Origin of the sequence: Streptomyces sp. NPDC048718 (assembly GCF_043198875.1) — a bacterium.
In the GTDB taxonomy this organism is placed as follows: Bacteria; Actinomycetota; Actinomycetes; order Streptomycetales; family Streptomycetaceae; genus Streptomyces.
In genome coordinates, this window is record NZ_JBICVG010000012.1 from 5,584 (window position 1) to 120,926 (window position 115,343).

The window sequence follows — 115,343 nt, forward strand, 5'->3', positions numbered from 1 at the left end:
CGGTCCCGCCGGGGGTCGGTGCGGGGCGGCCCGGCGGGGGGCGGGGGGGGGGCGCGCCCCCCCCCCCCCCCCCACGACCGGACTCGGCCCGCCCCGGGACCCCGCTCGGTCCGGGCGGCGGGTCCTAGGCGGGCAACTCCTCCCGGAACGCCGCCAGTCCGTCCGCCGTCTTGGTGGCGTGGAACTCGACGATCCGGTACGTGCACACGCCCCCGACGCTGAACGGGTCGGTCGCCGCGATCTTCTCGATCTCCGCGCGGCCGACCCCGGCGGCCAGGATCACCCCGCCCTCACGCGGCTCCTTGCGGCCCGAGGCCAGGAACACCCCCTCCGCGTACCGCGCTTCCAGCCACGCGACATGCTCGGTCAGCAACGCGTCGATCCGCTCGATCGGCGCCGTGTAGGTCAACTCCAGTACGAACATGCCGGTCAGCCTACGTCTCGCCGCAAGCACCCACCCAGGCACTGGTGTTGGAGTACGACTCGTACGAGTACCGGGTCTCTCGCCCCCACTCCTCCCCGGCCGGCTCCTTGTACGCCCGGTCCGGCACGTACAGCAGCGGCTCCGCCCAGACGAGGTCTTCCGCGTACGGGGCGAAGGCCGACGGATCGGCGAGGGTCCGCTCGTACTCCGCACGTCCCGCCGCCACCACGGCCGCGCGGGTGTACAGGAACGAGTCGCCGGACTGCTGCCCCAGCTCGCCCCAGGCGGGGCCGTCGAGCAGGTACAGCAGCCGGGAGAGCTGCTCGGCGAAGCCGATCACCATCGACACCGGCCCGCCGCGCAGCCGTTCGGTCAGGGCCGCGGCCAGCCCCTCGGCATCGGGATCCTCGCCGGCGGGCCGGTGGGCCTCGATCAAGCGCCAGAACTCTTCTTCGGTCATGGCCCGAGCGTGCCGTACGGGTCCGACAACGGCCGCGCGCGATCCCACGGGCGCCGCGTAGGGTCCGGGGCATGAAGATCATCGAGATTCCCGAGGGGTGGCCCGCCGACGAGGGCGCGGCGCTGGCCGTGCAGGAGGAACTCCGCGGCCGGCTGGTGACGGGGGAGGAGGGGCCCGAGCCCGGGACGGGGCATGTCACCGGGGTCGACGTGGCCTACGACGACGAGCGCGACCTGGTCGCCGCCGCGGCCGTGGTCCTCGACGCGCGCAGCCTGGAGGTGGTCGAGCGGGCCACCGCCGTCGGCCGGGTCTCCTTCCCGTACGTACCCGGGCTGCTCGCCTTCCGGGAGATCCCCACCGTGCTCGCCGCCCTCGGCCGGCTCGCCGCCGACCCAGGGCTGCTGGTCTGCGACGGATACGGGCTCGCCCACCCCCGCCGCTTCGGCCTCGCCAGCCACCTCGGGGTGGTCACCGGTCTGCCGTCGATCGGGGTCGCGAAGAATCCGTTCACCTTCACCTACGAGCAACCGGGCCCGGAGCGCGGCGCGTTCAGCGCCCTTGTCGCCGACGGCGAGACCGTCGGGCGCGCGCTGCGCACCCGCGCCGGGGTCAAGCCGGTCTACGTCTCGGTCGGCCACCGGGTCTGGCTGGACCGGGCCTCGGAGCACACCCTGCGGCTCAGCCCGCGCTACCGCCTGCCCGAGACAACTCGGCACGCCGACGCCCTCTGCCGGCAGGCCCTCGCCGAAGCGCTCTCGGCAGCGGATGCCGAGGCCGAGACCAAGACCGGGACCGCGGCGTCTGAGTGACAGGGGCCGACTGAGTATCCGTGAGTACCCGTACGGATACCGGGGGCGTGAACCGGAGCGGCAGGGTGGGGGCCATGACTTCTCCCACTGCGGCCCTTCCCTCCGCGATCGGTACCTTCCAGTGCCTCGTGCTCGACTGCACCGACGTAGGGGAACTGGCCCGCTTCTACCAGCGGTTGCTCGGCGGCGAGATCAACCGGCCCGATCCCCAGTGGGCGGTCGGTGACGCCTGGGCCACCCTGCACGACGCCTCGGGCGCCCCGGTGCTCGCCTTCCAAGGGGTGGCGGACCACCGGCCGCCGGTGTGGGGCGCGCCGGAGCAGCAGTTCCACATCGATGTACGGGTCGGCGACCTGGACGCCGCGCACGAGGCGGTCCTCGCGCTCGGCGCCCGGCGGCTCGACGGCGACGAGGGCGACCGGGCCTGGCGTATCTACGCGGACCCGGCCGGCCACCCGTTCTGTCTCGTACGGCACTGAGCCTCGCGCGCCCCGTACGGCGGCGTGCCCCGAGCGCGGCGCCACCATCCCGCCGCGCCCGCTCGGTTCGTACTCGCTTCGTACCCGCTCAGTTCGTGTGCGCCACCCGGAAGCGCAGCCCCGCCGCCCGCAGCCGGTCGAGCAGTGCGTCACCCATCGCGACCGCCGTGGTGACCTGTCCGGACGTCATCGGCAGCGGGTCGTGGGCGAGGCAGAGTGCCGACTCGGCGAGCATCTTCGCCGTCTCGTCGTAGCCCGGGTCGCCGCCCGACACTTCGGTGAAGACCCGCCGGCCGCCGCCCTCCCCGACGAAGCGGACGGAGAACCAGCTGCGTGCCCTGAGTTTGGCGCTCGGGCCCTTCCCTGACTTGTAACGCTCCGTCAGCCATGCGCGCACGGTGGGGACTTGGGCGGCCAGCAGGCCCGTGCCGACTGCCGTCGTGCCGCCCAGCGCCACCAACAGGGACTTCAGCGAGGCGAAGTGGCGGTAGCGGAAGTCCGGTCCGTAGCGGTCGATGGCCCGTGCCGATCGGATCACCACCTGCGGATCGAGGGTGGGCAGCGGCAGCGCCCAGGTGCCGGTCTCCCGGCTGAAGCGCGGCCCGCCGAGAGGCGCTCGGGCCCGTCGGCGCACCGACCTCGGTTCGTGCAGCCGCCGTTCGCGTGCCGCGCTCAGCATCTCCCGGCCGCGTCCGAAGGCGCCGAGGGCCGAGGCGAACGTGCCGCCCGAGATGAGCGCGCCGGCCCGGACGAAGCCGTCGATCCGCAGCGGCACCCCCTCGGGCAGCTGTCGCACGGTGAAGTAGACGCCCAGGTCGTGCGGGATGGAGTCGAAGCCGCAGGCGTGTACGAGGCGGGCGCCGGTTTCGCGGGCGAGCGCGTCGTAGCGTACGTACATCAGGTCCACGAACTCCGGTTCCCCGGTGAGGTCCAGATAGTCGGTGCCGGCCTCCGCGCACGCGGCGACCAGCCCTTCCCCGTACCGGATGTAGGGCCCGACCGTGCTCGCCACGACCCGCGCGGAGCGGGCGAGCGCGCGCAGCGACGCGGGGTCCTCGCTGTCCGCGACGAGCAGCGGCAGCGCGGCGCAGTGCGGCCACCGCGAGGCGAGCCGGTCGCGCAGCGCCGTGAGCCGGTCGTGGCCGCGTCCCGCCAGGGCCCAGTGGCAGCCCTCCGGCGCGTGCTCGGCCAGATACTCCGCGGTGAGTTCGCCCACGAACCCGGTCGCCCCGAAGAGAACCACGTCGTACGACCGTTCCGTCGCCTCCGTCGCCTCGGCGGCCTCGGTCGCCCTTGTCGCACCGCTCTCCATGCCGGCCTCCACCCCAGTCCCCACAGCCCCTCGCCTTCGCTCGCGCCCCCGGCGCGCATGTCGTCGGCGGACTCTAGCGGACGCGTCCGGCCTCGCCGGGCGCCGAAGCGTCCGATCCCGTCGGGGTAAGCGCTTGCTCGGCCCGGGGGCTTGTGCGGAGTGGAACACGTTCCTAGCATCTTCGGTGTTACAGCATTGATGTCACACACTTGCGCTCACCCGCCGCACCTCCCTGGGGGCCCGATGACGACACCCGGCCAGTCCCGCACCGGTCCGCTCGACGGCGTCCGCGTGGTCGAACTCGCCGGCATCGGCCCCGGGCCCTTCGCCGCCATGCTCCTCGCCGACCTCGGCGCCGACGTCGTGCGCGTCGACCGCCCCGGCGGGGCGGGCCTCGGCATCGACCCCGCGTACGACCTCACCAACCGCAACAAGCGGTCCGTGCTCGTCGACCTCAAGGCCGCCGACGGCCCGGCGACCGTGCTCGACCTGGTCGCCCGCGCCGACGTCCTCATCGAGGGCTACCGCCCCAGCGTCGCCGAACGCCTCGGCGTCGGCCCCGACGCCTGTCTGGCCCGTAACCCCCGGCTTGTCTACGGCCGGATGACCGGCTGGGGCCAGGACGGACCGCTCGCCCCCAGCGCCGGGCACGACATCGGCTATCTCGCCGTCACCGGCACCCTCGGCATGATCGGCCCCGACCCCGAGGGGCCGCCCACCGTCCCCGCCAACCTGGTCGGCGACTACGCCGGAGGCTCCCTCTACCTCGTCATCGGCATCCTCGCCGCGCTCCGGCACGCCCGCGAACACGGTGAGGGCCAGGTCGTCGACGCCGCCATCGTCGACGGCTCCGCCCACCTCGCCACCATGATCCACGGCATGCTGGCCGCCGGTGGCTGGCAGGACCGGCGCGGGGTGAATCTGCTCGACGGCGGCTGCCCCTTCTACGGGACGTACGAGACCTCCGACGGCGGTTACATGGCCGTCGGCGCGTTGGAACAGCGGTTCTACGACGAGTTCACCCGGCTGCTCGGCCTCGGGGAGACCGCCGGGGCGCGCGCCGACCTCGCACGCTGGCCCGAACTGCGTGCCGCCGTCGCCGATCGCTTCCGCACCCGTACGCGCGCGGAGTGGACGGCCGTCTTCGAGGGCACCGACGCCTGTGTGTCCCCCGTCCTCTCCCTGCGCGAGGCCCCCACGCACCCGCACCTCGCCGCGCGCGGCACCTTCGTCGAACACGCCGGCCTGGTCCAGCCCGCGCCCGCGCCCCGCTTCTCCGCGACCCCCGGCACGGTCCGCACCGGCCCCGTCCTGCCGGGCGCCGACACCGACGAGGTCGCCCGCGACTGGGACGTTCCCGCACTCCAACCCGGCGGCCCCCACTCCGGCGACTCCCGTCCCGGCGATCTTCGCCCCGGTGACTCCCGTCCCGACGACCTCCACCCCGACGACGCCAAGGAGCAGCAGGCATGAAGCGCCGGCTCTACACCGACGACCACGAGGCGTTCCGCGCGACCGTCCGCACCTTCCTCGCCAAGGAGGTGCTGCCGCACTACGAGCAGTGGGAGAAGGACGGCGTCGTCTCCCGCGAGGTGTGGCGGGCCGCCGGGCGGCAGGGGCTGCTCGGTCTCGACGTCGACGAGGAGTACGGCGGCGGCGGGATCCCCGACTTCCGTTACGCCGTCGTCCTCGCCGAGGAGTTCACCCGGGCCGGCACCCCCGGCCTCGCCATCGGGCTGCACAACGACATCATCGGCCCGTACCTCACCTCGCTCGCCACCGAGGAGCAGAAGCGCCGCTGGCTGCCCGGCTTCTGCAGCGGCGAGATCATCAGCGCCATCGCGATGACCGAGCCCGGCGCCGGTTCCGACCTCCAGGGGATCCGCACCAGCGCCGAGGACCGAGGCGACCACTGGATTCTCAACGGGTCCAAGACCTTCATCTCCAACGGCATCCTCGCCGACCTGGTGATTGTCGTCGCCAAGACGACCCCCGAGGGCGGCGCGCACGGGCTGTCCCTCCTGGTCGTCGAACGCGGCATGGAGGGTTTCGAGCGCGGCCGCAACCTCGACAAGATCGGCCAGAAGGCCCAGGACACCGCCGAACTCTTCTTCCACGACGTCCGCGTCCCCAAGGAGAACCTGCTCGGCGAGCTCAACGGGGCCTTCGTCCATCTGATGACCAACCTCGCCCAGGAACGGCTTGCCATCGCCGTCGCCGCCATCGCGGGCGCCGAGCACCTCCTGGAGCTGACCACCGCGTATGTCAAGGAGCGCGAGGCCTTCGGCCGCCCGCTGGCCAAGCTCCAGCACATCCGCTTCGAGATCGCGGAGATGGCCACCGAGTGCGCCGTCACCCGCACCTTCGTCGACCGCTGCGTCGAAGAGCACATCGACCCGACGGGCACCGGCCTGGACGCGGTGAACGCCTCGATGGCCAAGTGGTGGGCCACCGAGCTGCACAAGCGGGTCGCCGACCGGTGTCTGCAACTGCACGGCGGATACGGCTACATGAGCGAATTCCCGGTGGCCAGGGCCTACACCGACGGCCGGATCCAGACCATCTACGGCGGGACGACCGAGATCATGAAGGAGATCATCGGCCGCTCCCTGCTCGGCTGACCCCGCAGCCGGCCAGCCGACCCGCCCGGACGGCCCCGGGCCCGCCCCCCGACCTCCGCGAGCGCCCCCGGCCCCGATGCACCGCCGGCCGCCCGGCCCTCGCATCCGACCCTCATGTGAAAGGCACCACCGTGACCACCGAAGCGTACGTCTACGACGCGATCCGCACCCCGCGCGGCCGCGGCAAGGCCAACGGGGCCCTGCACGGCACCAAGCCGATCGACCTGGTCGTCGGCCTGATCCAGGAGATCCAGGCCCGCCAGCCCGGCCTCGACCCGGCCGCCATCGACGACATCGTCCTCGGTGTCGTCGGCCCCGTCGGCGACCAGGGCTCCGACATCGCGCGGATCGCCGCCATCGCCGCCGGTCTGCCCGACACCGTCGCCGGCGTCCAGGAGAACCGCTTCTGCGCCTCCGGCCTCGAAGCCGTCAACATGGCCGCGATGAAGGTCCGCTCCGGCTGGGAGGACCTGGTCCTGGCCGGTGGCGTCGAGTCCATGTCGCGCGTCCCGATGGCCTCCGACGGCGGCGCCTGGTTCGCCGACCCGATGACCAACATCGCCACCAACTTCGTGCCCCAGGGCATCGGCGCCGACCTCATCGCCACCCTCGGCGGCTTCACCCGCCGGGACGTCGACGAGTACGCGGCCCTCTCCCAGGAGCGCGCCGCCGAGGCTTGGAAGGCCGGCCGCTTCGACCGCTCCGTCGTCCCCGTCAAGGACCGCGCCGGTCTCACCGTCCTCGACCACGACGAGCACATGCGCCCCGGCACCACGGCCGACTCCCTCGGCCGCCTCAAGCCGTCCTTCGCGGACATCGGCGAACTCGGCGGCTTCGACGCCGTCGCGCTGCAGAAGTACCACTGGGTCGAGGCGATCGACCACGTCCACCACGCCGGCAACTCCTCCGGCATCGTCGACGGCGCCTCCCTCGTCGCCATCGGCTCGCAGGCGACCGGCGAGCGCTACGGGCTCACGCCGCGCGCCCGGATCGTCTCCGCCGCCGTCTCCGGCTCCGAGCCGACCATCATGCTCACCGGCCCCGCCCCCGCCGCCCGCAAGGCGCTCGCCAAGGCCGGACTCACCATCGACGACATCGACCTGATCGAGATCAACGAGGCCTTCGCGGCCGTCGTCCTGCGTTTCGCCCAGGACATGGGCGTCTCCCTCGACAAGATCAATGTCAACGGCGGCGCCATCGCGCTCGGCCACCCGCTCGGCGCCACCGGCGCGATGATCCTCGGCACCGTCGTCGACGAGCTGGAGCGCCAGGGCAAGCGCTACGGCCTCGTCACCCTGTGCGTCGGCGGCGGCATGGGCATCGCCACCATCGTCGAGCGCGTCGAGCGCTTCTGACCGCCCGGTCCGAACCCCTCTTACGGAGAAGCATCAGTCATGAGCGAGAGCACCACCATCCGCTGGGAGCAGGACGAGACCGGCGTCGTCACCCTCGTCCTCGACGACCCGGACCAGTCCGCGAACACCATGAACCAGGCGTTCCGGGCCTCCATCAAGGCCGTCGCCGACCGCGCCGTGGCGGAGAAGGATTCCATCCGCGGCATCATCTACACCTCCGCGAAGAAGACCTTCTTCGCCGGCGGCGACCTCAAGGACATGATCAAGGCCGGCCCCGAGGACGCCCGGCCGATCTTCGAGGCCGGCCTGGAGATGAAGGACGCGCTGCGCCGTATCGAGACCCTCGGCAAGCCCGTCGTCGCCGCGATCAACGGCGCCGCGCTCGGCGGCGGCTACGAGATCGCGCTCGCCTCCCACCACCGGATCGCCCTCGACGCGCCCGGCTCCAAGATCGGCCTGCCCGAGGTCACCCTCGGCCTGCTCCCGGGCGGCGGCGGCGTCGCCCGCACCGTACGCCTCATGGGCATCACCGACGCCCTGCTGAAGGTGCTCCTCCAGGGCACCCAGTACAACCCGAAGCGCGCGCTCGCGAGCGGCCTCGTGCACGAGCTGGCCGAGACCCCGGAGGACCTGCTCGCGAAGGCCCGCGCCTTCATCGACGCCCACCCCGAGTCGCGTCAGCCCTGGGACGTGCCCGGCTACCGGATCCCCGGCGGCACCCCGTCGAACCCGAAGTTCGCCGCCAACCTCCCGGCCTTCCCCGCCAACCTGCGCAAGCAGCTGAACGGCGCGCCCTACCCGGCGCCCCGCAACATCATGGCGGCGGCCGTCGAGGGCTCCCAGGTCGACTTCGAGACCGCGCTCACCATCGAGAGCCGCTACTTCACCGAGCTGGTCACCGGCCAGACCGCGAAGAACATGATCCAGGCGTTCTTCTTCGACCTCCAGGCCGTCAACTCCGGCGCCAACCGTCCGCAGGGCATCGCCGCGCGCCCGGTCCGCAAGGTCGCCGTGCTCGGCGCCGGCATGATGGGCGCCGGCATCGCGTACTCCTGCGCCCGCGCCGGCATCGAGGTCGTCCTCAAGGACGTCAGCACCGAGGCCGCCGCCAAGGGCAAGGCGTACTCCGAGAAGCTGTGCGCCAAGGCCGTCGCCAAGGGCCGTACCACCCAGGAGAAGGCCGACGCCCTGCTCGGTCTGATCACCCCGACCGGCGACGTGGCCGACCTGGCCGGCTGCGACGCCGTCATCGAGGCGGTCTTCGAGGACACCGCGCTCAAGCACAAGGTGTTCCAGGAGATCCAGCACGTCGTCGAGCCCGACGCGCTGCTGTGCTCCAACACCTCCACCCTGCCCATCACCACCCTCGCCGAGGGCGTCGAGCGGCAGGCCGACTTCATCGGTCTCCACTTCTTCTCGCCGGTCGACAAGATGCCGCTGGTCGAGATCATCAAGGGCGAGCGCACCGGCGACGAGGCCCTGGCCCGCGCCTTCGACCTGGTCCGGCAGATCAACAAGACGCCGATCGTCGTCAACGACTCGCGCGGCTTCTTCACCTCCCGGGTGATCGGACAGTTCATCAACGAGGGTGTCGCCATGGTCGGCGAGGGCATCGAGCCCGCCTCCGTCGAGCAGGCCGCCGCGCAGGCCGGCTACCCGGCCAAGGTGCTCTCCCTCATGGACGAGCTGACCCTCACCCTGCCCCGCAAGATCCGCAACGAGTCGAAGAAGGCCGTCGAGGAGGCCGGCGGCACCTGGGTCGCGCACCCCGGCGAGGCCGTCGTCGACCGTATGGTCGACGAGTTCGGCCGCCCGGGCCGCAGCGGCGGCGCCGGCTTCTACGAGTACGGCGAGGACGGCACGCGCGGCAAGCTGTGGCCGGGGCTGCGCGAGCACTTCGCCAAGCCGGACGCGGAGATCCCGTTCACGGACATGAAGGAGCGGATGCTCTTCGCCGAGGCCATCGACACCGTGCGGCTCGTCGAGGAGGGCGTGCTGACCTCGGTCGCCGACGCCAACATCGGTTCCATCCTCGGCATCGGCTTCCCGGCGTGGACCGGCGGTGTGCTCCAGTACGTCAACGGATACGAGGGCGGCGTCGCCGGCTTCGTGGCGCGGGCGCGCGAGCTGGCCGCCACCTACGGCGAGCGCTTCACTCCGCCCGCCCTCCTGGTGGAGAAGGCCGAGCGGGGCGAGGTCTTCACGGACGCGCCGTCGGCGTAGTAGTCGGCGTGGCCTGCGAGTACGGGCGGGCCCGATCGGCGGGTGCGGCCGGGGCTCGGGCGGGCGCGTTCAGGACGCCGGCGGTGGCGGTGTCCTGAACGCGCTCCTCAGCTCCTCGCTGAGGGACCGCTGAAAGGCCGTGACGAGGGCCTGGACCACCATCGGCTGCATATGCGCCGAGAGCGACTTCATCGCGCTGAGGTGGTCCGGGTCCTCTCCGCTCTCCCGGTACGGGTTCCACACCTGCTCCCGGAACAGCCGCGCCAGCTCGTGCGCCGCGCTGCGGGCGTGCTCCAGGAGGACGGTGCGCGAGGCCAGGATCGTCTCGTGCTCGATGGGTACGTCGAGCAGCTCCACGCCGAGCCGCAGCAAGGACCCGTCGAGTCGGAACACGTCCGGGTCGGGGCCCTTGTCGAGGACCCCCATCGCGGCGAGCCGGTCCACGTCCCGGTCGGCGAGCGGCCGCCCGGCCCGCCGTTCCAGTTCCTGCCGGGTGGTCTCCTCCGCCGACTCGGGCGCCCAGGAGGCCACCAGGGCGCGGTGCACGGCCAGGTCCTGCGCGCTGAGGTCGGGCGGCAGCTGCTCCAGATAGCGTTCGATCGCGGCGAGCGTCATGCCCTGCCGCTGGAGCTCCTCGATGAGGGCGAGCCGGGAAAGATGGGCGGGCCCGTAGTGGCCGACCCGGCGGGGTCCGATGACGGGCGGCGGCAGCAGCCCCCGGGTCCCGTAGAACCGCACCGTCCGTACGGTCACCCCGGCGCGGGCGGCCAGCTCGTCCACGGTGTAGACGGGGTCGGCCGGGCCGCCGGGCGCGCCCGCCCGCTGCCCGCCGTCATGCGCGTCGCTCGCGTGAACCATGGTTCAACAGTATTGCTGTCTCACTGCCGCTGTAAAAGACGTCGAACATCGGTGGGATCGGGCGGAATCGGGGGAGGGGACGTGCAGAGCAGGGGCAGGCGGGGCCGGGCCGGATTGTCAGTGGTCGCTCGTACGGTGAGCTCATGAACGGGATCGCGTACGTACGAGGGGACGCCACCGCTCCGCACGGTGAAGGCGTCAAGATCGTCGCGCATGTCTGCAACGACCTGGGCGGCTGGGGGAAGGGTTTCGTGCTCGCCGTCTCGCGCCGCTGGCCGGAGCCGGAGGCGGCGTACCGCCGCTGGCACCGCGAGCGGAACGGCAACGGCTTCGGGCTCGGCGCGGCCCAGTTCGTCCAGGTGACTCCCTCTGTATGGGTGGCCAATCTGATCGGGCAGCGCGGCATGCGCCGGGGGCGGAGCGGTGGAGTGCCGGTGCGGTACGAGGCGATCGGCGCGGCGCTCGGGCTGCTGGCCGCCAAGGCGGCGGAGCTGGGGGCGTCGGTGCACATGCCGCGCATCGGCTGCGGGCTCGCGGGCGGTCAGTGGGCGCGGGTCGAGCCGTTGATAGAAGAACGGCTGGTGGCACGGGGGATACCGGTCACCGTGTACGACTTCGGGGCGTAGCGGGACCGCACGGCACCACGGCGGGGGAGAGCGGGTCCCGGCGGGCACTAGAGTCGTGCGTCTGTTCGTAACAGGGGGATGGGTAGGGGGATGGGAATGCGGACACCACTCAGACAGACGGCCGGTGAGCTGGCCGCTGTCCTGTGGCGGGAACACACCGTGTACCGCGAACGCGGTGGCGGGGTCGTGATCCGGGGCGAGCACGTACGCCGCTGGATCAGCCTGGCGCCGACCGGCGGCCGGGACCAGGCGCTCGTCCGGGCGGGCCGGATCCTGGACGGCGGGACGACCGCGCCCGCCCGGCTGGAAGCCGTGGTCGATCTGACCTCAGGGACGACGGAGCTGGCCGCGGTCTGCCGGCGCCTGCTCGCGGAGACCGCCGCGGACGCGGCACCCTCCGCCGCCGCGTCCACGCCCCCGCGCCGCTCCCGCATACGTTCCGCCCGCACGCAGGGCACACGTACGCGGCGCGCACGCACGGGACGCCACACGAGCCTCGGCTCCTGGGTGGTGCTGCTCTGCGTCGGGGGCATGGTGGCCCTCTGGGCGTACGGCGTCTTCTGCGGCGCCTACTGAGTCCTCGTCGACGCCCCGGACGCGTTCCTCCTCCGCGCCTTCGGGCAGCCGAGTTCTTCGCGGGCCCGGTGGATGAACTCGCGGACGGCGGGCCCGGATCGCCAGGGGACGAGGGGCGGCGCGATGGGTGTCGAGTACCGCACGGGATTCATGTGACCGATGGCGGTCCCCCGCGAACCGCTGCTGTCGCGGCGGCTCGGCCGGTCGCGCCGGACCGTCGCGGTGCGGCGGGGCACGGGCGTGCGGCGCCGGCGCGCCTCACGACCGTCAGGAGGCCGATCAGGGCAGATGGAGAACGGGGACGCGACAATCTAGGGTCGGCACGTGGCTTTCATCATGGTGTGCGAAGACGACGCGGCGGTCCGTGGCGTCCTCAAGCGCGCCCTGGAGTACGACGGCCACACGGTCGCGGTCGCCGCCACGGCCGGCAGCCTGCTGCGGCAGCTCGTGCCGGCGCCCCATCTGGTCGTCCTGGATCTCGGGCTCCCGGACGCCGACGGCCGCGACGTCTGCCTGGCCCTTCGGGCTCGCGGCGTCGACGTGCCGGTGTTGATGCTCACCGCCTTGGACGGCCTGCACCACAAGGTGGGCGGCTTCGAGGCCGGCGCCGACGACTACATGACCAAACCCTTCGACATCCCGGAACTGCTGGTCCGGGTCCGAGCCCTCCTGCGCCGGGCCGCCGTGGCGCCCGCACCGCGCGAGGTCGTCCTCGATCCGGCGAAGCACGTGGTGACCCATGGCTCGGTGAGCGAGAGCCTGACCCCGACCGAGTTCCGGCTGCTCGGCCGTTTGATCGCCTCGCAGGGCGACGCGGTACGCCGACACGCCCTCATCGCCGCCGGCTGGCCGCACGGAGCGCAGGTCAGCGACAACACCCTCGACTCGTTCGTGCGCCGGCTGCGGACCAAGCTCGGTCCGCTGGGCGTGGCCGAGCGTCTGGTGACCGTCCGCGGCGTGGGGTACCGATGGCAGTGACGGGATTCCGTCAGCGGGTCGTCGCGCTCACGGTGCTGATCGCCACCGGCGTCGTCGCGGTACTGGTCGTGGTCTCGCACGTGCTGTTGAGCCGGGTGACGGACGCCGACGCGCAGGATCTGGCACGTACTCGCGCCGAGGCGGTCGCGGCGAACGTCACCGCCAAGGGTGGCCGTGTCGTACTGACGGAGAACGGCAGCGAGGCATTGGACGAGGTCGCCTGGGTGTACGCCGACGGCCGCCTGATCGACGGGAACGTACCGGCAACCGTGGTCGATCGCGTCGAGGAACTGGCGGGCTCGGGGCAGTCGCAGACCGCGTCGGCCGGCGACTACCTCCTGTACGCGCGGCGGGTCCCGCTCGACGGCCACCACGTCATGGTGATCGTCCGGGTGGACCTCACCCCCTACGAGACATCCGAGCAGCGCAGCCTCACCTTGTCGTTGATCCTGGGCGGCCTCACGATCCTCCTCGCCGGCGGTGTCGCGCACCTCGTGGTGCACCGCGCACTGCGGGTCGTGCACGAGATGGCCGCCCGCGCCGACGACTGGGGCCATCACGAACCCGGGCGCCGCTTCGGCCTCGGAGTCCCCCGCGACGAGTTCGGGGAACTGGGACAGACCCTCGACCGCCTCCTGGAGCGCGTCGACAACGCGCTGGCGGACGAGCGCCGGCTCACCGATGAGATCGCCCACGAACTGCGCACACCACTCACGGTCCTGCGGGGCGAGGCGCAGCTGGCGCAGCTGTCCGGCGAGCCGGTGCCGCCAAAGGCGGTGCTGAGCGAGGTCGACCGCCTCGATACGGCGATCACGACGATTCTGCGCGCGGCGCGCGCACGGACCGACGGCGAGGCCCGGTGCTGTCTGCGCGGCGCCGCGCGGCAGGCGATCGCCGACCGCGCGGTCGAGGTCGCCATTCCCGCGATGGCCGAGGCCGCCGTGGCGCCCGACGTCGCCGTCTCGCTGCTGTCGCCCCTGCTGGACAACGGCCTGCGGCATGCCCGGTCGCGTGTGTGGATCACCGCGCGCTTCCAAGGGGAGGCGATCGTGGTCGATGTCCTGGACGACGGCCCCGGGTTCGATCCCGCGGACGTCGACCGGGTCTTCGAAGCGGGTGTGACCGGCGGCGACGGGTACGGTCTTGGGCTGCCGGTGGTCCGGCGCATCGCCGCCTCCGCCGGTGTGGAGGTTCGCGCGATCGCGGACGGCCGTGGTCACGTCGAGGTGACACTTCCGGCCGCGCGTCCGGCCACGTAGTCAGGTTGCTTGCAGGTTTCCTCCCGTAGACCTCCCCGCATGACAACGACAGCGGAAGCACGCACGCGCAGCGGGCGCCTCATGCTCAACAAGGTCCCCGAGGTCACCATCTGGTTCTGGGTGATCAAGATCCTGTGCACCACCGTCGGTGAGAGCTTCGCCGACTGGATCGACATGAAGCTGGGCGTCGGCCTGGTGAACACGGCCTGGATCTTCACCGTGGTGTTCGTGGCGGTCCTGGCCGTCCAGGTGCGGCTCAAGCGGTACGTCCCCTTCCCCTACTGGCTGACCGTGGTCGTCGTCAGCGTCACGGGCACGCTGTACACCGACATCCTCACCGACCGGCTCGACGTGCCGCTGTGGATCAGCTCCGCCGTGTTCTCGGTCCTGCTCGCCGTGGTCTTCGGCGTGTGGTGGCTGCGCGAGCGCACCCTCTCGATCCACTCGGTCACGACGCTTGCGCGCGAGTCGTTCTACTGGCTCGCCGTTCTCGTCACCTTCGCGCTCGGCACCGCGACCGGCGACTGGACCCTCGAACTCACCGGCTGGAGCCCGGGCGCCTCGGTACTGCTGCCGCTCGGCCTCATCGCGGCCATCACGCTGTTGTGGAAGTGCGGCGCGAACCCGGTGCTGTCCTTCTGGCTCGCCTACATCCTGACCCGCCCGCTGGGCGCCAACATCGGCGACTGGCTCGCGTCCCCGAAGGTCGCGCGGGACCCGGGTGACCCGACCGGTCTCGCGCTGGGCACCTTCACCACCAGCCTGATCTTCCTCGGCCTCATCCTGGCGACGGTGGTCTATCTGACGGTGACGCGCTCGGACGTGACCGAGACCTACGAGGCGGCCCATGCCGCACACGCCACCGGCGACCCGCGCAAGGAGCGCGTCGCGCTGGCCGGCATCGGACTGCTCGCCGTCGCGACCACGAGCCTGCTGGTCTGGGCCCACGGCCGGCCGCATGTCGGGCCGGCGCCGGAGGCCGACAACACCTCCGCCGTCCGGATGGCTCCGGGCGTGGCGGTGAAGAAGTTCCCGCCCGCCAAGGTCTCCGCGCTGCGGACCCTCGCCGCGACCTCTCTCAAGGACGCACGCTCCGGGAACGTGAAGGGCGCGCACGAGGCCGCCCAGTCGCTGCGTGACCTGTGGGACGCCGACCAGGCGTCGTTGCAGCCGCTGGACGACACCGGCTGGACCTCCATCGACGCTCAGATGGACCAGGTGCTCAAGACCTTCGGTATCGATCACTCGAACCCGTCGATGTCGCCCGCGCGGCAGGAGAAGGAGCTGAACGCACTCCTGACGGACATGGGCTGACGGGCCGTACAACGCCCCCCGACGCCCCCCGACGCCCCCCGACGCCCCGGCGCCCCGCCCGGCCGACGGGCCGCGGGCCGGCCTGTCGGCCGGCCTGTCGGCCGGGCGGAGGTCCTGTGCCGGGCGGCCCGTCACAGGGGTGAGCTTCCGGGGACCATGAGACCCGACTCGTAGGCGACGACGGCCTGGGCGCGGCTGTCGACGTGGAGCTTGGTCATCGTGCGGCTGAGAGGGGTCTTGACGGTGGCTTCCCCGATGAAGAGCCGGGCGGCGATCTCAGTGTTGGACAGGCCGCGTGCGGTGAGCCGGAGGACTTCGCTCTCCCGCGCGGTCAGTACGTCCAGGTCCCGGCCCGGATCGGCGGGCGCCTCGGGGTCGGCGTGGGTCACCTACGTCTCGATGCGGCGCCGGGTGACGCTGGGGGCGAAGAGCGTGTCGCCGCGGGCCACCGCGGTGACGGCCTCGACGAGCCGCTGGGGGCCGGTGTCCTTGAGAAGGAAGCCGGAGGCGCCGGTGCGCGGGGCCGCGTACACGTACTCGTCGAGATCGAAGGTGGTCAGCACCAGGACGCGCGCCGCGGGGTCGGTCCCGGCGGCCAGGATGCGCTCGGTGGCCTGCGCGCCGTCCATGCCCGGCATGCGGATGTCCATGAGGACGACGTCGGGGCCGGTACGGGCGGTCGGCTCGATCGCGCTCTCGCCGTCGGTGGCCTCGGCGACGACGCTGATGCCTGCGCCTGGAACGACACCACCGGCCACATCAAGTGCACCGGCTGGTACTGAGATTCCGCTCCTGGCATGCGGGTTCCGCTCAGGTAGGCGCTCCACCGATGACCGTCCGGTGATCACGAGGTGACGTGCCGTTCGCGGCGATCAGGGACGGTGGTGGCTCTCCACGGGGGGAGGGCCGCCACGGGGGGAGGGCCGCCACCGTCCCGCTTGGTCCGCCGCGCGCGGCTCTACGGCGCGACGTCCCCGACGACCGGGTAGTGGTCGGACAGGTTGGTGTACGTGTAGTCCTTGCCCCAGCTGGTGACCGTCCACGGCGCGGTCCGCTCCGGCACCACGGTGTTCGTCCAGCCCGCCGGACGGGGGTGGCCCGAGCGGTACAGGATGTAGTCGAGATCCTCGCGCGGCTCGCCCGGGTAGCGGTCGAGGGCGATCGAGTTGAGCGTGGTGTCGAAGGAGTACGGGTGCCCGGCGCGGACGTCCGCGCCGGCCAGGTCCGCGTCGGCGAGCATCGTCGCGTACTCGGGGGTGCGCGAGTCCACGTTCATGTCGCCCGCCACTATCACCTGCTCGTCCGCCGGGATGTTCTTGGCGTCGAGGAAGGCGTCGACGGTCTTGAACTGGGCGCTGCGGATCCGGGCCGGCTCGCCCGCCGAGCACCCCGAGTCGGTGGACTGCGTGTGCGTGCCGACCACGTGCACCCGGGTGCCGTTCACGTCCAGGACCGCGTAGACGAAGCCCTTGTTCGAGAACCAGTCGGAGCCGCAGCCGTCCTTGTACACCCACTGCTCCTTGCGGACGATCGGCCACTTGCTGAGCACGGTCACCCCGCCGTCCTCCGGCGTCAGGGCCGAGTAGGAGCCGCCTGTGGCGTCCCAGCCCGACTTCGAGCGGCCGAGGACCGGGGTCTGGTACGGGTACTGCGCGGCGGCCTTCGCCTTCAGGGCGTCGGAGGAGGAGTTGTCGAAGGCCTCCTGGAGCACCACGACATCCTGCCCCTGGAAGAAGGAGGCGGCCGGTATCGCCGCGGCCCGGTGGTCCTGCCCCCAGTTCGGGTAAAGGTTCTTGGACATCAGGAACGTGTTGTACGTCAGCACCTTCAGGTGCGGGGCGGTGGCGGCCTGGCTGTCCGAGGCGATCGGAGCGGCGGCCTGGGCGGAGGCGGCGGGTGCGGCGGCCGTCAGCGCGGTGGCGGCGAGCGTGACCGACACGGCCGTGGACAGGGCGGCGCCGGGGATCCGGCGGAGGGCGGCGAGCGGCACTGAAACTCCCGGGGAAGAAGTGGGGTTTGAACCGGCGTCGCACATCAAAGCAGCCGCGGTTACCTTCGGGTAGCCTCCAGGTGCCGCGCATATGGAGCGGTGCGCACGAGCCGGCCAACTTCCCGGCCGTCTTCCCGGCCGTCCTCCCGTTCGGCGTCCGGCCACCCGCCCCGGTCGGCCACCCCTCGCGGGCAGGTAGAATGCGCGCATGACCCTCGCGAACAAGCAGATCTTCCCCATGGACCTGGGTCCCCTGAACCCGGTCTGGGCCGAGCTCATCCTCGGCGCCGTCCTCTTTGCCCTGACCTTCCTGATCCTGGCGAAGGGGATCCTCCCGAAGATCAACCGCACGCTCGCCGAGCGTGAGGACGCGATCGAGGGCGGCACCGGCCGCGCCGACGACCTGCGCGCCGAGGCCACCGCCATCCGTGAGCAGTACGAGGCCGAGCTGGCCGAGGCCCGCCACGACGCGGCCCGCATCCGCTCGCAGGCCACCGAAGAGGGCTCCGCGGCCATCGCCGCCGCCCGCGCCGAGGGCATCGCCGAGCGCGACGGCATCCTGGCCGCCGGCCACCAGCAGATCGCGACCGAGCGCGAGGCCGCCGAGCGCGAGCTCTCCACCGATGTCGACGCCTGGGCCCAGGCCCTGGCCGGCCGCATCGTCGGCGAGCCGGTCGGCGCGCAGCGCGCCTGACGCACCGAGAACACCTGTACGGGGCCGCGCCCCGGGCCATCGAGCCCGGGACGCGGCCCCGCGTCGTATCCGCGCCCGGTCCGTCCGGCTCCGGCAGCGGACGCACTCCGCCCGGAGGGGCCGGGCCTCTTGAGCTTCCGCGCCTTCCAGGGCCGTCGGATCTCGCGCGCCGTGCGCACCGCGCCCGCTGTGCGCGGCCCGGCGGGCCTTGCAGGTCGTACGCGACTCGGGGCAGCCTGGGAGGCCGTAGCGAACAGGCACGAGGGAACCGCATGAGCGAGAACGTCCGCATGTCCCGCCCGCACCCGGACTCCGGCCAGGCGCCGGCCGAGCCGTCCGCCCCGGGCCGGTCTCGGCGCGAGGCCGCGCCCGACCCCGTACCGCCGCCGGTCGGCGGGGTGCTGTGGACCGTCGCCGGAGACATACGGGCCCTGCTGATGCTGCCCGCCGCCCTCACCATGCAGGTCGCCCACCCCGCCATCGGCGCGGGCGTCGACGACCACTCCGTCTTCCGTACCGATCCCTGGGGCCGCGGCGAACGCTCCCTGCGCTCGCTCCAGCTGTGGATCTACGGCGGCCCCGCCGCCGTGGAGGAGGGCCGCCGGCTCCGTACGATGCACAAGCGGATCCAGGGCACTGACGCCCACGGCCGCCGATACCACGCGCTCACCCCCGCCCACTACGCGTGGGTGCACGCCACCGGCTACCCCGTCTACCGGCACGGCCTCGGGCTGCTCGCGCGCCCGCTCACCGATGCCCAGGAACGGCGGCTCTACGCGGAATGGCTCCAGGTCGGCCGGGTGCTCGGGATCCACGACCGCGACATGCCCCAGACGATCGAGGAGTTCTGGCCGTACTACCGGCGTGTCCTCGAAGAGGACTTGGAGGCCACCGTCGTCGTGCGGGAACTGATCGACCCCGACGCGGCGGTCCCGGCCCCCGACCGGGGCCCGCTGCCCCTGCGGCTCGTTCTCCGGATGGCATGGCCCTGGCTGCGCGGACCCTTCCAGCGCGTCCGGTCCTTCCTCACCATCGGCCTGATGCCGCCGGACGCCCGCGCCGCCCTCGGCCTCGCGTGGACGGACGCCCAGGAACGCCGGCTGCGCCGGGTCGCCCGGGTGGTCCGGCTCGTCGTCCCGGTCCTCCCCGAGCGGCTGCGCTATCTCCCCCTGGCCTACCGCGCCCGCCGCGCGGCCCGGGCGGGCGCCTAACCGGAAGGGGCCGAGGAACCATGGGGCGGTGTGTACGGCCCGCAGGGGGCGGACGCGCGGGCCGTAAGGCCGGTGTCATAGGCTGGCCTTCCATGGCAATAAGCACTTCGCTGTGGTCCTTCGCCCTGGTCGTAGGGCTTCTCGCACTGACTCCCGGTCTCGACACCGCTCTGATCCTGCGTACCTCCGCCCTCGGCAGGCGCCGCAGAGCCTGGGGCGTCGTCCTGGGAATCCAATCGGGCACCTTCCTGTGGGGCGCCCTCACCTCTGTGGGGGTGACCGCGCTCTTCACCGCCTCGCACCTCGCCTATGTGACGTTGCGCTGGGTGGGCGCCGCCTATCTCGTCTGGATGGGCGTCCGCATGCTGCGGGACACCTTCCGGGGCCTGCCCGTGACCGGCGCCGGTGAATCCGACTCGCTCACCGGGGAGGACTCGGTCACCGGCGGCTGGCGGCAGGGGACGCTCACCAACCTCCTCAACCCCAAGATGGGCGCCTTCTACGTCGCCGTCCTGCCCCAGTTCATCCCCGCCGGCGCGAGCCACTTCACCATGGGGTTGATGCTCACCGCGGTGCACATCGTCATCGGTGTGATGTGGTCGGCCGTTCTGGTCGGCTGCGCCCGGGTGCTGCACGGCTGGCTCCGCAAGCCGCAGGCCCGTCGCCTGCTCGACCGGATCACCGGGACCGTCATCGCCGCCTTCGGCGTTCGGCTCGCTCTCGGCGACTGAGGGCCCGGGGCTCGGGACTCGGGGGCTTGGGACTCAGGGGTCCGGGCTGAGGGCCGGGCATGAGCCGGGCGCCTCGGCCCGAGTCCGGGCCCCAGCGCCCAGGTCTCAGGCCGACCGGGTGGCCAGCGCGGCCAGGTAGTCGTCCACCAGCGCGGTCTGGCGCTCGGGCGGGAAGGCCGCCGGATTGAAGAGAGTCTGTACGACGAGCCCGAGGGCGAAGGACTGGGCGGCGGTGGCCAGATCGGCCGGATCGCCCGGAGGGAGTTCGCCGAGGGCCTGCGCGGTCGCGATCAGCCGCGCGAGCCGGTCGCGGCTGTCGCCGTACTTCCCGGCGTAGTCGGCGCCCAGCGCCGGGTCGGCGAGGGCGGTGTCCCAGGAGGAGACCCAGATTCGGTTGCTCGCGGTGGCCTCGTCGGTGAGCGGCAGGATGTCGAGCAGCGCGGCGCGGACCGCCGCCAGGCCCTGGTCGGCGGCCCGCCGGGGGCGGGCGGCGGTGCGCTCGTGCAGCAGGTCGAGGGCGTACGCGACCAGGTCGCGCTTGGCCGGGAAGTAGTGGGTCAGCAGACCGGTGGTGGCGCCGAGTTCGGTGGCGACGGCGCGCAGGGTCAGGCCGCTGAAGCCGTGTGCGGCCAGGACGCGCCAGACCGCCTCGGAGACGTCCCGGCGGCGGGCTTCGTGGTCACCCTTGGTGCGTGGCATGCTGCTACGGTAATAGTCATAACGCTTGTTGTGTGAATGAGGTCCCCATGTTCTCCCTCCCGCTGCGGGACGACGCCGTCCTCCGGCCGCTCGAAGCCAGGCACGCCGAGGAGTTCGCCGCCCACCTCGACCGGGCGCGCGACCACATCCGTCCCTGGGTCGGGCAGGCCTTCGTCACCACCGGTGTCGACGGTGCCCGCGGCACCCTCGTCCGTTACGGCGAGCGGCAGGCCACCGACGGCGGCCGGCTCTACGGGATCTGGCGCGCGGGCACCCTCGTCGGCGGCGTGATGTTCACCTCCTTCGACGCCGCCGACGGCAACTGCGAGCTGGGCTGCTGGCTCGAACCGGCCGGTGAGGGCCACGGTCTGATCACCGCCGCCTGCACCCGGCTCCTCGACTGGGCCCTCATCGAGCGCGGTCTGCACCGCGCCGAATGGCACTGCCGGGCCGACAACGAGCGCAGCGCCGCCGTCGCCCAGCGGCTCGGCATGACCCTGGAAGGGGTCAGCCGCGAGACCTGGCTCTACGACGGCGTCCGCCACGACAAGCAGCAGTGGGCCGTGCTCGCCCGCGAGTGGCAGGCTCACCGCGGCTGAGGGCTGAGGGCTGAGGGCTGAGGGCTGACGGCTGACGGGCCGGCGGGGCCGGGGCCACCCCGCTCCGGCCCCGCCGGCCGTACGTGCCCCAATCCGGCCCCGGCCCCGCCGCCCGACCCGCCCTCAGTGCCCGTCGCGCGCGTGGATGGTGTTCGTCGCCGCGATCTTCCGCCACGACTTCGGCTGGACGGGCTTCGCCGTCGCACCCGAGGCCGCCGACAGGCCCGCCGCCGCTGCCGCCCGCGCCCCGGGCTTCACCGGCTGGTAGAGCCAGGTGTCGAAGAGCCCCGCGAGCGGCTTGCCGGAGACCCGCTCCGCGTACCGGACGAAGTCACCGACATGGGCGTTGCCGTACGCGTGCTCACGCGGCCAGCCCTTGAGGATCGCGAAGAAGTCCTTGTCCCCGATCTCGTCGCGCAGCGCCTGGAGCGCCAGCGCGCCCCGGTCGTACACGGCGGCGTGGAACTGGTCGTCCGCGCCCGGGTCGCCCGGCTTCACCGTCCAGAACGGGTCGTCCGCCGGCCGTGACGCGTACGTGTAGTCCGCCAGCTGCCGCGCCGTGCCCTCGCCCTCCTTCTCCGACCACAGCCACTGGCTGTAGCGGGCGAAGCCCTCGTTGATCCAGATGTCCTTCCAGTCCGCGACCGACACGCTGTCGCCGTACCACTGGTGCGCCAGCTCGTGCACCACCACCGACACGTTGGAGCCGTTCGCGAACTGCCGGGGGCTGTAGAAGGGCCGGGTCTGGGTCTCCAGGGCGAAACCGCTGGGCACGTTCGGCACATAGCCGCCGAGCGCGCTGAAGGGGTACGGGCCGAAGACCGACTCCAGCCACTCCGCGACCTCGGTGCTGCGCTCGACCGAGGCCCGCGCGGCACCCGCGTTCGCGCCGAGGTCCTTGCTGTAGGCGTTGAGGACGGGCAGACCGTTCGCCGTGACATCGGTCGTGATGTCGAACTTGCCGATGGCGAGCGTGGCCAGGTACGTGGCCTGCGGCTTGTCGGAGCGCCAGTTGTAGCGGGTCCAGCCCAGCTTCGAGGGCTGCGACACAAGCACGCCGTTGCTGATGGCCTGGGTGCCGTCCGGCACCTGCACGGAGACGTCGAAGGTCGCCTTGTCCAGCGGGTGGTCGTTCGACGGGAACCACCACACGGCCGAGTCCGGCTCCTGCGCCGCCACGCCCCCGTCCGGGGTGCGCTGCCACGCCGACCAGCCGTTGATTTTGAACTCGGACGGCTTGCCCGCGTACTTCACCACCACCGATATCGGGGTGTCCTTCTTCAGCGGGGTCGCCGGGGTGATCTCCAGCTCGTGGTCGCCGGACGCGGCGAACGCCGCGACCCGGCCGTTCACCCGTACCTCACTCGCCCGCAGCCCGAGGTCGAGATTGAAGCGGGACAGGTCCTGCAGGGTGGTGGCGAGGATCGTCGCCGTGCCCTCCAGGAGGTCCGTCGCGGGCTGATACGTCAGCCGCAGGTCGTAGTGCGACACGTCGTAGCCGCCGTTGCCGCTGGTGGGGTAGTACGAGTCGCCGATGCCCGGCGCGCCCGGCGTCGCGCCCGCCTTCGGAGCGGGGCCCCGGCCGGCGGCGTCCGCCGTGAACGGGACCGCCAGCAGCAGGGCGGCGGCGAGGGCGCTCGGAACGATGATTCTGCGGTGCACGGGTGCTCCCCAAGTCGTGAGAAACGTACGGCCACGAGTGAGCGCGGCCGGGTCCAAGGCGAGCCCATCAGACCCCGGACGCCCGGGCACGTCCAGAGCGCCTCCCGTCACACGATCGCCATCCGGTCGACACGAACCCCCGTGTACGCGCCTTTCCTCACCCGTACGCACCGGTGCGCGTCCGCCTCACCCGCGACACGCGTGCGGCGGCACTCTTCCGCGCCGGAGGAGGCCGGGATACGTTCCGCCCCATGCCGATACGTGTGCGGCCGGTCCGCGGCGGCCGTCCTGTCGCGCCCCGGCGACTCCTGTGGCGCGAGCGACGGCCCGGCCCGCCGCCCTACCCCGTTTCGTTCCGCCCTGTCCCGTTCCGCCCCGCACCGTGTCGCCCCGACCGGCGCCCCGCGCACGCGAAGCGCACCGGCGCCCCGAATCCCGGTGAGGTCCGATGACCCGCACTTCCCGTTTCCGCCGGCACGCGTTCACCGGCGCGGCGGCCGTCGCCGCGCTCGGTCTGCCCCTGCTCGCCGGCCCCACCGAGGCGGCGGGCAGCATGGCCGCGCCGTCCGTGTCCGCGCTTCCGCGCACGGGCTTCGAGACGAGCGACGGCGCCCGCTGGACCACCGAGGCCGAGGAGACCGCCTTCCTGGCAGCCGTCGACCGCGACAGCCCGCGCCTGACGGTCCGTACCCTCGGCACCACCGTCGAGGGCCGGCCGCTCCGGCTCGCCGCGCTCGGCACCGGCGCCACCACCGTGCTCCTCATCTGCTCCCAGCACGGTGACGAACCCGCCGGTCGCGAGACCTGTCTCGGCACTTTGCGTGATCTCGCGTACGCCGAGGACGCCGCGTCCCGGCGCTTCCTCGCCCGTACCACCCTCCTCGTGGTCCCCACCGCCAACCCCGACGGCCGCGCGGCGAACACCCGCGGCAACAGCTCCGGCACCGACATCAACCGCGACCACCTCGCCCTCACCACCGCCGAGGCGCGCACCCTCGCGGCGGTGATCCGCGACCGTCGCCCCGAACTCGTCTACGACCTCCACGAGTACAGCGCCACCCCGCGCTACTACGACAAGGACCTGCTCGCGCTCTGGCCGCGCAACCTCAACACCGCGCCCCGGGTCCACGACGAGGCGCACACCCTGTCCGAGTCGTACGTACGGCCCGGCGCCACACGCGCCGGATTCAGCACGGGGACCTACGGCATCTGGACCGATCCCGTCACCGGCGAACCCGTCAAGCAGGTCGCGGGCGACGGACAGGAACGCATCCTGCGCAACACCGCGGGCCTCAAGCACGCCGTCGGCCTGCTCGTCGAGACCCGTGAGGACGCCTTCGACCCGGCCGAGCAGAACGACCCGGCCCTCAATCACCGGCGTCGCGTCGCCACTCAACAGGCAGCGCTACGAGGGATGTTCGACTATCTCGACGAGCGCCGCGGACCCCTCACGGCCACGACCGCCGCGGCCCGCCGCGCCGGTCTGTCCGACCGAGGTCCGATCCTCCTCGGCGGCGCCGACAACGACCCCGCGAAGCCCGGCGACATCCTCCAGGACCCGCCCTGCGCCTACCGTTTGACGAAGGATCAATATCGGGACGTACGGGATGAGTTGGCCCTGCACGGGGTGACCGTGCGGCCGGACGGCGACGCGGGCGTCCTCGTGCCACTGCGGCAGTCCCTGCGCGCCCTCGTACCGCTATTGCTCGATCCCCGGGCGGAATACGGGCTGACTCGCGGAGAGCCTGTGGAGAGGTGTTGAGGAACCGGTGACCGCTGTCATCCTCAAAGGAGCCGTTGATCATTGAGGGCTAGGGTCGTCAACAGGTACTGACCATACCCAACGGGCTTCTCCTGCCCGGAATACGGAAGTGACACCATGACGACCCACGCTCCGCGTCCGCGCCGCATCCTGTCCGTTCTCGCCGCGACGACACTGCTGGCCGGGGGCCTGCTGCTCGGGCAGACCGTGACCGCCGCACCGGCCCAGGCGGCCGGCAAGACGGTCACCTGCAACGTCCCGAAGATGCGGCAGGAGTCCCAGAGCCTGCGCTCCAAGGCCGCCAAGCTGAAGAAGCTCGGCGCCCGCGAGGAGGCCCGCAAGGCGACGGCCAAGGCCGACGCGCTCGACAAGCGCGTCCGCGCCTGTCAGGACGCCGACAGCCACGCCCCGAAGCCCTTCCCGGGCTGACCCGCACGGGTGCCGCCGGAGTCGGCTCCTCCGGGACCGGCACCGCCGGCACCCGCTCAGGGAGCGGCGGCGCCGGCACGGAAGACCGCCGGTGCCGCACCCAGCCCGCACCGGCCCGCACCGCGTCACCCCGCATGAGACCGGCCCACGCGGCACCACACGCTTCGGCCGGGCCTACCGCCCGTCCGGCGAATCCCCACGCTTCGCCGGGCGGGCGTTGCACGTTCCCGGCCGCCCGGTGACCCTCCCCGATACCCCGGTGACCCTCCCCGATACCTCGGCTGCCTGCCGTGGTGACCTGGCTTCCCGCCCGGCGTTCCGGCTTCCCGCCCGGCCCCCGGCTCAGCCGTCGCAGACCAGCCGCGCCACTTGGTCCGCGCAGCCCCACGCCACCGTGACCCCCGCGCCCCCGTGCCCGTAGTCGTGCACCAGCAGCGCTCCACCCGGCAGCCGCCCCGTCTCCAGCCGCACCCCGCCGGCACGGGACGGCCGCAGCCCCACCCGGTGGCCCAGCACGCGGGCGTCCGCGATCTCGGGGCGGACCCGCGCGCACCGGGCGACGATCGCCTCCGCCGTCGCCGGATCGGGCGTCATCTCCTCCTCGTGTTCCCCGGCCGTGCCGCCGAGCACCAGCCGGTCCGCGTGCGGGAAGAAGTACACGGGATCGGCCACCCCGCCCCCGGACACGGCGAACCAGCTGTCCACCCCCGGGTTCTCCACCAGGACCAGCTGTCCGCGCACCGCGTGCATCCGGTCGTCGCCCACCAGCTCGCGCGCCCCGAGCCCCGTGCAGTTGACCACCACCCGCGCCCCGGCGGCCTCCGCCTCGGCGAGATCCTTCACCACGCGCTGCTCGAAGACCCCGCCCAGCGCTTCGAGGCGACCGCGCAGCCACGCCAGATGCACCGGCATGTCCACCAGCGGAAGCCGCGCCGCGATCCCCGTCCCGTACGGCCCCGGCACTTCCTCGTCCGGGATCGACCGCAGCCCCGGCACCCCGGCCGCCCAGCCGCTGAGCTTCTCCAGCGGGGTGCCCGCGTGTACGCCCGGCACCCACCGGACGCCCGTCGCCGCCGGCTCGGCCGCCAGCTCCTCGTACACCCGCAAGGTGGCCAGCGACCAGTCGCCGACCTCGGCCTCCGGCTCTATTCGGTACGGCCACCACAGGGCCCCGGCCACCGCCGACGTCGTCCCGGTCACCTCGTCCCGCGACCACACCCTGACCCGCCGGCCCCGCTCCGCGAGCCGGATCGCCGCCGTCAGACCCACGACCCCGCCGCCCACCACGATCACATCGCTGTCCATGGCGGGACGGTACCGCCGCCCCGGCCGCCCGCACAGGGCCGTCTCATGAGCCGGGCCGGGGCGTTCCCGCGCCGCCCGCGCGGGGCCGTCCCATGGGCCGGGCCGGGCCCCACCGCCGCCCCCGTAGGATTCACCCTGATGACTGCCACTCTCGTCGCCAAGAACCTCGCCGCCGGCCACGGCGACCGCTCCCTCTTCGCCGGGCTCGACCTCGTCGTCGCCCCCGGCGACGTCATCGGCCTCGTCGGGGTCAACGGAGCGGGCAAATCCACGCTCCTGCGCCTCCTCGCGGGCCTCGACACCCCCGAGGACGGGGAGCTTCGGCTCTCCCCGCCGACCGCCACCGTCGGTCACCTCCCGCAGGAGCCCGAGCGGCGGGACGGTGAGACGGTACGGGAGTTCCTGGCCCGCCGTACCGGTGTCGCCGCGGCCCAGATCGCCATGGACGAGGCCACCCAGGGCCTGGTCGACGGCACGCCCGGCGCCGACGACGCGTACTCCGTCAGCCTGGAGCGCTGGCTCGACCTCGGCGGCGCCGATCTCGACGAGCGCGCCGAGGAGGTCGCCGCCGGCCTCGGTCTGACGGTCGGCCTCGACCAGCCCATGACCTCGCTCTCCGGCGGCCAGGCCGCCCGCGCCGGCCTCGCCTCGCTGCTCCTCTCCCGCTACGACGTGTTCCTCCTGGACGAGCCCACCAACGATCTCGATCTCGACGGCCTGGAGCGCCTCGAAGAGTTCGTGCGCGGGCTGCGCGCCGGGACCGTTGTCATCAGCCACGACCGCGAGTTCCTCACCCGCACCGTCACCAAGGTCCTCGAACTCGACCTCGCCCAGCAGCAGATCACCCTCTACGGCGGCGGCTACGAGGCGTACTTGGAGGAGCGGGACACCGCCCGCCGGCACGCCCGCGAGGAGTACGAGGAGTACTCCGACAAGAAGTCGTCCCTCGAATCGCGCGCCCTCATGCAGCGCAACTGGATGGACAAGGGCGTCCGCAACGCCCGCCGCAAGTCCGGCGACAACGACAAGATCGCGCGCAAGCACCGCGCCGACGCCAGCGAGAAGCAGGCCGCCAAGGCCCGCCAGACCCAGCGCATGATCGAGCGGCTCGATGTCGTCGAGGAGCCCCGCAAGGAGTGGGAGCTGCGGATGGAGATCGCCGCCGCGCCCCGTTCCGGCTCCGTCGTCGCCACCCTGCGCGACGCCGAGGTCCGCCGAGGCGACTTCCGCTTCGGTCCCGCCAGCCTCCAGGTCGACTGGGCCGACCGGGTCGCCATCACCGGCGCCAACGGGGCCGGCAAGTCCACCCTGCTCGCCGCGCTCCTCGGCCGTCTCCCGCTGGACACGGGCCACGCGGTGCTCGGCCCCGGCGTCGTCGTCGGCGAGGTCGACCAGGCGCGCAAGCTCTTCCACGGTACGGAGAGCCTGCTGGAGGCGTTCTGCGCGGCCGTCCCCGAGACCGAGCCCGCCGACGTCCGCACCCTGCTCGCCAAGTTCGGCCTCAAGGCCGAGCATGTGCTGCGGCCCGCCACCACCCTCTCGCCCGGCGAACGCACCCGCGCCGCGCTCGCCCTGCTCCAGGGCCGAGGGGTGAACCTGCTCGTCCTCGACGAGCCGACCAACCACCTCGACCTGCCCGCCATCGAGCAGCTGGAGTCGGCGCTGGAGTCGTACGAGGGCACGCTGCTCCTGGTCACCCACGACCGCCGGATGCTGGACGCGGTCCGCACCACCCGGCGGATCGAGGTCGCGGACGGCAAGGTCACCGAACTCTGATGACCGTCTCCTTCGGCTGGGGACCGGCCGGGGCGCGCGCCCTCGCCGCCCCGGACGCGGACCGCGCGGACGGCGCGGCGTGCGTGGTCGTGGTCGATGTGCTGTCGTTCACGACCGCCGTGGGCGTCGCCGTCGAGGCCGGGACCGCCGTGTACCCGTACCGGTGGCGGGACGAGAGCGCCGCCGCGTACGCGCGGGAGAAGGACGCCGTCCTCGCCGTCGGCCGCCGCGCCGCGACGCCCGAGCATCCGTACTCGCTCTCCCCGGCCGCGTTGCGCGCCGCGCCCGCGCCCGCCCGGCTCGTGCTGCCGTCCCCGAACGGCTCCACGATCAGCGCCGAGGCGGCGGCCGGGGGCGCGACGGTGATCGCGGCCTCGCTGCGCAACGCGGGCGCCGTCGCCCGCCGCCTCGCCGCGCACGGATACGGCGGTGCGCAGCGGCCACTCACCATCGTCGCCGCGGGCGAGCGGTGGCCCGACGGCTCCCTGCGCCCCGCCCTGGAGGACCTGCTCGGCGCGGGCGCGGTCCTCGCCGCGCTGCGGGCCGAGCGCCCGGATCTCACCCTGACCCCCGAGGCGACCGCGGCGGCCACGCTGTGGACCGCAACGAAGGACCCGGTCGCCGCCTTGCACGGCTGCGAGTCGGGCCGTGAACTGTACGCGTACGGCTGTGCGCGGGACGTGGAGGTGGCCGCCGAGACCGACGCGTCGGCCGTCGTCCCCGTCCTCGTGGACGGCGCATTCCAGGAGGCACCATGACCGACGACCGTGTGACCCGGCTTCTCGCCATGCTCGACGACCTCGACGCCGACCTCGACGAGACCATCGAGCTCGCCGACGAGATCGCGGCGAGCGGGGACCGGGCGCAGCTCCCGCGCCTGGAGGCCGGACTCGACCACGCGATCGAGGACCGCAACGCCTACGGCCGCGAACTGCTCGGCGGTGTCATCGCGGGCCTCGGCGGTACGGACCGGCTCCCGGTCCTCGTCCGCGCCTCCGCCGTCGACCTGGGCGACGACCAGGACGGCCTGGCCGCCGAGATCGTCGACCTGGTCCAGGCCGACCCGCAGACGGCCCGCGGTCTCCTCCAGCCGCTGACGGAGGACGACGACCTGTCGGTGGCGAACCGGGCGGAGTGGGCCCTGCGCTTCGCGCCGTGACCGACGCGGCCGGGGGCGCCGGGGCCGGGTCTGAACGGCCGGTCTTCGAAGGGCCGGGTTCCGGAGGTTCCGGCCCTGAACCGGGCCCGACGTCAGGCCCGGCACGCCTCGTCGTGATCACAGGAGGGCCCGGATCCGGGAAGAGCACCCTGATCGACCGCCTCCAGGCGGCCGGCTTCGCCCGGTCGTACGAGGCGGGGCGCGGGGTCATCCAGGACCAGCGAGCCGTCGGCGGCCCGGGGCTTCCCTGGCAGGACCCCGGGCTCTTCGCCGAACTGATGCTCTGCTGGGAACTGCGCTCCTACCGGGGCGCGCCCACCGGGCCGGGGCCCGCCGTCTTCTTCGACCGGGGCATCCCCGACATCGTCGGCTATCTGCGGGTCGAGGGCCGGCCCGTGCCCGCCCATCTCGACACCGCCGCCCGCACCTTCCGGTACCACCCCCGGGTGTTCATCGCACCGCCCTGGCCGGAGATCTACCGGCAGGACACCGAGCGCCGGCAGTCGCCCGCCGAGGCTGAACGCACTCACGCCGCCATGGTCGAGACGTATACGGCGTACGGCTACGAGCTCGTGGAACTCCCGCGCGCTTCCGTGGTGGACCGGGTCCGGTTCGTCACTGCTCGGCTGTCCTGAGCTTCCCGGCCGGGGCGCGGACGAGGTAACGGACAGGCGCGGGCCTGCGCACAGGCCCGCGCCCCTCAGCCCTCAGCCCGCGCCCCTCAGCCCTCAGCCGTCAGCGCTTGCCGCGCCCGCCCCGGCCGCCCGAACCACCCTCGTTCAGCAGGCCCGCCTTGCGGAGTGCGTCCGCCATCGCGCTGTTGGCGGGGGCGGGAGCGGAGGCTCCCTGACCACGGCCGCGACCACCATCGCGGTCGCGGTCACGGTCCCCGCGGCGCTGCTGCGGCGGCCGGCCGGCCCGATCCCCGAGATCCCCGCGCTCTCCACGGGCTCCGCGCTCGCGCCGGGGCGCCCGCTCCCCGGGCGCGGACGCGGCGCCGTTCGCCTCGTCGTCCAGGCGCAGCGTCAGCGAGATCCGCTTGCGCGGGATGTCGATGTCGAGGACCTTCACCTTCACCACGTCGCCTGGCTTCGCCACCTCGCGCGGATCCTTGACGAAGGTCTTCGACATGGCGGAGACGTGCACCAGACCGTCCTGGTGCACACCGACGTCCACGAAGGCGCCGAAGGCCGCGACATTGGTGACGACACCCTCCAGGACCATGCCCGACGCCAGGTCGCCGATCTTCTCGACGCCCTCCTTGAAGGTGGCCGTACGGAACGCGGGACGCGGGTCGCGACCCGGCTTCTCCAGCTCCTTCAGGATGTCGGTGACCGTCGGCAGGCCGAAGGTGTCGTCGACGAAGTCGTCCGCGCGCAGGCCGCGCAGCACGCCCGTGTTGCCGATCAGCGCGGCGACCTCGCCGCCGCAGGTCTTCACCATCCGGCGCACCACCGGGTACGCCTCCGGGTGCACCGAGGACGCGTCGAGCGGGTCGTCGCCGCCCCGGATCCGCAGGAAGCCCGCGCACTGCTCGTACGCCTTCGGGCCGAGCCGCGACACGTCCTTCAGCGCCTTGCGGGAACGGAACGGGCCGTGGTCGTCGCGGTGCGCGACGATGTTCTCGGCGAGCCCCGCGCTGATCCCGGAGACCCGCGAAAGCAGCGGAGCGGAAGCGGTGTTGACGTCGACGCCGACACCGTTCACACAGTCCTCGACGACCGCGTCGAGCGAGCGCGACAGCTTCACCTCGGACAGGTCGTGCTGGTACTGGCCGACGCCGATCGACTTCGGGTCGATCTTCACCAGCTCGGCCAGCGGGTCCTGGAGCCGCCGGGCGATGGACACCGCGCCGCGCAACGACACGTCCATGTCCGGGAGTTCCTGCGAGGCGAACGCGGAGGCCGAGTACACGGAGGCGCCGGCCTCCGAGACCATTACCTTCGTCAGCTTCAACTCGGGGTGCTTGGCGAGGAGTTCACCGGCCAGCTTGTCGGTCTCGCGCGAGGCGGTGCCGTTGCCGATGGCGACCAGCTCGACCGCGTGCTCCTTGGCCAGCTTGGCCAGCTTCGCCAGCGACTCGTCCCACCGGTTCGCCGGAACGTGCGGGTGGATCGTGTCGGTGGCGACCACCTTGCCGGTCGCGTCGACGACGGCGACCTTCACGCCCGTACGGAAACCGGGGTCGAGGCCGAGCGTCGCCCGGGTACCGGCCGGCGCGGCCAGCAGCAGGTCGCGCAGGTTCGCCGCGAACACCCGGACCGCCTCGTCCTCGGCGGCCGTCCGCAGCCGCATCCGCAGATCGATGCCCAGGTGGACGAGGATGCGGGTGCGCCAGGCCCAGCGCACCGTGTCCAGCAGCCACTTGTCGCCGGGCCGCCCCCGGTCGGCCACGCCGAACCGCTGCGCGACGATCGGCTCGTACGACGAGACCGCCGACGGCACAGACGACGCCGAAGACGCGGCGGGCTCCTCAGGCTCCAGCTCCAGGCTGAGCACGTCCTCCTTCTCGCCGCGCAGCATGGCGAGGACACGGTGCGAGGGCAGCTCGGTGAACGGCTCGGAGAAGTCGAAGTAGTCGGCGAACTTCGCGCCCGCCTCCTCCTTGCCCTCCCGGACCCGGGCGGTGAGCCGGCCCCGGCCCCACATCCGCTCGCGCAGCTCGCCGATGAGGTCCGCGTCCTCCGAGAACTTCTCGGTGAGGATCGACCGTGCGCCCTCCAGCGCGGCGGCCGCGTCCGCGACCCCCTTGCCGGCGTCCACGAACGCCGCCGCGGCGGCCTCCGGCGCCACCGACGGGTCGGCGAGCAGCCCCTCGGCCAGCGGTTCGAGCCCGGCCTCGCGGGCGATCTGCGCCTTGGTCCGCCGCTTCTTCTTGAACGGCAGATAGATGTCCTCAAGACGCGCCTTGGTGTCGGCGCCGAGGATCCGGGCCTCCAGCTCGGGCGTCAGCTTGCCCTGTTCGCGTACGGAGTCGAGGACGGCGGCCCGCCGGTCCTCCAGCTCGCGCAGATACCGAAGCCGCTCCTCCAGAGTGCGCAGCTGCGCGTCGTCGAGCATCTCGGTCGCTTCCTTGCGGTAGCGCGCGATGAACGGCACCGTGGAGCCGCCGTCGAGGAGTTCGACGGCCGCCTTCACCTGCCGCTCGCGTACCCCGAGCTCCTCGGCGATCCTTGCTTCGATGGACGTCGTCACGATGTCCGACCCGCCTTCTCGTGCCTCAAGCTTGCGGTTGCATTCTGCCGGGTCGCTCACCCGTACGCGGCATCCGGCCCGACTCCGCGCGCGGCGCGCGACGGCCGGCGGGGTGCGCGCGGCGGCTGAGCGGCACGCGGGGAGCGGTCCCCGTCGGTGGACCGGAACGGCCCGACGGCGGCCGCCTTCCGGCCATGGCCGAATGGGTGGGGAGCTCGTCCTTGCGGCCATCCCGGGACCCGCCAAGGATGAAGACATGACGCAGCACTTGGGCCCGGTCCTGGTCGTCCTCTTCGACGGTGTGCAGACGCTCGACGTGACCGGACCGGTCGAGGTCTTCCACGGCGGCGCCCGTGCCGCCGGCCGGCCCGGCGCGTACCGGATCCGCACGGCCTCCTTGGACGGCGGTCCGGTCCGCACCAGCAGCGGGCTGCGGATCCTGCCGGACACCTCGCTCGCCGAAGCCGTCGCCGACGGCCCGCCGCACACCCTGCTCGTGCCGGGCGGCCATGGCACCCTCACCCCCGATCCGGCGCTCGTCGCCTGGCTGCGCGCGCATGCCCCGGACGCGCGGCGGCTCGTCGCGGTCTGCACAGGCACGCTGCTGCTCGCAGAGGCCGGTCTCCTTGACGGACACCGGGTGACCACGCACTGGTCCGCCTGCGACGGACTGGCCCACGAGCACCCCGAGGTGACGGTGGACCCGGACCCCATCTTCGTCCGGGACGGCCGGATCGCGACCTCCGCCGGAGTCACCGCGGGCATCGACCTCGCGCTCGCGCTTCTCGAAGAGGACCTGGGCCGGGACGCGGCGCTCACCGTCGCCCGGTACCTCGTCGTCTACTTGCGCAGACCGGGCAACCAGGCCCAGTTCAGCGCCCCGCTGACCGCGCAGACCGCCCGGCGTGAACCGCTGCGCGACGTCCAGCACTGGATCACCGAACACCCCGAGGACGATCTGTCGGTCCCGGTCCTCGCCGCCCGCGCCCGGCTCTCGCCGCGCCACTTCGCGCGCGCCTTCCGCGCCGAGACCGGCACCACCCCCGGCCGTTACGTCGACCGCGTCCGCCTCGAACACGCCCGCCGGCTCCTGGAAGAGTCCGCGCGCGGTGTCGAGGAGGTCGCGCGCGCCGCCGGATACGGCACCCCGGAAGCCATGCGCCGCGCCTTCGTCAAGGCCCTGGGCACCCCGCCCGCCGACTACCGACGGCGCTTCCACGCCCCCATCGGCTGAATCGCACCGCCCCATCGGCCGACCCGCGCCCCGGCGGGCCCGCCCTCCCCCGCGACCGTAAGGACGGACATGCAGATCGCCATTCTTCTCTACAACCGTTTCACCAGCCTCGACGCCGTCGGGCCCTACGAACTCCTCGCCCGCCTCCCCGGGGCCGAGACCGTCTTCGTGGCCAAGGAGCCCGGCCCCGTCCGGGGCGACCTGGGCACCCTCGCGCTGGTCGCCGACGCGGCCCTCGCGGACGTACCGCGCCCGGACATCGTGCTGGTGCCGGGCGGCCCCGGCTCGCGGGAGGCGGTCGGCGATCCGGAGCTGCTCGCCTGGCTCCGCGCGGCCGACGCCACCAGCACCTGGACCACGTCGGTGTGCACCGGCTCGCTGCTCCTCGGCGCCGCCGGACTGCTCACCGGCCGGCCCGCCACCAGCCACTGGCTGGCGTACGACGAGCTGCGGGCGTACGGCGCCGAACCGACCGGCGAGCGCGTGGTGTTCGACGGCAAGTACGTGACGGCCGCCGGTGTCTCCTCCGGCATCGACATGGCCCTGCATCTGATCGGCCGGATCGCGGGCGACACGACCGCGCAGACCATCCAGCTCCTCACCGAGTACGACCCGCAGCCTCCCTACGACGCCGGGTCGCCGGAGAAGGCCCCGGCCGGGATCGTCGCGCACTGGCGTGGCACACGGGTCGAGGAACTCGGGTAGCAGGACAGAGGGAACGGGCGTTCGCGCGTTGGGTGACGCGCGCGGATCAGCGCCCGTACGTGAAGCGCGGCGGCCGGCGTTCCAGGAAGGCGGCGACGCCCTCCGCGGTGTCGTCGCTGCCGTGCGCCCGGCCGGCCCAGTGCGCGTCCCGGTCGGTGCGGCCGTTCGCGAACTCCTTGGCCGCGGCCTGGGTGAGCAGCGAGCGGGAGACGAGGGTGCGGGTGAACTCGGCCACCCGCTTGCCGAGTTCACCGGCCGGCAGCACCTCGTCGACGAGCCCGGTGCGCAGCGCCCGCTCGGTGTCGATCAACTCGCCTGAGAACAGCAGGTACTTGGCGGCGGAGGGGCCGACGAGCGCGGTGAGCCGCCGGGTCGAGGAGGCCGGATAGACGATGCCGAGCTTCGCCGGGGTCACCCCGAAACGGGCGCCCTCCTCGGCGAAACGCAGATCGCACGCGGCGGCGAGCTGGCTGCCGCCGCCGACGCAGTAGCCGCGCACGGCGGCCAGGGTCGGCTTCGGGAACGCGGCCAGCGCCTCCTCGGCCAGCGTCGCGAGCGTCTGCTGGTCGTCACCCGGCTCGCCCAGGGTGGAGATGTCGGCGCCGGCGCAGAAGGTCGGGCCCGCGCCGGTGAGCACCAGCGCCCGGACGACGGGGTCGGCGGCGAGCGGCGCGAGCAGACCGGGCAGCGAGCGCCACATGCCGGCGGTCATGGCGTTGCGCTTGGCGGGATGGTCGATGACGACGGTGGCGACCTCGTCGGCGACGCTGACGGTCAGCTGCGGCTCCATGCGCCGGATGCTATCCGGGCGGCCCGTACGTACGATCAAGAAGGGGGTCCGGGGGGTACGAGGAGGTACGCCCATGGCCCGCAGGAAGACGCACCCCGGTCCGGCGGGCTCGCCGGACGCCGCGGCGGGGGCGACGCGGGAGGGAAAGCGGCTCAGCCGTGACTTCGGTCTGCTCGCGGGGCTCGGCGCCCTGCTCGTCGTCGGCGGGATCGTCGGTCTGATCTACACCGGGGTCGCCACTCTCACCTCCATGCTGCTCTTCGGCTGGCTGCTGCTGATCGGCGGGGTCGTCGGGCTCGCGCACGCCGTCGTGTCCCGAGGCACCGGGTACTTCTGGCTGGCGGCCGTGGTCGCCGCGCTGAACATCGCCGCCGGGATCATCGTCATCCGCTACCCGGTGGAGACGGCCGAGGCGCTGACCATGTTCGCGGCGCTGCTGTTCCTCACCGGCGGGCTGTTCCGGCTGGTGGGGAGCGTGGTGGTGCGCGGACCGCAGTTCGGCTGGACCCTGCTCCAGGGCGCGTTCGGGCTGCTCCTCGGCGTGCTGGTGCTCGTCGACTGGCCGCACAGCAGCCTGTACGTCCTGGGGACCTTCTTCTCGCTGGCGCTGCTCTTCGACGGGCTCGGCCTGGTGGCGATGGGTGTGGGCGGACGCAGGATCGTCAGTATGGTCACACCAGCGCCACCGCCTCCGAAATAGTCGGCCGAGGATCAGGAACAGTCGAACAACTGACCCCGTCATACGCATCCGATCAGAATGTGGCCTATAGGTGCCGACTTCTGGTCAGTAGCCGGAGGTCCGGCCCTCGATTCCCAAGACTCGACCCCGTGGCGACAATCGAGCACGAGGGTGGGAGCCGGACCATGGAGAGCCGCGGGAGCGCGCCTGTCCGGCCATCGTCCTACGAAGGAGTCTGGCGCTTCACCGCTCCGGCGGTCGACGTGTCCGTGCCGCAGGCCCGGCATGCCGTGCGCGACCTCCTGACCCGGCAGCGCGTCCCGGTCCACGACGACATCGTCCAGGGGCTCCTGCTCATCATCTCCGAGCTGGTCACCAACGCGGTCAAACACGCGGCGCTGCTCTCCCCGGAGATAGCGGTGGAGGTGGCGATCGGGGCGGAGTGGATCCGGGTGTCCGTCGAGGACCAGCATCCCTACCGCCCCAAGGCCCTGGAGGCCGACTGCGGCCGGACCGGCGGCCGAGGGCTGCTCCTGGTCCGTGAGATCGCCCGCGAGGCCGGCGGCGCCTGCGATGTCGAGCACACCGCGAGCGGCGGAAAGATCATCTGGGCGGCACTGCCCCTGAACCCCTTCGTGCCGGGCCCGGCCCCCATGGAGCCGCCGCCCATCGCGGCCTCCGCGGCCCCGCCCGGTCCGCAGCCGGCCCGGCCCCCCCGACAGCATCCGGCGCCTCCCGGCGCCGGAGTCCGGGCGACGGCCGAGGCACCGGCGCCGGGCGCCCGTCCACAGGGCAGCCACCCGCAGGGCGTCCACGCGCCCGGACTACGGGTCCCCGGCGGCCCGGTCGGCCTCGGCCTGTGAAGGGCGCGCCGCGCCCCCGGACCCTCGGCGGCCTCCCCGCCTGACCCGCACCCCGTACGAACGCACCACCCCACACCCACGAGGGCCCCGGCCGAGGCCGGGGCCCCTTTCCATGTCCGGGCCACCGGACCGGCTTCCCGCGCACACCATCCGGCCCCCGCACCCCCGAACGCCCGAGAGGCCGGACCCGAAGGTCCGGCCTCTCACGACGTACGACGCACTGTCCGGGCCCGGCCCGAAGGGGCCCGGCCCGTCCGGTTCACCAGCCCCCGGCCTGCCCCGTCAGCTCCCTGATCGCCGGCCGCGCCGCGTCCAGCACCGTCATGAACCAGGCGGAGAACGGCACGGCCGCGTGGCGCTCCGCCAGCTCGGCCGCCGTCACGAAGGCGGTGTCCCCGATCTCCTCCGGGTCCGGGCGCGGAGCCTCCTGCACCAGGCCGACGAAGAGGTGGTTGAACTCCTGCTCCACCAGACCCGAGGCCGGGTCCGGGTGGTTGTAGCGGACCGTGCCCGCCTCCGCGAGCAGCGACGGCGAGACGCCCAGCTCCTCGAAGGTGCGCCGGGCCGCCGCCGCGAAAGGCGCCTCGCCCGGGTAGGGGTGGCCGCAGCAGGTGTTCGACCACACGCCGGGGGAGTGGTACTTTCCGAGCGCCCGGCGCTGTAGCAGCATGCGGCCGGCCTCGTCGAAGAGGAAGACGGAGAAGGCGCGGTGCAGCTGCCCCGGCGCCTGGTGGGCGGCCAGCTTCTCCGCCGTACCGATCGTGACGCCGTCCTCGTCGACCAGTTCGAGCATGATCGGCTCCTCGGCCGCGACCGGCCCGGCGCCGTTCGTCGAACTGTGAGCCAGGGTGGCTGGTGTGGTCGGCATACCCATCCTTCGCTTTGGTCCTCGCCCTGGGGGCCAGGGTCCGTCCGACCTCGATCCGCCGGATGACCCCTGGCTCAGTCTGCCGCACAAAACCGGCTTGTCCGCACTTCGGCGGCCGGACATGGCCGCTCCGCACCGCTCCGGAGTACACCCCGAAACGGCGGGAGCGGCTCCGCGCTCAGACCCCGAAAGCCACGGGATGGCTGATCGTGCCCCCGGCGGCGGCCCCGGAACCGTCCGGGTCGAGTGCCGTCATCGCTTCGTCCGGAACAGTGAAGGCTGGCTTGATCCCATACGCGGACACATGTGCGAATCCGAAGCGCGGATCGTACGTTCACCGGCCAGGTCGCAGGCCACCGGCCATGGGGCGCAGGCCACGGGTCACAGGCAGAGCTTCGCCTCGTGTGCGGCGTGCCCGGCCGGCTCCAGCTGGAAGGTGCAGTGCTCCACGTCGAAGTGCGAGCCGAGGCAGCTCTGGAGCGCGTGCAGCATCTCCTCGTGGCCCACCGCGTCCAGCGCGTCCGGGGTCACCACCACGTGCGCGGAGAGCACCGGCAGGCCCGAGGTGATCGTCCAGGCGTGCAGATCGTGGACGTCCTCGACGCCCGGCAGGGCCAGGATGTGCGCCCGTACCTCGGCCATGTCGACCCCCTTGGGGGCGGACTCCAGCAGGACGTCGAGCGTCTCCCGCAGCAGTTTCACCGTACGCGGCACGATCATCAGACCGATGACGAGCGAGGCGATCGGGTCCGCGTAGGTCCAGCCGGTGAGCAGGATGACGCCCGCCGCGATCAGGACCGTCACCGAGCCGAGCGCGTCGGCCAGGACCTCCAGGTAGGCGCCGCGGACGTTCAGGCTCTCCTGCTGGCCGCGCATCAGCAGGGACAGTGAGATCACATTGGCGACCAGGCCGACCAGTGCGAAGGCGATGGTGAGGCCGCCCCGGGTCTCGGCCGGTTCGAGGAACCGTCCGATCGCCTCGAACAGGACGTATCCGCCGACGCCGAGGAGCAGCAGACAGTTGGCGAGCGCGGCCAGGATCTCGGCGCGCGCGTAGCCGAAGGTGCGGTTGCCGCTCGGCGGCCGGTTGGCGAAGTGGATGGCGAGCAGTGCCATGCCGAGGCCGACGGCGTCGGTCGCCATGTGGGCCGCGTCCGCGATCAGGGCGAGGGAGTCGGCGACCATGCCGCCGATGATCTCCACCACCATCACGGAGAGCGTGATGCCGAGTGCGATGCGCAGTCGGTTTTGGTACGCGGCGGCCGCGGTGCCGGTCGGCGGGGGGCCGCCGTGGCTGTGTCCGTGGTCGTGTCCAGCCCCCATGGCGTGGCCTCCCGATCGTGTCGTCGCGTGTGGTCTCGTGCCGTCGTCCGGTGCTCCGATTCGCCAGTGAACTACGGGTGGGGGGTATGTGCAACACGGTACTGAACACCGTTGTCATATGCTCTGACCTGCGGTGATGAAAAACGTGGAGACACGTGTCCGATCGTCGTCGCAGGGGCGGGGGACCGCGCGCCCAGGCGCGGTTTTGTGACCCGGACGGTTGATCACCCATGATGAGGAACGCGAGGTCGAATCACTTGTTCGACAGTGGGACGGCCGTGCGGAGGCGGTACCGCGAAACCTCGGTGAACTCGGGCTTCCGTCATCCGATAGCCTCAGCCGACGTGCCGCCGCCCGGTACCGGGCCGTGTCGCCGCGCCCGGGGCCGAGTCATGGGTCCCGCGGCCCGTCCGTCAGCTCCAAGGAGTGAGTTCGCCCTGTCGACCGCCATCCTCACCGGCCCGCCGGTACCCGGATCGTCGCTCGACGCCGATCTGCGGTCCCTCGGCTTCCGGGTCGAGACCGCCTCCGGCCCCCACGAGACGGGCGCCCTGCTCGCCCGGGTGCCCGCCGGAACGCGGGTCGCCCTGGTGGACCCCCGTTTCGTCGGTCACCCGCACGCGTTGCGCCTCGCCCTCACCGACCCCCGCTTCCCGGCCGCCGCCGTGGCCGGCGCGCTGGCCGTGCGGCCCGAGGCCCGGCCGGCCCTCGACCGCGCCCTGGCCGCGGCCGAGCGGAGCGGGCCCGCCGAGCGCGGCATGGGCGACCCCGCCCCGGACGCCGGTGCCCCCGGGCAGACCGCCGGACAGGCCCCCGCTCCCGCCTCCGCGCGCGACGGCGGACCGGCCACCGCGCAGGCCCCGGCCGGCAGCCTGCCCGACACTCTCGCCGACGCGCTCGACGCCGACGGCGTCGCCGTCCACCGCCCGCAGCTCGGCTCCCTCGTCGCCGCCGTTCCCACCGACCCGGAGGCCCGCCACGAGGCGCGCGCCGCCGTCGAGGCCGTCGACGACGAAGCCGTACGCCTGCGCTCCGCGGTCAAGGCCCACGACGGCTTCTTCACGACCTTCTTCATCAGCCCGTACTCGCGCTACATCGCCCGCTGGTGCGCGCGCCGCGGACTGACCCCCAACCAGGTCACCACCGCCTCGCTGCTCACCGCGCTGATCGCGGCCGGCTGCGCCGCCACCGGCGAGCGCGCGGGTTTCGTGGCCGCCGGTGTGCTGCTGCTCGTCTCCTTCGTCCTGGACTGCACGGACGGGCAGCTCGCCCGGTACGCGCTGAAGTACTCGACGATGGGCGCCTGGCTCGACGCCACCTTCGACCGCGCCAAGGAGTACGCCTTCTACGCCGGTCTCGCGCTCGGCGCGGCCCGGGGCGGCGACGACGTCTGGGCCCTCGCGCTGGGCGCCATGGTCCTCATGACCTGCCGCCATGTCGTGGACTTCGCCTTCAACGAGGCGAACACGAACGACGCCGAGAGCGCCGGATCCACCGCCAAGACCAGCCTGGGCGTCTCCAGCCGGCTCGACAGCGTCGGCTGGACGGTCTGGGCCCGGCGCATGATCATCCTGCCGATCGGCGAGCGCTGGGCGATGATCGCCGTCCTCACCGCCGTCACCAGCCCCCGGATCGTCTTCTGGGCGCTGATCGCCGGCTGTGCCTTCGGCGCCTGCTACACCACCGCCGGCCGGCTGCTGCGCTCGGTCGGCCGCAAGGCCCCGCGCACCGACCGCGCCGCCGAGGCGCTCGCCGCGCTCGCCGACACCGGCCCGCTCGCCTCGGCCGTCGCCCGGATGTTCCGCCGCGACCGGGCCAAGGGCCTCACGGCGCCGCTGTTCGCGCTGTTCGGCGCGGTCTGCCTGCCGGTCTGCGCCCTGGTGACCGGCCCCGGCTGGGCCACGGTGGCCGCCGCCCTCGCGTACGCCTTCTGGGCCGGGCAGGCCGTGGCCGCCCCGCTGAAGGGCGCGCTCGACTGGCTCGTCCCGCCGTTCTTCCGTGCCGCCGAGTACGGAACGATCCTCGCCCTGGCTGCCGCCTCCGACGCCGCCCAGGCTCTTCCGGCCGCATTCGGGCTGGTCGCGGCGGTCGCCTACCATCACTACGACACGGTGTACCGCATTCGCGGCAACGCCGGCGCGCCGCCCGCCTGGCTGGTGCGCGTCCTCGGCGGTCACGAGGGACGCACCCTCGTGGTGGCCGTCCTCGCCGCCCTGCTGGCGAACCGTGGCAATGACCTCACCACGGCACTGACCGCCCTCGCGGTCGCCGTGGGTCTCGTGGCGCTCGTGGAGTCGATCCGTTTCTGGGTCTCCTCCGGGGCGCCCGCCGTACACGACGAAGGAGAGACAGCATGATTGGCCTCGTACTGGCAGCCGGTGCCGGACGGCGTCTGCGCCCCTACACCGACACCCTTCCGAAGGCCCTCGTGCCCGTGGACCCGGCCGGCGACGGTTCGCTGACCGTTCTCGACCTCACGCTGAAGAACTTCGCCGAGGTCGGCCTCGAAGAGGTCGCGATCGTCGTCGGCTACCGCAAGGAGGCCGTGTACGCGCGCAAGGAGCAGCTGGAGTCGAAGTACGGCCTCAAGCTGACCCTCATCGACAACGACAAGGCCGAGGAGTGGAACAACGCCTACTCCCTGTGGTGCGCCCGTGACGTCCTGAAGCAGGGCGTGATCCTGGCCAACGGCGACACCGTGCACCCGGTCTCCGTGGAGAAGACGCTGCTCGCCGCCCGCGGCGAGGGCCGGAAGATCATCCTCGCCCTCGACACGGTGAAGAACCTCGCCGACGAGGAGATGAAGGTCGTCACCGCCGAGGGCAAGGGCGTCACGAAGATCACCAAGCTGATGGACCCGGCCGACGCGACGGGCGAGTACATCGGTGTCACCCTCATCGAGGCCGAGGCCGCCGAGGAGCTGGCCGACGCCCTGAAGACCACCTTCGAGCGCGACCCCGACCTGTACTACGAGGACGGCTACCAGGAGATGGTGAACCGCGGCTTCACCATCGACGTGGAGCCCATCGGCGACGTCAAGTGGGTCGAGATCGACAACCACGACGACCTCGCGAAGGGCCGGGACATCGCGTGCCAGTACTGACCCGGCTCATTCCGTCGCCGGTCGTCGTCGACATCCGCGGGGGAGCGCTGGACGACCTGTCCGCGCTCCTCGCGGACCAGCGGATCTCCAGCAACGGACGGATCGCGGTCGCCATCAGCAGCGGCTCCGGCCTGAAGCTGCGTGACCGCTTCGCCCCGGAGATGCCGCGCGCCGACTGGTACCCGGTCTCGGGCGGCACCATCGACGAGGCCGTCAAGCTGGCCGACGCCATGCGCGGCAAGCGCTACGACGCGGTCGTGGCGCTCGGCGGCGGCAAGATCATCGATGTGACCAAGTACGCGGCGGCCCGGGTCGGGCTGCCGCTGGTGGCCATCGCCACCAACCTGTCGCACGACGGCATCTGCTCGCCGATCTCCACCCTGGACAACGACAACGGACGCGGCTCCTACGGGGTGCCCACCCCGATCGCGCTGGTCATCGACCTCGACGTGATCCGGGACGCCCCGGCGCGCTTCGTCCGCTCCGGCATCGGCGACGCCATCTCCAACATCTCCGCCATCGCGGACTGGGAGCTGTCCCACCGCGAGACCGGCGAGAAGGTCGACGGCCTGGCCGCCGCCATGGCCCGCAGCGCGGGCGAGGCGGTGCTCCGGCACCCCGGCGGGGTCGGCGAGGACGACTTCCTGGTCACCCTCTCCGAGGGCCTGGTGATGTCCGGCATCGCCATGTCGATCAGTGGCGACAGCCGCCCCTCCTCGGGCGCCTGCCACGAGATCAGCCACGCCTTCGACCTGCTCTACCCGACGCGCGCGGCCAGCCACGGCGAGCAGTGCGGCCTCGGCGCCGCCTTCGCCATGCACCTGCGCGGGGCCCGCGACGACTCCGCGCGGATGGTCGCCACCCTGCGCCGGCACGGGCTGCCGGTGTCCCCGGAGGAGATGGGCTTCAGCGTGGACGAGTTCGTCCGCGCCGTGGAGTTCGCCCCGCAGACCCGTCCCGGGCGCTACACCATCCTCGAACACCTCGACCTGTCCGCCGACGAGATCAGGGACGCATACGCCGACTATGCACAAACCATCGGTAGCTGAGCTGCGTCCGGTCGTCCACCCCCCGGGTGTGAAGGACCGGCGCAGCGGCGAACACTGGGGCGGCCGCCTCTACATGCGGGAGATCTCGCTGCGGATCACCCGGCAGCTGGTGACCACCCGGGTGACGCCGAACCAGCTGACGTACGTGATGACCCTCGCCGGTGTGCTCGCCGCTCCGGCGCTGCTCGTCCCGGGCGTCTGGGGCGCGGTCCTCGGTGTCGTCGCCGTCCAGCTCTACCTGCTGCTCGACTGCGTCGACGGCGAGGTGGCCCGCTGGAAGAAGCAGTTCTCGCTGGGCGGTGTCTACCTCGACCGGGTCGGCGCCTACCTGTGCGACGCGGCCGTGCTCGTCGGCTTCGGGCTGCGCGCCGCCGACCTGTGGGGCGGCGGCCGGATCGACTGGCTGTGGGCCTTCCTCGGCACCCTCGCCGCGCTCGGCGCCATCCTGATCAAGGCGGAGACCGACCTGGTCGGGGTCGCCCGGCACCAGGGCGGACTGCCGCCGGTCAAGGAAGCGGCCGCCGAACCGCGCTCCTCCGGCATGGCACTGGCCCGCCGGGCCGCGGCCGCGCTCAAGTTCCACCGGCTGATCCTCGGCATCGAGGCGTCCTTGCTGATCCTGGTCCTCGCGATCGTGGACCAGATCCGGGGCGACCTGTACTTCTCCCGGCTCGGGGTCGCCGTGCTGGCCGGCATCGCGCTGCTCCAGACCGTGCTGCACCTGGTGTCGATCCTCGCCTCCAGCAGGCTCAAGTGAGGGCCGGCACCATGACCGAACCGATGAAGCTGGGCGCGGTCGTCATCACCATGGGCAACCGCCCCGACGACCTGCGCGCCCTGCTCGATTCCGTGGCCCGGCAGGAGGGCGACCCCATCGAGGTCGTCGTGGTCGGCCAGGGGGTCGAGATCCCCGGACTGCCCGAGGGCGTCCGCTCGATCACCCTGCCGGAGAACCTCGGCATCCCCGGCGGCCGCAACGTCGGCATCGAGGCCTTCGGCCCCGGCGGCACCGACGTCGACGCCCTGCTCTTCCTGGACGACGACGGGCTGCTCGCCAACACCGACACCGGCGAGCTGATCCGCCAGGCGTTCACCGCCGACCCGAAGCTCGGCATCGTCAGCTTCCGGATCGCCGACCCGGAGACGGGACTGACCCAGCGCCGGCACGTGCCGAGGCTGCGGGCCTCGGACCCGATGCGCTCCTCGCGGGTGACCACCTTCCTGGGCGGCGCCAACGCGGTGCGCACCAAGGTCTTCGCCGAAGTCGGCGGTCTGCCCGACGCGTTCTTCTACGCGCACGAGGAGACCGACCTCGCCTGGCGCGCGCTCGACGCGGGTTGGATGATCGACTACCGTTCCGACATGGTGCTGCTGCACCCGACCACCCCACCGTCCCGGCACGCGACGTACCACTTCAACGTGGCCCGCAATCGCGTGTGGCTGGCGCGCCGTAATCTTCCCGCATTGCTCGTGCCGGTCTACCTCGGCGTCTGGCTGCTCCTCACGCTGGTGCGGCGGCCTTCCGGACCCGCGCTCAAGGCGTGGTTCGGCGGTTTCCGGGCGGGCTGGAAGATGGCCTGCGGTCCGCGGCGGCCCATGGGGTGGCGTACGGTGTGGCGGCTGACCCGGATGGGACGCCCACCGGTCGTCTGACATCGTGGTACCCGACTTTGCCGCGCATCTTGAACACGAAAGTTTTCGACTTGTGAGTGACACAACCCAGGACGGTGGGGTCGCGACGAGCGCCCGGCCGTCCGTCGACGACGGCCTGAGTCCGGCCGAACTGGCCGCGAGGTACGGCCTCTCGGTCAGCGGCGCCAGGCCTGGGCTCGCGGAATACGTCCGCCAGTTGTGGGGGCGCCGCCACTTCATCCTGGCGTTCTCCCAGGCGAAGCTCACCGCCCAGTACAGCCAGGCGAAGCTCGGCCAGCTCTGGCAGGTGGTGACCCCGCTGCTGAACGCGGGCGTCTATTACCTGATCTTCGGCGTGATCATCGGTACCAGTCGCGGTATGTCGCACTCCGTGTACATCCCGTTCCTGGTGACCGGTGTGTTCGTGTTCACCTTCACGCAGAGCTCGGTGATGGCCGGCGTCCGGGCGATCTCCGGCAACCTCGGCCTGGTGCGGGCGCTGCACTTCCCGCGGGCCTCGCTGCCGATCTCGTTCGCGCTTCAGCAGCTTCAGCAGCTGATGTTCTCGATGGTCGTGCTCGCGGGCATCGCGGTCGCCTTCGGCAGCTTCCCGTCGCCGAGCTGGCTGCTGGTGGTCCCGGCGCTGGTGCTGCAGTTCCTGTTCAACGCGGGCCTCGCCATGATCGTGGCCAGGATGGGCGCCAAGACCCCTGACCTCGCCCAGCTGATGCCGTTCATCATGCGCACCTGGATGTACGCGTCGGGCGTCATGTTCTCCATCCCCGTGATGCTGAAGGACAAGCCCGCCTGGATCGCGGACCTGCTCCAGTACAACCCGGCCGCGCTGTACATGGACCTGATCCGGTTCGCGCTGATCGACGGCTACGGCTCCCAGAACCTGCCGTCGCATGTCTGGTTCGCCGCGCTGGCCTGGTCCGTGGCGATCGGCATCGGCGGCTTCGTCTACTTCTGGAAGGCCGAGGAGAGGTACGGCCGTGGCTGATCCGAACCAGGGCCGGGTGCCCACCGTCATCGCGGACGACGTCCACATCGTCTACCGGGTCAACGGCGGCGCGGGCGGCAGGGGCAGTGCCACCGCCGCGCTCAGCCGGATCCTCAAGCGCCGCAAGGGGCAGTCCGAGCGCGGTGTGCGCAAGGTGCACGCCGTGCGCGGTGTCTCCTTCACCGCCTACCGGGGCGAGGCCATCGGCCTCATCGGCACCAACGGCTCCGGCAAGTCGACCCTGCTGCGTGCCATCGCGGGTCTGCTGCCCACCGAGAGCGGCAAGATCTACACCGACGGCCAGCCCTCGCTGCTCGGCGTCAACGCGGCGCTGATGAGCGATCTGACCGGTGAGCGCAACGTCATCCTCGGCGGTCTCGCCATGGGCATGAGCCGCGAGGAGATAAAGGAGCGCTACCAGGGGATCGTCGACTTCTCCGGGATCAACGAGAAGGGCGACTTCATCTCGCTGCCGATGCGGACCTACTCGTCCGGCATGGGCGCCCGGCTCCGCTTCGCCATCGCCGCCGCCAAGCAGCACGATGTCCTCATGATCGACGAGGCGCTCGCGACCGGCGACCGCAAGTTCCAGATCCGCTCCGAGGAGCGCATCCGCGAGCTGCGCAAGGAGGCCGGCACGGTCTTCCTGGTCAGTCACAGCAACAAGTCGATCCGGGACACCTGCGACCGGGTGCTGTGGCTGGAGAAGGGCGAGCTGCTGATGGACGGCCCGACCGACGAGGTCATCAAGGCCTACGAGCGCGAGACCGGCAAGTAGCATCCCGGGGCCGTCCCGGGCGGCCCCGGGCCCGCGCGCTCCGACCGCCCCCGCCGCACCGAGCGGCGGGGGCGGTCGCTTTGATCCCCTGGTTTCCCCTTATCCGCCCTCGTCCGCCCTCGTCCGTTCCTGTTCGAGCGTCGGCGACCGGCCCCCACGTCCCGCCGGCGCGGCGGGGGCGCGCGATCACGGACGGCCGGAGTCCATGCGTCCGTTTTTTGCGCGGCGCGCTCCCCGACGGAATGTTCATGCGGTCAACATCGGGCAGGATGGCCCCCATGGCAGCCATCCCGGGAGGCAAGACCTACCACCACGGCGACCTGCGCAACGCCCTCATCGGCGCGGCCGTCGACCTGGCCACCGAAGGCGGCCCCGAGCGGGTCGTGCTGCGCGAGGCCGCCCGCCGCGTCGGTGTCTCGCCCACCGCCGCCTACCGGCACTTCGAGGGCCGCGGCGCGCTCCTCGCCGCCGTCCGCGAGCACGCCCGCCAAGCGCTGGCCGACGCCATGGAGGACACCGCGGCCCGACCGCGCGCCGACGGCTCTCCGCTCACCGCCGAGGCCCGGCTCGCCGCCCTGTGCCGCGGCTACGTGGCCTTCGCCGTCGAGCAGCCGGGCCTGTACCGCTCCGCCTTCAGCGCCCCCCGCACCGAACCCGGCGGCCGCGCCGGGGCCGGCCGTCTCGCCGGCCAGGCCGTCGAAGCGGCCCATGCCGCCGGAATCGCCGGCGTCGGCGCCGCCGCCCTCGGCGCCGGCCCGGCCCCGGAGCGCGACGGCGCGGATTGCGGTCCCGCCGGAGCGGGGGTACGGGCCTTCGGCCTGCTCACCGACGCCCTCGCCGCCGTGTCCGCCGCCGCCCGTCCGCCGCGCGCCAGCCGGCCGGCCGCCGAGGTCGCCGCCTGGTCGGCCGTCCACGGCCTGTCGCTGCTGCTTCTCGAAGGCCCGCTGCGCCGTCTCCCTGCCCAGCGCCGCGACGATGTCGTGGAGTCCACCCTGGCGATGGTCGTCTCGGGCACCCGCGCCCCCTGAAGATAACGAAATAATCAACTTCCGGTTTTCGTGGGAAGGTTGGCACACTCGCGTACGTTCCCCTGCGGGGGCGACCCCCTGTCACCAGGCAGGGATGCCAACCACGTAAGCTGTACCGGTCTGTTTCGCGGCAAGTGGGGGCAATCCCCTCGGCGCCCATCACCGGGCGATGCGCCGGGGGTCGGGGCGGCGTGTCCGAAATAGGATGGATTGCGTCCGCAGTGTAGAACGGGAGATGTGACGGCCATGACGCAGAATCTCCGGCTCCACGAGGGCGTCGCCGTCCGCGCGTCGGGCAGCCGCCGGTGAAGGGAACCCGGCAGGAGCGCCCTGACGACTCCTCGCGCGCCACACTCCGCAAGGCCGCGGACGAGAACTTCCCCGTGGCTCCTTTCTTCCTGCCGCGCGCCTGGCGCGAGGACCTCATGGCCGTCTACGGCTTCGCCCGCCTCGTCGACGACATCGGCGACGGCGACCTCGCCCCCGGCGGCGCCGACGCCGCCCACCTCGGCGTCCCGCCCGAGCGGGCCGCCGACCGGCTCGTCCTGCTCGACGCCTTCGAAGCCGACCTCAAGCGGGTCTTCGCCCCCGGGGACGGCCCCGCCCATCACCCGCTGCTGCGCGCGCTCGGTCCCACCGTCGCCCGGCTCCGGCTCGACCCCGCCCCGTTCCTCGGCCTGGTCGCCGCCAACCGCCAGGACCAGCTGGTCCGCCGCTACGAGAGCTACGACGACCTGCTCGCCTACTGCGAGCTGTCGGCCAACCCCGTCGGCCGGCTCGTCCTCGCCCTCACCGGCACCGCCACCCCCGAGCGGATCCGCCGGTCCGACGCGATCTGCACCGCGCTCCAGATCGTCGAACACCTCCAGGACGTCGCCGAGGACCTCGGCCGCGACCGGATCTATCTGCCCGCCGAGGACCTCGACCGCTTCCGCGTCACCGAGGACGACCTGGCCCGTCCCACGGCCGGCGCCTCCGTACGTGCCCTGATCGCCTTCGAGGCGGACCGCGCGCGCGGTCTGCTCGACGCCGGCGCCCCGCTCGTCGGCAGCGTCCACGGCCGGCTGCGGCTGCTCCTCGCCGGTTTCACCGCCGGAGGGTACGCGGCACTCGACGCGATCGCCGACGCCGGCTACGACGTCCTGCCCGGGCCGCCCAAGGCCGCCAAAACGAGTGTGATGCGCCGAGCGGGCGCCGTTCTGCTCGCGGCGCGGAGAGAGGGGTGAACCGGAAAGTGGAGGGACAGTCCCAGCCGTCCGCGCCGGTCCAGGCCGCGTACAGCTACTGCGAGGCGGTGACCGGGCAGCAGGCCCGGAACTTCGCGTACGGCATCCGGCTCCTGCCGACCGAGAAGCGGCAGGCCATGTCGGCCCTGTACGCCTTCTCCCGGCGGGTCGACGACATCGGCGACGGCCCGCTGCCGCCCGCCGAGAAGCAGGAGCGCCTGGAGGCCACCCGCGCCCTGCTCGGCCGCATCCGGACCGGTCAGGTCCACGAGGACGACACCGACCCGGTCGCCGTCGCCCTCGCCGACGCCGCCCGGCGCTTCCCGATCCCGCTCGGCGGGCTCGACGAGCTCATCGACGGCGTCCTCATGGACGTCCACGGGCGGAGCTACGAGACCTGGGACGACCTCAAGGTCTACTGCCGCTGTGTGGCCGGTGCCATCGGGCGGCTCTCGCTCGGCGTCTTCGGCACCCAGCCCGGCACCGACCGGGCCGACAAGGCGGCGGAGTACGCGGACACCCTCGGGCTCGCCCTCCAGCTCACCAACATCCTGCGCGACGTCCGCGAGGACGCCCTGGGCGGCCGTACCTACCTGCCCTTTGACGACCTCGCCAAGTTCGGCTGCGCCGACGGCTTCGCCGCCGACACCCCGCCCCCCGGCGCCGACTTCGACGGACTCGTCCACTTCCAGGTCCGCCGCGCCCGCGCCCTGTTCGCCGAGGGCTACCGGCTGCTGCCGATGCTCGACCGGCGCAGCGGTGCCTGCGTCGCCGCCATGGCCGGCATCTACCGCCGGCTGCTCGACCGCATCGCCCGCGACCCCGCCGCCGTCCTGCGCGGCCGGGTCTCGCTGCCCGGCCACGAGAAGGCGTACGTCGCGGTGCGCGGTCTGTCCGGCCTCGACGCCCGCCATGTCTCCCGGCGTGCGGTCAGGAGGCCCGCGTGAGGCCCGCCCGGACAACCCGGGCCGCCGCCCTCGCGTCCCTCACCGGGGCAGTGCGTCACCCGCACGGGGAGGAGAGCGCATGACCGCCGACGACACCACGCGCACCGGGGCCGGCCAGGCCACCGGCATGTCCGCGCACGACGACGGGCGTCCGCACGCCGTCGTCGTCGGCGGCGGGCTCGCCGGGGTGACCAGCGCCCTCCAGCTGGCCGAGGCCGGGTTGCGGGTCACCCTGCTCGAAGGCCGGCCCCGCCTGGGCGGCCTCGCCTTCTCGTTCCGCCGCGGCGACCTCAGCGTCGACAACGGACAGCACGTCTACCTGCGCTGCTGCACCGCGTACCGCTGGTTCCTCGACCGGATCCAGGGCGCCCACCTCGCCCCCGTCCAGCCGCGCCTCGACGTGCCCGTACTCGACGTCGGCCACCCCCGCGGACCGCGGCTCGGCCGACTGCGGCGCACCGGGCTGCCCGTCCCCCTGCACCTCGGCTGGAGCCTCGCCACCTATCCGCACCTGTCGCTCGCCGAACGCGCGAGCGTCGGCCGGGCCGCGCTCGCGCTCGGCGCACTCGACCTCGCCGACCCCGCCCTCGACGACGTCGACTTCGCCGCCTGGCTGCGCCGCCACGGCCAGTCCGAGCGGACCGTCGAGGCGCTGTGGGACCTGGTCGGCGTCGCCACCCTCAACGCCACCGCCCCGCACGCCTCCCTCGGTCTGGCCGCCATGGTCTTCAAGACCGGGCTGCTCTCCGACAACGGCGCCGCCGACATCGGCTGGGCCCGTGTCCCGCTCGGCGAGCTGCACGACACCCTCGCCCACAAGGCGCTGGACTCGGCCGGCGTCCGTACCGAACTGCGCGCCAAGGCCGAGCGGATCAGCCGCGACGACGACGGCACCTGGACGATCGAGACCTCGGGGGAGACGCTCCGCGCCGACGCCGTCGTCCTCGCCGTACCGCAGCACGAGACCCACGCGCTGCTGCCCGACGGCGCCCTCGACGACCCCGGCCGGCTCCTTCGCATCGACACCGCGCCCATCCTCAACCTGCACGTGGTCTACGACCGCAAGGTGCTCCGGCAGCCGTTCTTCACCGCGCTCGGCTCCCCGGTCCAGTGGGTTTTCGACCGCACCGAGTCCTCCGGTCTGACGGGCCCCGGCCAGTACCTCGCGATCTCCCAGTCCGCCGCCCAGGACGACATCGACGAACCCGTCGCCGCGCTGCGCGCCCGCTACCTGCCCGAACTGGAGCGGCTGCTGCCGGCCGCCCGAGGCGCCGGTGTCCGGGACTTCTTCGTGACCCGCGAACGCACCGCCACGTTCGCCCCCACCCCTGGCGTCGGCCGGCTCCGCCCCGGCGCCCGTACCCACGCTCCCGGCCTCTACCTGGCCGGCGCGTGGACCGCCACCGGCTGGCCCGCGACCATGGAGGGCGCCGTGCGCAGCGGCTTCACCGCCGCGAGCGCCGCGCTCCGCGCACTCGGCCGCCCCTATGACCATCCGCTGCAGGAGGCGGCATGAGTGTGAGTACCGGAACTAGAGGAGAAACCGTGCCGACTGTGCCCCCGGGGAATCCGGCCGTCGACACCGCGGACGTCGTCGCACTGCTGGAGCGGGGCCGCGCCCTGTCCACGCCCGTGATGCGGGCGGCCGTCGACCGCCTCGCGCCGCCGATGGACACCGTGGCCGCCTATCACTTCGGCTGGATCGACGCCGACGGCAACCCGACCGAGGCCGACAGCGGCAAGGCCGTGCGCCCCGCGCTCGCGCTGATCTCGGCCGAGGCCGCGGGCGCCGCCCCCGAGGTCGGCGTCGTCGGCGCCGTCGCCGTGGAGCTGGTCCACAACTTCTCGCTGCTGCACGACGACCTGATGGACGGCGACGAGCAGCGACGGCACCGTGACACCGTCTGGAAGGTGCACGGCCCGGCCCAGGCCATCCTCGTCGGCGACGCGCTTTTCGCCCTCGCCAACGAGCTGCTGCTCGAACTCGGCACCGTCGAGGCCGGCCGTGCCACCCGCCGTCTGACCACCGCCACCCGCAAGCTCATCGACGGGCAGGCGCAGGACATCTCCTATGAGCACCGCGAGCGCGTCAGCGTCGAGGAGTGCCTGGTGATGGAGGGCAACAAGACCGGCGCCCTGATCGCCTGCGCCGTCTCCATCGGCGCCGTCCTCGGCGGCGCCGACGACCGCACCGCCGACAAGCTGGAGGAGTACGGCTACCACCTGGGCCTCGCGTTCCAGGCCGTCGACGACCTCCTCGGCATCTGGGGCGACCCGGAGTCCACCGGCAAGCAGACCTGGAGCGACCTGCGCCAGCGCAAGAAGTCGCTGCCGGTCGTCGCCGCCCTCGCGGCGGGCGGTCCGGCCTCCGAGCGGCTCGCCGGCCTGCTCGCCGCCGATGCCAAGAGCACCGAGTTCGAATCCTTCTCCGAGGAGGAGTTCGCCACCCGCGCCGCCCTCATCGAGGAGGCCGGCGGCCGGGAGTGGACCTCCCAGGAAGCCCGCCGCCAGCACGCCATCGCCATCGGTGCGCTGCACGAGGTGGAGCTGCCCGAGCACGTCCGGGAACAGCTCGTGGCACTGGCCGATTTCGTCGTCGTGCGGAAGAGATGATCGCCATCGTTCTGATATAGCTGCGCAGTCGCCGGCCGGTGCCACCGAGCACCGGCCGACGGCAGACCCGAGAAAGCAGAAGTACGCGGAAGCACACTGAACTGCGAAGGGGACGCCATGACAGCGACGACCGACGGGAACGCCGGGGCCATGGGACCCCGGGCGGCCGCGGCCAGCGACACGACCACCGATACGAGCCCTGATCCGGCCATCGATCCGATCAGCGACTCGCTCACCGACTCGCGCACCGAGTCGATCAGCGACTCGCTCAGCGACTCGCTCAGCGACTCGCTCACCGAGTCGATCACCGGGACCGTCGGCGACCCGACGGGGACGGCCTTCACCGGGACGGCGACCGTCGCCGGCGCGCCCCCGACCGCCACCGTCACGGCCGCCCCGGCCCCCGGAGCTCCTCCGGCCGCCGAGGCCATGACGACCACCACCGGCGACGCGCCCGCCATCGGAGCGGACGGACTCGACGAGGCCGCCGGGCGGGCCGCCCAGCGCTCCGTCGCCCACCTCCTCGGCCGCCAGGACGCCGAAGGCTGGTGGAAGGGCGACCTGGAGACCAACGTCACCATGGACGCCGAAGACCTCCTGCTCCGCCAGTTCCTCGGCATCCTCGACCCCGAAACCACCCGGGCCGCCGCCCTCTTCATCCGCGGCGAACAGCGCGAGGACGGCACCTGGGCCACCTTCTACGGCGGGCCCGGCGAACTGTCCGCCACCATCGAGGCGTACGTCGCGCTGCGGCTGGCCGGAGACCTCCCCGAAGCGCCGCACATGGCACGCGCCGCGACCTGGATCCGCGGCCAGGGCGGCATCGCCGCCTCCCGGGTCTTCACCCGCATCTGGCTGGCCCTGTTCGGCTGGTGGAGCTGGGACGACCTGCCCGAACTGCCGCCCGAGCTGGTGTTTTTGCCCAGCTGGTTCCCGCTCAACATCTACGACTTCGGCTGCTGGGCCCGGCAGACGATCGTGCCCCTCACCGTCGTCTCCGCCAAGCGGCCCGTGCGGCCCGCCCCGTTCCCGCTGGACGAGCTGCACACCGACCCGGCCCGGCCCAACCCGGTGAAACCCCTGGCCCCGGCGGCCAGTTGGGACGGCGTCTTCCAGCGCCTCGACAAGGGGCTGCACCTCTACCGGAAGATCGCCCCGCGCCGGCTGCGGAAGATCGCCACCGACATCGCCGCCCGCTGGATCGTCGAACGCCAGGAGAACGACGGGTGTTGGGGCGGAATCCAGCCACCCGCCGTCTACTCCGTGATCGCCCTGTATCTGCTCGGCTACGACCTGGAACACCCCGTCATGCGGGCCGGACTCGAATCCCTGGACCGCTTCGCGGTCTGGCGCGAGGACGGCGCGCGCATGATCGAGGCGTGCCAGTCCCCGGTCTGGGACACCTGCCTCGCCACCATCGCGCTCGCCGACGCCGGCGTCCCGTCCGATCACCCCGCGCTCGTGAAGGCCGCCGACTGGATGCTCGGCGAGGAGATCGTACGCAAGGGCGACTGGGCCGTACGTCGTCCCGGACTCCCGCCGGGCGGCTGGGCGTTCGAGTTCCACAACGACAACTACCCCGACATCGACGACACAGCCGAGGTGATCCTGGCGCTGCGCCGGGTCGGGCATCCCGATCCGGAGCAGCTGGACGGGGCCGTCAGACGCGCGGTGCGCTGGACCCTCGGCATGCAGTCGAAAAACGGCGCCTGGGCCGCCTTCGACGCGGACAACACCAGCCCCTTCCCCAACCGGATGCCGTTCTGCGACTTCGGCGAGGTCATCGACCCGCCCTCGGCTGACGTCACCGCCCATGTGGTGGAGATGCTGGCCTACGAGGGCCGGGCCGACGACCCGCGGGCCCGCCGGGGCGTCGACTGGCTGCTGGCCGAACAGGAGCCCAGCGGCGCCTGGTTCGGCCGCTGGGGCGTCAACTACGTCTACGGGACGGGGGCCGTGGTGCCCGCCCTGGTCGCCGCCGGGATCGCCCGTACGCACCCGGCGATCCGGCGGGCCGTCGGCTGGCTCGGATCCGTACAGAACGAGGACGGCGGCTGGGGTGAGGACCTGCGCTCGTACCGGATGCCGCACTGGGGCGGCCAGGGCAGCTCCACGGCCTCCCAGACCGCCTGGGCGCTGATCGCGCTGCTCGCGGCCGGCGAACGGGAGTCCGAGGCGGTCCGGCGCGGGGTCACCTGGTTGGTGGAGCGGCAGCGCGCGGACGGCTCCTGGGACGAGCCGGAGTTCACCGGGACCGGCTTCCCCTGGGACTTCTCCATCAACTACCACCTCTACCGGCAGGTCTTCCCGCTCACCGCGCTCGGCCGCTATGTCCACGGCGAGCCCGTGCCGCACGCCCGGAAGGCCGGCTGATGCCCCCGGAGCCGGCCCCGGCCGCCGGGGCCCCGGACGCCACCGGGGCGCCCGGGGCCGGCCCGCCGCGGGCCCCGGAGGGGGTGTCCCGGCCCGGAGCGGCCTGCGGGGGAGACCCCGCCGTGGTACCGCCGCTGGTCGTCGCCTGCGCGCTCGGCATCGAGAAACTGGCCCTGCGCGGCGGCGGCCGGGGCGGTGCGCCCGCCGCGCTGACCGTCGTCCGCACCGGCATGGGGCCGGCGCACGCGCGCCGGACCGTCGCCCGGGTCCTGGGCCGTGAGCCCTGGCAGGACGCGGCGGTCATCGCCTCCGGCTTCTGCGCGGGCCTGGCCCCCGGGATGCACCCCGGCGATGTCGTCGTCGCCGAGGAGACCCGTGACGGCGACGGCGTCACGCCCTGCGACGGCACCGCGCTGCTCGTGGCGGCCCTCACCCGGGCGCTGCCCGGCCATACCGTCCACACCGGCCCCCTGACCGGCTCCGATCATGTGGTGCGCGGCCCCGAGCGGGCCGCGCTGCGGGCCGGCGGCGCCCTCGCCGTCGACATGGAGTCGGCCGCCACCCTGCGGACGGCGCTCTCGGCCGGTCCGCGCCCGGTTGCGGCCGTACGGGTGGTCGTGGACGCTCCAGAGCATGAACTGGTCAGGATCGGCACGGTGCGCGGGGGAATATCGGCGTTCCGCGTGCTCCGTTCCGTCCTTCCCGCGTTTGTCGAATGGCACCGTTCGTTACTGCTTCCCAGGAGGTGAGCGAGACATGGCCATGCCGCTCCGTCAGTCCATCAGGGTCGGTACCTATCTCTTCGAACAGAAGCTCCGCAAGCGGGAGAGGTTCCCGCTGATCGTCGAACTGGAGCCGCTGTTCGCGTGCAATCTCAAATGCGAGGGGTGCGGCAAGATCCAGCACCCGGCGGGCGTCCTCAAGCAGCGGATGCCGGTCGCCCAGGCGGTCGGCGCCGTCCTGGAGTCCGGGGCGCCGATGGTGTCGATCGCCGGCGGCGAGCCTTTGATGCATCCTCAGATCGACGAGATCGTGCGTCAGTTGGTGGCCAGAAGGAAGTACGTCTTCCTGTGCACCAACGCCATGCTGCTGCGCAAGAAGATGGACAAGTTCACCCCGTCCCCGTACTTCGCCTTCGCCGTGCACATCGACGGCCTGCGCGAGCGGCACGACGAATCCGTCGCCAAGGAGGGCGTGTTCGACGAAGCGGTGGCGGCGATCAAGGAGGCCAAGCGACGCGGCTTCCGGGTCACCACCAACTCGACCTTCTTCAACACCGACACCCCGCAGACCGTCATCGAGGTGCTCAACTACCTCAACGACGACCTCCAGGTCGACGAGATGATGATCTCGCCCGCCTACGCGTACGAGAAGGCCCCCGACCAGGAGCACTTCCTCGGGGTCGAGCAGACCCGGGAGCTCTTCAGGAAAGCGTTCGCGGGCGGCAACCGGCGCCGCTGGCGGCTCAACCACTCCCCGCTCTTCCTGGACTTCCTGGAAGGCAAGGCGGACTTCCCGTGCACCGCGTGGGCGATCCCCAACTACTCCCTCTTCGGCTGGCAGCGCCCCTGCTATCTGATGAGCGACGGCTACGTCCCCACGTATCGCGAACTCGTGGAGGACACCGACTGGGACAAGTACGGCCGGGGCCGTGACCCGCGCTGCGCCAACTGCATGGCGCACTGCGGCTACGAGCCCACCGCCGTCCTCGCCACCATGGGCTCGCTCAAGGAGTCGCTGCGCGCGGTCCGCGAGACGGTCACCGGGAACGGCCCGGCATGACCGAGGAGTTCGACCTGCGGGCGCTGCTCGCCGAGCGCGGCGGCGAGCGCTACGAGCTGCACGCCCGCCACCTCAACCACCAACTGCCGCGCATGCTCCACACCATAGGGTTCGACAAGGTGTACGAGCGGGCCGAGGGCGCCCACTTCTGGGACGCCGATGGCAACGAATACCTGGACATGCTGGCCGGCTTCGGCGTCATGGGGCTCGGCCGGCACCACCCGGTCGTCCGCAAGGCGCTGCACGACGTCCTCGACGCCGGCCTCGCCGACCTCACCCGCTTCGACTGCCCGCCGCTGCCCGGCCTCCTCGCCGAGCGGCTGCTGGCCCACAGCCCCCATCTCGACCGGGTGTTCTTCGGCAACAGCGGCACCGAGGCCGTCGAGACCGCCCTCAAATTCGCCCGGTACGCCACCGGGCGCCCGAGGATCGTCTACTGCGCGCACGCCTTCCACGGGCTCACCACCGGCTCCCTGTCCGTCAACGGGGAGAAGGGCTTCCGGGACGGCTTCGCCCCGCTCCTGCCCGACACGGCGATCGAGCTCGGCGACCTCGACGCCCTGGAGCGCGAGCTGCGCAAGGGCGACGTGGCCGGCTTCGTCCTGGAACCCATCCAGGGCAAGGGCGTCCACGCCGCCCCGCCCGGCTTCCTGCGCGCCGCCCAGGAACTGCTGCACCGGCACGGCGCCCTGCTCATCGCCGACGAGGTGCAGACCGGTCTCGGCCGGACCGGCGACTTCTACGCCCACCAGCACGAAGAGGGCGTCGAGCCCGACCTGATCTGTGTGGCCAAGGCACTCTCGGGTGGCTATGTGCCCGTCGGCGCCACGATCGGCAAGGACTGGATCTTCAAGAAGGTCTACTCCTCGATGGACCGGGTCCTCGTCCACTCGGCCAGCTTCGGCTCCAACGCGCAGGCCATGGCCGCCGGACTCGCCGTGCTCTCCGTCATGGAGTCCGAGGACACCATCGCGCACGTCCGCCGTACCGGCGACCTGCTCGCCTCCCGGCTGCGGGAACTCGTGCCCCGCTACGAACTCCTCAAGGAGATCCGCGGCCGAGGACTGATGATCGGCATCGAGTTCGGCCGCCCGACCTCGCTCGGGCTGCGCGGCCGCTGGGCCATGCTCCAGGCGGCCCGCAAGGGGCTCTTCGCTCAGATGGTCGTGGTGCCGCTGCTCCAGCGCCACCGCATCCTCACGCAGGTGTCCGGCGACCATCTGGAAGTGATCAAGCTGCTTCCGCCGCTGATCATCGACGAGAAGGACGTCGACCGCTTCGTCACCTCCTTCACCGCGGTCATGGACGACGCGCACGGGGGCGCCGGGCTCCTGTGGGACTTCGGGAAGACTCTGGTCAAACAGGCTGTGTCGGCCTCGTAGGGCGGGCCGCGGGGGCTGCGTGCCCGCAGAGCCGCCGGGGAGCCGCCGGGGAGCCGCCGGGTGCGGGGAGACGCCGCTCCTGTGAGGGTTTGCCTCTGAGGCAAGAAATTTGCCTCAGAGGCACGATCCTGGCCCAATGGAGGCATGGACCACGTTACCGACGTCCTGCAGGACGTCGCCCCGCAGCTGCGGGCCCTGCGGCGCCGCCGGGGGCTCACGCTGGAGGGCGCCGCCCAGCGGGCCGGGCTCTCGCCGGCTCACCTCTCCCGGCTGGAGACGGGCAACCGGCAGCCCTCGCTGCCCATGCTGCTCTCCCTCTCCCGTATCTACGGTACGACGGTCTCCGAGCTGCTGGGCGAGACGCTGCCCGAGCGCGACCCGATCGTCCGGGCCGGCCGTTCCGATCCCGTCGAGGCCGACGGCTGGATCTACCGCCAGGCCGGAGCCGCCGGACGCGCCATGCAGTGCCTGCGCGTCCACATCCCCTTCGCCACCAGCGCCGACATCGTCCGGATGCACCCTGGCGAGGAGTGGATCCACGTCCTGGAGGGACGGGTCAGGCTCGCGCTCGGCGACACGGTGCACGTTCTCGACCCCGGGGACAGCGCCCACTACGACTCGCTCACCCCGCACCGGGTCGGCGCCGCCACCCAGGCGGGCGCCGAGCTGATGTTCGTCCACACCCTGATCCAGAGCCCCGCCGCCGAGCTGTGCCTCGGCAACGGGACTCCGCACAGCCGCTGAGCCCCCAGAAAGGATTCGACATGTCCGACAAGTCCGTACCGGTCACCGGTGAAGAGCGTGGTGGCGGCAAGTTCCCCAAGGGGCTCGTGCTCCGTCTCTTCGCCTACCTCATCGCGGGTCACCTGTTCGCCGGCTTCCTCTACCTGCTCTTCGAGATGGGCGGCGGCCAGTAACACGGCGGCAGGCGAAGCGGTCTCGGCGGCCGGCTCCCGGCCGACCGCCCCGGGCCCTCACCCGCCCGCCCCTACACCTCCGTGAGCAGCCGCTCTCGCAGCCGCTCACGGGTCTTTGGGGCCAGTCCCAGGCCCGTCAGGAGATACGCGTCGACCGACCCCCAGGTCGACTCGATCGCCTCGAACCCGGCGCGCAGATACTCCACCCGCGCGTCGAAGAGCGGGGCCAGCAGCTCCATCACCTCCGGAGACATCCCGTCCGGGGCGGTGGAGCCGCGCTTCATCCGGTAGCGCCGGTGGGGGGCGTTGGACTTCAGATAGTCCGCCTCGATCGCCTCCCGCTCGACGCCGACCGCCAGCAGGGATATCGCGATCGCGAGCCCCGCCCGGTCCTTCCCCGCCGCGCAGTGCATCAGCGCCGGAACGCTGTCCCCGGCCATCGTGTGCAGGATCCGGCTGTGCTCGGCGGTCCGCTCGACGATCATCCTCCGGTACGAGCGGGTCATCCGCCCGGCCGCCTGTCCTTCGCCCAGGACCTCGCGCAGCCGTGCCAGTTCGCCGGAGCGCACCAGCTTCCAGAAGTCCTTGCCGTCGGCGGGGTCGCTGAGCGGGATGTTCACGTTGGTCACCCCGGGCAGCGCCACGTCCGGCCCCTCCAGGCGCCGGTCGGCGTCATTGCGGAGGTCGAACACCGTATGCAGGGACAGGGTGGCGAGGAAGGCCGCGTCCTCGGTGGTGGCGTGCGCCAGATGGCCGCTGCGGAACAGCCGCCCGGTGCGGACGGCCCGGCCGTCCGCGGTCGGCAGCCCGCCCAGGTCGCGGAAGTTGCGTACGCCGGTGAGCTCGGGCTCGGTCGTCGCTTGCGTCACGGTCGCTCCTGCTCTCGGGATCGGTTTTCCGGCATCATCCCGGTGCCCGCTTCACGGTGCACCCCTCGGGGCACCCGTGGGCGATCTGCCCGAATTGGCAGATTCGGTATAACGCGCCCTGATTACTGGGGGGATGGGTGTCAGGGCGTGAGCAGCGTCATAAACATGACGGACCGTGGTGGAGCATCCTTTTCAATTCCCTTTGGCGGAAAGCGAATCGATGGGGCGTCATCGATACGAGGTGACCGAAATTCGGGCCCGGCGCGGCGTGATCATGGGGAAAAGGGATAAGGCGGCTTGTTCCCGCCGACTCGGCTCGTCTAGCGTCGCGTTCCATCCGGACGGACCGCCGAATCCTGCCGCCGCCCGGAATCCGCACTCACCCGTACCCGGCAGGAGCGGGGGACCCAGGTTTTACGCCGGTCCCTCGGCGCCCGAATAGAAAAAGGCGCGCCATGAAGGACGGCTTGGGGTGAAGTCGCGTGAACGCGCGGCCGGACATCTCCCGTCCGAACCCGACAGCTCACCTCGCAGGCGACGGAGAGGAATGCCGTCATGCCCGCGAAGGGTAAGCACCGCCGCCGCAAGGCCCGCCCGTTCAGCCGTGGAATAGTCGCCGCGAGCGCCGGCGGAGCCGTCGTCGCGCTGCCGCTGATCGGCGCGACCGGCGCCCATGCCGCCGAACGGGCCGTCCCGGCCGCGATGCCCCGGCAGGCCCCCGCCGCGACCCCGGCATCCGCCCCGGCCACCGCACCCCGTGGCGGCGCGAGCGCGTACACCGTGGTGCCCGGCGACCATCTGTCCAAGATCGCCGCCGAGCACCGGCTGGCCGGCGGCTGGCACCGGCTGTACCACGACAACCGCAAGGTGGTCGGCGAGAACCCGTCGCTGATCTTCCCGGGTATGAAGCTCGTCCTCGGCGCTACGCACACCGGCCAGGCCACCACCCCGAAGGCCGCCGCCTCGCAGAGCGTCGGGCGGGGCGCCGACAGCGTGTCCACCGCCTCCGCCTCCGCTTCGCGTGGTGCCGAGCGCGTCACCGCGTCGGCCGCCGGTGCCTCCACCCAGGCGTCCACGCCGGCCCCCTCGGTCTCGGCTTCGGCCTCGTCCTCGGCTTCCACCACCGTGTCCACCGGCACCTCGGCCTCGGTCCCGGCCGGTACGACCGCCTCCTCTGGCGCGACCGCCTCCTCCGGCTGGGTCGCCCCCGTCAGCGGCGGCACCTCCACCCCGTACCGCGCCTCCGGCTCGATGTGGTCCTCCGGCTACCACACCGGTGTCGACTTCATGGCGGCCACCGGCACCACCGTCCGCGCCGTCGGTCCCGGCACCGTCTACTCCGCGGGCTGGGGTGGCTCCTACGGCAACCAGGTCGTGATCAAGCATGCCGACGGCACTTACTCGCAGTACGCCCATCTCTCCTCGATCAGCGTTTCCGCCGGCCAGACCGTCACCGGCGGGCAGCAGATCGGCCTGTCCGGCGCGACCGGCAATGTGACCGGCCCGCACCTGCACTTCGAGATGCGCACCGGGCCGGACTACGGCTCCGACATCGACCCGCTGGCCGCCCTGCGGCAGCACGGCGTCGCCGTCTGACCCGTCCGACCCATCCGGCCCGAAACGGCGGAAGGGCCCTCCAGGCCCGCCCGTGAACCAGGCCCCGTAACCGGCCCCCGGCGCACCCGCGCCGGGGGCCGGGCGCGTATTCCGATTTGGTCGAATCTTTATCGGTGGCATATATCACCCGCCGTCAACCCCTCCTTACGGTCGCGTAGGTCACATCCGTCCGGCAAAGATGTGCTCCCGTGGCAGACGATTCGACAACACGAGACATGAACGCAATCGGGTCGTACGCGGCTATCGGTGACAGTTTCACGGAGGGCGTCGGAGACCCCGGGCCCGACGGGACATTCGTCGGCTGGGCGGACCGTTTCGCGGTCCTGCTGGCCGACCGGCTGCCGGAGCACGACGACTTCCGCTACGCGAATCTGGCCGTACGGGGGCGCCTGCTCGACCAGATCGTCGCGGAACAGATCCCGCGGGCGAAGGAACTCGCCCCCGACCTGGTGACCATCTGCGCCGGCGGCAACGACATCATCCGCCCCGGCACGGACCCCGACGACGTCGCCGAGCGCTTCGAGAGCGCCATCGCCGACCTGAGTTCCGCCGTCGGCACCATCATGGTGGCGACCGGCTTCGACACCCGCGACGTGCCGCTGCTCAAGCACCTGCGCGGCAAGATCGCCACGTACAACGGGCACGTGCGGGCCATCGCCGACCGCTACGGCTGCCCGGTCCTCGACCTGTGGTCGCTGCGGTCCGTCCAGGACCGCCGCGCCTGGGACGACGACCGGCTGCACCTCTCGCCCGAGGGGCACACCCGGGTCGCGCTGCGCGCCGCCCAGGTCCTCGGCATGCCGGTGCCGGCCGACCCGGAGCAGGCCTGGCCGCCGCTGCCGCCGCGCGGCACCCTGGAGGTCCGCAAGGACGACATGCACTGGGCGAAGGAATACCTCGTCCCGTGGATCGGCCGGCGACTGCGCGGTGAGAGCTCCGGCGACAACGTCGAGGCCAAGCGCCCCGACCTGCTGCCGCTGTAGCGGATCGGACCGGACCGGACGGGGCCGGATCAGCGCCGGACCGGTCCCGGCACCCGCACCGGCGTTGCCCCCTGTATGCGGGGGCGGGGCCGGTGCCGTCGTGTCCGGGGGTGCGACGGGGGTGCGACGAGGGCGTTTCGCACGCCGGCGGGACAATCGGCTCATGACATCTTCCGCATCGCAGTCCCGTGGTCTCGCCGGCCGTGACGCCGAGGCGCGGGGTTACCTCCTGGACAACGCCCGGGCCGAGGCGGGCGTCCGCTTCGACGCACTCGGCTCGCTGTTCGACCCGTCGACCTTCCGGCACATCGAGCGGCTGGGGATCGCCCCGGGCCGGCGCTGCTGGGAGGTCGGGGCCGGCGGTACGACCGTGGTGGACTGGCTGGCCGACCGGGTCGGTCCGGACGGCCGGGTGGTGGCGACCGACATCGACACCACCTGGGCCGCCGGTGCGGCGTCCGGCGTCGAGGTGCTGCGGCACGACGTGGGCGCGGACGAGCCGCCCGGTGACGGCTTCGACCTGATCCACGCGCGGCTGGTGCTGGTGCACGTCACCGACCGGGACCGGGCCCTCGCCGCGATGGCCGGGGCGCTGCGGCCCGGCGGGTGGCTCCTCCTGGAGGATGCCGACCCGGCGGCTCAGCCGCTGATCTGTCTCGACGAGTACGGCCCCGAGCAGGCCCTCGCCAACAAACTGCGCACCGGCTTTCGGAAGCTGCTCGCCGAACGTGGCGCCGACCTCGCGTACGGCCGCCGGTTGCCCCGGCTGCTGCGCGAGGCGGGCCTTGTGGACGTCGCCGCCGACGCGTACTTCCCGATCACGGCGCCCGCCTGCGACGTACTGGAGGCCGCGACGGTCCGGCACGTGCGCGGCCGGCTCCTCGCGGCGGGTCTGGCCACCGAGGACGAGATCGAGCGGCACCTCGCGAACGTCGAGGCGGGCCGTCTCGACCTCGCGACCTCGCCGATGATCTCCGCCTGGGGCCGTCGTCCCTGAGCGCGGGCCGCCCCGCCGGTCCTTGTTCGTCCCGGCGGTCCCCGGACTCGCCGGCCTGCCCGAAGCCATCGAAGCGGGATCCCGGCGGGCGGGTTCACGGGCTACGTGTCCGGCGTCCCCGCGCGAGTGGCCGTACCCGCCGCGCCGTTCCGGGGCAGCGCGGCGAGGCCCAGTTCGCGGGCCAGGGCGGCGTCCGCCCACGTCACCATGGTGGTGCGGGGGAGCGCTCCGGGGTACGAGGTCATCTGGACGGCCAGGCCGTCGAGGAACGCGGTCAGCCGCCAGGCCGCCGCGACCGGGTCCGGGCACGGGAATTCCCCGGCCGTCACCCCTTGCCCGATGACCGCCGCGAGCTCCTCTTTCCAGGCCCTGTCGAGCGCGCCCGCGACCTCGCGCAGGGCCGGTTCGCGCGGGCCGGCTGCCCAGCCCTCGATCCACAGACGCCAGCCGTCGGCCCGGCCGGACGGGGTGTACCAGCGGACCGCGGCGCGCAGCCGCCGAACCGCCGTGGTGCGCCGCCCGAGCAGGGTGCGCAGCCGGGCCAGGTCCTCCTCGGCGGCGTGCGCGAAGGCCGCGGCGACCAGCTGTTCCTTGGTCGGGAAGTGGTACAGGACAAGGGCGTTGCTGACCCCGAGCTCGGCGGCGACATCGGCGATCCGGACCGCCGTGACGCCTCGGGCCCCAATCTGGACGGCGGCCGCCCGCAGCAGCTCCTGCCGCCGCTCGGCCACGTTCAACCGCACTTTCGCCACGCCTCGCACCCTACACAGACCTGACCGGTGCATGATCATCCGTGCGGCGCGTCGGCGGGGCTTCGCGTGAATGCCCTCCGTACGGAGGCGATCACGGGTGGCGTCCGGCCGAGGGCGCCCATAATGAGAAGACCCTTGACTCCAGGAGGCTCCGTGACCGGCACTGGCTCCGACTCCTCGCCGCGGGTACGGCCGCGCGGTCTGCGGCCCGCGGCATTCGGCGCCGACCCGACGGGGGAGCGCCTGGCGCGTATCCGCAGATCCCCGAACTTCGCCGACGGGGTCTTCGTCAACCCCGACCCGAACCGGCCGAGGCCGTCGGGTTCGGCGAAGGAGTTCGCCAAGGTCTACTTCGGGAAGGAGGCGCGCGCCCGCCGTGCCCCCGCCGGCCGGATCCCCGTCCATCCGACCACAGTCGCCGATCTGGCCCGGCCCCCCGCCACCGGACTGCGCCTCACCTGGATGGGCCACTCGAGTGTCCTCGCCGAGATCGACGGCTACCGGGTGCTGTTCGATCCGGTCTGGGGCGACCGCTGCTCGCCGTTCGCGTTCGCCGGGCCGAAGCGGCTGCATCCCGTGCCGGCGCCGCTCGCCGCCCTCGGACCGGTCGACGTCGTCGTCATCTCGCACGACCACTACGACCATCTCGACCTGCCGACGATCAAAGCGCTGGCCACCACCGACACCCTGTTCGCGGTGCCGCTCGGGGTCGGCGCCCATCTGGAGCACTGGGGCGTGTCCCCCTCCCGGGTGCGCGAGCTGGACTGGAACGAGTCCACCAGCGTCGGCGACCTGCGCCTCACCGCCACCCCCGCGCGGCACTTCTGCGGGCGCGGCCTGCGCAATCAGCAGCACACCCTGTGGGCCTCCTGGGTGGCCGAGGGGCCGGAGCACCGGATCTACCACAGCGGGGACACCGGCTACTTCTCCGGCTTCCGGGACATCGGTGCCACCCACGGCCCGTTCGACGCGACCATGATCCAGATCGGCGCGTACTCCGAGTTCTGGCCTCAGGGGCGCCAGGACGGCGAGCCGCTGCCCGGCGCGTGGCCGGATATCCACATGAATCCCTCGCAGGGCGTGCAGAGTCATCTCGACCTCCAGCGGGGCCGGGCGGACGGGGTCCTGCTGCCGATCCACTGGGGGACGTTCAACCTCTCCCTGCACGCCTGGGCCGAGCCGGGGGAGTGGACGATGGCGGCGGCCGGCGCGGTCGGGCAGGCGATCGCCGTCCCCGTTCCGGGACAGCCCTTCGAGCCGGGCGGAGAGCTTCCGGCGCGACCGTGGTGGCGGGACGTCTCGCCGACGGTCAAGCGCGCGTGGCCGGTGCCGCGACGGCCGGAGCGGCCGGTGCGCGATCTGGATCTGGTACGCGAGGACTGAGGCAGCCGCCCACGGACCGGTGACGTCCGTGCCCCCGTGCGGATGTGACGTACCGTCAGTTCGCGAGCAGCCCCGTCGCCCCGCTTCTCGCGGCGCCCCGCACCGAACCTGGGGCTCGGCGACATCGGCCGGCCGCCTCCGGCTGGCGCTTCGCCGACCAGCGGGCGGTCGGTGTGACCGTGGCCTGCCTGACCGGGACCGGTCTCGCGGGGATCGTCGCCGGCCCGCACGCCCTGCTCTGGCCGTCCGTCGCGGTGCTCGGTCTCGGGCTCGGTGCCGGATTCGCCCTCGCGCTGGGCCTGCTCGCCCTGCGCTCCCCGGACGCCCCGACCGCCGCCGCGCTGTCCGCGATGGGGCAGGGGGCCGGTTATCTGATCGGTGTCCTGGGTCTGCTGGGCGCGGGCGCCCTGCACGATGTCACCGGCAGCTGGGCATGGCCGCTCGCCGGGCTCCTCGCCGCCTGTGCCGTCCAGATCGCGGCCGCTCTGGTCGCCGGTCGGGCGCGTACGGTCTCCGCCGCCCCGGCCCGCTGACCGGCCGCCGCCGGCCCGGTGGCGGTGGCGCGTTTTCTCGCCTCCTCAGTAACGCACCGTGACCGAATGGGATACCCGCCGTGCTCGTCGCGCCACGCGAACGCGAACGCGGACGGGGGAGATCCGGGGGTGCGGCGGGGTGAAGAAGGGTGGGAGGCGTGCGCCGAGGCGGGGGCGCGCGCCCCGGCTCGCGCTCCTGCGTCAATATTCCGATTACTTGTCGCTCATCCATGCTCACCTGCACTGATAAGGGGTCAAGTTCCTTCCGTTAAAGCCGTGATGGCATTCCGGAATCGTCAAGTGGGCGACTTTCGGCCGATCATTTCGAGTCGGTCGAATGAAGATCGATTCCGGAGTGGCGCGCACTCCGGGTAAGTTTGCCAACTGCGCACCGCGCGTGAACGGTTGACGACTACAGTGGCTGTTTGGTGATCATCGGTAGGCTCATCACACCCACGTAGAAACCACCCCTGTAGTACGCCGATTCCTGGGCACGTACCAAGGACACTCATGCCTCAACTTCGCGCATCCGCCGCGCGGTCCGACCGCCGTGACGGCGGCCGGCACGGCCGGTCGGGCGCCCGTGACGTCGTTCCCGCCGACGCGACCGGCCCCGCTCAGCAGCCCGCGTCGCTTCCGAACGAGACGCGCATACGCCCCCACCTTCTGCGTACCTCCGTCCTCCCGGCGCTCGTGGTGGCGCTCGCGGGCGTCGCCGCCGTGCTGATCACGATCCGGTCCACCGGAGCGGGCCCGACGACAGGACTGTGGACCGCGCTCATCGGCGCCGCCGCGCTCGCGGCCGCGGCGGTCGCCGCCGCCGTGCTCGGCGCCGAGCGGACCGCCAGAATGGTGCTCGACCGCGCCGAGGCGCTGCGGCACGCCAACTCCCGCGGCCAGAGCGAACTGCGGACGGTCGTGGAACAGCTGCGCAAGGGCGAGAGCCTGGCCCCGCGCCCCGCGCTCCCCACCGCCGCCGTGTCCGGCGACGCGCTCGACCGCCTCGGGCAGGAACTGGCCCGCTCCCACGAGGTCGCCGTGTCCGCCGTGGTGCAGGCGTCGCAGCTCTCCAGCAGTGTCGGCAACGAGCAGAAGGTCGAGGTCTTCGTGAACCTCGCCCGCCGCCTCCAGTCGCTCGTCCACCGCGAGATCCAGCTCCTCGACGAACTGGAGAACGAGGTCGAGGACCCCGAGCTGCTCAAAGGCCTGTTCCACATCGACCACCTCGCCACCCGCATCCGCCGCCACGCGGAAAACCTGGCCGTGCTCGGCGGCGCCATCTCCCGCCGCCAGTGGTCGAACCCGGTCACCATGACCGAGGTGCTGCGCTCCTCCATCGCGGAGGTCGAGCAGTACCCGCGGGTGAAGCTGGTTCCGCCGATCGACGGAACGCTCCGCGGCCACGCCGTGGCCGACGTCATCCACCTTCTCGCCGAACTCGTCGAGAACGCGACCCTGTTCTCCGCGCCGCACACCACGGTGCTGCTGCGCGCCCAGTACGTCACGGCCGGACTGGCGATCGAGGTCGAGGACCGCGGCCTGGGCATGCCGGCGGAAGAGCAGAGCAAGATGAACGCCCTGCTCGCGGACCCCGACCAGGTCAACGTGGCGCATCTGCTCCAGGACGGCCGTATCGGACTCTTCGTCGTCTCGGCGCTCGCTCGGCGGCACGGCATCGCGGTACGTCTGCAGTCGAACATCTACGGCGGCATCCAGGCCGTCCTCGTCCTGCCGCAGGGACTCCTCGGCTCCGACCCCGAGGGACTGGCGCGCCGCGAGGGCCAGGCCCCGGCCCAGGGCGCGCAGCCGCACGTCCAGCCCAAGGCCCAGACGCCCCAGATCCCGCCGCAGCAGGCCCAGACCGGCGGCCCGGACACGGCCCGGCTCGCCGGCGGCCCGGCGGGCGCACCGCGGACCGGAATCCCGGCCGCCGCCCCCGCCCCCGCTGCCGCACCCTCGGTCGCGGGCCAGGCCGCCGCGCCGCTGCCGCCCGCCGCGCCCGCCCCGGCCTCGTACCGGACCTCGCACCAGGCCCCCGTACCCGCTCCGATGGCGGTCCGGCATCCGCAGCCCCAGGCCGCGCACGCCGACAACGGCACCGGCACGGACGGATACGGGGCCCCTCTCGCGTACGGCGACACCGGCACCGACGGATTCCGGCCCCCCGGCGGCGGATACGGCGACGCCGGTACCCCGGCCGGCTCCGGCCTGTCCGGCGTACCGCACCAAGCCACCCCGGCCGGCCCGACCTTCCCGTCCACTTCGCCCCTTTCTCCCACCCCGCCTTCTCATGCCGAACCCTTCGACCCCTTCGAGCCCGGCACCGCGCACTCCGCCCCCGGCCGCGACGAGGTCCGCCAGGCCCCGCGCGCCGGAGCGCCGGGCAGGCCCGACCTTCCCATGCGGCGTGCCCAGGAACACCTCGTCCCGCAACTGCGCGACGAGCCGACGGCCCGCCGGCCCGAGGAGCACGCCCTGCACGACCCGGGGCTGATGGCCGCTTTCCAGCGCGGCATCGGACTCGCCGAAACCCAGACCACCCCCCGCGACCCGCTGCGTCCCGGCGACGCGCACAAGGAGTAGATGCACCATGGCGAGCAATGCGCCGAACGGCCATTCCGCGGATCTCGACTGGCTGCTGAGCGGCCTGGTCCAGCGGGTTCCCTACACCCGCAGCGCCGTACTGCTCTCCTCCGACGGCCTGGTGAAGTCCGTCCACGGGCTCGATCCCGACGCGGCCGACCACATGGCCGCGCTGGCCTCCGGCCTCTACTCGCTGGGCCGCAGCGCCGGCGTCCGCTTCGGCGACGGCGGCGAGGTCCGCCAGGTGGTGGTCGAGCTGGACTCCACCCTGCTGTTCGTCTCCACCGCCGGGTCCGGCACCTGCCTCGCGGTCCTCGCCGGCCGCGAGGCCGACGCCGCCGTCCTCGGCTACGAGATGGCGATGCTCGTCAAGAGCGTACGGCCGTATCTGGTCACCCCGGCCAGAGCGGCCGCGGGCACGGCGGGCGGCATGGGGCATTGATCATGGGGGCCCGCCAGGAGGGACCCTGGCTCGACGACGCGGCCGGCCGGCTGATCCGCCCGTACACCGTGAGCGGGGGGCGCACCAAGCCCACCGCCGCACTCGACCTGCTCTCCATGGTGATGGCGACCGGTGGTGCCCCGCAGGCGCATCTGGGCCCCGAACACAGTCTGGCTCTCGGACTGTGCGGCGCACCCACCTCGGTGGCGGAGATCGCCGCGCACTTAAAGCTGCCGGCCGTCGTCACCAAGGTCCTGATCTCGGACCTCGTGGACTGCGGGGCGCTCACCGCGCGCGCCCCCCGCTTCCATACCAATCCAACCGACCGATCCCTGCTGGAGGCAGTGCTCGATGGCCTACGACAACGGCTCTGAGCGCCACGACCATGGTCACGGGAGTCCCGCGGCCGACTCGATCCCCACCGCCCTGAAAGTCCTGGTGGCGGGCGGCTTCGGCGTGGGCAAGACCACCTTCGTGGGCGCGGTCAGCGAGATCGAACCGCTGAGCACCGAAGAGCTGTTGACCTCGGTCAGCGCGGCCACCGACAGCCTGGAGGGCGTGGAGTCCAAGACCACGACCACCGTCGCGATGGACTTCGGGCGCATCACCCTGGACGCCCGCCATGTGCTGTATCTGTTCGGCACCCCGGGCCAGGAACGTTTCTGGTTCATGTGGGACGAACTGTCGGAGGGTGCGCTCGGCGCGGTCGTCCTCGCCGACACCCGCCGCCTCCAGGACTGCTTCTCCGCCGTCGACTTCTTCGAACGGCGGGGAATCCGGTTCGTGGTGGCGGTCAACGAGTTCGACGGCGCCTACCGCTACGACCCGGAAGAGGTACGGGCGGCGCTCGATCTGCGGCCCGAGGTGCCGGTCGTGCTCTGCGACGCCCGGATCGCCAGCTCCGGGATCCGTACCCTGCTGACCCTCGTCCAGCATCTGCTCACCACCCTCCCGGCCCCCGTGCCGAGCTATGGAGCCATGTCATGACCTACGACCCGACCGGCCACATGCTGCTGACCCCGATCGACAAGGATGTGACCGTGCGGGTGCGCCGGCTGCGCGAACTGGGCCTCGGCGAGCAGCCGGACCCGGCGTTCGACGCCTTCGCCCACCGGCTCGCGGAGGTGACCGGGGCCCCGTACTCCATGGTCAACTTCATCGACGAGAACCGGCAGTTCTTCGCGGGGCTGCACACCCCCGCCGGTACGCACTCGGGATCCGACCTCGGCGCGAACGCGGCGGCGGGCGGCGGCGCGGGAGTCGGCCGCTTCATGGCGCGCGACCACGGCTACTGCCCGCACGTGGTGGTACGCCGCAAGGCCCTGGTCCTGGAGGACGTCTGTGACTATCCGCGTTTCGCGGGTAATCCGGTCGTCGACGAGATCGGTATCCGCTCGTACATGGGCGCTCCTCTGATAGACCGGACGGGCGTCGCGCTCGGCACCATCTGCGTTGTCGACACGGACGTCCGGCCGTGGGGCCGCGCGGGTCTGGAGACCATCAAGGCCCTGGCGGCCGAGCTGATGGAGCAGATCAACCGGCGCGAGGACGGCCTGCGCTGACGGCAGGCCGGTCCCGGCCCTCGGGGGGCACGGTCCGCGGAGGATCCCCCGTACGGATTGTGACGGGCCCTGTACAGCACCCGTCACGGAGTGTGTGCGCCTGTTGTACGCATCGGTGTCGGGCGGGCATGCCGGCGCCCCGGAGCGCGGCGCCGCCACCGCGCTCCGGGGTACGCGGGCACCGGGAGACCGCCGGGTTCCGGCCGCGGTGACCGCCGCCCGGGGTGTGGGGGCGGTGCGACCGCCGACCGGGGGTGCGGGGCGGTTCGCGGGCCGGTGCGCCGGGCGGCCGTCAGATGTGGACCGGCTCCGGCGGCTGGGTGCGCACGACCTCGGAGAGCCGCTCCGACCAGCTGCCCTTGTCCTGCCCGAGCGCGTACTCGGCGAGGCGCAGGAGCTGGATGTCGGAGGTGCCCGCCGGGGCGAAGATGTGGTGCGCGTCCCTCAGATACCGCTCGACCGGACGGTCGGTGTAGAGACCGGCCGCCGAGTGGATCTCCATGGCGTTGCGCCCGGAGTCGATGGCGGACTCGACGTTGACCAGCTTCGCGTTCATCAGCTCGGCGTCGCAGGACATGCCCTGGTCGAGCAGATGGACCGCGTGGTAGGCGGCGAGCTTCGCCGTCATCAGGCGCGACTGCATCTGCCCCAGCTTGAGCTTGACCGTGGGGAGTTCCGAGAGCGGCTTTCCGTAGCGGATGCGCTCGGTGGCGAAGCGGGTGGTCTCGTCCAGGAGGGCCTGGTGGATGCCGAGCGAGACGGCCGTGAGGTTGGCCCGGCCGTAGAGCACGCTGGAGGAGTACGCGACGGCGAGACCGTCGCCCTCGTCACCGAGCCGGTTGGCGGCCGGAACCCGGCAGTTTTCGAAGATGAGCTCGCCGAAACTGAAACCGTGCAGACCCATGGCGGGCTGCTGCGGTCCGGTTCGGAAGCCCGGACGATCGGATTCGACCAGGAAGGCGGTGAGGCCCTTCTTGCCGGGGCCGGTGCGGACCACGACCCCGTGCAGGTCGCCGACGTGGCTGTTGCCGACGAAGACCTTGGTGCCGTTGAGGATGTAGTCGTCGCCGTCGCGGACGGCGGTCGCCGTCATCCCGAGCACATGGCCGCCGGACCCGGGCTCGGTGACCGCGATGGTAGGCAGGCACTCGCCGGAGGCGATGAGCGGCAGCCACGTCTTGCGCTGCTCGTCGCTGCCGAAGTGGACGATCTTGGCGGTGCCGAGCTGGGAGGCCTGGACCATGGCCCCCATCGCGCCGCTGACCCGGGACAACTCCTCGATGATGATGGTCTTGGCGAGGTGGCCGGCGTTCATGCCGCCGTACTCCTGCGCGATCGTCGCACCGATCCAGCCCTGGGCGGCGATCAGCCGGGACAGCTCGTGGTGGACCGTACGGGAGGCTTCCATCTCGGTTATCCGCGGCCGGACTTCACTCTCCGCGAAGTCGCGGACGGTCTCACGGAGCTGGTGATGCAGCCGGCTGCTGAAGTAGCCGTCCATTTCGAGCGCCTCCCCTGCTTAAAGCCTGCTCGCCGAGTGGTCCGAGCAGGTGGTGCGTCGACAGTGGTCCCGTCCTGAACAGGCCGACCACTTCATGGTGTTGATCTTTCGGATAGGGATCAATATCGGCACTGAGTTTGTCTGAAACAGGAGTGGTTGACGTTTGTTTCTGTATGTGTTTCACGGAGACTCTCCCTGCTCCCTGCTTGATGCCGCATGTTCCTACGGGATGTGTTTCTGCCACATGCCAGAGGCAAGAGATTCGCCGCCATGGGGCGGTGGGGCGGGTCTCGTCGCCTCATACGTCCCTTCATCGTCGGAAGGAACGACATTGCGGATGGACTCCCCGGTTCCGCCTCGTGGGAACCGGGTGGGATGTGGCCTGATCGAGTCCTTTTGGCGAAGCCTGGCCGGGGCGCGAGGGCGCGCGAAACAGCGCCTTGGGGCATTACGGAAAGTGAAGGATGGTCGTCACGGAGCGTGCGCGGACTCCCGCGCCGGGGGAGTCGGGGTGAGGGGGCGGGGTGGGCGCGCGGAGCGCCCGCCCCCGGGCGCCCACGAGCCCGCCGGGGCCCACCCGTGAATCGGTTCGTGAGCACCCGTCGAAGTGCGGTATGGTTCTCATGCACGCCGGGCAAGGGAAACCCCAGGTCAGACGGGCAGCGGGACGTGGCGCAGCTTGGTAGCGCACTTGACTGGGGGTCAAGGGGTCGCAGGTTCAAATCCTGTCGTCCCGACTCGAAAGAGTCGCGGGTCAGGGGCTGTTTCAGAGCAATCTGGAACAGCCCCTTGATCGTTTTTGGGGACCACTTGGGGACCAACCCCGTCTTGACCGTGTCAGCGGGCGACGGCGATCGGGCTCGGAAGGGTCCGGGGGCGCGGAGCAAGCTGAGGTGCGCGGTCAGTGCCGCGCCGGCGGTGATCTGACGGACGTCGGGGTGCGGGTAGCGCTGGGTGGTGGTCAGGGAACCGTGTCCGGCGATCTTGCGGGCGCGTTTGCCCTTGGTTCCTTTGTCGATCAGGCCGCCGGGGGCCGGGGTCGTCTGCCGTCGGACGGTCCAGATCCAGTTCGCGGTGTCGATGTCCCCGACTCGGCAGCCGGAGACTTCGCCGATGCGTGCCGCGGTGCACGCGGCGAACGGGACGACGCTGCCTCAGCCTTGGAACTCGCCGTGGGATGCGGCGACGAGGGCGTCGGCGAGCTGGTTGAGCGCCCCCCCAGTCGGGTAGGGCCAGTGCGCGGGGGTTGCGGAGTTCGTCGGTCAAGAACACCATCGCGGTCCTCGTCCGCGTCATGGAGCAAGCGGTCCGCGACAACGTCATCAAGATCAACCCGGCTCGCGTGACCGGCTGGCAGAAGCTCTACAAGCAGGCCGAGGCTTGGGCTTCGTCCTCGCTTTCTTTGGCGGCGGAGAGAGAGTTGCGGGTCTTCTTCTCCGAGTCCCACCATCGCACCCGTGCTCGGTAGGGGGAGGGGCGGTTGGGGCGGTACTCGACATCGGTCTTGAGGTGGACACCGATCGGTATCGCCTCGGCGCTGGAGGAGGACGTTGCGGCCACGTCAGACCGCCTGTCCGGGATCGACACGGCGCGTACGCGGCCAGCGGGTCGACGTCGGTGGCGTTGTACAAGGTGACCCGACCGGACACCGAGACGAACGCAGGGCCCTGCAGAGGGCGGGCTGTGCGCCGGCGGCGGAGGGTCGAAGGATCGATTTTCAAGAGACGCGCGAGTTCGCCGGTCGCGAGCCAATCTCCGGATACGTGATCGCCGGAAGCGAGGCGACCGTCCGATGCGTGATTTTGTACTGACATGAGGTCCTTGGGGTGGCACGTTGTGCCGATGGCGCGAGTGAGTACGAGAGCCAGGTCGTTCACGCTCCTTTGGTGGAGGCGGGGTGGGAACGACGACCGTAAAGGAGAACGCGGGAAAGTCCAGTGATGGACTGTGGGATTCGCGCACGGAGAACAACTTTCTTGGTCCGCGCGGACCTTGCCGTGCTCAGCGCCGCGCTCAGCTCGGCGAGCAGGATCCGGTGCGGCTGGTCGAAGACTCCGGCCTTCTGCCATCGCTCAAGGGGTCGCCAGCAGGTCTGCCCTGAGCCGAACCCGAGTTCCAGGGGCAGTAGTTGCCAGGCGATGTCGTTGTGCAGCACGTACAAGATGCCTTGGAGGCGCAGCCGGTCCGGCGCTGGCCGAGGCCCCGGCGACCGCTCGGGCCGGGGCGGCAACAGCGGCTCGATCAGAGCCCACAAGTCATAGTCCACGATCCACGGCCGCGTAGTCACACCATCCCGAGCGACCGAATCGTCACACCGGTCACGGCCGACCAGGACCATTCAACAAGATCGTGTCACGAGCCCTCAGGGCCTCTTAATCCGCATTGCGGTCGAAAATTGCCAAAACGGGTACTTCGGTCAATCGGTGCCCGGCTCCGCAATTGGCGCGGCAAGCTGATCCTCATCATTCGGAGCGAGTTCACTAGCGTTATCCGAATCTCCAGGGACCGGTCGACGCTCCTGATTTCGCGTGTTTGAATTACCCGGACGTGTCGTTGGATGTCGACCGGGACGGGGGAGGGAAAATGATCAGGGCGCGAAGGGCGGCAAACGACCTCGCGCCCCGCGTGGCGGCCGTCGAGCGGGACCGTTCCGCCGAGCGGGCAAACCTGTCGGCCCGCCGTGATTTCCGCTGGTACTGGCTCGGCCAGACCGTGAGTGTCCTGGGCCATCAGGTGGCGATCTTCCTCTTTCCAACCACCGCCATCTTCCTATTCCACGCGTCCGATCTGGGCGTCGGCCTGCTGAACGCGGTGGGCACCGCTCCCTATCCGGTGCTGGCGCTCTTCGCCGGTGTCGCGATGGATCGTCGGCGGCGCAGGCCGGCCATGATGTGGTCGACCATGGGTACGATGCTGGCGCTTGCCTCGATACCCCTTGCCGCCGCGGCCGGGGTGCTGGGCATGGCGGAACTGTGCGCGGCGGCGCTCGCCGCCGGTTCGTTCGGCGTCCTGTACGACGTCGCCAACCAGTCGCACCTGCCGACCCTGTTGCCGCGGGACATGCTGCCGCGGGCGAACGCCAGGCTGGAGGCGTCCACCTCCCTTGCCATGCTCGGCGCGCCCGCCCTGGGCGGTCTGCTCGGCCAGTTCCTCTCCGATACCACGGCGCTGGCAGTGGTCGCCGCCACCTTCGTCGTACCAGTCCTGACGCTCATGAGTCTTCGCACCCCGGAGCCCCCGGCGCCGCCACGGCGGCCGGGGACTTCGATGTTCGCCGAGCTGAAGGAGGGCATCGAGGCCCTGTGGCGGCACCCGCTGCTGCGCCCCGCGACGGTGGCCGCCGTGGTGCGGAACCTGGGCAACGCGGCCGCCTCGACGGTGTCGTTGCTCTTCGCCTACCGGACCCTCGGGCTCTCGCCCGGAACGGTTGGGGTGCTCTTCACTCTGGTGGGCCTCGGTGGGGTCGGCGGCGCGTGGATGGCGGACCGGCTGCTGGCCCGCTTCGGCCTCGGGGCGACCCTCGTCGCCGCCTGTGCCTCCGGAGCCGTGTGGGCCGCGGCCCCGATGGCCCTGTGGCTGCCGGCTGTGCCGACCCTGGTGGTGGTCGGCGCCTCGGCCTCGGTGTGGGTGCCGGTGTGGAACGCAACGATTACCACCTTGCGGCAGTCGGTGACCAGGTCGGATCTGCTGGGCCGGGTGCATGCGACGTCACGGGCCATCAACTTCTGCGCGATGCCCCTCGGAGCCCTGCTGGGCGGGGTGGCCGTAGATGTCCTGGGCGGCGCCATGGGTCCGAAGGCCGGCACCGGGTGGGCACTCGTGCTGACCGGGCTGGCCTCGGGGGTCGCGACGGTCGTGCTGCTCCGTTCCGGACTGCGCTCGGTGCGGGAGATCCCCGACGACGCGAGCGAGGCGGCGGCGTAAGCGACCGAAGGGACGTCCCGCACCCGCGGGGGCGTCCCTTCGGTTCTTCTCGGCTCAGCTCTTCTTGACGGTGATCGCGTGGGTGACGGCCGTTCCCCCCGCGAGTAGCACCGCGGCGGCGGCGACCAGCACGCCCGTGGAGCCCAGGACGTCCGCCGAATTCGTCGCGTGCTGGAGGTCGGTCATCATGATGTTGACTGGCGACACGCCCTTGCCGAGCATGACGGCCATCAGCAGCACCAGGGCGAAGAGGAGCGCGTAGCCCTGCCGCCGGAACACCAGCCGTGAGCAGACCAGTCCGATGGCCATGCCGATGAAGGCGCAGCCCAGCTGGGCCTCCGTGCCGAGGACCAGATCGGCGAAGCGGACGGTGTGGGTCCCGAACAGCAGCGGCAGCGCCAGACCGGCCACCGTCAGCAGCAGGCACCAGGCGGCGGCGGTCGCGACCGAGCCGAGCAGGACCCTCCGATGGCTGCCCGCGCTGATGACGACGATCGCGCGGTGCGGCTGGTCCTCCAGGCCGATCAGCGCCATGGTGAGCCAGGTGGAGCACAGCAGCATGGCCCCGGCCACCGCGGCGTAGGTGGCGGAGAGCGGACCGGTGTCGCTGCTGGTCAGCACGGCGGCCAGGCCGACGAACAGGAGCAGCGGCGCGAGGTAGCGCTGGGAGAGCAGCAGCACCGTGAACATGTAGCGGACCAGGGGGATCATAGGGCGACACTCCTGGCGTCGGCACGGGAGCCGTGGTCGTGCGCGGCCCTGGCCACCGTGTCCACCGACCAGCGGTGCTGCAGTGCCGTCATCAGGATGGTGTCCGAGTGCTCGCGGGTCACCCGCAGGACGATGCCCTGGCCCCGGCGGGCGACGTCCACCACGCCCGGGAGCGAGTACCAGTCCAGCTGAGCCGGGGCGGCGCCGGTGACCGGCGCCGTCAGGACGAGGTCGGCCATCAGGGCGGGGCCCTCGGCGTGCGCGCCGCCGCGCCAGGTGACCCGGCCGTCGGTGATGGCGTAGGCACCGTTGGCATGTGTCCCGGTGATCGCCTCCCGGTGGTCGGTGAAGACCACCGCGCCGCCCTGGGCGGCCACCTCGTCGATGAACTCGCCCAGGACACCGTGGGCCGAGACGTCCAGGCCCGACCAGGGCTCGTCGAGGACCAACAGGCCGGGCCGGACGAGCAGGGCCTGGGCCAGCGCGACCTTCTGTGCGTTGCCCTTGGAGAGCTTGCGCAGCGATGCGGTCGGGCCGCCGACGAGGGCGAGCCGCTCCAGCAGTTCTCCGCCGCGGGCACGGGCGGCGGCGGAGGACATGCCTCGGATGCGGCCCATGTGAGTGAGGTAGGAGATCGCCGAGATGCGTTCGTGCGCCGTGAAGCGATCCGGTACGTAGCCGACGGTCGGCGGTCGGCCCGAGACCGTGCCGGACGAGGGCTGGGACAGTCCGACCAGGATCTTCAGCAGGGTCGACTTCCCGGAACCGTTGGTGCCCACCACTGCGACGGCGTCGCCGGCGGAGACCTTCATGTCCACGTCGCTGAGGATCCACCGTCCTGCACCGTAGCGTTTGCAGACAGCTTTGCAGTGTAACAACTCAACTCCCGACTGTGATCTCCGCGCTGACGCTACTACAGTCAGGCATCGAGGCGGTGTCCCTGTCAACACGACGCACACCGAGGTCGGTAAAAAGGGTTGCAAGCCTGTTCAACCCTTCTTCCAATTGTTCACTGGAGAGTGAACTGCAGGACAGCCGGAGCTGGTTTTTGCCGTCCTTTCCGTCGTAGAAATGCGACATCGGAGTCCAGAGCACGCCGAACTCCTGGCCGGACCTTTCGAGTAATTCGTCGTCGACGGTGAACGGCACATTGACGACGACGAAGAAACCGCCGTGCGGGGTGTTCCAGGAAACGTCCGGGCACCGCTGGAACCGTGCTTCCAGGCCGCGCAGAGCGTGCGCCAGATTGCGTCGGTAGATCTGCTGTTCGCCGGAGGTCGCCCGGGCCAGGCTGAAGTCGTTCTCCAGCAGGGCGCCGCCGATGACGGCCTGCGAGATCGGCGAGGTGTTGACGGTGACCATGCTCTTGATCCGCGAGAGCTGCTCGGCGAATACGCCGACCTGCCCGCGCCCGTCGCGCACCCGCTGCTCGGCCACCAGGTAGCCGACCCTGGCGCCGGGGAGGACGGTCTTTGCGAACGATCCTAGGTAGACCACCGTCCGGTCGGTGTCCAGCGCCTGCAGCGTGGGCAGGCGCCCGGAGCCGTTGTGGAACATTCCGTACGGGTTGTCTTCCAGGAGGAGGATCCCTTCGCGGGCGGCCAGGTCGAGCAGTTCGCGGCGGGTCCCGAGGTCCAGGCGCAGCCCGGACGGGTTCGCGAAGTCCGGCACGATGTAACAGGCGCGGGGGCGCAGCCCGCGCTCGCGGGCCTGGCGCAGCGTCGCGGCCAGGTCCGAGAGGTCGACGCCGGTGGTACCGCTCGCCACCGGCACCACCGGCATGTCGACCAGTCGTGCCGCGCCGGTCAGGCCCACGTAGGTCGGTGCCACGGCCAGGACGACGTCGCGCTCGTCCCGGCGCAGACTGCGCAGGGCCAGGAACATCGCCTCCTGGCAGCCGACGGTGACGACGATCGACTCGGGATCGACGTGCATCCCCTCGTCCACCTCGAGGTGGCGTGCGATGAGGTGGTGCACGATGCCGCTGGTCCGTCCGTACTGGCACAGGGCGCGGCTCACCTCGGCCGGGCCGTAGCCGAGGTCCGTCGACAGGTGGTCGCAGAATCGCTCCAGGTGGCGGTGGACCGACCGGACGTCGAAGTGGTCCTCCGTCGGTCGGCCCGGCGCGAAGGACAGGGCGTTCGGGTAGCGCGCGGTGACCTCGTTGAGGAAGGTCATGGAGGCGAGCGCCGGGTCCTCCAGTGAGGCGTGCAGGTCGGCGAGGTCCAGGTCGGCGAGGTCCGGGGCGGAGGCTTCCCGGCCGGCGGCTTTTGGTGCACGATGGTCGTCAGTCACCGGGCACCCACCTGCGGGCGTGCAGCCCGGCCGCGGCGGCCAGGTCGGCGCAGCCGGCGAGCAGCATGCCCTCGCGCAGCTCGTCGTGCAGGACGGACAGCGCCTCGGAGACTCCCTTCTCACCGTCGGCGGCCAGGCCCCACAGGACGGGCCTGCCCAGCAGCACCCCGGCCGCCCCGAGCGCCAACGCGCGCAGGACGTCCGTGCCGGTGCGCACCCCGCTGTCCATCAGGACCTCGCACTGCCCGCCGACCGCCTCGACCACCGCGGGCAGCTGGGCGATGCTGGGGACGGCGCCGTCGAGTTGGCGCCCGCCGTGATTGGACACCACCACGGCGTCCGCGCCGCACTCCACCGCCCGTCGGGCGTCCTGCGGGTCCAGGATGCCCTTGACCAGGAGGGGCAGTTCCGTCCGCCGGCGCAGCTGTTCCAGCTCCGCCAGGGTCGGGACGCCGAAGAGCGCGCGGGTGTGTGCGGCCACCGCGGACACCCCGGACGCCGGGCGGTGCGCCAGGTCGTCGAGTCCGGGCTCGAGCAGCGCGGCCCGGACGTGCGGGGGCAGCGTGAACCCGTTGGTCACGTCCCGCCAGCGCCGGCCCATGACCGGCACGTCCACGGTCACCACGAGGGCCCGGCAGCCGAGTTGCTCCGCCCGGTCCACCAGTGCCTCGCGTGCCTGGCGCTCGCGCAGCCAGTACAGCTGAAACCACACGTCGGCGCCGGTCTCGACGACCGCCTCGATCGGGTGGCTGCTCAGGGTGCTGAGGATGAACGGCACCCCGGCGGCGCGGGCCGCCCGGGCGGTGGCGAGTTCGCCGTCGGGGTGCAGCAGGCGCTGGTAGGCCATCGGCGCCACGAGCAGCGGCATGGCGGCGTCGGTGCCCAGCAGCCGGCCGCTGCAGTCGGCGGAGGCCGTGTCGGTCATCACACGGTGCACCAGCGTCACCGCGTCGAAGGCGGCCCGGTTCGCGGACAGCGTCGTCTCCCAGCCGCTGCCGCCCTCGACGAAGTCCCACGCCTCGGGCGCCGTGGCGGCGTGCGCCGCGCTCCGCAGGCCGGCCAGGCCGGGCGGCGCCGTGGCAGCCGGATGCCGCATGCCGCTCCTCATTCGTCCTCCGCGGCCACGGCCTCGTACAGCGCGCGGATGTTGCCGCTGCCGAACGTGGTGGCCCCGGCTCGTTCGATGACCTCGAAGAAGACCGTCTGGTGCCGGTGCGTGGAGCGGGTGAAGATCTGGAACAGCTGTCCGGCGTGGTCCTCGTCGGCCAGGATGCGCAGACTGCCGAGCTGCTTGGAGGAGTGGCGGGACAGCGCCAGCCGCTCGGGCAGCTTGCCGTAGTACGCGTCGGGGGTGTCGAGGAACTCGACGCCGGCCGTGCGCATCGTCGTGACGGTGCGCACGATGTCGTCGGTGGCGAAGGCGACGTGCTGGACGCCGGCGCCGCCGTGCTTCTTGAGGAACCCGTCGATCTGTCCCGGGTCGCGGGTGGTGTCCGGCTCGATGACGGTCAGCGTGACCAGTCCGGAACCGCTCTGCACCACCTTGGAGTTCATGGCCTGGGCGCCGACGACCATCCGCTCCTCGAAGATCATCCGGAAGCCCAGGACCCGCTCGTAGAGCTCCACCGTGGCGTCGAGTTCGCCGGCCTCCACGCACACGGCGAAGTGGTCCACGTGCCGCAGGCCGGTGTCGGTCACCGCCGCGTCGGTCGCCGCCGCGTCGGCGGCCGGCCGGGCCGCGGGCCGCTGGACGAAGGTGTGGGCCACGTCACCGAATCCGGCCACGGAGGCGGTGACGACCCCATCCTTCTCCACCGGCTCGGCGAGCGGACGGGCGCCGCGGCGAACCGCCTCGGCGAAGGCTCCCGCGGCGTCCGCGGTGCCCAGCGCGATGTCCGCGACGCCGTCGCCGTGGCGCCGGGTGTAGACGGCGTCCGGATGCTCGTCGTGCGGCGGCCGGCTGAGTACCAGGCGGATATCGCCCCGGACGAGGACGGCGGTGTGCTCCGCACCGGTCGGGTCCGGCGCTTCCGTGACGGTCAGCCCGTAGCCGCGGACGAACTCGGCGGTCCGGGCGTCCAGGTCGTCGACGCAGAACCGGATGTGATCGACAGTCAGGTCCTCGAAGTGGCTGCGGTCGGTGTTCACGGCGTGGCGCTCTCACTCGCGGCGGCGTCCATCGCCGCGATCAGGCTGTTGGGACGCATGTCGCTCCAGCGCTCGTTCACGTGGTCGATGCAGGACTGGCGGTCGGCCTCGCCGTGGACGGCCTCCCAGCCGGCCGGCACCTCTGCGAACGCGGGCCACAGCGAGTACTGGCCCTCGGCGTTGCATAGCACGAGGTAGGTGGCGTCGTCGTCCTCGAAGGGATTGGTCATCGGTCGGTTCCCCCTGTGTGTTGTGTGGATGCGGTGAGTTCCCGGAGCCGGTCCGCGAGTGCCGGACCGATCACGCCGAGGGCCTGCGGCCGGGTCATCTCCTCGTGCCCGCAGGCGACTTCGTGCCGTCGCAGCGGGCCGTCGAGGTGCGGCTCCCAGAGCTTCGCCTCGAGTCGGTCCTGATCCCGGTCCCGACCTCGGCCCTGATTCCGGTCCTGGGCTGCGGCGAAGTGCAGCAGCTCCCCGTGGAAGACACCCGGGGTGAACGCCTGGGCGGCCCGGGCGACACCCAGGTACACGGCCGCCAGGTTGTCCCGGACCCGGTCGTCGAGCCGCAGGCCGGCGGTCTCCCGCTGTACCGCCTCGGCGACCTCCTCGGGCGACGGGGTGGCTACCCGGGCCAGGTCGGCCAGCGGGTAGCCGTCCAGCACCGCGAGCAGCCCCACCTGTTCGCCGGCCGCCTGGAGCTGCACGGCCATCTCGTGGGCGATCAAACCGCCCGCCGACCAGCCGAGCAGGTGGTACGGACCCTGCGGAGCGACCCGGCGGATCTCGGCGACGTACGCCGCCGCTGTGTCGGCCACCGTCTCCGGGAGGCGGTCCGGGCCGCCGTCCAGCCCCGGCGACTGCAGCGCGTACAGCGGGTGCCCGGCGTCCAGGTACCGGGCGAGCCCGGCGAAGGACCAGCCGAGGCCGGCCGCCGGATGGACGCAGAACACCGGGGCGCCCGCGCCGTCCGGCCGCAGCGGCAGCAGGACGTCCCAGTCGCCGCCGCGCCGGGACTCGTCCGCGGCAGCGTCCAGGGCGGCCGCCAGCTCCGCGACCGACGGGGACTCGAACAGCAGCCGCAGTCCGAGGTCGAGGCCCAGCGTGGTGTGGATCCGGTCGATCAGCCGGGCGGCCAGCATGGAGTGGCCGCCGGCGTCGAAGAAGCTGTCGTGGACCCCGAGGTCGGGAGCACCGAGGACCTCCGCGAAGAGCTCGCGAAGGACGGCTTCGCGTGGGCTGCGCGCGGCGCGGTCCGGCTGTCCGGAGAAGTCCGGCTCCGGCAGCGCGGCCCGGTCCAGCTTCCCGTTCGGCGTGACCGGAAGGGCCGGCAGGACGATCACCGCGGCCGGGACCATGTGGGCGGGCAGCAGTTGGGCCGCGTGCGCGCGCAGTTCGGCCGGGTCCGGCGCGTCACCGTGCGGTACGGCGTAGCCGATCAGCCGCGGCTCGCCCCGGCCGTCCTCGCGGACGGTCAGCACGGCCTGGGCGACGGCCGGATGGTCGAGCAGCGCGGCTTCGATCTCGCCCGGCTCCACCCGGAACCCGCGCACCGAGAGCTGGTGGTCGGCGCGGCCCAGGAAGTGCAGGCGGCCCTCGCGGTCCCAGCGGACCAGGTCGCCGGTGCGGTACATCCGCGAGCCCGGCGGGCCGAACGGATCGGGCAGGAACCGCTGCGCGGTCAGCCCGGGCCGGCCGAGGTAGCCGCGGGCCAGGCCGGGACCGCTCACGTACAGCTCCCCGGCGACTCCCGGCGGCACGGGCCGCAGCCGCTCGTCGAGGACCCGCACGCCGGCGCCGCCGATGGGACGGCCGATCGAAGGGCGGTCCTGGCCGGTCAGCGGCTCGCTCATGGTGGCGCAGACGGTCGTCTCGGTCGGCCCGTACGCATTGATCAGGCGCCGTCCGGAGCCCCAGCGGCGCACCGCGTCGGCGGGCATCGCGTCGCCGGCCACGGCCAGGGTGCGGACCGTCGCCAGCCCGTCCGGCGGTAGGACCGACAGCGCCACCGGCGGCAGGGTCACGTGGGTGACACGGTGCCGGGCGATCAGCTCGGTCAGCGGGCGTCCCGGCATCAGCTCCTCCCTGGTGGCCAGCACCAGTTCGGCACCGGACAGCAGCGCTACGCACAGTTCGGAGAAGGCGGCGTCGAAGCTCGGCGAGGCGAACTGCAGTACCCGGTCCGCCGCGGTGACCTGGAACCGGTCGATCTGCCGGGCCGCCAGGTTGGCGATGCCCTCGTGGGTCACCACCACCCCGTTCGGGCGGCCGGTGGAGCCCGAGGTGTGGATGACGTACGCCGGATGGGCGGTCAGCAGCGCGGTGGTGCGGTCCTGGTCGGCGGGGTCGGTGTCCGGTGCCGCGTCGAGCGTCCGCACGGTGAGCGGGTCGTCGAGCACCAACGCGGCGGCCGGCTCCGGCAGCCGGTCGGCCGTCGAGCGCAGGGCGAGCACCCGGGACGGCCGGGCGTCGGCCAGCATGTGCCGGATCCGCTCGGCCGGGTAGTCCGGGTCCACCGGCAGGAAGGCGCCGCCCGCCTTGAGCACGGCCAGCACGGCGGTCACCTGCTCGGGCGAGCGCGGCAGCAGCAGCGCCACGATGCTCTCCGGGCCCACCCCGAGCGAACGGAGGTGGTGCGCCAGCCGGTTGGCCCGGCGGTTCAGCTCCGCATAGGACAGGGTGTCGTCGCCGGAGCGCAGCGCCGTACGGTCCGGCGTGCGCGCCACCTGCCCCTGGAACAGCTCCGGCATCGTCCGCGCGGGGACCGGCGGCTCCGGAGCGGCGGACCACCGCTCGAGGCCGAGCCGCTCAGGCGGCAGCAGCACGTCCAGGGAGCCGATCGGCGCCCGCGGGTCGTCCGCCACGGCAGCCAGCAGGGCCACCAGGCGGTCGGCCAGCGCGGTCACGGTGGCCTCGTCGAACAGGTCCACGTTGTACCGGATGCTGCCCCGCACGCCGGCCGCCAGGCCCTCCGGCGTGTGCCTCTCGCCAAGGGAGACGTCGAGGTCGAACCTGGCGGTGCCGGGGTCCACCTCCGGCTGGGTGATCGTCAGGCCGTCCAGGTCGAACCGCGGCGGCTCGGTGTTCTGCAGCACCAGCAGGACCTGGAAGAGCGGGTGCCGGGACACCGAGCGAGTGGGGCTCAGCACCTCCACCAGCCGCTCGAACGGCACGTCCTGGTGGGTGTAGGCGGCCAGCGCGGTGGTGCGGACCCGGTGCAGCAGCGTGACGAAGTCCGGATCGCCGGAGGTGTCGGTGCGCAGCACCACGGTGTTGGCGAAGAAGCCCACCAACTGGTCGAGCGCCTGGTCGCCGCGGCCCGCCAGCGGGCTGCCGATCGGGATGTCCGTCCCGGCGCCGAGCCGGGTGAGCAGCGCCGCGAGCGCGGCCTGGAAGACCATGAAGGTGGTGACGCCCTCGCGCCGGGACAGCTCGGTCAGCTTCCGGTGCAGCCGCGCGTCCAGGTCGAGCGGCACGTGGCCGCCCCGGTGGCCGGGCACGGTGGGGCGCGGGCGGTCGGCGGGCAGCGTCAGCTCCTCCGGCAGGTCCGCCAGGGCCTCCCGCCAGTGGGCGAGCTGCCGGGCGATGGCGCTGTCCGGGTCGTCCTCGGTGCCGAGCAGGTCCCGCTGCCAGAGCGTGTAGTCCGCGTACTGGACCGCCAGCGGCTCCCACTGCGGGGCCCGGCCCGCCGAGCGGTCCCGGTAGGCGGTGGTGAGGTCACGGGCGAGCGGGGCGTACGAGGAGCCGTCGCCGGCGATGTGGTGCAGTACCAGGAGCAGGACATGCTCGGTCGGCGAGAGCCGGAACAGCGCGGTGCGCAGCGGCGGTTCGACGGCGAGGTCGAAGCCGGCGCGGGTCGCGGCGGTCAGCGCGGCGGGCAGCTCCGCGGCGGTGACCGGCACCGTGACGAGGGCGGCCGGGCCGTCCTCGGCCGCGAGGATCCGCTGGTGCGGGTCGCCGTCGTGGTCCGGGAAGACGGTGCGCAGGGCCTCGTGCCGTGCCACCACGTCCCGCAGCGCGGCGTCCAGCGCCGCCGGGTCGAGATCCCCGGACAGCCGCAGGGCCAGCGGGATGTTGTACGCCCCGGAGCCGCCGTCGAGCCGGTTGAGGAACCACAGCCGTTGCTGGGCGTAGGACAGCGGGATCACCGCGGGCCGTTCGGCGGCGACGAGCGCCGGGCGGGCGCTGTCCGCGGTGTCCAGCCGGGCCACCAGGCCGGCCGGGGTCGGTGCCTCGAAGACGGCGCGCAGCGGGAGTTCGACCCCGAACGCGGAGCGGACGGCGTTGCCGAGCCGGGTGGCCAGCAGGCTGTGCCCGCCGAGCGTGAAGAAGCCGTCGTCCGGGCCGACCGAGGGCACCGCGAGCACCTGGGCAAACAGTTCGCCCATCAGCTCCTCGCGCGGGTCGCGCGCCCGGCCGCCGGCGGCCCGGGCGGCGAGGTTCGGGGCCGGGAGGGCGTTGCGGTCGAGCTTGCCGTTGGCGTTCATCGGCAGGGCGTCCAGCAGGACGAACGTGGTCGGCACCATGTATTCCGGCAGCGCGGAGGCGGCGTGCGCGGCGAGTTCCGCGCCGGTCGCGCCGCTGCCCGGGCGCAGCGCCACGTGGGCCACCAGGCGTCGGTCGCCGGCCGGGTCGGCCACGGCGCTGACCGCGGCGGCGGTCACCGCCGGGTGGCGGGCCAGGGCGTTCTCGATCTCGCCGAGTTCGATCCGGAAGCCGCGCACCTTGACCTGGTCGTCGGTGCGGCCGAGGTAGTCCAGGGCGCCGTCCGGGCGGCGGCGCACCAGGTCGCCGGTGCGGTACATCCGGGCGCCCGGCCCGCCGAAGGGGTCGGCGACGAAGCGCTCGGAGGTCAGCGCGGGACGGCGGAGGTAACCGCGGGCCAGACCCGGGCCCGCCAGGTACAGTTCCCCGCGGACCCCGGTGGGGACCGGTCGCAGCCGCTCGTCCAGGACGTGGGCGCGCACGTGCGGCAGGGGCCGGCCGATCGGCGGTGCGGCGGTCTCCTCGCCGGTGACCTCCTCGTCCTCCGAGTACCAGGCGGTCGCGTAGACGGTGGCCTCGGTCGGGCCGTAGATATTGGCCAGTCGCGTGCCGGGCAGCAGGCGGCGCACCTCCCGGACCAGGTGCTCCGGCAGTGCCTCGCCGGCCATCACCAGGGTCCGGGCGGAGAAGGCGGCCTCGCCACCGGCGAGCAGCGCGGCGAACACCGACGGCACGCCGCTGACCAGGCTGCCCGACCAGGGCCGCTCGGCCAGTTCCAGCAGGTCGCGCACGATCTCGACGTGACCGCCGGTCAGCAGCGGCGCGAACAGCTCGAACACCGAGACGTCGAAGGAGAGCGAGGTGGCGGCCAGGACGTCCGCCAGCCCCTCGGCCCCGAAGCAGTCCGTCGCCCACTCCAGCAGCCGGGCCATGCTGCCGTGCGGGACCACGACGCCCTTGGGCCGCCCGGTGGAGCCGGAGGTGTAGATGACGTACGCGGGTGAGTCCGCCGCGATCGCCGCGCACCGCTCCTCGGCGGAGCGGGCGTCGGCGTCGGCGGAGAGCGCGTCGGCGGGGATGTCGGCGAGGGCGGCCAGGACCGCGGGGGCGTCCAGCCGGACCCGGGGCAGCACGGACGGCTCAGGCATCCCCGGCACAGGCTCGCCCTCGGTGATCATCAGGATCGGCCGGGCGTCGGCGCAGACGAAGGCGATCCGCTCGGCCGGCTGGGCACGGTCCACCGGAAGGTACGCCGCGCCGGACTTCAGCACCGCGAGCACCGCGACCAGCATCCGCTCCGAGCGCGGCAGCGCCACGGCGATCACGCGCTCCGGACCGGCGCCGCCGGCGACCAGGAGCCGGGCCAAGCGATCGGCTTCGGCGTCGAGTTCGGCGTAGGACAGGGTGCGGCCCGCAGAGCTGACCGCGGGCGCCGCGGGCGTGCGCCGGGCCTGCACCGCGAAGCGCAGCGGCACCGGGTCGAAGTGCGCCGGGCCGGACGGCTGCGCGTCGGCGGGCCGGGGCCGCTCCTGCGGCGTCAGGATGTCGACGTCCCCGATCGGCAGGGCCGGGTCGCCGGCCACCGCGCTCAGGAAGCGGATCAGCCGGTCGGCCAGCGCGGCCGCGCTCGCCTCGTCGAACAGGTCCGCGCAGTAGCCCAGGGTGCCCTCGACACCGGCCGGTTCGCCCGCCGATGAGCGGGTCTCGCGCAGCTGGACGTCGAGGTCGAACTTGGCCGTCCGCTGGGGGATCCGCTGCCCGGTGACGTCGAGCCCCGGCAGGGTCACCGCGTCGCCGCCGCCGGGCTGCAGCGCCAGCATCACCTGGAACAGCGGGTGCCGCGCCAAGGACCGCGGCGGTGCCAGCACTTCCACCAGCCGCTCGAACGGGACGTCCTGGTGGGCGTAGGCCTCCAGGTCGTCCGCGGCCACCTGCCGGAGCAGGTCGCCGAAGGCCGGGTTGCCGCCGGTGTCGGTGCGCAGGACCAGGGTGTTGACGAAGAAGCCGACGAGCCGCTCCAGCGAGGCGTCGGCGCGCCCGGCGACCGGGGTGCCGATCGGCAGGTCGGTGCCGGCCCCCAGCCTGGTCAGCAGCGCCGCGAGGGCAGCGTGCAGGACCATGAAGAGGGTGGCGCCGTGCTCGCGGGCCAGGCCGAGCAGGTCCGCGTGCAGTTCGGCCGGCAGCCGGAAGGTGACCTCCGCGCCCCGGTAGCTGAACTCGGGCGGCCGCGGCCGGTCGGTCGGCAGCTCCAGGCCCTCCGGCAGCCCGGCCAGCCTGTCGCGCCAGTAGGCGATCTGGCCGCTGATCCGGCTGTTCGGGTCCTGCTCGCTGCCGAGCACGGCGCGCTGCCACAGCGCGTAGTCCGCGTACTGGACGGGCAGCGGCGGGAACTTTGGTGCCCGGTCGGCCAGGCGCGCCGCGTAGGCGGTGCCGAGGTCGTGGGCCAGTGGGTCCATCGACCAGCCGTCACCGGCGATGTGGTGCAGCACCACGAGCAGCACGTGATCGGTGGGCGTCAGTCGGAAGAGCGTCGCGCGCAGCGGGAGTTCGGCGCCAAGGTCGTGGCCGCGGCTGGCCTCGGCCAGCAGCGACCGTTCGAGCGCGTCGGTGTCGGTGTCCACCACGGCGAGGCCGGGCCGCGCCTGCGCCGGGTCCAGGATCCGCTGCACCGGCTCGCCGTCCACCTCGGCGAAGACCGTGCGCAGCGACTCGTGCCGCATCACCAGATCGTGCAGGGCCAGGCGCAGTTCGCGCTCCCGCACGGGGCCGGACAGCCGCAGCGCGATCGGAATGTTGTAGGCGCCGCCGTGTTCCTCCAGCCGGTGCAGGAACCATAGCCGGCGCTGGGCGAACGACACCGGCAGTGGGTCCGGCCGGTCCATCGGGACCAGCGGGGCCTGCGCCGGGGCGGCCCGGTCGAGTCGCTCGGCGAGCGCCGCGACGGTGGGGGCCTCGAACACGGTCCGCACGTCCAGTTCGGCGCCGAACGCGGAGCGGATCGCGTTGACCAGCCGGATGGCCAGCAGCGAGTGCCCGCCGAGCTGGAAGAAGTCGTCCTCGATGCCCGCCTCGGGCAGGCCGAGCACGTCGGCGAACAGCGCGCAGAGCGTCTCCTCGCGCGGCGAGCGCGGCGCGCCCGAACCGGCCTGCACCTCCCGGTCGGGTTCCGGGAGGGCCGCGCGGTCGAGCTTGCCGTTCGTGGTGACCGGAAGGCGTTCCAGCACCATGAACGCCGCCGGAACCATGTACGCCGGCAGCCGGGTGCCGACGTGCGCCCGGAGGGCCTTGGCGATCCGCCCGGCCTGCTGGAACAGCAGCGGCGCGTTGGTGTCGCGGGCCGACTCGTCTTCGGTGGCGGGCTCGGCCCATCCGGTCAGCAGGATCGGGCCGGTGGGCCCGGAGGCGTCGGCGAAGAGCACGTCGAGCAGGCTGCTGGGGCCGGACGGCGACCAGGTGACGGCCGTCCGGTAGCCGAGCCGGTCGCCCAGCTCGTACAGCAGCGCGGGGTCGACTCCGACGGCCTGCCCCAGCCGGGCCCGCACCCGGGAGAGCGGCTCGCCCGCGTCCAGGGCGGCGGCGGCCGCCGTCTCCGGCCCGGTCCTGCCGTCCGGCACTCCGGTCACCCGCAGGCTCGCCGGCCGGTGCTGCGCGAGGTGGGCCTGGACGTCCGCCAGGTCGGTGACGTCCTGCGTCCAGCGCAGGGTGGTCGCCTTGACCGGCTGCACCGGCGCGTCCGCGGCGGCGTGCAGCACGACGTCGTAGCGGTAGCGGGTCAGTTCGTTGTGGGCGTGGCCGCGCTTGACGCGGACGTCGGCGCCGGCGAGGCCGTCGGTGGCCCGGGCGAACCCATGGAAGTAGCCGGGCGCCACCAGGAGTTCCTTCTCGCGCTCCGCCCGGCGCAGGGCCCGGCGCCGGAGTTCGGAGGCGTCCGCGGCGTCGTCGGCGCGCGCCAGTTCGACGCCGGTACGGAAGGTGTGCAGCAGGTCCAGGTTGCGTACGTCGCCCACGAACAGCGAACCGCCGGGGGCGAGCAGGCTGGTGAGTGCGGTCAGCACGCGCCGCAGGTAGTCGGCGTCGGGGAAGTACTGCACCACCGAGTTGATGACGATCGTGTCGAAGTGCCCGGCGGGCAGGCCGGTGAGGTCGTCGGCGGTCTGGGTGCTCAGCCGCACAGTGGGGTGGGCTCCCAGATGGGCGCGGAGCGTGCGGATCGCCTGCTCGGAGAAGTCGGTGGCCCAGTACGACTCGCACTCGGCGTACAGCTGGGACAGAATCAGGCCGCTGCCCACCCCGACCTCCAGCACGTGCCGCGGACGCAGTTCGCGGATCCGCTCGACGGTGGAGCGGCGCCACTCGTCCATCTCGTCCCGCGGGATCGGCCGGCCGTCGTAGCTGCTCTCCCAGCCGGAGAAGTCCGAGCCGAAGGCGGCGGAGCGGGCGCCGTCGTACATGCCGTCGTAGATCTGTCGCCACTCAGCGACGTGCTGGACCGCCCCGGCCTCCTGTTCGGCGGGCCGCAGGCCGCCCGCGACGACGTAGGCGACCAGCTGCCGTTCGCCGCGGTGGTCGGTGCGTGCCAGCACCTCGGCCTCGGAGACCTCGGGGTGGTCCGCCAGCACCGCGGCGACCTCTCCGGGCTCCACCCGGAAGCCGCGGATCTTGACCTGGTCGTCGCCGCGGCCCATGAACTCCAGCTCCCGGCTGCCGTTCCAGCGCGCGAGGTCGCCGGTCCGGTACATCCGGCTTCCGGGCGCGCCGAAGGGATCGGCGACGAACCGCTCGGCGGTCAGGCCGGCCCGGTTGAGGTAGCCGCGGGCGAGACCGGTCCCGGCCAGCCAGACCTCGCCGGTCACTCCCGGTGGGACCGGCCGCAGCCACTCGTCCAGCACGTAGACCCGGGTGCCGGCCAGCGGCCGTCCGAGCGGCACCCGGACATCGGCGGTGTACGGCGACCGCAGCTCGTGGTGGGTGGCGCACAGCGTCATCTCGGTGGGCCCGTACAGCTGGCGCACGACCGCTCCGGGCGCGTGCTCCAAGACGCGCTGGACCGCGATCGGCGAGACGACGTCGCCACCGGTGAGCACCTCGCGGACGGTGGCCAGGCACTCGGGCGCGTCCTCGGCCAAGACCCGCAGGAGCCCGGCGGTGAAGTGCACGGCGGTGATCTTCTCGTCCGCGATCAGCCGGGCGATGGCGGCGGTGTCCAGCGGTCCGGGCGGGGCGAGAACCACCTCGTTCCCGGCCAGCAGCGGCACCCACAGCTCGTAGTCGCTGATGTCGAAGGCGTATGGGGCGTGCATGAGCACGCGTTCGTGGTTGCCCGAGTCCCAGCACGGGTCGTCGGCGAGGGCCACCACGTCCCGGTGCGCGACGGCCACGCCCTTGGGCAGACCGGTGGAGCCGGAGGTGTACATGATGGTGGCGAGCTGGTCCGGGTGGACGACCGGCAGGTCGGGGCCGGACGCGGCGGCGTCCGCCGGCACCCGGTCAGCCTCCACCACGACGACCCGCGCCTCGTGCCGGAACTCCCGGGCGAGCATGGCCCGGTCGGTCAGCAGCACGGACGCCGCGGTGTCCGCCATGACGTATTCGAGCCGCTCCGCCGGGTACGCCTCGTGCAGCGGGACGCAGACCCCGCCGGCCTTCCAGACGGCGAGCATCGACACGACCAGTTCCGGGGAGCGCTCCAGGAAGACCGCGACCCGGCTCTCCGGTCCGACGCCCTGGGCCATCAGGGAGCGGGCCAACGCGTCGGCCCGCCGGTCCACGTCCCGGTACGTCAGCTCCCGGTCCCCGGCGCGCAGGGCGAGCCCGTCGGGGTGTTCCGCGGCCGTGCGGGAGAACCGGACGTGCAGCACTTCCTCGGCGCCGGTGACCTGCGCGGGGGTACTGGCGAGCAGCCGCCGGCGTTCGTGCTCGCCGAGGATCTCCACGGCTCCGATCCGCTGGCGCGGGTCGGCCGCGACGGCCCGGAGGAAGCGGGTCAGCCGCTCGACGACGGTTTCGACGGTGGCACGGTCGAAGATGTCCGTGCGGTACTCGACGGTGCCCTGGACGCCATCCGCCAGCCGGCCCTCGCGGAACCGCTCGGAGAGGTTGAACGCCAGGTCGAACTTGGCCGACGGCAGCGGCTCCTCGGCCAGGGTCACGTCCAGGTCGGCGAAGCGGAGGTCGGCGTCGGGGGTGTTCTGCAGCGCGAGGAAGACCTGGAAGAGCGGGTGCTGGGACAGTGAGCGCTCCGGCTTGAGGATCTCGACGAGGCGCTCGAAGGGAAGGTCCTGGTGGGCGTAGGCGGCCAGGGCGTTGTCCCGGACCGCCGTCAGCAGTTCGGTGAAGCGGGGGTCGCCCGAGGTACGGGTGCGCAGCACCAGGGTGTTGACGAAGAAGCCGATCAGGTCTTCGAGGGCGGCGTCCGTCCGCCCCGAGATGGGCGAGCCGATCGGGATGTCGGCGCCCGCGCCGAGCCGGGTGCACAGGGCGGCCAGCGCGGCCTGCAGCACCATGAAGAGGCTGGCGTTGTGCCGGTGGGCGAGGTCGAGCAGCTGCTGGTGGAGTTCGGCGTCCAGGCTGAGGGCGACCGTCTCGCCGTGGAAGCCGGCCTCGCGCGGGCGCGGCCGGTCCGTGGGCAGCACGGTCTGCTCGGGCAGTGCGCGCAGCGCGTCCTGCCAGAAGCCGGTCTGCGCCGTGAGGACGCTCGCCGGGTCGTCGGGCCGGCCGAGGACCTCGCGCTGCCACAGGGTGTAGTCCGCGTACTGGACCGGGAGCGGACGCCAGCCGGGCTCCTGGCCACGGCTCCTGCTCCGGTAGGCCACGGCGAGGTCGCGGGCGAGCACGGTCAGGGACCAGCCGTCGGCGGCGATGTGGTGCTGGACGAGCAGCAGCTCGTGCTCGGTCGGCGACAGCGCGAACAGGTGGGCGCGCAAGGGGGCTTCGCGGGTGAGGTCGAAGGCCTCGGCCGCGGCGGCGCGCAGCCGGCCGGGCAGGTCCGCCTCGCCGCTCTCCGTCACGGTCAGGACAGGGCGGGCCTCCTGCGGGTCGAGGACGACTTGGTGGGGCTCGCCGTCGACCTCGGGGAAGACGGTGCGCAGGGCCTCGTGTCGGGCGACGACATCGGCGAGGGCCGCCGCGAGCGCCGTGCGGTTGAGTTCACCGCGCAGCCGCAGCACGCTCTGCATGTGGTACGCGGAGCCGTCGTCCGCCAGCCGGTTGATGAACCAGAGCCGGCGCTGCCCGAAGGACAGCGGGATCCGCGCGGGTCGTGCCGCGGGAGCGAGGGGCGTGCGCGCGCCGGCCGAGCCGTCGATGCGGGAGGCGAGGGCGGCGACGGTGGGCGCCTCGAAGAGGGTGCGCACCGGGATCTCCACGCGCAGCCGCGAGCGCAGGGCGTTCACCAGGCGGGTGGCGAGCAGGGAGTGGCCGCCGAGCCGGAAGAAGTCGTCGTCCAGCCCCACCCGGGACACTTCGAGGACCTCGGCGAACAGCTCGCAGAGGATCTCCTCCTGTGGGGTGCGCGGCCGGCGTCCGGGCCCGGCCGGGCAGAGGTCCGGGGCCGGCAGTGCCTTGCGGTCCAGCTTGCCGTTGGGGGTCAACGGCAGCGCGTCGAGCACGGTCAGGACGGTGGGGACCATGTGTCCGGGCAGCCGGCGGGCGAGGTGGTCGCGCAGCGCGGCCGGGTCCGGGGCGGTGCCGGGGACGGGCACAGCGTAGCCGGTCAGGACCGGCCCGCCGGAGCCGAGGTCCCGGGCCACGACGACGGCCTGGGCCACTTCGGGGTGGTCGGTGAGCACGTGTTCGACCTCGCCGAGCTCGATCCGGAAACCCCGGACCTTGACCTGTCCGTCGGTCCGGCCGAGGTACTCCAGGCTGCCGTCGTCGCGCTGGCGGACCAGGTCCCCGGTGCGGTACATCCGGGATCCGGGCGGGCCGAAGGGGTCGGCCACGAAGCGTTCGGCGGTCAGCCCGGGCCGGTTCAGGTACCCGCGGGCCACGCCGGCGCCCGCGATGAACAGCTCGCCGGTGGCGCCGGTGGGCGCGGGGCGCAGCGCGCGGTCGAGCACGTAGGTGCGGGTGTTCGCGAGCGGGCGTCCGATCGGCGGACGGCCGGGAAGTCCGGGGTCGACTGTGGCCGCCGTCGACCAGATGGTGGTCTCGGTCGGGCCGTAGACGTTGGTGACCTCGGCGGCCGTCTCGCCCAGCTCCCGGGCCAGGCCCTCGGGCAGCGCCTCGCCGCCGGCCAGCACCTTCAGCCCCGCCAGGCCGTCCGGGCCGTGGTCCAGCATGCTGCGCCACAGTGTGGGCGTGGCCTGGACGGCCGTCACTCCGGTGTCGGTGATCAGCTGCTTGAGCGTCTGCGGGTCGTGCGCTCCGTCCTGCCCCGCGAGGACCAGTTCGCCGCCGGACAGCAGCGGCAGCAGCAGTTCCAGGTTGGCGATGTCGAAGCCGAAGGTGGTGACCGCGAGCATGCGGTCGTCGGGGCCGAAGTCCAGCCGCTGCTGGAAGTCCGTCAGCAGGTTGACGAGGTTCTCGCCCGGGATCACCGTGCCCTTGGGCAGTCCGGTCGAGCCCGATGTGTAGATCACATACGCGGGGTTGAGCGGGTGCGGGCGGGCGGGACGGTCATTCGCCATGGGGATCCCTCGCTGAGGACGGCAGGTGGAGCACAGAGCGGTGCGGAGTTCGCCGGGCCTCGGCCGATCGCGGCCCGGGCCCGGCGAGGTCAGCCGGCCTGGGCGGCGCGGCGCACGGCGACGGGCAGCCGAACCGGGCCGAGGACGCCGATCGACGGGTGGAACTGGATGCCGGACTCCGGCAGCACCTCGATCTGCTCGAAGCGCTGCAGCAGGGCGGTGAGCGCGATGCGCGCCTCCATGCGGGCCAGCGGTGCGCCCAGGCAATAGTGGATGCCCTTGCCGAAGGCGACGTGCCGGCCCTGGTTCGGCCGGTGGATGTCGAACTCCTCGGCCCGGCCGAAGTGGGCGGCGTCGCGCTGGGCGGAGAGCAGCCACACGCACACCATCGCGCCGGCCGGGATGCGCTCCCCGCCGAGCTCCGTCTCACACGCCGTCACCCGCTGGTCCCGCACCAGCGGCGGGCGCCAGCGCAGCACCTCCTCGACGACCTTGGGCAGGAGGTCCACGTCGGAGCGGACCTCGGCGAGGACGTCGGGGTGGCTGTCCAGACTCATCACGGTGCTGCCGACGAGCACGGAGGACGGCAGGTGTCCGGCGATCACGAACATGCCGATGACGCCGACGATCTCGTGGTCGTCCAGGGAGCGTCCGTCGACCTCCGCCTGCGCCAGGGCGCTGATCAGGTCGTCCTGGGGCTCGGCACGGCGCTGGTGGATGATCTCGAGGAGGTAGGAGGAGGCGAAGCGGACGAGTTCGCCCAGTTCGCGCACCGCGGACTCGTCGGCCCGGCCGAGCTCACCGGCCGACCGGGCGCCGAGCAGCGCGTCCGCCCAGACCGTGAACATCCCGTGGTCCTTCTCGGGGATGCCGAAGAGCTTGGCGATCACCCGGGCGGTCAGCGGGGCGGCGTACTCGGCCACCAAGTCGAAGGTGCCGGTGCCGTCGGCCGACAGCTCGATCCGGTCCAGCAGTTCGTTCGCGGTCTCGATGATGATCGGTTCGAGACTCGCGATGACCTTGGGCGTGAACGCGCGCCGCACCAGTTCGCGCATCCGGGTGTGGTGGGGCGGGTCGACGCCGAGGAAGTTGCCCTGGGCGGCGCTGGCCAGCTCCCGCTCGTCCTCGGGGATCAGGTCGTTCATGTCACTGGAGAAGGTCCGGTGGTCGCCGAGCACCTGGAGTGCCTCGTCGTAGCCGAACACCTCCCACACGCCCGGCTGGTAGCTCTTGGCCACCGGGCCGGCGGCGCGACCGCGGTCCAGGTACTCCAGGAACGCCTTGGTGCGCTGGTCGTAGGAAAGGCTCGTCAAAGCTGCGAGATCGGTCATGAGATAGCCCCCGCGAGCAGGAAATGGTTAACGAGGGCCGGCGACGAAAGGAGCTGAAAATGGCCGGCTGCCGTGCTTGCCTGGCCACTCAGACGGGCCCCCCGTACCGCCCTGAATCGTCGAATTCGAGTACCGGAAGGGGCGGCCCGAATTGACGCCAACGGAACTGGAGCCTAGGTAGCCCGTCTCGGCAGTGTCAAGAGTATCTCCGACGGCGCGTCAGGACCGCGCGTCGGTATGGGACGTCTAACCTGGGAGAACAGCGTCGACGGTGCCGTCTTCGCCGATTTCCGGACCGGAGGGCACGGGTTCCGGCCAGGCCTTTGCGATCTCTATTGGCCGGGGTTACGCTGCGGAACGGTGCCTGTGGGACTGTTGTTCGAGAACGTCGAGGAGCGGGACGCACGGCACGAGACGCGGGGGACAGGGGATGTCTACGTGATCGTGCAGTTTTGTGGATGCTGGGACCGCGCCGGGCCTTCGCGCTGAAGCTTCGCCGGAACTCGTGGGGGTCCGAAGGAAACAGCGGGACGCGCGCGCCCGCCGCAGCGCGGTACCGCCATCCAATCCTCGGGGCCCTCGCCTGTTCGTGAGTTGACTGCAACCGCCGACAGCTTTGCGAAGGAATCTGCATGTCCGCAACAGCGCGTCAAGAATTCGCTCTTACTTCCGCGCAGACCGGAATATGGCTGGCCCAGCGTTTCGCGCGGGATGGCCTCGACTACAGCGTCGCGCTATACGCCGACATCGTCGGCCCGCTCGACGTCGACCTGCTGGTGCGGGCGGCCCGCGGGACCTTCGCCGACACCCCGACTCTGCGGGCCCGCATCGTGGCGTCCGGCCCGGAGCCGGTGCAGGTGGTCGACGACTCGGCCGAACTCGTCATGCCCTGCCTGGACCTGCGCGACCAGGAGCAGCCGCACCGGGCGGCGATGGCCTGGATGGAGGACGAGCTCGCCGTGCCGCTCGCCCCGGACAGCGGCCGGATGCACTCCTTCGCGCTGCTGCGGATCGGCGAGGACCGGCACTTGTGGTACCTGCGGGCCCACCACGTGGCCATGGACGGCTTCTCCGGCGCATTGTTCGTACGGGAAGCCGCCTCCCGGTACACCGCGCTGGCGACCGGCCGGGCCGATGTGAACGGCCTTGGCCATTTCGGGGAGATGTTGCGCTCGGATCGTTCCTATCGTGAGTCCGCGGCATTCCACACGGACCGTGCGTACTGGATAGAGAAACTGGCGGACAGCCCGGCGCCGGCGTCCTTCGGACAGGCCGAGCCGAATCGTCAGGGCGGCCGGACCCGCGAGACGGTGGAAATCGAGAGCGAGCTGAGCGAGGCACTCGGCAAACTGGCACAGCGTTGCGGCGTGACACCCGCGGCTGTTTACGCCGCAGCCGCCGCCCGTTACACCGCACGACTCACCGGTGAAACGGACGTCGTGCTCGGGCTGCCCGTTACCGCCCGGTTCGGCAAGGCCATACGCGGTATTCCCGGAATGATGTCCAACGTGGTGCCGCTGCGCGTTATGGCGGGACCGGAGCTGCCGCTGTCCGGGTTGCTGCAGAACGTCTCTGCGGAAATGCTGCTCGGTCTTCGGCACCAGCGCTACCGATATGAGGACCTGCGCAACGACCTCGGCGCGGGAGAGGAACGCAGCCCGCTGGTCGGGCCGCACGTCAACCTGCAGTTCTTCGACCAGGACGTGGATCTTGCCGGATGCGCGACGACGATCCACAACCTGACCAACGGACCGGTCGACGACCTGGCCTTCGTGTTCTACGGAGACGTCCGGCGGGGGAGCGGACGGATCGACGTCGACGGCAACACCGAGCTCTACCGCCGGGCCGATCTGCGGGTGCACGGCCAGGGCCTGCTGCGACTGCTGGAACAGATGGCCGAGGCGGACCCTGACACCCCTTGCCATGAGCTCGACGTCTTCCGGCCCGACGACCTGGAACGGCTGCTCGTCGGCCGCAACGACACCGGGCGGCCGACCGGCCCCGAGACGGTCGTCGACCTGTTCCAGGCCCAGGTGGCGGCCACCCCGGACGCCCCGGCCGTGGTGCACGGGCCGCACGGCCTCTCATACCGGGAGCTGAACGAGCGGGCGAACCGGCTCGCGGCGCTGCTGCTCGCCCGCGGCCTCGGCCCGGAGGACGTCGTCGCGCTGGCGGTGCCGCGGTCCGTAGACCTGGTCACCGCCCTGCTGGCCGTGGCCAAGTCCGGTGCCGCGTTCCTGCCGGTCGACCCGGACTACCCGACCGACCGCATCGCGTACATGCTCGACGACGCCCGGCCGGCGCTACTGATCACCACGCAGGACATCGTGCCCTGGCTGCCCCAGGCCACGGCCACCCCGCGGCTGCTGCTCGACGACACCGAGCGGGTGACGGCCCTGGACGCCGCGCCCGGCCGGGACGTCACCCAGGCCGACCGCCCGCGCCCGCTCACGCCGGACTCGCCCTCCTACGTCATCTACACCTCCGGTTCGACCGGCCGGCCCAAGGGAGCGGTCAACACCCACGCCGGCCTGGTGAACCGGCTGCGGTGGATGCAGGACCGCTACCGGCTGACCGCGCGGGACCGGGTGCTGCAGAAGACCTCCTGCGGATTCGACGTCTCCGTCTGGGAGTTCTTCTGGCCCCTGATGAGCGGCGCGACCCTGGTGATGGCCGACCCCGGGCTGCACCGCGACCCGGGCTACCTCGCCGCGGTGATCCGCGAACAGCAGGTCACCACCGTCCACTTCGTCCCCGCCATGCTCCAGGCATTCATGGCCGAGCCCGAGACCGCCCGGTGCACCAGCCTGCGCCGGGTGATCTGTAGCGGTGAAGCGCTGCCCGCCGAACTCGCCGCCCGGTTCTTCGCCGTCCTCGACTGCGAGCTGCACAACCTGTACGGACCGACCGAGGCGTCCATCGACGTGACGTCCTGGCAGTGCGACCCGGCGCGCACCGGCGCCCCGCCGATCGGACTCCCGATCACCAACACCCGGGTGTACGTGCTGAACCAGGCCCTGGAGCCGGTGCCCGACGGCGTGCCCGGCGAGCTCTACCTGGCCGGCACCGGCCTCGCGCGTGGCTACCTTGGCCGGCCGACCGTCACCGCGGAGCGCTTCGTGGCCTGCCCGTTCGGCCGGCCCGGTGAGCGGATGTACCGCACCGGCGACCTCGCCCGGTGGGACGCCGACGGACAGCTGGCCTACCTGGGCCGGACCGACGACCAGGTGAAGATCCGGGGCGTGCGGATCGAACCCGGCGAGATCGCCTCGGTTCTCGGCGAGCACCCCGAGGTCGGCGAGGCGGTGGTGGTGGCCCGCGACGACCGCTCGTCCGGAAAGTACCTCGTCGGCTACGTGGTGCCCGAGCGCAACCGCCTCGCCTCCGTGCAGGAGCGGACCGACGGCGAGCACGTCGACCAGTGGCAGCAGCTGTACCAGTCGATGTACGGCGCGCAGTCCGATGCCGCCTTCGGCGAGGAGTTCGCCGGCTGGGACAGCAGCTACACCGACCGCCCGCTGCCGCTGGAGGACATGCGGCAGTGGCGCGACCGGACGGTGGAGGCGATCCGCGCCCTCCGGCCCCGCCGGGTGCTGGAGATCGGCGTCGGCAGCGGCCTGCTGCTCGCCCGTCTCGCGCCGGACACCGAGCGGTACTGGGCGACCGACTTCTCCCCCGCGGCGATTGCCACGCTGCGCCGGCACCTCGACACCCGGCCGGACCTGGCCGGGCGGGTGGAGCTGCGCACCCAGTCGGCCGACGACGCGGCCGGGCTGCCCGAGGACTTCTTCGACACCGTGGTCATCAACTCCGTGGCGCAGTACTTCCCCACCGCGGAGTACCTCGGGACCGTCCTGCGCGGAGCGCTCGGCCTGCTGCGCCCCGGCGGCGCCGTGTTCCTCGGAGACGTCCGCGACCTGAGGCTCTGTCAGGTCATCGCCACCGGTGTGGAACTCGCGCACAGTCCGGCGGACGCGGACCCGCAGGCCGTGCGCCGGGCCGTGGAACAGCGGACCCGGCAGGAGAACGAACTCCTGGTCGACCCGCGGTTCTTCACCGCGCTCCAGCAGGAGACCGCCGACCTCGCCGGCGTCGACATTCGGGTCAAGCGCGGCGACTACGACAACGAACTGAGCCGCTACCGCTACGACGTGGTGCTGCACAAGCGCTCGGAGCACCGGCCCGTCTCGCTGCTCGACGTGCCGGACGCGGACTGGGGCACCGAGGTCGCCGACCTGACCGCGCTGCGGGACCGGCTCGCCACCGACGCGCCGGCCCGGCTGCGGATCACCGGCGTGCCCAACGCCCGCCTGGTGCCCGAGGTCTCCGCCACCCGGCAGCTGTTCGCCGGGGCGCCGATGGCGGACGTCCGGCGGGCGGTGGACGGGGACGTCCCGGCCGGCCCGCTGCCCGAGGCCTTCCACGCGCTCGGCGAGGACCTCGGATACCGCACGGTGGTCACCTGGTCCGGCAAGGGCTCCGACGGCGAACTCGACGTGCTCTTCCTGAGTTCCCGGACCGACACCGCCACCGCGGCCCTGACCGACGTCTTCCTCCCGGCCGCGGCGGCGCCGCCGGCCCTGACCAACAACCCCGCGGTCGGCCGCGAGGCCGGCCGGCTCGCCGCCGCCCTGCGCGAGCACCTGCGGGAGAACCTGCCCGACTACATGGTCCCGGCCGCCGTCATGGTGCTCGACGCGCTGCCCACCACGGCCAACGGGAAGCTGGACCGACGCGCCCTGCCCGCACCGGAGTTCCGCGCCACCGGCGGCGGCCGGCCGGCCCGGGGCCCGCGCGAGGAACTGCTGAGCCGGCTGTTCGCCGAGGTCCTGGGCCTGCCCGGCATCGGTGCCGACGACAGCTTCTTCGACCACGGCGGCGACAGCATCGGCGCGATCCAGCTGGTCAGCCGCGCGCGCGGCGCCGGAGTGCTGTTCACCCCGCGCGAGGTCTTCGAACACCGGACGGTCGCCCGGCTCGCCGAGGTGGCCCGTACCCAGGACACCGAGGCCCTGGTGCCCGGCGCCGGAGTCGGTCCCGTTCCGCTGCTGCCGATCGTCCACCGGCTGCGTGAACTTGGCGGCCCGGTCGGCAGGTTCAGCCAGTCGATGCGTCTCGACGTCCCCGCCGGACTGCGCCTGGAGACCCTCGGCGGCGCCCTGCAGACTGTGCTCGACCATCACGACGCGCTGCGCCTGCGGCTGGACCGGGACGGCGACGACGCGTGGTCGCTGACGGTACGGCCGGCCGGCGCCGTCGACGCCACCGGGTGCCTGCAACGGGTGGCCTGCGCCGAGAACGGCGAACCCACCGAGGCGGAGCTGCGGACCTGGGAGGAAGCAGCCCTCGACCGGCTCGACCCCGACCGCGGCGTCCTGGTGCAGGCCGTCTGGTTCGACGCCGGCCCGAGCCGCCGCGGCAGGCTGTTCCTGGCCGTCCACCACCTGGCCGTGGACGGGGTGTCATGGCGCGTCCTGGTGCCCGACCTGGCCGACGCCTACGCCGCCCTGGCCGAGGGAGGGCGCCCCGCACCCGCCCCGGTGGGCACCTCGCTGCGACAGTGGTCGCAGCAGCTGGCCGAGCGGGCCGGCACCGCCGACGTGGTCGGCGAGTTCGACCACTGGCGGGAGACGCTCTCCGGCGCCACCGCCCCGCTCGGCGCACGCGCGCTCGATCCCACCCGGGACGTCCTCACCACCCGGCGCACCCTGGTGTCCTCCGTCGACGCCGACACCACCGCGGCACTCCTCACCGAGGTGACCGCCGCCTTCCACGCCGGCGCGAACGACGTCCTGCTCACCGCCCTGGCCCTGGCACTGCAGGACTGGCGCCGGCGGCGCGGGCACGAGACCGCGCCGGTGCTGGTCGACTTGGAGGGGCACGGCCGCGAGGAGGGGGCCGTCCCGGGAACCGACCTGTCCCGCACCGTCGGATGGTTCACCAGCCTCTTCCCGGTGCGCCTCGACCCCGGCGTGACCGAACCGGCCGAGACCTGGGCCGCGGGCCAGGCCGTCGGAACGGCGCTGCGCACGGTCAAGGAGCAGCTGGCGGCGGTACCCGGCAAGGGACTGGGCTTCGGGCTGCTGCGCCACCTCAACCCGCAGGCCGCCACGGCCCTGGCCGACCTCGGCAGCCCGGACGTCCTCTTCAACTACCTCGGCCGCTCCCTCACCACCCGGGGCCGGGGCACCTGGACGCCGGTGCGCGACGGCAGCGCACTGGCCGGACACACCGACCCCGGCACGCCCTTCGCCCACACGCTGGAGATCAACGCGCTCGTCCACGAGGACGGCGAGGACAGGAAGGACGGCCCCCGGCTGTCCGCCGAGTGGTCCTGGCCCGCGGACCTGCTCACCGAGGACGAGGTCCGCGACCTCGCCGACACCTGGTCCACCGCCCTGCGCGCGCTGGCCACCCACGCCCGTCGACCGGGAGCCGGCGGCCACACACCGTCCGACTTCCCGCTCGCCCGGCTCGACCAGCAGGACATCGACGAGATCGAGGCCGCCTGCCCCGATGTCGAGGAAGTTCTGCCGCTGACGCCGCTCCAGGAGGGCCTGGCCTTCCACGCCGCGTACGACGACCACGCGCCGGACGTCTACCACGTCCAGATCGCCCTCGACCTGGACGGCGAGATCGATCCCGGGACACTGCGCGAGGCCGCCGAGGCCCTGCTGCGCCGCCACCCGGTGCTGCGCACCTGCGTACGGCACCGGGCGAGCGGCGGCCTGGTCCAGGTGGTCCGGGCCGAGGCCCCGGTGCCGTGGCGGTACCTGGACCTGAGCGGGCTCGCCCCCGAGCAGCGGGCGGCCCAGGCAGAGGCGGCGCTCCGGGACGACCTGAGCCGCCGCTTCGACCTGGCCGAAGCGCCCCTGCTGCGCCTGACGCTGCTGCGCCTCGGCGAGGGCCGCCACACCCTCGCGGTGACCAACCACCACATCGTCCTGGACGGCTGGTCGATGCCCCTGCTGCTGCAGGAGCTGTTCGCCCACCACGGCACCCGAGGCGCCGACGCACCGGCGCGGCCGGCCGGCTCCTGGCGCACCTACCTGGACTGGCGGGCCGGCCAGGACCGTACCGCGGCCGAGCAGGCGTGGCAGGCGGCGCTCGGCGGACTCGACGCGCCGACCCGGCTGGCTGCGCACGGTGACGCGCACGCCTCCGTCCAGCCCGCCTCCTGCTCCGTCCGGCTGCCCGAATCCGTCACCGCCGCGCTGGCCGGACGGGCCCGGGAGCACGGCGTCACGCTCAACACGGTCGTGCAGGCCGCCTGGGGACTCCTGCTGAGCCGGCTGACCGGCAGCGAGGACATCGTCTTCGGCACCACCGTCTCCGGACGGCCGCCCGAGCTGCCGGGCACCGAGACGATGATCGGCTGCTTCATCAACACCGTCCCGGTGCGGCTGCGGCTGCGCCCCGACGAGCCGATCGGCGCGCTGCTGGCCAGGCTGCAGGACGAGCAGTCCCGCCTCGCCCCCCACCAGCACCTCGGGATCGCCGAGATCCAGCGCCTGACCGGCGTCGACGGCGAACTCTTCGACACGCTCACCGTGTTCGAGAACTACCCGCTGGACCCGGACGCCCTGAACCGCGGCGCGCGCACCGGGCCGCGGGTGGGCGCCGTCCGCACGCACAACGACGTGCACTACCCGCTGGCCCTGATCGCCACCCCGGGCCCCTCGCTCGACCTGCAGTTCACGTACCGGCCGGACCTGTTCACGGCCGCCGACGCCGAACAGGTCGCGCGGCGCTACACCCGGCTGCTCCAGGAGATCGCCGAGGCGGGCCCGGACACCCGGGCGGACCGGATCGAGGCCCTGGAGCCGGCCGAGACGCGGCAGCTCACCGAGGAGTGGAACGACACCGGCCGTCCGGCGGCCCCGGTCGCCGTGGCCGAGGCAGTACGGGACTGGGCGGCGCGGGAACCCGGCCGCATCGCGGTGGTCGGCGCGGCCGAGACGCTGACCTACCGTGAGCTCGACGAGCGGGCCGACCGGCTGGCCCGGCAACTGCGGGCCCGCGGCGTCGGACCGGAGGACCTGGTCGCCGTGGCGGTGCCGCGCTCGGCCGAACTGATGGTCGCGCTGCTGGCCGTGCTCAGGACCGGCGCCGGCTACCTGCCACTGGACCACCGGCACCCGGCCGAGCGGACCGCGTTCATGGTCCGGGACGCCGCGCCGGTGCTGGTGCTCACCAGCGGCGAGGAGGTGCCGGGGCTGCCGCCGGCGGACCGGCTGGCGCGGCTCGCGCTGGACGACCCCGGCACGCCCGGCGACGCGGCCGCCCCGTCCGGCACCTTCCCGTCCGGCAGCCTGCCGTCCGCGCCCGATGGTTCGCTCGCCTACGTCATCTACACCTCCGGGTCCACCGGCCGCCCCAAGGCTGTCGCTGTGTCACGCGCCGCCATGAACGCGCTGGTGGGCTGGGCGGTGGAGCGCTTCGGCGGCGAGGGACTGCAGCGGGTCCTGGCCGCCACCTCGCTCTCCTTCGACGTCTCGGTGTTCGAGCTGTTCGCCCCGCTGGCCGCCGGCGGGCAGCTGGAGATCGTCCGCGATCTGCTGGAACTGGCCGAACGGCCCTGGCAGGGCTCGCTCATCAGCGGCGTCCCGTCGGCGCTGGCCGCGCTGCTCGCCGACCCGTCGCCGACCTTCGCGGCCCGACGGCTCATCCTGGCGGGTGAGGCCCTGCCCGAGCCCCTGGTGCGGCGGATCCGGCAGTCGCTGCCCGATACGGAGATCGTCAACCTCTACGGGCCGACCGAGGCGACGGTGTACGCCACCGACTGGACGTGCGCCGACGACCAGGCGCTCGCCCCGCCCATCGGCCGCCCGCTGCCGTACACCCGGGCCTACGTGCTGGACCGCTGGCTGCGCCCGGTCCCGGCCGGAGTGCCCGGGGAGCTGTACCTGGCGGGCACCGGTGTCGCGCGCGGCTACCTCAACCGGCCCGCGCTGACCGCCGACCGCTTCGTCGCCGACCCGTACGGCGCGCCGGGAAGCCGGATGTACCGCACCGGCGACCTCGCCCGTTGGCTGCCCGACGGCGCGCTGGACTGCCTGGGCCGCACCGACACCCAGGTGAAGGTCCGCGGCCACCGGATCGAACTCGGCGAGATCGAGGCGGTGGTGGCCCGCCATCCGGACGTAGCCCAGGCCGTCGTGCTGGCCCGCGACACCTCGGCGGGCACCACCCGGCTGATCGCCTACGTGGTCCCGCGCCCCGGCGCCGAACCGGACGTCACCGACCTCGCGGAGCGGACCGCGAGCGAGCTGCCCGGCTACATGGTCCCGGCCGGCTACGTCCTCCTGGAGCGGCTGCCGGTCACAGCCAACGGAAAGCTGGACCGGGCCGCCCTGCCGGCTGCCGACCTGGGCGAGCACGCCCCGGACGCCGGCCGGGCCCCGCGGACCTCGCGCGAGGAACTGTTGTGTGGACTCTTCGCGCAGACCCTGGGCGTGCCGCTGGTCGGGCCCGACGAGAGCTTCTTCGCGCTCGGCGGAGACAGCATCACCTCGATCCAGCTGGTGAGCCGGGCCCGGCGCCAGGGCCTGGAGTTCACCCCCCGGGACGTCTTCGACCACCGCACCCCGGCGAACCTGGCCAGGGTGGCGCGCGAGCAGGCCGACCCGGCGGCCGAGGAGGACACCGAGGCCGGTCCGGGGCCGCTGGCACCGATTCCGGTGATGGAGTGGCTGCGCGAACTGGGCGGCCCGGTCGACCGGTTCAACCAGTCGATGTTCGTCCGGCTGCCCGCTGGCATCGACGAGCCGACGCTCACGGCGGCGCTGCGGTCGGTGGTGGACCGTCACGAGGCCCTGCGGCTGCGGCTGCACCGCAAGGACGACGGCACCCGCTGGGACCTGGAGATCACCGAGCCGGACGAAGACCTCGCGGACCGGTTCGCCCGCCACGACGTCGCCGGGCTGACCGGGGACGCGCTGCGCGAGGCCGCTCGGCGCCAGGCGGAGCTCGCCTGGGACCGGCTGGCCCCCGAGCACGGCACCGTGTGGCAGGCCGTGTGGCTCGACGCCGGCCCGGCCGCGCCCGGACACCTGCTGCTGGCCGTGCACCACCTCGCGGTGGACGGCGTCTCCTGGCGCATCCTGCTCGGCGACCTGGCGGAGGCCGCCGACGCGCTGCGGCGCGGCGCCGACGCCGCGTTGGCCCCGGTCGGCACCTCGCTGCGCCGCTGGTCGAGGCTGCTCGCCGAGGAGGCCGGCAGCGACCGGCGGACGGCGGAACTCGGTCTGTGGACGGCGATGCTGGACGGCGCCGACGCGCCGCTCGGCCGCCGGGCGCCGGACCCGGCCCGGGACGTGGTGGCCTCCCGGCGCACCGTGGAGCTGACGCTGCCGGTAGACGTCACCAAGGCGCTGCTGACCGACGTGACCACCGTCTTCCACGCCACGGTCAACGACGTCCTGCTCACGGCGGTGGCGCTGGCCGTGCAGGACTGGTCCCGTCGGCGGGGCCGTCCCGCCGCGCCGGTGCTGGTGGACGTCGAGGGCCACGGCCGGGAGGAGGACGCGGTCGGCGGCGTGGACCTGTCCCGCACGGTGGGCTGGTTCACCACCGTCCACCCGGTCCGGCTGGACCCGGGCGCGGTCGAGTGGCCGGACCTGTGGGCGGCCGGGCCCGAGACCGGACGGGTGCTGAAGCGGGTCAAGGAGCAACTGGCTGCCATCCCCGACCACGGTCTGGGCTACGGCCTGCTGCGCCACCTCAACCCTCGCACCCGGCAGGCACTCGCGGGACTGCCGGTGCCGCAGATCGGCTTCAACCACCTCGGCCGGTTCGGCACGCCCTCCGGGTCCGGCGAGTGGGCGCCGGCGCACGAGGTCGGCGGCTTCACCGGCGGCGCCGACCCGGGCCTGCCACTGGCGCACGCGGTGGAGGTCAACACGCTCGTCCAGGAGGACGACGGCGCGGAGCCGGTGCTCGTGGCCGAGTGGTCCTGGGCGGCTGAGCTGTTCACGGCCGCGGAGGTCGAGGACCTGGGAGCCACCTGGTTCCGCGTCCTGCGGGCCCTGGTCGACCATGCCCGGCGGCCCGGCTCGGGGGGCCAGAGCCCCTCCGACCTGCCACTGGTCTCGCTCTCCCAGGACGAGATCGACCAGCTTCAGGAAGAACTGGCCCTGGAGGGGGACCTGTGACAACGGCGACGAAGCGCACGCCCAGGATCGAGACCGTCCTACCGCTGACGCCCGTCCAGGAAGGGCTGGTGTTCCACGCGGCGTACGACGAGGACGGATCGGCCCTGTACAACGTCCAGGTGGTGCTGGACCTGGAAGGACCGCTCGACGCCGCCGTGCTGCGGCGTTCGGTGGAGGCCGTGGTACGGCGCCACCCGACCTTGCGGGCGAGCTTCCGGCGCCGGGCCACCGGCGACACCGTGCAGGTGGTCCAGTCGGGGGTGCCGCTGCCGTGGGAGGAGGCGGACCTCACCGCGGTCGCCGACGGCGACCACGAGGCCGAAGTCGAACGGATCACCCGGGAGGCCCGCACCCGCCGGTTCGACCTGGCCGCGGCCCCGCTGCTGCGGTTCACGTTGATCCGGCGCCGGTCCGACCGGTTCCGGCTGGTGCTGACGAACCACCACGCCGTGCTGGACGGCTGGTCCACCGGGCTGCTGCTGCGCGAGCTCTTCGAGGTCTACGGCGCCGGCGGCGGCGCGTCGGCGCTGCCGGCCGCCGTGCCGCTGCAGGAGTTCTTCGCCTGGCGGGCTCGCCAGGACGCGCCGCAGGCCCGGGCGGCGTGGCGCGCGGCGCTGACCGGCATGGAGGAGGCCACCCGGGTGGCGCCGAACGCGGACAGCCGTACGGCGGTGCCGACCGAGCAGGTGCTGGTCACCGTGCCCCGGGACCTGACCGCGGCCGTCGCCGAATACGCCCGACTGCTGGGCCTGACCGTCAACACCGTGATCCAGGGCACCTGGGGCCTGCTGCTGTCCCGGATGACGGGCCGTGACGACGTCGTCTTCGGAACCACGGTGGCCGGCCGGGCACCCGAGCTGCGCGACGTCGAGGCCATGGTCGGGATGCTGGTCAACACCGTGCCGGTGCGGGTCCGGATCGACCCGCGGGAGACCCTCGCCGGGCTGTTCGCGCGGCTCCAGGAGGAGCAGTCCCGGCTCGGCGCCCACCAGTACCTCGGGCTGACCGAGATCCAGGGCCTGTCGGACATCGACGGCGACCTCTTCGACTCGCTCGTGGTGTTTGAGAACTACCCGCTGGACCGGACCGTCGACTCCGTCGCCGGCGTGCGCGTGACGGGCACGGAGGCGCACAACAGCATCCACTACCCGCTGAGCCTGATCGCCCACCCGGGCGAGACCCTCGTGCTCTGCTTCGGCTACCGCCCGGACCTCCTCACCGGAGCAGCGGCCCGGCGCGTCGCCGACCGCTTCGTCCACCTGCTCGGCTGCTTCGCCACCGGCGCGTCGGACGCCGCCGTCGGCGACATCGACGTGCTGACGGCGGAGGAACGGCACCGGCTGATCGTCGAGCTGAACGACACGGCCCGTCCGATGCCGGACCGCTCGGTGGCCGAGCTGTTCGCCGCACAGGCCGCCGCCACACCGGACAGCGTCGCCGTCCGGTACGGTCAACAAGCCACCTCCTACCGGGAGTTGGAAGATCGGGCGAACCGACTGGCGGCCGACCTCAGCGGCCGGGGCATCGGGCCCGAGGCCATCGTCGCCCTGGCGGTGCCGCGGTCGACCGAGATGGTGGTGGCCATGCTCGCCGTCCTGAAGACCGGCGCGGCCTACCTGCCGATCGACCCCGGCTATCCGGCCGAACGCATCGCCTTCATGCTCGCCGATGCGCGTCCCGCCCTGCTCATCACCACGACCGGCCTCGTCGAACGCCTCGACGGCAGCAGCCCGGGAACGCCCCGGCTGCTCGTCGACGACGCGCACGCTTCGGAAGGGAACCTGCAATGAGAGTACTGTCCATGGCCGCCCCGGGCTCCGGCCTCTTCCTGCCCACTGTGCCGCTGGCCTGGGCGCTGCGGACCGCCGGGCACGAGGTCCTGGTTGCCAACAACGGCCAGGCCGCCGAAACGCTGGTCGCGGCCGGACTCTCGGCGGTCGACGTGTGCCCCGGCCGTGACGTGTTCGGCGAGTTCATGGCGGCCAGCCGCGCGATCAACATGACACTGCCCGGCGAACCGCGGCCCCGACGCGGCGGGCTCGGACTGTTCGGCGAGGAGATGGCCGAGGGCCTCCTGAAGGTCGCCGAGGAGTTCCGGCCTGACCTCGTGCTGTCCACCCTGGAGCAGGGCGCCGGGCCGCTGGTGGCCACCGCGCTCGGCGTCCCCTACGTGGAGCAGAGCGTCCGTCTGGCCTGGGCGGGCAGCGACGAGCAGGCGACGACGTACCGCCGGTCCATCGCCGAGTACCTGGAACCCACGCGGGCCAAGCTGGGTCTGGACGAGCCGGCCGCCGCTGCCGCGGCGATCGACGTCCGGCCGCCGAGCATGGGCGGCCGCGACGACGCGGCCGAGTGGTCGATGCGGTACGTGCCCTACAACGAGAGCCGGTTGCTGCCCGAGTGGGCGTTGGAAGCACCGTCCCGGCCGCGGGTCTGCCTGACCCTGGGCAGTGTCCTGCCGCTGTCCGGCGAACTCGGCGAGCTTGCCGCGTTCCTGCGGGAGTGTGGCGGTCTGGACGTTGAGGTCATCCTCGCCATGGGGGAGGACCAGGCGGCGGCCCTGGGCCCGGTGCCGGACAACGTGCGGGTGGCCGGCTGGGTGCCGCTCAGCACGCTGCTGCCGACTTGCGCCGCCATCGTCCACCACGGCGGGGCCGGCACCGCGCTGACCGCGCTGGTCCACGGCGTCCCGCAACTGGTCGTGCCGCGACTCGCCGACCAGCCCGTGAACGCGGCCGTGATCGAGGCTCGTGGTGTCGGCCTCGCCCGCGCCCCGCACGAGGCGACCGCGGCCGCCGTGAAGGACGGCCTGCTGCGGCTGCTCGACGTGCCGGACTATCAGCTGGCCGCTCGTGAGGTCCAAGCGGAGATCGCCTCCCGGCCCAGCCCGGCGGCACTGGTCGCGCGGCTGGAGAAGCTGGTCGGCGCGCGCTGACCGGCGGGCTTCGCCGGACTGCCCGACGCGCCGCGCGGAAGGGCCCGCCACCGAGGCGGTTTCTCGTGGTCGTTGCAACACGTGGTCGGTTGTCCAGGCCGTGAGGAGTTCAGCCAGACGCTCGGCTGGGGTTCCCAGCCGAGCGCCCTGCGTGGGCTGCGGTTGAGCTGGTCGGCGACGGCGGCTGGTACTGCAACCGCATGTGGTGTGACCGGCTGGCGTCTTGGTCGTTGGGCTGACTGTGTGATGAATCGCTGACGGTCGCGCGGGTCGTCGCGTCGCGGACATGCCGTCACGGTCCCTTGGGCAGGGCGCCGATCGCGGTGGCGGTTCGAGGGCTACGTCTGGATGCCTTCTACACGGTCACGTGTGCGTAGACGAGGGGCGCGGCCGCATCGGTCTCGTCGACGGTCACCTGGGCTGCGCCGGCGCTGTCGCCCTGCTCGGGGATGTCCGCGTAGAGACCGGCGAGACGCCCCTTGGTTCCAATCTTCCAAGGAAGGTCGACCGAGTCGATGTCGTCCTGTTCCAGGACGACATTCCCGGCCGCCAGGTCCCCGGTGGTCTCGCCCAGCGAGGTCAGGAACTTCTCGAGGCCTTCGGGGGTGGTGCGGAAGCGCAGATAGAGGCCCTGTCCGCTATCCGCGCTGCCGTCACCCGGGACCACCAGGTAGGAGGTGTCCCAGGCACCGGCCGGCACCGCGAGACGGAAGGTCTTCTGCAGCGCGGCGCTGGGGATTCCCCGAGTCTCCGCCGAGGCGGAGGAGGACGTGGGCGGAACAGTCACGGTGATGCCCACCACCGGCCAGACCACCATGGCGACGGCGGCGGCCACCAGCACACCGCATAGCACGAGTAGCAGAGGGACGGCGGGTCCCCGCGGGGCGCGCTCCTGGCGCACGGTGTGCGGCATCACGGCTTCCTCTTCATCTTGGAGGTTCCCCGGACGTCGTAGTCCCGGGCGAGCCCCACGGTGTGCGGATGGGCGATCTTCGGCTGGGCGATATTGTGGCTGAGCACTCCGGGGATGGTGATCTTCAGGTTCGTCCTGTGCTCACTCGGGACACCCCAGTCGTAGCGCTTCCTGATCTTCAGTGTGCAGGCGAACCCGTACTTGGTCCGCGGCGAGCCCTCCGCCCGCCACTGAAAAGGGTTGAGGGCGTAGTACCAGTCCAGGGCCTTCCACTTGCCGCTGTCCCGGCTGCCGCGCCTGCTTCACGCGTAGCCGTAGCCTCTGACTTTCGGGATGTCGGCGACGATGACGTCGCAGTGACAGACGTGTTCGCCTTGTTGTGACGAGCCGTCCGGAGGTGATTCGGGTGGCTCGGTGTGCGGCATGCTGGGCGGAGGGGTGAGCGTGTCCGGGCACGTGAGATCGACGAGGGGCAGCGGTTGCTGCGGATCATCCGCCGGGGCGCCGGGTCAGTGGTGACCTGGAGGCGGGCTCAGATGGTGCTGTTATCGGCCCAGGGTATGAACGTGGCCAAGATCGCCGAGGTGACGTTCACCAGCCCGGACCGGGGCCGGGACGTGATCCACAACTTCAATGCTGACGGCTTCGCCTCGCTCTACCCGAAGTACAGGGGTGGCCGGCCCAAGACGTTCACGCTGCCCGAGCGGCGCGAGACCAAGAAGATCGCCAAGTTCAGACGTCGACGACTGCCGGCCGGGCGGGGGATCGAGGCCTCCTGGAAGGGTCCTCATCCTGCCGGGTCGTTTGGTGCGGGGAGCAGGGCGCTTCGCCCGGTGCTCCAGGCGTGGGTCAGGTGTGCGGTGAGCCGGTCCTCCAGCAGGCCGGTGGCCCGGATTCCGAAAACGACGTCGTCCTCCAATTCCGGTTCGTCGGCCAGGAGTCCGGCGACGACCTCGTGACGGACGAGCTGTTCGTGGACGGCGTCGGCTTCGACGTGTTCGTCGTAGAAGCGCTGGGCGGCCGGACCGGCGTCACAGCGGCGCAGGGCGTCGGCCAGTCGGGCCGAGGCGGGGGAGGAAGCGACCTCGACGGCGGCGAAGTGCCCGACGAGGGACCCTCGCCGGGCGCGGTGCAGGCCGAAGAGGGACATCATCGTCACCAGGGTCAGCATCGCGGGCGGTGCCGTATCGAGGTAGGCGCCGTAGTGGGTGGAGAGCCGGAGGTCGGTCATGAGGTCGGCGTAGAGGCGGGCGTGGATCCGCTCGGCGCGGCCGGCGCCGAACTCGTCGTACTCGACCGCCACCATGCCGGCCTTGGCCCGTCCGATGAGCCTCGGCACGACCCATAGCTGCGGGTCGGCCTCCTTGAGGTGGTAGAGGGAGCGCAGGGCGGCGTACTCCCGAAGCTGCCACAACTCGCCGCGGTGGAGCAGGAAATGGCTCGCGCTTCCCCGGCCGCCCGACGGCTCGGCCATCAGCTCCATGAGCGCGTCCTGGGCGCTCCCGCCGCATGGGGTGTCGTCACGCAGCGCGCTCAGGAAGCGCCTTTCCAGTCCGGCCCGCAGACGCAGCAGGTCCGGGTCCCATTCCAGGGCGTCGGGGACACCCTGGAACCCCCGGTAGTGCAGCTCGTACAGGACGTAGAGGGCGAGTTGGAGATCGTCGCCGTACGGGGCGCATCCGCCCAGGGAGGCCGTGGCGGGCAGGAAGCGGGCGGAGCCGGTGAGCCGTCGGAGGACCGCGTCCGACACCGGCCCGCGGGCTCTTGGCAGGACGGGGGCGGTCATGGCGTACGCCCGTGGTGGGGTGTGCCGCGGGGGTGTCGGCGGTGGCTGGTGTCGCACCAGGGGTAGATGCGGCTGCGCCGGCAGGTGCACACCGCGACGGTGGGGCGGCGGGAGACGGCCGTGGTGCCGTCGTCGAGTACCACTTCCACCGGCCCCTCGATCAGCAGGGGGCCGCCGCGCTCGGCCCGGATCCGGCGCGGCGCGCGGCCGGCGGCAGGGGCGGGGTCAGGGGTGCCAGGCACGGATGATCACCAGTTCCTCGCTCTCGTCGCACGGCTTCAGCAGCCCGGCCGCGCACAGCCGGTCGCGGCGGTCGCGCAGGACGGGGCCCAAGGGGATCCGGACGCGTGCGCCGACTGTCGCGCGCAGGCCCGCTTCGGCCAGCCGCGACAGGGTCTCCTCCGTCCCGCACAGCGCCGAGTGCACCAGCAGGAGCAGACCGCTGTGCTTGAGGACGGCCGGGACGTTGTCGCAGATCCGGTCCAGGAGCTCGCGCCCGTTCGTTCCGGCGTCCCAGGCCAGTGCGGGGCCGCCACCCGTCGGTGGGGTGCCCGGCGGCGCGGGAACGTAGGGCGGATTGCTGACGACGAGGTCGAACCGGTCCTCCGGCGGCAGCGGCCCTGTCAGATCGCCGTGGCGCACCCGGATGCGCTCGCGCGCCAGCACCGCGTTGAGCCGGGTGTTCCACACCGCCCGGCGGGAGACGTCGACCGCGGTGACCCGTGCCCCGCGCCGCGCCGCGGCGAGCGCCAGCGTGCCACTGCCCGTACACAGGTCGAGCGCTTCGGCGCCGGGCCGGATGTCCTCGCGGGCCAAGGCGGCGGCCAGCAGCAAGGTGTCGCTCTGCGGGGAGTAGACGCCGGGAACGGTCACCACCGACGGTGGCGGCCACCTTCCGGGGGTGCGGGGCGGCCGGCCTTCGGGGATGCGGGGAAGCGTCGCCGAAACAGATGAGCGAAGGGATACGGGGCCGCGCACGGTGGCGCTCCCTACCAGTAGTGGCGGCGGCCGCCGACGGCGTGGCCGACCGCACCGAGGATCCACAGTGCGATCCCGATCGCCACGAGCACGATCCCGATCGTCCAGAGGATGCCCAGGCCGGTGATCAGGCCCACGATCAGCAGGATCAGGCCAAGAATGATCATGACATCACCTCGATGAGAAGAGTGGTTCGGCCGGATCTGTTCCGGTGTGCGGCTGCCCTGTCGAAGGCGGGGTAAACCGTGCCGGTCCGTGTGGCTCGGTTCGGGGCGGCACGGGGTCTCGCGGGATCGAGGGTTGGTGCCGGCGGCTTCCCCGCGGTTGCGTTCTGTTCGCGGAGGCTTCCCCATGGGAGGGGAGGGATCGCAGAACCGCAGCGTGAGGAGTACGTCATGCCCCGAGGCTCCAGTCCCAAGAGGGAGCGCCAGTACGAGCACATCAAGGAGTCGGCCGAGAAGCGCGGAGAGTCCACGAAGCGGGCCAAGGAGATCGCCGCCCGCACCGTCAACAAGGAACGCGCCCGCGCCGGTGAGTCCGAGACGGCGAGCAGGACATCCCTGCGCGACCCGAAGTCCGCGTCCCAGCGGGGCGGACAGCGGTCCCACAGCGGCGCCCAGGGGCCGACCAAGGACCAGCTCTACGAGGAAGCGAAGAAGAAGCACATCGACGGCCGGTCCACCATGAACAAGCCGCAGCTCAAGAGGGCACTCGGGCGCTGACGCCTCGGGTGCGGGGAGTGACCGCGGCCGTGGATGGTGCCGCCCCGCCGGCCGCGTGAGACCGGAGGCGGACCGGGGCTCGCCTCGCGGGAGGACGACATGAGCTTGGACCATGCGCGCGCGCCGGTTCTGGAGGCGCTGGCGGAGTACCACGCGAGCGGTTGGATCCCGTTCACTCCGCCGGGCCACAAGCAGGGCCGGGGCGCCGACCCCAGGGTGCGAGCGGTACTGGGGGAGGGCGTGTTCGCCTCGGACGTGCTGGCCGTGTCCGGTCTGGACGACCGGGCCGGCGGCCGTGGGGTCCTCGCGCGGGCCGAGGAGCTGATGGCGGACGGGGTGGGTGCGGAACATACCTTCTTCGCCACGGCCGGGAGTTCCCTGTCGGTGAAGTCCGCGATGCTCGCCGTGACCGGGCCGCATCAACAGCTGGTGGTGGGGCGGGACGCCCACAAGTCGGTGGTGGCGGGCCTGGTGCTCGCGGGGATCGATCCCGTGTGGGTGGAACCCAACTGGGACCCCGTGCGGCATCTGGCCCACCCGCCGAGCGCGGCAGCCGTCGCCGACGCGCTCCGGCGTGCCCCCGAGGCCCGCGGTGTCCTCGTCAGCTCCCCTACGCCGTACGGAACCTGCACCGAGCTCGCGGTGATCGCCCGGGCGTGCCACGAGCACGGGGTGCCGCTGATCGTGGACGAGGCGTGGGGCGCCCACCTGCCGTTCCACCCTGACCTCCCGGTCTGGGCGATGGACGCCGGCGCGGACGTGTGCGTGACCTCCGTCCACAAGATGGGGTCGGGGCTTGAACAGGGCTCCGTCTTCCACCTGCAGGGGGACCGGATCGATCCGAAGGTGCTGAAGAGCCGCGAGGATCTCCTGGGTACCACCAGCCCCTCCGTCCTCCTCTACGCGGCCCTGGACGGGTGGCGCCGTCAGATGGTCGAGCACGGCAAGGACCTCTACGATCACGCGCTCGGTCTCGCGGCTCGTACCAGGGAGCGAATCGACCGCATGGACGGACTGCGCGTGGAGAGCCGCGAGGATTTCTGCGGCCCGGGCCTCGCCGCCGAACTCGACCCCCTCCAGATCGTCGTCGACCTCACCCGTCTCGGCATCAGCGGCTACCAGGCGGCCGATTGGGTCAGGGAACACCACCGGCTCAACCTTCACCTCGCCGACCACCGGCGGATCGCCGCCCAGCTCACCCATGCCGACACCGCCCACACCACCGACGCCCTGACGGTCGCTCTTCTCGAACTGGCCGGTCACGCCGAGGAATTCCGGGCACCCGCGCCCCTCGAGATACCCGCCCCGGCCGACTT

The 115,343-nt window shown here is 72.5% G+C and carries 88 protein-coding genes, 1 tRNA gene, 3 pseudogenes and 1 riboswitch (1 of these 93 running past the window's edge); of the genes and pseudogenes, 62 read left to right on the plus strand and 30 right to left on the minus strand.

Features of this window, described 5'->3' with window-relative positions:
- Positions 1 to 124 precede the first annotated feature (124 nt).
- Positions 125 to 424, minus strand: coding sequence for a YciI family protein (locus ACGFRB_RS22475; RefSeq protein ID WP_393245307.1), 300 nt, complete (start codon positions 422 to 424; stop codon positions 125 to 127).
- Between the two features lie 10 nt (positions 425 to 434).
- Positions 435 to 884: a DUF4240 domain-containing protein gene (locus tag ACGFRB_RS22480; RefSeq protein ID WP_393245308.1), complete on the minus strand. Its 450-nt coding sequence runs from the start codon at positions 882 to 884 to the stop codon at positions 435 to 437.
- A 71-nt stretch (positions 885 to 955) separates the two neighbouring features.
- Here ACGFRB_RS22480 and ACGFRB_RS22485 point away from each other — a divergent pair, with 71 nt between their 5' ends.
- Together ACGFRB_RS22485 and ACGFRB_RS22490 are read left to right on the plus strand one after the other, a co-directional pair.
- Positions 956 to 1,693, plus strand: a complete 738-nt coding sequence (locus ACGFRB_RS22485; protein WP_393245310.1) for an endonuclease V — start codon at positions 956 to 958, stop codon at positions 1,691 to 1,693.
- Positions 1,694 to 1,767: 74 nt separating this feature from the next.
- Positions 1,768 to 2,172: a VOC family protein gene (locus ACGFRB_RS22490; RefSeq protein WP_393245312.1), complete on the plus strand. Its 405-nt coding sequence runs from the start codon at positions 1,768 to 1,770 to the stop codon at positions 2,170 to 2,172.
- A gap of 88 nt (positions 2,173 to 2,260) precedes the next feature.
- Here ACGFRB_RS22490 and ACGFRB_RS22495 read toward each other — a convergent pair whose 3' ends face one another.
- On the minus strand, positions 2,261 to 3,484 hold the full coding sequence (locus ACGFRB_RS22495) for a saccharopine dehydrogenase family protein (protein ID WP_393245669.1): 1,224 nt from the start codon (positions 3,482 to 3,484) through the stop codon (positions 2,261 to 2,263).
- 243 nt (positions 3,485 to 3,727) lie between these two features.
- On the opposite strand from ACGFRB_RS22495, the gene ACGFRB_RS22500 reads away from it, so the two are divergent.
- The 4 genes from ACGFRB_RS22500 to ACGFRB_RS22515 all read left to right on the plus strand — a co-directional run bounded on the left by ACGFRB_RS22500 (position 3,728) and on the right by ACGFRB_RS22515 (position 9,683).
- Entirely contained in the window at positions 3,728 to 4,957 is a 1,230-nt protein-coding gene (locus ACGFRB_RS22500) for a CaiB/BaiF CoA transferase family protein (protein ID WP_393245314.1), read from the plus strand.
- Complete coding sequence (locus tag ACGFRB_RS22505; RefSeq protein ID WP_393245316.1) at positions 4,954 to 6,105, plus strand: acyl-CoA dehydrogenase family protein; 1,152 nt, start codon at positions 4,954 to 4,956, stop codon at positions 6,103 to 6,105. The genes ACGFRB_RS22500 and ACGFRB_RS22505 overlap by 4 nt, the downstream gene beginning before the upstream one ends.
- Before the next feature lie 131 nt (positions 6,106 to 6,236).
- Entirely contained in the window at positions 6,237 to 7,460 is a 1,224-nt protein-coding gene (locus ACGFRB_RS22510) for an acetyl-CoA C-acetyltransferase (RefSeq protein ID WP_361225525.1), read from the plus strand.
- A 39-nt stretch (positions 7,461 to 7,499) separates the two neighbouring features.
- Entirely contained in the window at positions 7,500 to 9,683 is a 2,184-nt protein-coding gene (locus ACGFRB_RS22515) for a 3-hydroxyacyl-CoA dehydrogenase NAD-binding domain-containing protein (RefSeq protein WP_393245318.1), read from the plus strand.
- A 69-nt stretch (positions 9,684 to 9,752) separates the two neighbouring features.
- Here ACGFRB_RS22515 and ACGFRB_RS22520 read toward each other — a convergent pair whose 3' ends face one another.
- Positions 9,753 to 10,541, minus strand: coding sequence for a MerR family transcriptional regulator (locus tag ACGFRB_RS22520; RefSeq protein ID WP_393245320.1), 789 nt, complete (start codon positions 10,539 to 10,541; stop codon positions 9,753 to 9,755).
- Positions 10,542 to 10,684: 143 nt separating this feature from the next.
- On the opposite strand from ACGFRB_RS22520, the gene ACGFRB_RS22525 reads away from it, so the two are divergent.
- The 5 genes from ACGFRB_RS22525 to ACGFRB_RS22545 all read left to right on the plus strand — a co-directional run bounded on the left by ACGFRB_RS22525 (position 10,685) and on the right by ACGFRB_RS22545 (position 15,294).
- Positions 10,685 to 11,167 (plus strand): Appr-1-p processing protein, encoded by a 483-nt coding sequence (locus ACGFRB_RS22525; RefSeq protein ID WP_393245322.1) that lies wholly within the window; start codon positions 10,685 to 10,687, stop codon positions 11,165 to 11,167.
- 96 nt (positions 11,168 to 11,263) lie between these two features.
- Positions 11,264 to 11,743: a hypothetical protein gene (locus ACGFRB_RS22530; protein WP_363004428.1), complete on the plus strand. Its 480-nt coding sequence runs from the start codon at positions 11,264 to 11,266 to the stop codon at positions 11,741 to 11,743.
- 324 nt (positions 11,744 to 12,067) lie between these two features.
- Entirely contained in the window at positions 12,068 to 12,721 is a 654-nt protein-coding gene (locus ACGFRB_RS22535) for a response regulator transcription factor (RefSeq protein ID WP_363004430.1), read from the plus strand.
- Complete coding sequence (locus ACGFRB_RS22540; protein WP_393245324.1) at positions 12,712 to 13,980, plus strand: sensor histidine kinase; 1,269 nt, start codon at positions 12,712 to 12,714, stop codon at positions 13,978 to 13,980. Before ACGFRB_RS22535 ends, ACGFRB_RS22540 begins: the two co-directional genes overlap by 10 nt.
- Positions 13,981 to 14,019: 39 nt before the next feature.
- Positions 14,020 to 15,294 carry a hypothetical protein gene (locus ACGFRB_RS22545; protein WP_393245326.1) on the plus strand — a complete coding sequence of 425 codons (1,275 nt, stop codon included), beginning with the start codon at positions 14,020 to 14,022 and terminating at the stop codon, positions 15,292 to 15,294.
- A gap of 131 nt (positions 15,295 to 15,425) precedes the next feature.
- Here ACGFRB_RS22545 and ACGFRB_RS22550 read toward each other — a convergent pair.
- Positions 15,426 to 16,079 (minus strand): annotated as a pseudogene (locus ACGFRB_RS22550) (response regulator).
- A gap of 173 nt (positions 16,080 to 16,252) precedes the next feature.
- Positions 16,253 to 17,284, minus strand: a complete 1,032-nt coding sequence (gene sph / locus ACGFRB_RS22555; RefSeq protein WP_393245328.1) for a sphingomyelin phosphodiesterase — start codon at positions 17,282 to 17,284, stop codon at positions 16,253 to 16,255.
- Positions 17,285 to 17,492: 208 nt separating this feature from the next.
- Here sph and ACGFRB_RS22560 point away from each other — a divergent pair, with 208 nt between their 5' ends.
- The 3 genes from ACGFRB_RS22560 to ACGFRB_RS22570 all read left to right on the plus strand — a co-directional run bounded on the left by ACGFRB_RS22560 (position 17,493) and on the right by ACGFRB_RS22570 (position 19,920).
- Positions 17,493 to 17,978 carry a hypothetical protein gene (locus ACGFRB_RS22560; RefSeq protein ID WP_361225490.1) on the plus strand — a complete coding sequence of 162 codons (486 nt, stop codon included), beginning with the start codon at positions 17,493 to 17,495 and terminating at the stop codon, positions 17,976 to 17,978.
- 398 nt (positions 17,979 to 18,376) lie between these two features.
- Positions 18,377 to 19,189, plus strand: coding sequence for an oxygenase MpaB family protein (locus tag ACGFRB_RS22565; protein WP_393245670.1), 813 nt, complete (start codon positions 18,377 to 18,379; stop codon positions 19,187 to 19,189).
- Between the two features lie 92 nt (positions 19,190 to 19,281).
- Entirely contained in the window at positions 19,282 to 19,920 is a 639-nt protein-coding gene (locus tag ACGFRB_RS22570) for a LysE family translocator (RefSeq protein ID WP_393245330.1), read from the plus strand.
- A 105-nt stretch (positions 19,921 to 20,025) separates the two neighbouring features.
- Here the strand turns inward: ACGFRB_RS22570 and ACGFRB_RS22575 are convergent, their stop codons facing one another.
- On the minus strand, positions 20,026 to 20,619 hold the full coding sequence (locus tag ACGFRB_RS22575; protein ID WP_363004442.1) for a TetR/AcrR family transcriptional regulator: 594 nt from the start codon (positions 20,617 to 20,619) through the stop codon (positions 20,026 to 20,028).
- A gap of 47 nt (positions 20,620 to 20,666) precedes the next feature.
- Between ACGFRB_RS22575 and ACGFRB_RS22580 the strand changes: the two genes are divergently transcribed.
- On the plus strand, positions 20,667 to 21,218 hold the full coding sequence (locus ACGFRB_RS22580; protein WP_393245332.1) for a GNAT family N-acetyltransferase: 552 nt from the start codon (positions 20,667 to 20,669) through the stop codon (positions 21,216 to 21,218).
- Between the two features lie 123 nt (positions 21,219 to 21,341).
- On the opposite strand, the gene ACGFRB_RS22585 is transcribed toward ACGFRB_RS22580, so the two are convergent.
- Positions 21,342 to 22,880, minus strand: a complete 1,539-nt coding sequence (locus ACGFRB_RS22585) for a M1 family metallopeptidase (protein WP_393245334.1) — start codon at positions 22,878 to 22,880, stop codon at positions 21,342 to 21,344.
- Positions 22,881 to 23,328: 448 nt separating this feature from the next.
- Here ACGFRB_RS22585 and ACGFRB_RS22590 point away from each other — a divergent pair, with 448 nt between their 5' ends.
- Positions 23,329 to 24,642 (plus strand): M14 family metallocarboxypeptidase, encoded by a 1,314-nt coding sequence (locus ACGFRB_RS22590; RefSeq protein WP_393245336.1) that lies wholly within the window; start codon positions 23,329 to 23,331, stop codon positions 24,640 to 24,642.
- 117 nt (positions 24,643 to 24,759) lie between these two features.
- The gene (locus ACGFRB_RS22595; RefSeq protein WP_393245338.1) at positions 24,760 to 25,071 is read left to right on the plus strand and encodes a hypothetical protein; all 312 of its coding nucleotides are present in this window, start codon (positions 24,760 to 24,762) and stop codon (positions 25,069 to 25,071) included.
- A 342-nt stretch (positions 25,072 to 25,413) separates the two neighbouring features.
- Here the strand turns inward: ACGFRB_RS22595 and ACGFRB_RS22600 are convergent, their stop codons facing one another.
- Positions 25,414 to 26,376: an FAD-dependent oxidoreductase gene (locus ACGFRB_RS22600; protein WP_393245340.1), complete on the minus strand. Its 963-nt coding sequence runs from the start codon at positions 26,374 to 26,376 to the stop codon at positions 25,414 to 25,416.
- Between the two features lie 138 nt (positions 26,377 to 26,514).
- Between ACGFRB_RS22600 and abc-f the strand changes: the two genes are divergently transcribed.
- The 4 genes from abc-f (at position 26,515) to ACGFRB_RS22620 (ending at position 29,946) form a co-directional block, all read left to right on the plus strand.
- On the plus strand, positions 26,515 to 28,152 hold the full coding sequence (abc-f, locus tag ACGFRB_RS22605) for a ribosomal protection-like ABC-F family protein (protein WP_363004454.1): 1,638 nt from the start codon (positions 26,515 to 26,517) through the stop codon (positions 28,150 to 28,152).
- Positions 28,152 to 28,910 (plus strand): 2-phosphosulfolactate phosphatase, encoded by a 759-nt coding sequence (locus ACGFRB_RS22610; RefSeq protein ID WP_393245342.1) that lies wholly within the window; start codon positions 28,152 to 28,154, stop codon positions 28,908 to 28,910. The genes abc-f and ACGFRB_RS22610 overlap by 1 nt, the downstream gene beginning before the upstream one ends.
- On the plus strand, positions 28,907 to 29,311 hold the full coding sequence (locus tag ACGFRB_RS22615; protein ID WP_361225457.1) for a hypothetical protein: 405 nt from the start codon (positions 28,907 to 28,909) through the stop codon (positions 29,309 to 29,311). Before ACGFRB_RS22610 ends, ACGFRB_RS22615 begins: the two co-directional genes overlap by 4 nt.
- A gap of 113 nt (positions 29,312 to 29,424) precedes the next feature.
- The gene (locus tag ACGFRB_RS22620; protein WP_363004460.1) at positions 29,425 to 29,946 is read left to right on the plus strand and encodes an AAA family ATPase; all 522 of its coding nucleotides are present in this window, start codon (positions 29,425 to 29,427) and stop codon (positions 29,944 to 29,946) included.
- A gap of 100 nt (positions 29,947 to 30,046) precedes the next feature.
- Here the strand turns inward: ACGFRB_RS22620 and ACGFRB_RS22625 are convergent, their stop codons facing one another.
- Complete coding sequence (locus tag ACGFRB_RS22625) at positions 30,047 to 32,506, minus strand: Tex family protein (RefSeq protein ID WP_393245344.1); 2,460 nt, start codon at positions 32,504 to 32,506, stop codon at positions 30,047 to 30,049.
- Between the two features lie 256 nt (positions 32,507 to 32,762).
- Between ACGFRB_RS22625 and ACGFRB_RS22630 the strand changes: the two genes are divergently transcribed.
- A complete protein-coding gene (locus ACGFRB_RS22630; protein WP_363004464.1) occupies positions 32,763 to 33,740 on the plus strand; it encodes a GlxA family transcriptional regulator in 978 nt (325 codons plus the stop codon).
- A gap of 69 nt (positions 33,741 to 33,809) precedes the next feature.
- Positions 33,810 to 34,445: a DJ-1/PfpI family protein gene (locus tag ACGFRB_RS22635; RefSeq protein ID WP_393245346.1), complete on the plus strand. Its 636-nt coding sequence runs from the start codon at positions 33,810 to 33,812 to the stop codon at positions 34,443 to 34,445.
- A gap of 46 nt (positions 34,446 to 34,491) precedes the next feature.
- Here the strand turns inward: ACGFRB_RS22635 and ACGFRB_RS22640 are convergent, their stop codons facing one another.
- The gene (locus ACGFRB_RS22640) at positions 34,492 to 35,235 is read right to left on the minus strand and encodes an enoyl-CoA hydratase/isomerase family protein (protein ID WP_393245348.1); all 744 of its coding nucleotides are present in this window, start codon (positions 35,233 to 35,235) and stop codon (positions 34,492 to 34,494) included.
- Between the two features lie 73 nt (positions 35,236 to 35,308).
- On the opposite strand from ACGFRB_RS22640, the gene ACGFRB_RS22645 reads away from it, so the two are divergent.
- Both ACGFRB_RS22645 and ACGFRB_RS22650 read left to right on the plus strand, forming a co-directional pair.
- Positions 35,309 to 35,935, plus strand: a complete 627-nt coding sequence (locus ACGFRB_RS22645; protein WP_363004470.1) for a DUF308 domain-containing protein — start codon at positions 35,309 to 35,311, stop codon at positions 35,933 to 35,935.
- 164 nt (positions 35,936 to 36,099) lie between these two features.
- A pseudogene (locus tag ACGFRB_RS22650) lies at positions 36,100 to 36,546 on the plus strand (ATP-binding protein); the annotation flags it as partial.
- 490 nt (positions 36,547 to 37,036) lie between these two features.
- On the opposite strand, the gene idi reads toward ACGFRB_RS22650, so the two are convergent.
- Entirely contained in the window at positions 37,037 to 37,645 is a 609-nt protein-coding gene (gene idi, locus ACGFRB_RS22655) for an isopentenyl-diphosphate Delta-isomerase (protein ID WP_361225436.1), read from the minus strand.
- Between the two features lie 381 nt (positions 37,646 to 38,026).
- Positions 38,027 to 38,968 (minus strand): cation diffusion facilitator family transporter, encoded by a 942-nt coding sequence (locus tag ACGFRB_RS22660; protein WP_393245350.1) that lies wholly within the window; start codon positions 38,966 to 38,968, stop codon positions 38,027 to 38,029.
- A 437-nt stretch (positions 38,969 to 39,405) separates the two neighbouring features.
- Between ACGFRB_RS22660 and ACGFRB_RS22665 the strand changes: the two genes are divergently transcribed.
- The 18 genes from ACGFRB_RS22665 (at position 39,406) to ACGFRB_RS22750 (ending at position 58,801) form a co-directional block, all read left to right on the plus strand.
- Positions 39,406 to 41,325 (plus strand): DUF5941 domain-containing protein, encoded by a 1,920-nt coding sequence (locus ACGFRB_RS22665; RefSeq protein WP_393245672.1) that lies wholly within the window; start codon positions 39,406 to 39,408, stop codon positions 41,323 to 41,325.
- A complete protein-coding gene (locus ACGFRB_RS22670) occupies positions 41,322 to 42,071 on the plus strand; it encodes a sugar phosphate nucleotidyltransferase (RefSeq protein ID WP_393245352.1) in 750 nt (249 codons plus the stop codon). Before ACGFRB_RS22665 ends, ACGFRB_RS22670 begins: the two co-directional genes overlap by 4 nt.
- The gene (locus ACGFRB_RS22675) at positions 42,059 to 43,120 is read left to right on the plus strand and encodes an iron-containing alcohol dehydrogenase family protein (protein WP_361225424.1); all 1,062 of its coding nucleotides are present in this window, start codon (positions 42,059 to 42,061) and stop codon (positions 43,118 to 43,120) included. Before ACGFRB_RS22670 ends, ACGFRB_RS22675 begins: the two co-directional genes overlap by 13 nt.
- Positions 43,098 to 43,877: a CDP-alcohol phosphatidyltransferase family protein gene (locus ACGFRB_RS22680; RefSeq protein WP_363004477.1), complete on the plus strand. Its 780-nt coding sequence runs from the start codon at positions 43,098 to 43,100 to the stop codon at positions 43,875 to 43,877. The genes ACGFRB_RS22675 and ACGFRB_RS22680 overlap by 23 nt, the downstream gene beginning before the upstream one ends.
- 11 nt (positions 43,878 to 43,888) lie before the next feature.
- Entirely contained in the window at positions 43,889 to 44,773 is an 885-nt protein-coding gene (locus tag ACGFRB_RS22685; protein WP_393245355.1) for a glycosyltransferase family 2 protein, read from the plus strand.
- 52 nt (positions 44,774 to 44,825) lie between these two features.
- Entirely contained in the window at positions 44,826 to 45,755 is a 930-nt protein-coding gene (locus tag ACGFRB_RS22690) for an ABC transporter permease (protein WP_363004482.1), read from the plus strand.
- Positions 45,748 to 46,533, plus strand: a complete 786-nt coding sequence (locus ACGFRB_RS22695) for an ABC transporter ATP-binding protein (protein WP_363004484.1) — start codon at positions 45,748 to 45,750, stop codon at positions 46,531 to 46,533. The genes ACGFRB_RS22690 and ACGFRB_RS22695 overlap by 8 nt, the downstream gene beginning before the upstream one ends.
- Before the next feature lie 278 nt (positions 46,534 to 46,811).
- Positions 46,812 to 47,561, plus strand: a complete 750-nt coding sequence (locus ACGFRB_RS22700; protein ID WP_393245357.1) for a TetR/AcrR family transcriptional regulator — start codon at positions 46,812 to 46,814, stop codon at positions 47,559 to 47,561.
- Positions 47,562 to 47,866: 305 nt separating this feature from the next.
- Positions 47,867 to 48,787, plus strand: a complete 921-nt coding sequence (hpnC, locus tag ACGFRB_RS22705; RefSeq protein ID WP_393245359.1) for a squalene synthase HpnC — start codon at positions 47,867 to 47,869, stop codon at positions 48,785 to 48,787.
- Entirely contained in the window at positions 48,784 to 49,734 is a 951-nt protein-coding gene (gene hpnD, locus ACGFRB_RS22710) for a presqualene diphosphate synthase HpnD (protein WP_363004490.1), read from the plus strand. The genes hpnC and hpnD overlap by 4 nt, the downstream gene beginning before the upstream one ends.
- Positions 49,735 to 49,861: 127 nt before the next feature.
- Positions 49,862 to 51,250, plus strand: a complete 1,389-nt coding sequence (hpnE, locus tag ACGFRB_RS22715) for a hydroxysqualene dehydroxylase HpnE (RefSeq protein WP_393245674.1) — start codon at positions 49,862 to 49,864, stop codon at positions 51,248 to 51,250.
- Positions 51,247 to 52,347 carry a polyprenyl synthetase family protein gene (locus ACGFRB_RS22720; RefSeq protein ID WP_393245361.1) on the plus strand — a complete coding sequence of 367 codons (1,101 nt, stop codon included), beginning with the start codon at positions 51,247 to 51,249 and terminating at the stop codon, positions 52,345 to 52,347. Before hpnE ends, ACGFRB_RS22720 begins: the two co-directional genes overlap by 4 nt.
- 429 nt (positions 52,348 to 52,776) lie before the next feature.
- Complete coding sequence (gene shc / locus ACGFRB_RS22725; protein WP_393245676.1) at positions 52,777 to 54,720, plus strand: squalene--hopene cyclase; 1,944 nt, start codon at positions 52,777 to 52,779, stop codon at positions 54,718 to 54,720.
- Complete coding sequence (locus ACGFRB_RS22730; protein WP_393245363.1) at positions 54,720 to 55,469, plus strand: 1-hydroxy-2-methyl-2-butenyl 4-diphosphate reductase; 750 nt, start codon at positions 54,720 to 54,722, stop codon at positions 55,467 to 55,469. Before shc ends, ACGFRB_RS22730 begins: the two co-directional genes overlap by 1 nt.
- A 7-nt stretch (positions 55,470 to 55,476) precedes the next feature.
- Entirely contained in the window at positions 55,477 to 56,502 is a 1,026-nt protein-coding gene (gene hpnH, locus ACGFRB_RS22735; protein ID WP_363004494.1) for an adenosyl-hopene transferase HpnH, read from the plus strand.
- Positions 56,499 to 57,884 carry an aspartate aminotransferase family protein gene (locus ACGFRB_RS22740; RefSeq protein ID WP_393245365.1) on the plus strand — a complete coding sequence of 462 codons (1,386 nt, stop codon included), beginning with the start codon at positions 56,499 to 56,501 and terminating at the stop codon, positions 57,882 to 57,884. The genes hpnH and ACGFRB_RS22740 overlap by 4 nt, the downstream gene beginning before the upstream one ends.
- A 144-nt stretch (positions 57,885 to 58,028) precedes the next feature.
- Positions 58,029 to 58,628, plus strand: a complete 600-nt coding sequence (locus tag ACGFRB_RS22745) for a helix-turn-helix domain-containing protein (RefSeq protein ID WP_361225385.1) — start codon at positions 58,029 to 58,031, stop codon at positions 58,626 to 58,628.
- 20 nt (positions 58,629 to 58,648) lie between these two features.
- Positions 58,649 to 58,801, plus strand: coding sequence for a DUF6126 family protein (locus ACGFRB_RS22750; RefSeq protein WP_361225382.1), 153 nt, complete (start codon positions 58,649 to 58,651; stop codon positions 58,799 to 58,801).
- A 71-nt stretch (positions 58,802 to 58,872) separates the two neighbouring features.
- Here the strand turns inward: ACGFRB_RS22750 and ACGFRB_RS22755 are convergent, their stop codons facing one another.
- Positions 58,873 to 59,670: a tyrosine-protein phosphatase gene (locus tag ACGFRB_RS22755; RefSeq protein WP_393245368.1), complete on the minus strand. Its 798-nt coding sequence runs from the start codon at positions 59,668 to 59,670 to the stop codon at positions 58,873 to 58,875.
- 370 nt (positions 59,671 to 60,040) lie between these two features.
- A riboswitch (cyclic di-AMP (ydaO/yuaA leader) is annotated at positions 60,041 to 60,220 on the plus strand.
- A gap of 5 nt (positions 60,221 to 60,225) precedes the next feature.
- Between ACGFRB_RS22755 and ACGFRB_RS22760 the strand changes: the two genes are divergently transcribed.
- The 3 genes from ACGFRB_RS22760 to ACGFRB_RS22770 all read left to right on the plus strand — a co-directional run bounded on the left by ACGFRB_RS22760 (position 60,226) and on the right by ACGFRB_RS22770 (position 63,267).
- The gene (locus ACGFRB_RS22760; protein WP_393245370.1) at positions 60,226 to 61,266 is read left to right on the plus strand and encodes a peptidoglycan DD-metalloendopeptidase family protein; all 1,041 of its coding nucleotides are present in this window, start codon (positions 60,226 to 60,228) and stop codon (positions 61,264 to 61,266) included.
- Between the two features lie 236 nt (positions 61,267 to 61,502).
- Positions 61,503 to 62,270, plus strand: coding sequence for an SGNH/GDSL hydrolase family protein (locus ACGFRB_RS22765; protein ID WP_363004504.1), 768 nt, complete (start codon positions 61,503 to 61,505; stop codon positions 62,268 to 62,270).
- 163 nt (positions 62,271 to 62,433) lie between these two features.
- Entirely contained in the window at positions 62,434 to 63,267 is an 834-nt protein-coding gene (locus ACGFRB_RS22770; protein WP_393245372.1) for a methyltransferase domain-containing protein, read from the plus strand.
- Between the two features lie 101 nt (positions 63,268 to 63,368).
- Here ACGFRB_RS22770 and ACGFRB_RS22775 read toward each other — a convergent pair whose 3' ends face one another.
- Positions 63,369 to 64,019: a TetR/AcrR family transcriptional regulator gene (locus ACGFRB_RS22775; RefSeq protein WP_393245374.1), complete on the minus strand. Its 651-nt coding sequence runs from the start codon at positions 64,017 to 64,019 to the stop codon at positions 63,369 to 63,371.
- A 153-nt stretch (positions 64,020 to 64,172) separates the two neighbouring features.
- Here ACGFRB_RS22775 and ACGFRB_RS22780 point away from each other — a divergent pair, with 153 nt between their 5' ends.
- The 7 genes from ACGFRB_RS22780 (at position 64,173) to ACGFRB_RS22810 (ending at position 70,522) form a co-directional block, all read left to right on the plus strand.
- Positions 64,173 to 65,402: an MBL fold metallo-hydrolase gene (locus tag ACGFRB_RS22780; RefSeq protein ID WP_393245376.1), complete on the plus strand. Its 1,230-nt coding sequence runs from the start codon at positions 64,173 to 64,175 to the stop codon at positions 65,400 to 65,402.
- 44 nt (positions 65,403 to 65,446) lie between these two features.
- Positions 65,447 to 65,935 (plus strand): hypothetical protein, encoded by a 489-nt coding sequence (locus tag ACGFRB_RS22785; RefSeq protein WP_393245378.1) that lies wholly within the window; start codon positions 65,447 to 65,449, stop codon positions 65,933 to 65,935.
- A gap of 510 nt (positions 65,936 to 66,445) precedes the next feature.
- Complete coding sequence (locus tag ACGFRB_RS22790) at positions 66,446 to 68,518, plus strand: ATP-binding protein (RefSeq protein WP_393245380.1); 2,073 nt, start codon at positions 66,446 to 66,448, stop codon at positions 68,516 to 68,518.
- 7 nt (positions 68,519 to 68,525) lie between these two features.
- Positions 68,526 to 68,960 carry a roadblock/LC7 domain-containing protein gene (locus ACGFRB_RS22795; protein ID WP_363004516.1) on the plus strand — a complete coding sequence of 145 codons (435 nt, stop codon included), beginning with the start codon at positions 68,526 to 68,528 and terminating at the stop codon, positions 68,958 to 68,960.
- Positions 68,961 to 68,962: 2 nt separating this feature from the next.
- A complete protein-coding gene (locus ACGFRB_RS22800; protein WP_363004518.1) occupies positions 68,963 to 69,334 on the plus strand; it encodes a DUF742 domain-containing protein in 372 nt (123 codons plus the stop codon).
- Positions 69,312 to 69,947, plus strand: a complete 636-nt coding sequence (locus ACGFRB_RS22805) for an ATP/GTP-binding protein (RefSeq protein WP_363004520.1) — start codon at positions 69,312 to 69,314, stop codon at positions 69,945 to 69,947. Before ACGFRB_RS22800 ends, ACGFRB_RS22805 begins: the two co-directional genes overlap by 23 nt.
- The gene (locus ACGFRB_RS22810) at positions 69,944 to 70,522 is read left to right on the plus strand and encodes a GAF domain-containing protein (protein ID WP_361225342.1); all 579 of its coding nucleotides are present in this window, start codon (positions 69,944 to 69,946) and stop codon (positions 70,520 to 70,522) included. Before ACGFRB_RS22805 ends, ACGFRB_RS22810 begins: the two co-directional genes overlap by 4 nt.
- A gap of 292 nt (positions 70,523 to 70,814) precedes the next feature.
- Here the strand turns inward: ACGFRB_RS22810 and ACGFRB_RS22815 are convergent, their stop codons facing one another.
- Positions 70,815 to 72,023: an acyl-CoA dehydrogenase family protein gene (locus ACGFRB_RS22815; RefSeq protein ID WP_393245382.1), complete on the minus strand. Its 1,209-nt coding sequence runs from the start codon at positions 72,021 to 72,023 to the stop codon at positions 70,815 to 70,817.
- Between the two features lie 663 nt (positions 72,024 to 72,686).
- Here ACGFRB_RS22815 and ACGFRB_RS22820 point away from each other — a divergent pair.
- Together ACGFRB_RS22820 and ACGFRB_RS22825 are read left to right on the plus strand one after the other, a co-directional pair.
- Positions 72,687 to 72,760, plus strand: a tRNA-Pro gene (locus ACGFRB_RS22820).
- Between the two features lie 509 nt (positions 72,761 to 73,269).
- Entirely contained in the window at positions 73,270 to 73,491 is a 222-nt protein-coding gene (locus tag ACGFRB_RS22825) for a hypothetical protein (protein ID WP_393245384.1), read from the plus strand.
- A gap of 405 nt (positions 73,492 to 73,896) precedes the next feature.
- Here the strand turns inward: ACGFRB_RS22825 and ACGFRB_RS22830 are convergent, their stop codons facing one another.
- Positions 73,897 to 74,289 (minus strand): transposase, encoded by a 393-nt coding sequence (locus tag ACGFRB_RS22830; RefSeq protein WP_393245386.1) that lies wholly within the window; start codon positions 74,287 to 74,289, stop codon positions 73,897 to 73,899.
- Between the two features lie 317 nt (positions 74,290 to 74,606).
- On the opposite strand from ACGFRB_RS22830, the gene ACGFRB_RS22835 reads away from it, so the two are divergent.
- Positions 74,607 to 75,947 carry an MFS transporter gene (locus ACGFRB_RS22835; protein WP_393245388.1) on the plus strand — a complete coding sequence of 447 codons (1,341 nt, stop codon included), beginning with the start codon at positions 74,607 to 74,609 and terminating at the stop codon, positions 75,945 to 75,947.
- 54 nt (positions 75,948 to 76,001) lie between these two features.
- Here ACGFRB_RS22835 and ACGFRB_RS22840 read toward each other — a convergent pair whose 3' ends face one another.
- The 8 genes from ACGFRB_RS22840 to ACGFRB_RS22875 all read right to left on the minus strand — a co-directional run bounded on the left by ACGFRB_RS22840 (position 76,002) and on the right by ACGFRB_RS22875 (position 95,540).
- On the minus strand, positions 76,002 to 76,658 hold the full coding sequence (locus ACGFRB_RS22840) for a hypothetical protein (protein WP_393245390.1): 657 nt from the start codon (positions 76,656 to 76,658) through the stop codon (positions 76,002 to 76,004).
- Complete coding sequence (locus tag ACGFRB_RS22845; RefSeq protein ID WP_393245392.1) at positions 76,655 to 77,476, minus strand: ATP-binding cassette domain-containing protein; 822 nt, start codon at positions 77,474 to 77,476, stop codon at positions 76,655 to 76,657. Before ACGFRB_RS22845 ends, ACGFRB_RS22840 begins: the two co-directional genes overlap by 4 nt.
- Before the next feature lie 61 nt (positions 77,477 to 77,537).
- Entirely contained in the window at positions 77,538 to 78,836 is a 1,299-nt protein-coding gene (locus tag ACGFRB_RS22850; RefSeq protein WP_393245678.1) for a PLP-dependent aminotransferase family protein, read from the minus strand.
- Positions 78,837 to 78,945: 109 nt separating this feature from the next.
- Positions 78,946 to 80,049, minus strand: coding sequence for an alpha-hydroxy acid oxidase (locus tag ACGFRB_RS22855; RefSeq protein ID WP_393245394.1), 1,104 nt, complete (start codon positions 80,047 to 80,049; stop codon positions 78,946 to 78,948).
- Positions 80,050 to 80,057: 8 nt separating this feature from the next.
- Entirely contained in the window at positions 80,058 to 81,101 is a 1,044-nt protein-coding gene (gene hppD / locus ACGFRB_RS22860) for a 4-hydroxyphenylpyruvate dioxygenase (RefSeq protein ID WP_393245396.1), read from the minus strand.
- On the minus strand, positions 81,098 to 81,331 hold the full coding sequence (locus tag ACGFRB_RS22865) for an MbtH family protein (RefSeq protein ID WP_393245398.1): 234 nt from the start codon (positions 81,329 to 81,331) through the stop codon (positions 81,098 to 81,100). The genes hppD and ACGFRB_RS22865 overlap by 4 nt, the downstream gene beginning before the upstream one ends.
- The gene (locus ACGFRB_RS22870; RefSeq protein ID WP_393245400.1) at positions 81,328 to 94,209 is read right to left on the minus strand and encodes an amino acid adenylation domain-containing protein; all 12,882 of its coding nucleotides are present in this window, start codon (positions 94,207 to 94,209) and stop codon (positions 81,328 to 81,330) included. The genes ACGFRB_RS22865 and ACGFRB_RS22870 overlap by 4 nt, the downstream gene beginning before the upstream one ends.
- Before the next feature lie 89 nt (positions 94,210 to 94,298).
- Positions 94,299 to 95,540, minus strand: coding sequence for a cytochrome P450 (locus ACGFRB_RS22875; protein WP_393245402.1), 1,242 nt, complete (start codon positions 95,538 to 95,540; stop codon positions 94,299 to 94,301).
- 632 nt (positions 95,541 to 96,172) lie between these two features.
- Between ACGFRB_RS22875 and ACGFRB_RS22880 the strand changes: the two genes are divergently transcribed.
- The 3 genes from ACGFRB_RS22880 to ACGFRB_RS22890 are packed head-to-tail and all read left to right on the plus strand — an operon-like array spanning position 96,173 to position 109,628.
- Complete coding sequence (locus ACGFRB_RS22880; RefSeq protein WP_393245404.1) at positions 96,173 to 106,693, plus strand: amino acid adenylation domain-containing protein; 10,521 nt, start codon at positions 96,173 to 96,175, stop codon at positions 106,691 to 106,693.
- Positions 106,690 to 108,483 (plus strand): condensation domain-containing protein, encoded by a 1,794-nt coding sequence (locus tag ACGFRB_RS22885; protein ID WP_363004542.1) that lies wholly within the window; start codon positions 106,690 to 106,692, stop codon positions 108,481 to 108,483. The genes ACGFRB_RS22880 and ACGFRB_RS22885 overlap by 4 nt, the downstream gene beginning before the upstream one ends.
- Positions 108,480 to 109,628, plus strand: coding sequence for a nucleotide disphospho-sugar-binding domain-containing protein (locus ACGFRB_RS22890; RefSeq protein ID WP_393245406.1), 1,149 nt, complete (start codon positions 108,480 to 108,482; stop codon positions 109,626 to 109,628). The genes ACGFRB_RS22885 and ACGFRB_RS22890 overlap by 4 nt, the downstream gene beginning before the upstream one ends.
- 355 nt (positions 109,629 to 109,983) lie before the next feature.
- On the opposite strand, the gene ACGFRB_RS22895 is transcribed toward ACGFRB_RS22890, so the two are convergent.
- Positions 109,984 to 110,541 (minus strand): hypothetical protein, encoded by a 558-nt coding sequence (locus tag ACGFRB_RS22895; protein ID WP_393245408.1) that lies wholly within the window; start codon positions 110,539 to 110,541, stop codon positions 109,984 to 109,986.
- A 479-nt stretch (positions 110,542 to 111,020) separates the two neighbouring features.
- Between ACGFRB_RS22895 and ACGFRB_RS22900 the strand changes: the two are divergent.
- Positions 111,021 to 111,293: pseudogene (locus ACGFRB_RS22900) on the plus strand (helix-turn-helix domain-containing protein); the annotation flags it as partial.
- 35 nt (positions 111,294 to 111,328) lie between these two features.
- Here ACGFRB_RS22900 and ACGFRB_RS22905 read toward each other — a convergent pair.
- From ACGFRB_RS22905 to ACGFRB_RS22920, 4 genes are all read right to left on the minus strand, one after another.
- Complete coding sequence (locus tag ACGFRB_RS22905; RefSeq protein WP_393245410.1) at positions 111,329 to 112,327, minus strand: iron-containing redox enzyme family protein; 999 nt, start codon at positions 112,325 to 112,327, stop codon at positions 111,329 to 111,331.
- Positions 112,324 to 112,569 carry a CDGSH iron-sulfur domain-containing protein gene (locus ACGFRB_RS22910; RefSeq protein WP_393245412.1) on the minus strand — a complete coding sequence of 82 codons (246 nt, stop codon included), beginning with the start codon at positions 112,567 to 112,569 and terminating at the stop codon, positions 112,324 to 112,326. The genes ACGFRB_RS22905 and ACGFRB_RS22910 overlap by 4 nt, the downstream gene beginning before the upstream one ends.
- Entirely contained in the window at positions 112,553 to 113,203 is a 651-nt protein-coding gene (locus tag ACGFRB_RS22915; protein WP_393245414.1) for a HemK2/MTQ2 family protein methyltransferase, read from the minus strand. Before ACGFRB_RS22915 ends, ACGFRB_RS22910 begins: the two co-directional genes overlap by 17 nt.
- 113 nt (positions 113,204 to 113,316) lie before the next feature.
- Positions 113,317 to 113,472: a DUF6131 family protein gene (locus ACGFRB_RS22920; protein ID WP_363004554.1), complete on the minus strand. Its 156-nt coding sequence runs from the start codon at positions 113,470 to 113,472 to the stop codon at positions 113,317 to 113,319.
- A 228-nt stretch (positions 113,473 to 113,700) separates the two neighbouring features.
- On the opposite strand from ACGFRB_RS22920, the gene ACGFRB_RS22925 reads away from it, so the two are divergent.
- Both ACGFRB_RS22925 and ACGFRB_RS22930 read left to right on the plus strand, forming a co-directional pair.
- On the plus strand, positions 113,701 to 114,027 hold the full coding sequence (locus tag ACGFRB_RS22925; protein WP_393245416.1) for a plasmid stabilization protein: 327 nt from the start codon (positions 113,701 to 113,703) through the stop codon (positions 114,025 to 114,027).
- A gap of 105 nt (positions 114,028 to 114,132) precedes the next feature.
- Positions 114,133 to 115,343 carry the 5' portion of an aminotransferase class I/II-fold pyridoxal phosphate-dependent enzyme gene (locus ACGFRB_RS22930; protein ID WP_393245680.1) on the plus strand. It continues 256 nt past the right edge of the window, so 1,211 of the gene's 1,467 nt are visible here — the first part of the coding sequence; its start codon is at positions 114,133 to 114,135; its stop codon lies beyond the right edge, outside the window.

Bases quoted from the DNA above. Each gene is read 5' to 3' on its own strand.
- ACGFRB_RS22920 (WP_363004554.1), bottom strand. From the start codon at position 113,472: ATGATCATTCTTGGCCTGATCCTGCTGATCGTGGGCCTGATCACCGGC.
- ACGFRB_RS22865 (WP_393245398.1), bottom strand. From the start codon at position 81,331: ATGACCAATCCCTTCGAGGACGACGACGCCACCTACCTCGTGCTATGC.
- ACGFRB_RS22595 (WP_393245338.1), top strand. From the start codon at position 24,760: ATGACGACCCACGCTCCGCGTCCGCGCCGCATCCTGTCCGTTCTCGCC.
- ACGFRB_RS22850 (WP_393245678.1), bottom strand. From the start codon at position 78,836: ATGACCTTCCTCAACGAGGTCACCGCGCGCTACCCGAACGCCCTGTCC.
- ACGFRB_RS22805 (WP_363004520.1), top strand. From the start codon at position 69,312: ATGGCCTACGACAACGGCTCTGAGCGCCACGACCATGGTCACGGGAGT.
- ACGFRB_RS22770 (WP_393245372.1), top strand. From the start codon at position 62,434: ATGACATCTTCCGCATCGCAGTCCCGTGGTCTCGCCGGCCGTGACGCC.
- ACGFRB_RS22610 (WP_393245342.1), top strand. From the start codon at position 28,152: ATGACCGTCTCCTTCGGCTGGGGACCGGCCGGGGCGCGCGCCCTCGCC.
- ACGFRB_RS22880 (WP_393245404.1), top strand. From the start codon at position 96,173: ATGTCCGCAACAGCGCGTCAAGAATTCGCTCTTACTTCCGCGCAGACC.
- ACGFRB_RS22685 (WP_393245355.1), top strand. From the start codon at position 43,889: ATGACCGAACCGATGAAGCTGGGCGCGGTCGTCATCACCATGGGCAAC.
- idi (WP_361225436.1), bottom strand. From the start codon at position 37,645: ATGCCGACCACACCAGCCACCCTGGCTCACAGTTCGACGAACGGCGCC.
- ACGFRB_RS22660 (WP_393245350.1), bottom strand. From the start codon at position 38,968: ATGGGGGCTGGACACGACCACGGACACAGCCACGGCGGCCCCCCGCCG.
- ACGFRB_RS22745 (WP_361225385.1), top strand. From the start codon at position 58,029: ATGGACCACGTTACCGACGTCCTGCAGGACGTCGCCCCGCAGCTGCGG.
- ACGFRB_RS22560 (WP_361225490.1), top strand. From the start codon at position 17,493: ATGACCCTCGCGAACAAGCAGATCTTCCCCATGGACCTGGGTCCCCTG.
- ACGFRB_RS22600 (WP_393245340.1), bottom strand. From the start codon at position 26,376: ATGGACAGCGATGTGATCGTGGTGGGCGGCGGGGTCGTGGGTCTGACG.
- ACGFRB_RS22525 (WP_393245322.1), top strand. From the start codon at position 10,685: ATGAACGGGATCGCGTACGTACGAGGGGACGCCACCGCTCCGCACGGT.
- ACGFRB_RS22670 (WP_393245352.1), top strand. From the start codon at position 41,322: ATGATTGGCCTCGTACTGGCAGCCGGTGCCGGACGGCGTCTGCGCCCC.
- ACGFRB_RS22635 (WP_393245346.1), top strand. From the start codon at position 33,810: ATGCAGATCGCCATTCTTCTCTACAACCGTTTCACCAGCCTCGACGCC.
- hpnH (WP_363004494.1), top strand. From the start codon at position 55,477: ATGGCCATGCCGCTCCGTCAGTCCATCAGGGTCGGTACCTATCTCTTC.
- ACGFRB_RS22890 (WP_393245406.1), top strand. From the start codon at position 108,480: ATGAGAGTACTGTCCATGGCCGCCCCGGGCTCCGGCCTCTTCCTGCCC.
- ACGFRB_RS22895 (WP_393245408.1), bottom strand. From the start codon at position 110,541: ATGCCGCACACCGTGCGCCAGGAGCGCGCCCCGCGGGGACCCGCCGTC.
- ACGFRB_RS22570 (WP_393245330.1), top strand. From the start codon at position 19,282: ATGGCAATAAGCACTTCGCTGTGGTCCTTCGCCCTGGTCGTAGGGCTT.
- ACGFRB_RS22630 (WP_363004464.1), top strand. From the start codon at position 32,763: ATGACGCAGCACTTGGGCCCGGTCCTGGTCGTCCTCTTCGACGGTGTG.
- shc (WP_393245676.1), top strand. From the start codon at position 52,777: ATGACGACCACCACCGGCGACGCGCCCGCCATCGGAGCGGACGGACTC.
- ACGFRB_RS22505 (WP_393245316.1), top strand. From the start codon at position 4,954: ATGAAGCGCCGGCTCTACACCGACGACCACGAGGCGTTCCGCGCGACC.
- ACGFRB_RS22645 (WP_363004470.1), top strand. From the start codon at position 35,309: ATGGCCCGCAGGAAGACGCACCCCGGTCCGGCGGGCTCGCCGGACGCC.
- ACGFRB_RS22795 (WP_363004516.1), top strand. From the start codon at position 68,526: ATGGCGAGCAATGCGCCGAACGGCCATTCCGCGGATCTCGACTGGCTG.
- ACGFRB_RS22485 (WP_393245310.1), top strand. From the start codon at position 956: ATGAAGATCATCGAGATTCCCGAGGGGTGGCCCGCCGACGAGGGCGCG.
- ACGFRB_RS22480 (WP_393245308.1), bottom strand. From the start codon at position 884: ATGACCGAAGAAGAGTTCTGGCGCTTGATCGAGGCCCACCGGCCCGCC.
- ACGFRB_RS22520 (WP_393245320.1), bottom strand. From the start codon at position 10,541: ATGGTTCACGCGAGCGACGCGCATGACGGCGGGCAGCGGGCGGGCGCG.
- ACGFRB_RS22500 (WP_393245314.1), top strand. From the start codon at position 3,728: ATGACGACACCCGGCCAGTCCCGCACCGGTCCGCTCGACGGCGTCCGC.
- ACGFRB_RS22680 (WP_363004477.1), top strand. From the start codon at position 43,098: ATGCACAAACCATCGGTAGCTGAGCTGCGTCCGGTCGTCCACCCCCCG.
- ACGFRB_RS22495 (WP_393245669.1), bottom strand. From the start codon at position 3,484: ATGGAGAGCGGTGCGACAAGGGCGACCGAGGCCGCCGAGGCGACGGAG.
- ACGFRB_RS22750 (WP_361225382.1), top strand. From the start codon at position 58,649: ATGTCCGACAAGTCCGTACCGGTCACCGGTGAAGAGCGTGGTGGCGGC.
- ACGFRB_RS22790 (WP_393245380.1), top strand. From the start codon at position 66,446: ATGCCTCAACTTCGCGCATCCGCCGCGCGGTCCGACCGCCGTGACGGC.
- ACGFRB_RS22490 (WP_393245312.1), top strand. From the start codon at position 1,768: ATGACTTCTCCCACTGCGGCCCTTCCCTCCGCGATCGGTACCTTCCAG.
- ACGFRB_RS22615 (WP_361225457.1), top strand. From the start codon at position 28,907: ATGACCGACGACCGTGTGACCCGGCTTCTCGCCATGCTCGACGACCTC.
- ACGFRB_RS22730 (WP_393245363.1), top strand. From the start codon at position 54,720: ATGCCCCCGGAGCCGGCCCCGGCCGCCGGGGCCCCGGACGCCACCGGG.
- ACGFRB_RS22800 (WP_363004518.1), top strand. From the start codon at position 68,963: ATGGGGGCCCGCCAGGAGGGACCCTGGCTCGACGACGCGGCCGGCCGG.
- ACGFRB_RS22840 (WP_393245390.1), bottom strand. From the start codon at position 76,658: ATGATCCCCCTGGTCCGCTACATGTTCACGGTGCTGCTGCTCTCCCAG.
- ACGFRB_RS22540 (WP_393245324.1), top strand. From the start codon at position 12,712: ATGGCAGTGACGGGATTCCGTCAGCGGGTCGTCGCGCTCACGGTGCTG.
- ACGFRB_RS22740 (WP_393245365.1), top strand. From the start codon at position 56,499: ATGACCGAGGAGTTCGACCTGCGGGCGCTGCTCGCCGAGCGCGGCGGC.
- ACGFRB_RS22575 (WP_363004442.1), bottom strand. From the start codon at position 20,619: ATGCCACGCACCAAGGGTGACCACGAAGCCCGCCGCCGGGACGTCTCC.
- ACGFRB_RS22870 (WP_393245400.1), bottom strand. From the start codon at position 94,209: ATGGCGAATGACCGTCCCGCCCGCCCGCACCCGCTCAACCCCGCGTAT.
- ACGFRB_RS22875 (WP_393245402.1), bottom strand. From the start codon at position 95,540: ATGACCGATCTCGCAGCTTTGACGAGCCTTTCCTACGACCAGCGCACC.
- ACGFRB_RS22810 (WP_361225342.1), top strand. From the start codon at position 69,944: ATGACCTACGACCCGACCGGCCACATGCTGCTGACCCCGATCGACAAG.
- ACGFRB_RS22545 (WP_393245326.1), top strand. From the start codon at position 14,020: ATGACAACGACAGCGGAAGCACGCACGCGCAGCGGGCGCCTCATGCTC.
- ACGFRB_RS22815 (WP_393245382.1), bottom strand. From the start codon at position 72,023: ATGGACGGCTACTTCAGCAGCCGGCTGCATCACCAGCTCCGTGAGACC.
- ACGFRB_RS22760 (WP_393245370.1), top strand. From the start codon at position 60,226: ATGCCCGCGAAGGGTAAGCACCGCCGCCGCAAGGCCCGCCCGTTCAGC.
- ACGFRB_RS22720 (WP_393245361.1), top strand. From the start codon at position 51,247: ATGAGTGTGAGTACCGGAACTAGAGGAGAAACCGTGCCGACTGTGCCC.
- ACGFRB_RS22530 (WP_363004428.1), top strand. From the start codon at position 11,264: ATGCGGACACCACTCAGACAGACGGCCGGTGAGCTGGCCGCTGTCCTG.
- ACGFRB_RS22925 (WP_393245416.1), top strand. From the start codon at position 113,701: ATGCCCCGAGGCTCCAGTCCCAAGAGGGAGCGCCAGTACGAGCACATC.
- ACGFRB_RS22580 (WP_393245332.1), top strand. From the start codon at position 20,667: ATGTTCTCCCTCCCGCTGCGGGACGACGCCGTCCTCCGGCCGCTCGAA.
- ACGFRB_RS22855 (WP_393245394.1), bottom strand. From the start codon at position 80,049: ATGCGGCATCCGGCTGCCACGGCGCCGCCCGGCCTGGCCGGCCTGCGG.
- ACGFRB_RS22640 (WP_393245348.1), bottom strand. From the start codon at position 35,235: ATGGAGCCGCAGCTGACCGTCAGCGTCGCCGACGAGGTCGCCACCGTC.
- ACGFRB_RS22905 (WP_393245410.1), bottom strand. From the start codon at position 112,327: ATGACCGCCCCCGTCCTGCCAAGAGCCCGCGGGCCGGTGTCGGACGCG.
- ACGFRB_RS22515 (WP_393245318.1), top strand. From the start codon at position 7,500: ATGAGCGAGAGCACCACCATCCGCTGGGAGCAGGACGAGACCGGCGTC.
- ACGFRB_RS22765 (WP_363004504.1), top strand. From the start codon at position 61,503: ATGAACGCAATCGGGTCGTACGCGGCTATCGGTGACAGTTTCACGGAG.
- ACGFRB_RS22590 (WP_393245336.1), top strand. From the start codon at position 23,329: ATGACCCGCACTTCCCGTTTCCGCCGGCACGCGTTCACCGGCGCGGCG.
- hpnE (WP_393245674.1), top strand. From the start codon at position 49,862: ATGTCCGCGCACGACGACGGGCGTCCGCACGCCGTCGTCGTCGGCGGC.
- ACGFRB_RS22475 (WP_393245307.1), bottom strand. From the start codon at position 424: ATGTTCGTACTGGAGTTGACCTACACGGCGCCGATCGAGCGGATCGAC.
- ACGFRB_RS22700 (WP_393245357.1), top strand. From the start codon at position 46,812: ATGGCAGCCATCCCGGGAGGCAAGACCTACCACCACGGCGACCTGCGC.
- abc-f (WP_363004454.1), top strand. From the start codon at position 26,515: ATGACTGCCACTCTCGTCGCCAAGAACCTCGCCGCCGGCCACGGCGAC.
- ACGFRB_RS22835 (WP_393245388.1), top strand. From the start codon at position 74,607: ATGATCAGGGCGCGAAGGGCGGCAAACGACCTCGCGCCCCGCGTGGCG.